Source organism: Streptomyces sp. NPDC057136 (genome assembly GCF_042670885.1).
Classification (GTDB): domain Bacteria; phylum Actinomycetota; class Actinomycetes; order Streptomycetales; family Streptomycetaceae; genus Streptomyces.
The window spans coordinates 458046-557859 of record NZ_JBHUUV010000001.1 but is presented as its reverse complement, the minus strand read 5'-3'; the positions used below and the strand labels follow the sequence as shown (position 1 = coordinate 557859).

83 protein-coding genes and 4 pseudogenes (1 of these 87 running past the window's edge) are annotated in these 99814 nt (G+C 70.4%); 62 read left to right on the top strand and 25 right to left on the bottom strand.

Translation table 11 applies throughout. From position 1 onward, the window contains the following. Positions 1-61 precede the first annotated feature (61 nt). Positions 62-739 (bottom strand): TrkA family potassium uptake protein, encoded by a 678-nt coding sequence (locus ACFT7S_RS02525; protein ID WP_258049716.1) that lies wholly within the window; start codon positions 737-739, stop codon positions 62-64. Next, positions 739-1407 (bottom strand): potassium channel family protein, encoded by a 669-nt coding sequence (locus ACFT7S_RS02520; protein WP_382725854.1) that lies wholly within the window; start codon positions 1405-1407, stop codon positions 739-741. The genes ACFT7S_RS02525 and ACFT7S_RS02520 overlap by 1 nt, the downstream gene beginning before the upstream one ends. A 226-nt stretch (positions 1408-1633) precedes the next feature. On the opposite strand from ACFT7S_RS02520, the gene ACFT7S_RS02515 reads away from it, so the two are divergent. From ACFT7S_RS02515 to ACFT7S_RS02495, 5 genes and pseudogenes are all read left to right on the top strand, one after another. Continuing rightward, entirely contained in the window at positions 1634-2293 is a 660-nt protein-coding gene (locus ACFT7S_RS02515; protein WP_382725851.1) for a GntR family transcriptional regulator, read from the top strand. Between the two features lie 62 nt (positions 2294-2355). Further along, positions 2356-3396 carry a 1-aminocyclopropane-1-carboxylate deaminase gene (locus tag ACFT7S_RS02510; protein ID WP_382725848.1) on the top strand — a complete coding sequence of 347 codons (1041 nt, stop codon included), beginning with the start codon at positions 2356-2358 and terminating at the stop codon, positions 3394-3396. Positions 3397-3521: 125 nt separating this feature from the next. Next, on the top strand, positions 3522-5570 hold the full coding sequence (locus tag ACFT7S_RS02505; RefSeq protein WP_382725845.1) for an APC family permease: 2049 nt from the start codon (positions 3522-3524) through the stop codon (positions 5568-5570). Between the two features lie 100 nt (positions 5571-5670). Then, positions 5671-7014, top strand: coding sequence for a class I SAM-dependent RNA methyltransferase (locus ACFT7S_RS02500; RefSeq protein ID WP_382725842.1), 1344 nt, complete (start codon positions 5671-5673; stop codon positions 7012-7014). A gap of 382 nt (positions 7015-7396) precedes the next feature. Then, positions 7397-7510 (top strand): annotated as a pseudogene (locus ACFT7S_RS02495) (IS481 family transposase); the annotation flags it as partial. Between the two features lie 79 nt (positions 7511-7589). On the opposite strand, the gene ACFT7S_RS02490 reads toward ACFT7S_RS02495, so the two are convergent. The 3 genes from ACFT7S_RS02490 to ACFT7S_RS02480 all read right to left on the bottom strand — a co-directional run bounded on the left by ACFT7S_RS02490 (position 7590) and on the right by ACFT7S_RS02480 (position 10954). Beyond that, on the bottom strand, positions 7590-8828 hold the full coding sequence (locus ACFT7S_RS02490; protein ID WP_382725839.1) for a PP2C family protein-serine/threonine phosphatase: 1239 nt from the start codon (positions 8826-8828) through the stop codon (positions 7590-7592). Between the two features lie 480 nt (positions 8829-9308). Continuing rightward, positions 9309-10445, bottom strand: a complete 1137-nt coding sequence (locus ACFT7S_RS02485) for an N-acetylmuramoyl-L-alanine amidase (protein WP_382725837.1) — start codon at positions 10443-10445, stop codon at positions 9309-9311. Further along, positions 10442-10954, bottom strand: a complete 513-nt coding sequence (locus ACFT7S_RS02480; protein WP_382725835.1) for an MmpS family transport accessory protein — start codon at positions 10952-10954, stop codon at positions 10442-10444. The genes ACFT7S_RS02485 and ACFT7S_RS02480 overlap by 4 nt, the downstream gene beginning before the upstream one ends. A gap of 338 nt (positions 10955-11292) precedes the next feature. Here ACFT7S_RS02480 and ACFT7S_RS02475 point away from each other — a divergent pair, with 338 nt between their 5' ends. Further along, entirely contained in the window at positions 11293-19950 is an 8658-nt protein-coding gene (locus tag ACFT7S_RS02475; protein WP_382725833.1) for a DNRLRE domain-containing protein, read from the top strand. Positions 19951-19963: 13 nt separating this feature from the next. Next, positions 19964-20485, top strand: a complete 522-nt coding sequence (locus ACFT7S_RS02470) for an SMI1/KNR4 family protein (RefSeq protein ID WP_382725830.1) — start codon at positions 19964-19966, stop codon at positions 20483-20485. A gap of 108 nt (positions 20486-20593) precedes the next feature. Here ACFT7S_RS02470 and ACFT7S_RS02465 read toward each other — a convergent pair whose 3' ends face one another. The 6 genes and pseudogenes from ACFT7S_RS02465 to ACFT7S_RS02440 form a co-directional block, all read right to left on the bottom strand. After that, the gene (locus ACFT7S_RS02465; RefSeq protein WP_382725827.1) at positions 20594-21952 is read right to left on the bottom strand and encodes a carboxyl transferase domain-containing protein; all 1359 of its coding nucleotides are present in this window, start codon (positions 21950-21952) and stop codon (positions 20594-20596) included. Further along, positions 21945-22385 (bottom strand): annotated as a pseudogene (locus ACFT7S_RS02460) (acyl-CoA synthetase); the annotation flags it as partial. The gene ACFT7S_RS02465 and the pseudogene ACFT7S_RS02460, both read right to left, overlap by 8 nt. 433 nt (positions 22386-22818) lie before the next feature. After that, positions 22819-24072 (bottom strand): annotated as a pseudogene (locus tag ACFT7S_RS02455) (MFS transporter). 82 nt (positions 24073-24154) lie between these two features. After that, on the bottom strand, positions 24155-24628 hold the full coding sequence (locus ACFT7S_RS02450) for a MarR family winged helix-turn-helix transcriptional regulator (RefSeq protein WP_382725824.1): 474 nt from the start codon (positions 24626-24628) through the stop codon (positions 24155-24157). A gap of 66 nt (positions 24629-24694) precedes the next feature. Continuing rightward, positions 24695-25576, bottom strand: coding sequence for a hypothetical protein (locus ACFT7S_RS02445; RefSeq protein WP_382725822.1), 882 nt, complete (start codon positions 25574-25576; stop codon positions 24695-24697). 114 nt (positions 25577-25690) lie between these two features. Then, on the bottom strand, positions 25691-26722 hold the full coding sequence (locus ACFT7S_RS02440; RefSeq protein WP_382725819.1) for a LacI family DNA-binding transcriptional regulator: 1032 nt from the start codon (positions 26720-26722) through the stop codon (positions 25691-25693). 140 nt (positions 26723-26862) lie between these two features. On the opposite strand from ACFT7S_RS02440, the gene ACFT7S_RS02435 reads away from it, so the two are divergent. Genes ACFT7S_RS02435 through ACFT7S_RS02420 form a run of 4 tightly spaced genes read left to right on the top strand, consistent with a single transcriptional unit; the run spans position 26863 to position 32439 of the window. Further along, positions 26863-28167, top strand: a complete 1305-nt coding sequence (locus ACFT7S_RS02435; protein WP_382725816.1) for an ABC transporter substrate-binding protein — start codon at positions 26863-26865, stop codon at positions 28165-28167. Positions 28168-28199: 32 nt separating this feature from the next. Next, a complete protein-coding gene (locus ACFT7S_RS02430) occupies positions 28200-29147 on the top strand; it encodes a carbohydrate ABC transporter permease (protein ID WP_382725813.1) in 948 nt (315 codons plus the stop codon). Beyond that, positions 29144-29965, top strand: coding sequence for a carbohydrate ABC transporter permease (locus ACFT7S_RS02425; RefSeq protein WP_382725811.1), 822 nt, complete (start codon positions 29144-29146; stop codon positions 29963-29965). Before ACFT7S_RS02430 ends, ACFT7S_RS02425 begins: the two co-directional genes overlap by 4 nt. Then, a complete protein-coding gene (locus ACFT7S_RS02420) occupies positions 29962-32439 on the top strand; it encodes a beta-glucosidase (RefSeq protein WP_382725808.1) in 2478 nt (825 codons plus the stop codon). Before ACFT7S_RS02425 ends, ACFT7S_RS02420 begins: the two co-directional genes overlap by 4 nt. A gap of 86 nt (positions 32440-32525) precedes the next feature. Here ACFT7S_RS02420 and ACFT7S_RS02415 read toward each other — a convergent pair whose 3' ends face one another. The 3 genes from ACFT7S_RS02415 to ACFT7S_RS02405 form a co-directional block, all read right to left on the bottom strand. Further along, the gene (locus tag ACFT7S_RS02415) at positions 32526-33908 is read right to left on the bottom strand and encodes an endo-1,4-beta-xylanase (protein ID WP_382725805.1); all 1383 of its coding nucleotides are present in this window, start codon (positions 33906-33908) and stop codon (positions 32526-32528) included. 48 nt (positions 33909-33956) lie between these two features. Beyond that, a complete protein-coding gene (locus ACFT7S_RS02410) occupies positions 33957-35039 on the bottom strand; it encodes an endo-1,4-beta-xylanase (protein ID WP_382725802.1) in 1083 nt (360 codons plus the stop codon). 263 nt (positions 35040-35302) lie between these two features. Then, positions 35303-35791 carry a MarR family winged helix-turn-helix transcriptional regulator gene (locus tag ACFT7S_RS02405; protein ID WP_382725799.1) on the bottom strand — a complete coding sequence of 163 codons (489 nt, stop codon included), beginning with the start codon at positions 35789-35791 and terminating at the stop codon, positions 35303-35305. Between the two features lie 153 nt (positions 35792-35944). Here ACFT7S_RS02405 and ACFT7S_RS02400 point away from each other — a divergent pair, with 153 nt between their 5' ends. The 4 genes from ACFT7S_RS02400 (at position 35945) to rpsN (ending at position 38588) form a co-directional block, all read left to right on the top strand. After that, entirely contained in the window at positions 35945-37435 is a 1491-nt protein-coding gene (locus ACFT7S_RS02400) for an MFS transporter (protein WP_382725796.1), read from the top strand. A gap of 67 nt (positions 37436-37502) precedes the next feature. Then, a complete protein-coding gene (locus ACFT7S_RS02395; RefSeq protein ID WP_382725793.1) occupies positions 37503-37949 on the top strand; it encodes a DUF6069 family protein in 447 nt (148 codons plus the stop codon). A 97-nt stretch (positions 37950-38046) separates the two neighbouring features. Then, positions 38047-38283, top strand: a complete 237-nt coding sequence (gene rpmB / locus ACFT7S_RS02390) for a 50S ribosomal protein L28 (RefSeq protein WP_382725791.1) — start codon at positions 38047-38049, stop codon at positions 38281-38283. Then, complete coding sequence (gene rpsN / locus ACFT7S_RS02385; RefSeq protein WP_382725788.1) at positions 38283-38588, top strand: 30S ribosomal protein S14; 306 nt, start codon at positions 38283-38285, stop codon at positions 38586-38588. The genes rpmB and rpsN overlap by 1 nt, the downstream gene beginning before the upstream one ends. Positions 38589-38653: 65 nt before the next feature. Here the strand turns inward: rpsN and ACFT7S_RS02380 are convergent. After that, positions 38654-39893: pseudogene (locus ACFT7S_RS02380) on the bottom strand (hypothetical protein). 150 nt (positions 39894-40043) lie between these two features. On the opposite strand from ACFT7S_RS02380, the gene ACFT7S_RS02375 reads away from it, so the two are divergent. From ACFT7S_RS02375 to ACFT7S_RS02325, 11 genes are all read left to right on the top strand, one after another. Continuing rightward, complete coding sequence (locus ACFT7S_RS02375) at positions 40044-41024, top strand: ABC transporter substrate-binding protein (protein WP_382725786.1); 981 nt, start codon at positions 40044-40046, stop codon at positions 41022-41024. Positions 41025-41083: 59 nt separating this feature from the next. Then, positions 41084-42040 (top strand): FecCD family ABC transporter permease, encoded by a 957-nt coding sequence (locus tag ACFT7S_RS02370; RefSeq protein WP_382725913.1) that lies wholly within the window; start codon positions 41084-41086, stop codon positions 42038-42040. Between the two features lie 80 nt (positions 42041-42120). After that, the gene (locus ACFT7S_RS02365) at positions 42121-43110 is read left to right on the top strand and encodes a FecCD family ABC transporter permease (RefSeq protein ID WP_382725910.1); all 990 of its coding nucleotides are present in this window, start codon (positions 42121-42123) and stop codon (positions 43108-43110) included. A 40-nt stretch (positions 43111-43150) separates the two neighbouring features. Further along, entirely contained in the window at positions 43151-44053 is a 903-nt protein-coding gene (locus ACFT7S_RS02360; RefSeq protein WP_382725783.1) for an ABC transporter ATP-binding protein, read from the top strand. A 57-nt stretch (positions 44054-44110) separates the two neighbouring features. Continuing rightward, positions 44111-44242: a streptamidine family RiPP gene (gene amiA, locus ACFT7S_RS02355; protein ID WP_362837983.1), complete on the top strand. Its 132-nt coding sequence runs from the start codon at positions 44111-44113 to the stop codon at positions 44240-44242. A gap of 80 nt (positions 44243-44322) precedes the next feature. Further along, a complete protein-coding gene (locus tag ACFT7S_RS02350; RefSeq protein ID WP_382725780.1) occupies positions 44323-45165 on the top strand; it encodes a hypothetical protein in 843 nt (280 codons plus the stop codon). After that, positions 45162-46685, top strand: a complete 1524-nt coding sequence (locus ACFT7S_RS02345; protein WP_382725777.1) for a CocE/NonD family hydrolase — start codon at positions 45162-45164, stop codon at positions 46683-46685. The genes ACFT7S_RS02350 and ACFT7S_RS02345 overlap by 4 nt, the downstream gene beginning before the upstream one ends. Next, a complete protein-coding gene (locus tag ACFT7S_RS02340; RefSeq protein WP_382725907.1) occupies positions 46676-48067 on the top strand; it encodes a YcaO-like family protein in 1392 nt (463 codons plus the stop codon). The genes ACFT7S_RS02345 and ACFT7S_RS02340 overlap by 10 nt, the downstream gene beginning before the upstream one ends. 9 nt (positions 48068-48076) lie before the next feature. Beyond that, positions 48077-49390: a nitroreductase gene (locus ACFT7S_RS02335; protein ID WP_382725774.1), complete on the top strand. Its 1314-nt coding sequence runs from the start codon at positions 48077-48079 to the stop codon at positions 49388-49390. After that, the gene (locus ACFT7S_RS02330) at positions 49387-51126 is read left to right on the top strand and encodes an ABC transporter ATP-binding protein/permease (RefSeq protein ID WP_382725771.1); all 1740 of its coding nucleotides are present in this window, start codon (positions 49387-49389) and stop codon (positions 51124-51126) included. Before ACFT7S_RS02335 ends, ACFT7S_RS02330 begins: the two co-directional genes overlap by 4 nt. Next, positions 51123-52886, top strand: coding sequence for an ABC transporter ATP-binding protein (locus ACFT7S_RS02325; RefSeq protein WP_382725768.1), 1764 nt, complete (start codon positions 51123-51125; stop codon positions 52884-52886). Before ACFT7S_RS02330 ends, ACFT7S_RS02325 begins: the two co-directional genes overlap by 4 nt. Before the next feature lie 128 nt (positions 52887-53014). Here the strand turns inward: ACFT7S_RS02325 and rpmF are convergent, their stop codons facing one another. Beyond that, positions 53015-53185, bottom strand: coding sequence for a 50S ribosomal protein L32 (gene rpmF / locus ACFT7S_RS02320; protein ID WP_382725765.1), 171 nt, complete (start codon positions 53183-53185; stop codon positions 53015-53017). Between the two features lie 205 nt (positions 53186-53390). Between rpmF and ACFT7S_RS02315 the strand changes: the two genes are divergently transcribed. Continuing rightward, complete coding sequence (locus ACFT7S_RS02315) at positions 53391-53687, top strand: hypothetical protein (RefSeq protein ID WP_382725763.1); 297 nt, start codon at positions 53391-53393, stop codon at positions 53685-53687. Between the two features lie 24 nt (positions 53688-53711). Here ACFT7S_RS02315 and ACFT7S_RS02310 read toward each other — a convergent pair whose 3' ends face one another. Further along, the gene (locus tag ACFT7S_RS02310) at positions 53712-54644 is read right to left on the bottom strand and encodes an NADP-dependent oxidoreductase (RefSeq protein WP_382725760.1); all 933 of its coding nucleotides are present in this window, start codon (positions 54642-54644) and stop codon (positions 53712-53714) included. A gap of 121 nt (positions 54645-54765) precedes the next feature. On the opposite strand from ACFT7S_RS02310, the gene ACFT7S_RS02305 reads away from it, so the two are divergent. The 9 genes from ACFT7S_RS02305 to ACFT7S_RS02265 all read left to right on the top strand — a co-directional run bounded on the left by ACFT7S_RS02305 (position 54766) and on the right by ACFT7S_RS02265 (position 63188). Continuing rightward, positions 54766-55746, top strand: coding sequence for a GlxA family transcriptional regulator (locus ACFT7S_RS02305; protein WP_382725904.1), 981 nt, complete (start codon positions 54766-54768; stop codon positions 55744-55746). Positions 55747-55819: 73 nt separating this feature from the next. Next, positions 55820-56599, top strand: coding sequence for an amino acid ABC transporter ATP-binding protein (locus ACFT7S_RS02300; protein WP_382725757.1), 780 nt, complete (start codon positions 55820-55822; stop codon positions 56597-56599). Positions 56600-56658: 59 nt separating this feature from the next. After that, positions 56659-57510 carry a glutamate ABC transporter substrate-binding protein gene (locus ACFT7S_RS02295; RefSeq protein WP_382725754.1) on the top strand — a complete coding sequence of 284 codons (852 nt, stop codon included), beginning with the start codon at positions 56659-56661 and terminating at the stop codon, positions 57508-57510. Between the two features lie 108 nt (positions 57511-57618). Continuing rightward, positions 57619-58284 carry an amino acid ABC transporter permease gene (locus ACFT7S_RS02290; RefSeq protein WP_382725751.1) on the top strand — a complete coding sequence of 222 codons (666 nt, stop codon included), beginning with the start codon at positions 57619-57621 and terminating at the stop codon, positions 58282-58284. Continuing rightward, entirely contained in the window at positions 58281-59216 is a 936-nt protein-coding gene (locus ACFT7S_RS02285; RefSeq protein WP_382725748.1) for an amino acid ABC transporter permease, read from the top strand. Before ACFT7S_RS02290 ends, ACFT7S_RS02285 begins: the two co-directional genes overlap by 4 nt. 149 nt (positions 59217-59365) lie before the next feature. After that, the gene (locus ACFT7S_RS02280; protein ID WP_382725745.1) at positions 59366-60412 is read left to right on the top strand and encodes an iron-siderophore ABC transporter substrate-binding protein; all 1047 of its coding nucleotides are present in this window, start codon (positions 59366-59368) and stop codon (positions 60410-60412) included. 19 nt (positions 60413-60431) lie between these two features. Continuing rightward, a complete protein-coding gene (locus ACFT7S_RS02275; RefSeq protein ID WP_382725742.1) occupies positions 60432-61469 on the top strand; it encodes a FecCD family ABC transporter permease in 1038 nt (345 codons plus the stop codon). Continuing rightward, positions 61466-62530 (top strand): FecCD family ABC transporter permease, encoded by a 1065-nt coding sequence (locus ACFT7S_RS02270; RefSeq protein WP_382725739.1) that lies wholly within the window; start codon positions 61466-61468, stop codon positions 62528-62530. Before ACFT7S_RS02275 ends, ACFT7S_RS02270 begins: the two co-directional genes overlap by 4 nt. A 94-nt stretch (positions 62531-62624) precedes the next feature. Further along, positions 62625-63188 (top strand): hypothetical protein, encoded by a 564-nt coding sequence (locus tag ACFT7S_RS02265; protein ID WP_382725736.1) that lies wholly within the window; start codon positions 62625-62627, stop codon positions 63186-63188. Positions 63189-63292: 104 nt separating this feature from the next. Here ACFT7S_RS02265 and ACFT7S_RS02260 read toward each other — a convergent pair whose 3' ends face one another. Then, positions 63293-64177 carry an SIS domain-containing protein gene (locus tag ACFT7S_RS02260; RefSeq protein WP_382725735.1) on the bottom strand — a complete coding sequence of 295 codons (885 nt, stop codon included), beginning with the start codon at positions 64175-64177 and terminating at the stop codon, positions 63293-63295. Between the two features lie 203 nt (positions 64178-64380). Between ACFT7S_RS02260 and ACFT7S_RS02255 the strand changes: the two genes are divergently transcribed. The 10 genes from ACFT7S_RS02255 (at position 64381) to argF (ending at position 75334) form a co-directional block, all read left to right on the top strand. After that, the gene (locus ACFT7S_RS02255) at positions 64381-65181 is read left to right on the top strand and encodes a DeoR/GlpR family DNA-binding transcription regulator (RefSeq protein WP_382725732.1); all 801 of its coding nucleotides are present in this window, start codon (positions 64381-64383) and stop codon (positions 65179-65181) included. Positions 65182-65297: 116 nt separating this feature from the next. Further along, a complete protein-coding gene (locus ACFT7S_RS02250; protein ID WP_382725730.1) occupies positions 65298-65693 on the top strand; it encodes a cell division protein SepF in 396 nt (131 codons plus the stop codon). 94 nt (positions 65694-65787) lie between these two features. After that, a complete protein-coding gene (locus ACFT7S_RS02245) occupies positions 65788-66147 on the top strand; it encodes a nucleotide pyrophosphohydrolase (RefSeq protein ID WP_382725728.1) in 360 nt (119 codons plus the stop codon). A 124-nt stretch (positions 66148-66271) separates the two neighbouring features. Continuing rightward, a complete protein-coding gene (locus tag ACFT7S_RS02240) occupies positions 66272-66790 on the top strand; it encodes a DUF6099 family protein (RefSeq protein WP_382725725.1) in 519 nt (172 codons plus the stop codon). Positions 66791-66873: 83 nt separating this feature from the next. Further along, complete coding sequence (locus tag ACFT7S_RS02235; protein ID WP_382725722.1) at positions 66874-67797, top strand: LLM class F420-dependent oxidoreductase; 924 nt, start codon at positions 66874-66876, stop codon at positions 67795-67797. 73 nt (positions 67798-67870) lie between these two features. Next, positions 67871-68818: a homocysteine S-methyltransferase gene (mmuM, locus tag ACFT7S_RS02230; RefSeq protein WP_382725720.1), complete on the top strand. Its 948-nt coding sequence runs from the start codon at positions 67871-67873 to the stop codon at positions 68816-68818. A 43-nt stretch (positions 68819-68861) separates the two neighbouring features. Next, the gene (locus ACFT7S_RS02225) at positions 68862-70358 is read left to right on the top strand and encodes a 3' terminal RNA ribose 2'-O-methyltransferase Hen1 (protein WP_382725717.1); all 1497 of its coding nucleotides are present in this window, start codon (positions 68862-68864) and stop codon (positions 70356-70358) included. After that, the gene (locus ACFT7S_RS02220; RefSeq protein WP_382725714.1) at positions 70355-72922 is read left to right on the top strand and encodes a polynucleotide kinase-phosphatase; all 2568 of its coding nucleotides are present in this window, start codon (positions 70355-70357) and stop codon (positions 72920-72922) included. Before ACFT7S_RS02225 ends, ACFT7S_RS02220 begins: the two co-directional genes overlap by 4 nt. 56 nt (positions 72923-72978) lie before the next feature. Then, positions 72979-74211: an arginine deiminase gene (locus tag ACFT7S_RS02215; RefSeq protein ID WP_382725711.1), complete on the top strand. Its 1233-nt coding sequence runs from the start codon at positions 72979-72981 to the stop codon at positions 74209-74211. 112 nt (positions 74212-74323) lie between these two features. Continuing rightward, on the top strand, positions 74324-75334 hold the full coding sequence (gene argF, locus ACFT7S_RS02210) for an ornithine carbamoyltransferase (protein ID WP_382725708.1): 1011 nt from the start codon (positions 74324-74326) through the stop codon (positions 75332-75334). A gap of 39 nt (positions 75335-75373) precedes the next feature. On the opposite strand, the gene ACFT7S_RS02205 is transcribed toward argF, so the two are convergent. Beyond that, positions 75374-75838, bottom strand: coding sequence for an ATP-binding protein (locus ACFT7S_RS02205; protein WP_382725706.1), 465 nt, complete (start codon positions 75836-75838; stop codon positions 75374-75376). A gap of 247 nt (positions 75839-76085) precedes the next feature. On the opposite strand from ACFT7S_RS02205, the gene ACFT7S_RS02200 reads away from it, so the two are divergent. Then, on the top strand, positions 76086-76913 hold the full coding sequence (locus tag ACFT7S_RS02200; protein ID WP_382725703.1) for an enoyl-CoA hydratase family protein: 828 nt from the start codon (positions 76086-76088) through the stop codon (positions 76911-76913). 4 nt (positions 76914-76917) lie between these two features. Next, the gene (locus ACFT7S_RS02195; protein WP_382725701.1) at positions 76918-79200 is read left to right on the top strand and encodes a bifunctional salicylyl-CoA 5-hydroxylase/oxidoreductase; all 2283 of its coding nucleotides are present in this window, start codon (positions 76918-76920) and stop codon (positions 79198-79200) included. Here ACFT7S_RS02195 and ACFT7S_RS02190 read toward each other — a convergent pair. Genes ACFT7S_RS02190 through ACFT7S_RS02175 form a run of 4 tightly spaced genes read right to left on the bottom strand, consistent with a single transcriptional unit; the run spans position 79187 to position 83012 of the window. After that, positions 79187-79651, bottom strand: a complete 465-nt coding sequence (locus ACFT7S_RS02190) for a hypothetical protein (protein WP_382725698.1) — start codon at positions 79649-79651, stop codon at positions 79187-79189. The genes ACFT7S_RS02195 and ACFT7S_RS02190 overlap by 14 nt on opposite strands. After that, positions 79648-80472 (bottom strand): GNAT family N-acetyltransferase, encoded by an 825-nt coding sequence (locus tag ACFT7S_RS02185; RefSeq protein WP_382725696.1) that lies wholly within the window; start codon positions 80470-80472, stop codon positions 79648-79650. The genes ACFT7S_RS02190 and ACFT7S_RS02185 overlap by 4 nt, the downstream gene beginning before the upstream one ends. A gap of 53 nt (positions 80473-80525) precedes the next feature. After that, the gene (locus tag ACFT7S_RS02180; RefSeq protein WP_382725693.1) at positions 80526-81344 is read right to left on the bottom strand and encodes a PaaX family transcriptional regulator C-terminal domain-containing protein; all 819 of its coding nucleotides are present in this window, start codon (positions 81342-81344) and stop codon (positions 80526-80528) included. Between the two features lie 9 nt (positions 81345-81353). Next, positions 81354-83012, bottom strand: coding sequence for an AMP-binding protein (locus ACFT7S_RS02175; RefSeq protein ID WP_382725691.1), 1659 nt, complete (start codon positions 83010-83012; stop codon positions 81354-81356). A gap of 91 nt (positions 83013-83103) precedes the next feature. Between ACFT7S_RS02175 and ACFT7S_RS02170 the strand changes: the two genes are divergently transcribed. The 10 genes from ACFT7S_RS02170 (at position 83104) to ACFT7S_RS02125 (ending at position 93172) form a co-directional block, all read left to right on the top strand. Beyond that, complete coding sequence (locus ACFT7S_RS02170) at positions 83104-84231, top strand: acyl-CoA dehydrogenase family protein (protein ID WP_382725688.1); 1128 nt, start codon at positions 83104-83106, stop codon at positions 84229-84231. Next, on the top strand, positions 84228-84629 hold the full coding sequence (locus tag ACFT7S_RS02165) for a RidA family protein (RefSeq protein WP_382725686.1): 402 nt from the start codon (positions 84228-84230) through the stop codon (positions 84627-84629). The genes ACFT7S_RS02170 and ACFT7S_RS02165 overlap by 4 nt, the downstream gene beginning before the upstream one ends. Before the next feature lie 547 nt (positions 84630-85176). Continuing rightward, positions 85177-85608 carry a (4Fe-4S)-binding protein gene (locus ACFT7S_RS02160; RefSeq protein ID WP_382725683.1) on the top strand — a complete coding sequence of 144 codons (432 nt, stop codon included), beginning with the start codon at positions 85177-85179 and terminating at the stop codon, positions 85606-85608. Positions 85609-85745: 137 nt separating this feature from the next. Beyond that, complete coding sequence (locus ACFT7S_RS02155; RefSeq protein ID WP_382725681.1) at positions 85746-88646, top strand: Na+/H+ antiporter subunit A; 2901 nt, start codon at positions 85746-85748, stop codon at positions 88644-88646. Then, on the top strand, positions 88643-89254 hold the full coding sequence (locus ACFT7S_RS02150; RefSeq protein WP_382725678.1) for a Na(+)/H(+) antiporter subunit C: 612 nt from the start codon (positions 88643-88645) through the stop codon (positions 89252-89254). The genes ACFT7S_RS02155 and ACFT7S_RS02150 overlap by 4 nt, the downstream gene beginning before the upstream one ends. Then, on the top strand, positions 89251-90900 hold the full coding sequence (locus ACFT7S_RS02145) for a Na+/H+ antiporter subunit D (RefSeq protein WP_382725675.1): 1650 nt from the start codon (positions 89251-89253) through the stop codon (positions 90898-90900). Before ACFT7S_RS02150 ends, ACFT7S_RS02145 begins: the two co-directional genes overlap by 4 nt. After that, positions 90897-91526 (top strand): Na+/H+ antiporter subunit E, encoded by a 630-nt coding sequence (locus tag ACFT7S_RS02140; RefSeq protein WP_382725673.1) that lies wholly within the window; start codon positions 90897-90899, stop codon positions 91524-91526. The genes ACFT7S_RS02145 and ACFT7S_RS02140 overlap by 4 nt, the downstream gene beginning before the upstream one ends. Continuing rightward, positions 91523-91864, top strand: coding sequence for a monovalent cation/H+ antiporter complex subunit F (locus ACFT7S_RS02135; protein WP_382725671.1), 342 nt, complete (start codon positions 91523-91525; stop codon positions 91862-91864). Before ACFT7S_RS02140 ends, ACFT7S_RS02135 begins: the two co-directional genes overlap by 4 nt. Further along, the gene (mnhG, locus tag ACFT7S_RS02130) at positions 91861-92214 is read left to right on the top strand and encodes a monovalent cation/H(+) antiporter subunit G (protein ID WP_382725668.1); all 354 of its coding nucleotides are present in this window, start codon (positions 91861-91863) and stop codon (positions 92212-92214) included. Before ACFT7S_RS02135 ends, mnhG begins: the two co-directional genes overlap by 4 nt. Before the next feature lie 223 nt (positions 92215-92437). After that, positions 92438-93172 carry a CDP-alcohol phosphatidyltransferase family protein gene (locus tag ACFT7S_RS02125; protein WP_382725665.1) on the top strand — a complete coding sequence of 245 codons (735 nt, stop codon included), beginning with the start codon at positions 92438-92440 and terminating at the stop codon, positions 93170-93172. On the opposite strand, the gene ACFT7S_RS02120 is transcribed toward ACFT7S_RS02125, so the two are convergent. After that, on the bottom strand, positions 93141-93587 hold the full coding sequence (locus ACFT7S_RS02120; RefSeq protein WP_185297793.1) for an adenylyltransferase/cytidyltransferase family protein: 447 nt from the start codon (positions 93585-93587) through the stop codon (positions 93141-93143). The genes ACFT7S_RS02125 and ACFT7S_RS02120 overlap by 32 nt on opposite strands. Positions 93588-93740: 153 nt before the next feature. Between ACFT7S_RS02120 and ACFT7S_RS02115 the strand changes: the two genes are divergently transcribed. The 3 genes from ACFT7S_RS02115 to ACFT7S_RS02105 are packed head-to-tail and all read left to right on the top strand — an operon-like array spanning position 93741 to position 97917. Further along, complete coding sequence (locus tag ACFT7S_RS02115) at positions 93741-95003, top strand: glycosyltransferase (RefSeq protein WP_382725662.1); 1263 nt, start codon at positions 93741-93743, stop codon at positions 95001-95003. Beyond that, positions 95000-96676, top strand: coding sequence for a lipopolysaccharide biosynthesis protein (locus ACFT7S_RS02110; RefSeq protein ID WP_382725660.1), 1677 nt, complete (start codon positions 95000-95002; stop codon positions 96674-96676). Before ACFT7S_RS02115 ends, ACFT7S_RS02110 begins: the two co-directional genes overlap by 4 nt. Next, positions 96673-97917: a hypothetical protein gene (locus ACFT7S_RS02105; protein ID WP_382725658.1), complete on the top strand. Its 1245-nt coding sequence runs from the start codon at positions 96673-96675 to the stop codon at positions 97915-97917. Before ACFT7S_RS02110 ends, ACFT7S_RS02105 begins: the two co-directional genes overlap by 4 nt. Here ACFT7S_RS02105 and ACFT7S_RS02100 read toward each other — a convergent pair. Next, on the bottom strand, positions 97886-99349 hold the full coding sequence (locus ACFT7S_RS02100) for a hypothetical protein (RefSeq protein WP_382725656.1): 1464 nt from the start codon (positions 99347-99349) through the stop codon (positions 97886-97888). The genes ACFT7S_RS02105 and ACFT7S_RS02100 overlap by 32 nt on opposite strands. Positions 99350-99458: 109 nt before the next feature. Between ACFT7S_RS02100 and ACFT7S_RS02095 the strand changes: the two genes are divergently transcribed. Continuing rightward, on the top strand, positions 99459-99814 hold the 5' end (the start) of the coding sequence (locus tag ACFT7S_RS02095) for a glycosyltransferase (RefSeq protein ID WP_382725653.1). The gene runs 805 nt beyond the window's last position; the window shows 356 of its 1161 coding nt (coding positions 1-356); its start codon is at positions 99459-99461; its stop codon lies beyond the right edge, outside the window.

Below are 99814 nucleotides of genomic sequence, written 5' to 3'. Positions count from 1 at the left end.
GGCCCCGAACCGTATGACACGGTTCGGGGCCCCTCTCGTTTTCGTACCCGTGCGGGCCGGGTCAGTCCTCGGTGAGCTCGCGGCGCACCGACAGCAGATCCTCCAGCTGTTCCTCGCGCGCCTGGGCCGCCACGAAGAGCAGCTCGTCACCGGCTTCCAGAGACTCCTCGACGTTCGGCGTGAGGACGCGCGTACCGCGGATGATCGTGACCAGCGAGGTGTCCTCCGGCCACGCCACATCGCCGACCCGGGTGCCGGCGAGCGCCGACTCAGGGGGCAGCGTCAGCTCGACGAGGTTGGCGTCGCCGTGGCTGAAGCGCAGCAGCCGGACCAGGTCGCCGACGCTCACCGCCTCCTCGACGAGGGCCGACATCAGCCGCGGCGTGGAGACCGCGACATCGACGCCCCAGGACTCGTTGAACAGCCACTCGTTCTTCGGGTTGTTCACCCGGGCGACGACCCGCGGCACGCCGTACTCGGTCTTCGCGAGCAGCGAGACGACCAGGTTGACCTTGTCGTCGCCGGTCGCGGCGATCACGACGTTGCACCGCTGAAGGGCGGCCTCGTCCAGCGAGGTGATCTCGCAGGCGTCCGCGAGCAGCCACTCGGCCATCGGGACCCGCTCCACCGAGATGGCGGTCGGCGCCTTGTCGATCAGCAGCACCTCGTGCCCGTTCTCCAGCAGCTCGGCCGCGATGGAGCGGCCCACCGCGCCTGCCCCGGCAATCGACACGCGCATCAGTGACCGCCTTCTTCCGGGCCCTCGGCGAAGGCCGCCTCGACCTTCGCGACCTCGTCCGTACGCATCATCACGTGGACCAGGTCGCTCTCCTGCAGGACCGTCTGCGACGTCGGCAGGATCGCTTCACCCAAACGGGTGAGGAAAGCCACGCGGACGCCCGTCTGCTCCTGGAGCGTGCTGATCTTGTGGCCGATCCACGAGGGCGTGGTGTGCACCTCGGCGAGCTGCACCCCGCCGCTCGGGTCGCGCCACAGCGGCTCGGCGCCGGACGGCAGCAGCCGCCGCAGCATCTGGTCCGCGGTCCAGCGGACGGTGGCCACCGTGGGGATGCCGAGGCGCTGGTAGACCTCGGCGCGCCGCGGGTCGTAGATCCGGGCGGCGACGTTCTCGATGGCGAACATCTCGCGGGCCACGCGGGCCGCGATGATGTTCGAGTTGTCGCCGCTGCTCACCGCGGCGAACGCGCCGGCTTCTTCGATCCCGGCCTCGCGGAGGGTGTCCTGGTCGAAACCGACCCCGGTGACCCGGCGGCCGCCGAACCCGGAACCCAGGCGACGGAACGCGGTGGGGTCCCGGTCGATCACGGCGACCGTATGTCCCTGCTTCTCCAGGGTCTGCGCGAGAGCGGCTCCGACTCGCCCGCAGCCCATGATGACGATGTGCACCTTGCGCCTACCTCGCCGTCCTGGTCATCCCGCTGACCTGCGAAAACACCCTGGTCACACTTCTTTCTCAGCTTGCCGGGCAAACAACGGGTCAACGACGTTCGGCGTTGCCCGGGATTGAGCTTATGCCGCCTCGTATCGGCCGCCTCATCCGAGTGTGCCCCGCGTTCTCACCCCCTGCCCGCACTCTTGAGTACGGGAGCACAGACATCTAACATGTCAGTTCATGGAGACCCTCCGGCCCGTCCGACGGACCCTGCTGCGCGACACCGCGTACGAAGCGATTCGCGACGCCATCGTCCGCGGCGACATTCCACCCGGTGCGTCCGTCCGTGACGGCGAACTCGCCGAACGGCTCGGGCTCTCCCGGGCGCCCGTCCGCGACGCCCTGTCCCGGCTCGCGGGCGAAGGGCTCGTGGAGAGCAAGCCGCAGAGCTACACCCGCGTTACCCGGCTCGTCCCGCGCGACGTCAGGGATGCCGCCGCCGTCGTACGCGCGATGCAGGAACTGGCTGCCCGCAGCGCGGTCCCGCACCTCACGGATACGGACATCGCGGCGATGCGGGTGGCGAACGAACGGTTCCGGGCGGCCGCGGCCGACGGCGACACCGCCGCCGCACTGCGCGCCGACGACGAGCTGCACGATGTGCTCGTCGCCGCCTGCGGCAACCGCGCGGTCGCCGCCACGGTCGCGCGCTACACCCCCCTGATCCGCCGCCTGGAGTGGCGGCAGTTCGGCACGGCGAGTGCGGCGCACGGCTCGGCCGCACTGCACGACCGGCTCATCGACGCCTGCGCCGGGGGAGACGCGGAGGAGGCCTCCCGGATCACGGCGGAGATCTGGCGCGCCCTGGAAGAGCTCGCGGACGAGCCGCCGGCCCCCTGACCATTCCACCGGCCCCCCGACCGTTCCCTGCCGTATCCCACCCCGAGATCCAAGGAGCTCCCGTGACGACCCTTCCGGCCGACATCGCCTCGTACGAGCGCTACCCCCTCCTCTTCGGGCCCTCGCCCGTGCACCGGCTGGACCGGCTCACCGAGCACCTGGGCGGCGCCGCGCTCTGGGCCAAGCGTGAGGACTGCAACTCCGGCATCGCGTACGGCGGCAACAAGACCCGCAAGCTCGAATACCTCGTCGCCGACGCGCTGGCCAAGGGCTGCGACACCCTGGTGTCGATCGGTGGCGTCCAGTCCAACCACACCCGCCAGGTGGCGGCGGTGGCGGCCCGTGCCGGTCTGAAGTGCGTCCTCATCCAGGAGAGCTGGGTGGAGTGGCCCGATGCCGTCTACGACAAGGTCGGCAACATCCTCATCAGCCGGCTCGCCGGAGCCGACATCCGTCTCGTGCGCGCCGGCTTCGGGATCGGCGTCAAGGAGAGCTGGGAGCAGGCGCTGCGAGAGGTCGAGGACCGGGGCGGACGCCCGTACGCCATTCCGGCCGGCGCATCCGACCATCCGCTCGGCGGCCTCGGCTTCGCCAACTGGGCGTACGAGGTCGTCGAGCAGGAGGCCGCCCTCGGCGTCTTCTTCGACACCGTCGTCGTCTGCTCGGTCACCGGCTCCACCCAGGCCGGCATGGTCGCGGGCTTCGCCGCCATCGAGGAGGCGGGCGGCCGGCCCCGGCGCGTACTCGGCATCGACGCATCGGCCGAACCGGCCAGGACCCGTGAGCAGATTGCCCGGATCGCCCGTGCCACCGCCGCGCTGATCGGGGTGCGGCGCAAGCTCACCGTGGCGGACATCGAGCTCGACGAGCGCTACCACGGGGGTACGTACGGCATCCCCGACGAGGCGACGCTCGACGCGATGCGGCTGGCCGCGCGGACAGAGGGAATGGTCACCGATCCGGTGTACGAGGGGAAGTCGATGGCGGGCATGGCCGACCTCGTGGGGCGCGGCGAGATCGCCCGCGACGCCACCGTCCTCTACGCCCATCTCGGCGGTCAGCCCGCGCTCAACGGGTACAGCGCGCTCTTCGCGGAAGCATGAGCGCAAGGAAGACGTTAAAGATTGAGCGAAGTTCTCTGCCCGAAGCCGGGAAATAGGAATAATTGTCCGACTTTGGTGGGGTGGTGGCTCATCGGCATCCATACGGAACGCATACGATCCTCTGCGTGTCCAAACTGACCGACGTGCCCAAACGGATCCTGATCGGCCGGGCGCTGCGCAGCGACAATCTGGGAGAAACGCTCCTCCCGAAGCGCATCGCGCTCCCCGTCTTCGCATCCGACCCGCTGTCCTCGGTGGCGTACGCACCTGGAGAAGTCCTCCTCGTGCTGTCCATCGCGGGTGTGTCGGCCTATCACTTCAGCCCGTGGATCGCGCTCGCCGTCGTGGTGCTCATGTTCACGGTCGTCGCCTCCTACCGGCAGAACGTGCGTGCGTACCCGAGCGGCGGCGGCGACTACGAGGTCGCCAATACGAACCTCGGCCCCAGGGCCGGACTCACGGTCGCCAGCGCCCTGCTGGTCGACTACGTCCTGACCGTCGCCGTGTCGATCTCATCCGGCGTGGAGAACCTCGGCTCGGCGATCCCGTTCGTCGTGGAGCACAAGGTTCCCGTCGCCGTCGGCGCGATCGTGCTGCTGACGCTGATGAACCTGCGGGGCGTCAAGGAATCCGGCAAGCTCTTCGCCATTCCGACGTACCTCTTCGTGGTCGGCGTCTTCCTGATGATCCTCTGGGGCGCGTTCCGGGGACTGATCCTCGGCGACGCCATGCACGCCCCGACCTCGGACCTGGAGATCAAGGCCGAACACGAGGGGCTGGCCGGCTTCGCGCTGGTCTTCCTGCTCCTGCGGGCCTTCTCCTCCGGCTGCGCGGCGCTCACCGGCGTCGAGGCGATCAGCAACGGGGTTCCCGCCTTCCGCAAGCCGAAGAGCAAGAACGCCGCGACCACCCTCGCGATGATGGGCCTGCTGGCCGTCACCATGTTCTGCGGCATCATCGGGCTGGCCATGGCCACCGATGTGAAGATGGCCGAGAACCCGGCACAGGACCTGATCCGCGACGGCGCCGCGGTCGGCGAGAGTTTCGTCCAGGACCCCGTGATCTCCCAGGTCGCGGCCGCGGTCTTCGGCGACGGGACCTTCCTCTTCGTGGTCCTCGCCACGGCCACCGCGCTCGTCCTCTTCCTGGCCGCCAACACCGCGTACAACGGCTTCCCGCTGCTCGGCTCGATCCTCGCCCAGGACCGCTACCTGCCGCGTCAGCTGCACACCCGCGGCGACCGGCTCGCCTTCTCCAACGGCATCGTGCTGCTGGCGGGGGCGGCGGTCCTGCTGGTCTGGATCTACGGCGCAGACTCGACCAAGCTGATCCAGCTCTACATCGTCGGCGTCTTCGTCTCCTTCACGCTCAGCCAGACCGGCATGGTGCGGCACTGGAACCGCCATCTGCGGAGCGAGAAGGACCCGGCCGCGCGCCGCCACATGATCCGCTCTCGCGCGATCAACACCTTCGGCGCCTTCTTCACCGGCCTCGTGCTGGTGGTCGTCCTCGCCACCAAGTTCACCCACGGGGCCTGGGTGGCCCTGCTCGGCATGGTGATCTTCTACGGGACGATGACGGCGATCCGTAAGCACTACGACCGTGTGGCCGAGGAGATCGCCGCCGACGAGACCCCGTCGGACGAGACCGTCCGGCCGTCGCGCGTCCACTCGATCGTCCTGGTCTCCAAACTCCACCGGCCCACACTGCGCGCCCTGGCGTACGCGAAGCTCATCCGCTCCGACCGGCTGGAGGCGCTCTCCATCAGCGTCGACCCGGACGAGACGAAGCTGCTCAAGGACGAGTGGGAGCGGCGCGGCATCAACGTGCCGCTGAAGATCCTCGACTCGCCCTACCGCGAGGTGACCCGCCCGGTCATCGACTACGTGAAGGGCCTGCGCCGGGAGAGCCCGCGCGACGTGGTCAGCGTCTACATCCCGGAGTACGTCGTCGGGCACTGGTACGAGCACCTGCTGCACAACCAGAGCGCCCTGCGGCTGAAGGGCCGGCTGCTGTTCACCCCGGGCGTCATGGTGACGTCCGTGCCGTACCAGCTGGAGTCGTCCGAGGCCGCGAAGATGCGAGCCAGGAAGCGGGCGGAATGGAACGCTCCGGGATCGGTGCGCCGAGGCCCCGTGGAACGGAAACAGAAAGAGCCCACCCAGAAGGGCTGACTGGCGGAGCCGGTTTGTGGTAAGCGGTCGGGCGGCACCCACGTAGACTGGTGGGTCGTTGTCCGGCCGCTTTTCCCTTGATCTCTGGAGCCATCCCCTCATGCAGAACGAATCCACTCCGCCGCAGGCCGGGGACTCGCTGATCGGGGAGGAGTACGAGGTCGAGGTCGGCCCCGTCGCGCACGGCGGCCACTGCATCGCCCGTACCGCGGAAGGCCAGGTCCTCTTCGTACGGCACACGCTCCCCGGCGAGAAGATCGTCGCCCGGGTCACCGACGGCGAGACCGGCTCACGCTTCCTGCGCGCCGACGCCGTCAGGATCATCGAAGCCTCCAAGGACCGCGTCGAGGCCCCCTGCAAGTACGCAGGCCCCGGCATGTGCGGCGGCTGCGACTGGCAGCACGCCAAGCCCGGCGCCCAGCGCCGGCTCAAGGGCGAGGTCATCGCCGAGCAGCTGAAGCGCCTCGCGGGCCTCACCCCGGAGGAGGCCGGCTGGGACGGCACGGTCATGCCGGCCGAGGGCGACAAGCTCCCGCAGGGGCAGGTGCCCGCGTGGCGCACCCGCGTCCAGTACGCGATCGACGACGAGGGCCGGGCCGGACTGCGCAAGCACCGCTCGCACGAGGTCCAGCCGATCGACCACTGCATGATCGCCGCCCCGGGGGTCACCGAGCTGGGCATCGAGAAGCGCGAGTGGCCGCAGCTGGCCGCGGTGGAGGCCATCTCCGCCACCGGTTCCCACGACCGTCAGGTCATCCTCACCCCGAAGCCGGGCGGCCGACTGCCCCTCGTCGAACTGGACAAGCCGGTATCCGTGCTCCGCGTCGAGGAGCACGACGGCGGCGTCCACCGCGTCCACGGCCGCGCCTTCGTCCGCGAGCGCGCCGACGACCGCACGTACCGCGTCGGCTCCGGCGGCTTCTGGCAGGTCCACCCCCAGGCGGCCGACACCCTCGTCCGCGCGGTCATGCAGGGCCTGCTGCCCCGCAAGAACGACACGGCTCTCGACCTCTACTGCGGTGTCGGCCTGTTCGCCGGCGCCATCGGACAGCGCATCGGCGAGAAGGGCGCGGTGCTCGGCATCGAGTCCGGCAAGCGCGCCGTCGAGGACGCCCGCCACAACCTGAAGGACCTGGAGCGCGTCCGGATCGAGCACGGCAAGGTCGACCAGGTCCTGCCGCGCACGGGCATCACGGAAGCCGACCTGATCGTCCTGGACCCGCCCCGCGCGGGCGCGGGCAAGCAGACGGTGAAGCAGCTGACCGCGCTGGGCGCCCGCCGCATCGCGTACGTGGCCTGCGACCCGGCGGCCCTGGCCCGCGACCTGGCGTACTTCCGGGAGGGCGGCTACAAGGTGCGGACGCTGCGGGCGTTCGACCTGTTCCCGATGACGTCGCACGTGGAGTGCGTGGCGATTCTGGAGCCTGCCAACAAGGGTGCGTGACCTGCGGTTGCGCGGCGCAGGTGGATCGCTCGACCTGTTTCCCGCCGTAAAGCGGGTCGAGCGAACAGCCTCACCATCCCAAGTCGCTGACCTGCGGCTTCAGAGTGCGGCGACTGTCACCCGGGCACCGGTCAGAGGCACGATTCTGTTGGCAGGTGCGATTGCCGGGAGATCGAGCGATGGCTACCGAGAAGATTGACCACCCGGCCCGGGCATCCGTCAGTTCATGGCGGCATATCACCCGACCATGACCACGATGACGACAGACTTCCGGCTTGGCGAAGGTGAGGACACCGCGGTGTCCCTGGGCCGGCCGCCGTGTGGAGTGGAACGGGGCGGTCTGGCGCCCCGAGCACCAACCGGTCCGAGCGCGGACGGCCGACCAGCCCTACGAGCAGATCTGCCAGGACGTGGGCACAGCCCGCGCCCAACACCGACACGGACCGAACGGCGGATCATCAAGGTTCGTATCCTGAGCCGCTGGGGCCTGTCCCGGTGACTGGTCACCCGGGGCAGAGTTCCCGGGTGGCCCGGCCAGGGATCGGCCGAAGCCGGCTACCGGAGCAGCCCTCGAGTCAGTGCCCAGGGGTGGTCCGCCCGGTCCGTGACGGTGCGGAGGCGTCGGCGAGGTCGGCGCCGGTGTCGGCGTCCCGCTGGGAGTGGCCGATGCCGTGCCAGTCCAGGCATATGACGGTCGCATCGTCCTGCAGGTGGCCGTCGTTGGCGTCGACGATCGCCGCGACGAGGGCGCGGGCGGCCTCGCGCGGATGCAGCGCGTGGGTGTGCACGATCAGGTCGGACAGATCGAGGCTGTTGGCGTTGCGCTCCAGCATGCCGTCGGTCAGCATCACCAGCCGGTCGCCCGGCCGCAGGTCCAGCGACTGGACCCGGTAGGTGTGAGGGGCATGGACGCCGAACGGCATATCGACCTCCGGAGTGAGCTCCCGCACCAGTCCGTTCCGCATCCGCAGCGGCCAGGGGTGCCCGGCGTTGATGAACTCGGTCTTGCCGTCGATCAGGCTGATGCGCAGGAGCTGGCCGGTGACGTAACCCTGGCGGCCGTGCTCGCGCACGGCCTGGTCGGCCTGGCGGGCCTGTTCGGCGAGGTCGGCACCGGCCCGCCGGGCCCGGCGCAGGGCGCCCACCAGGAGGGTGGCCAGCAGCGCGGCGCCGACATCGTGCCCCATGGCATCGGTGACGGAGAGCTGGACGGTGTCGCGGTCGATCACATAGTCGAAGGTGTCACCCCCGACGTGGTCGGCCGGCTCCAGCGCCCCGGCCACCGCGAACTGCGCCGCCTCGCACGCCAGCGAAGCCGGGAGCAACCGGTGCTGGATCTCCGCGGCCAGGCTCAGCGGGATGGTCCGGCGGCCCCACTGGTACACGTCGGTGAAGGACCGGTTCGCGATGACGATGTAGGCCAGGGCGTGCGCGGTCTCGCCGATCTCCCGCATCACCTCCGCGTCCGGCGCCGCGGGCAGGAACAGTTCGAGGAGCCCGATGGCGTCCCCGCGGTTGGTCACCGGGGCGACGATCCGCACCAGCGCGCCCTCGCCCTTGTCCTCCACGCTCGGCCGCTGGGTGCGGATCACGTCGTCGTACAGGGTGCCCCGCAGCGTGATGCGCCGGGCGGGTTCTTCGGTATCGATGCTGCCCGCCGCCCCCAGCCTTACGACCGAGCCGCCGGTGAAGTCGGTGATCAGGAACGACACCGACGCGGCCCCGAGGTGCTCCATGAGCATGCGCGCGACCACGTCGAGCGACTCCACGGGCGCCGCGGTCTCCGCCGCCGCCAGCGTCCCCGCCAACGTCATCCCCCTGCCTCGGCCACCCCCGTTCCCGGGAGTACGAGTGGTCGGCACACCCTCCCCGTCAGGCCCGCATACGGTCACGGTGACTCCTCACTGCTCGCTGGTGCTCAGGCTCCCTCCCGGGTACGCGAGGGGTCGGGGCCAAGCCCTGCCGGGCAGATGTCATTGCACCACAGAGCCCCTGAACGGATGCGCAGTCGGCCAACCGCGCGTCGAACGGCCCGGCACCGGCGCTTTGCGGAACGCCTGGGCCTCGCAGTCACCCGACTTCGCACGTGGAGTGCGTGGCGATTCTCGAGGGGAGGAGGGGCTTCCTGAAGGGGCGGAGGGCTGGCCGCCGCCCCGTTGGCTCACCCCGCCGAGCCGCTTCCCGGCGATTGGCGTTCTGTGACACGGGTTGGGATGTCACGCGAGCGCCGGGTCAGGGCCCGTAGGGGCTTCAGCAGCCGAGGAAGGGCTTCATGTTCCTCCTCGGTTCTGTGGTCAACGCTGCGCGGCTTGCTCGGCCGAAGCGAGCGTGCGGATCGCGGGCAGGTCGGCGTACAGGTTGTTCCCGGGGCACTCGGTCGGGTAGCCGTCGCGGTGGCCGGAGATCCGGTTCAGAGTGACCTTCTGACCCTTGGTGTACTTGCCGTTGTCGGCGGCGGCGGTGAGTGCGACGGTGCCGGCGGCGTCGTATCCGTACAGCCCGAGCTTCCAGGCGGCGACGGCGGCGACCGCCTCCTGTACGGAAGGTGTGGAGAGGGCGTCGTTGTAGTTGCCGAGGACCGCGATGCCGGAGGTGTCGGTGTTGAAGCCGTAGGTCTGCGCGCCCAGGACGGGCTTGTCGATGCCGCCCGCGCGGCCCTCGAATGCGGTGCCGCACTTGTCGACGAGGAAGTGGTAGCCGATGTCGTTCCAACCCTGGCTCTGCACGTGGTACAGGAAGATCGCGCGGATGATGTCCGGGGACTGGTCGCAGGTGTAGTCGTTGGTGCCGGCGGTGTGGTGGGCGAACACCACCTTGGTGTCGGTCGTGTACGTCGCCGGGTCCTTCACCAGCGACTCGTCGGCGTTCCAGCCGGAACGCGGGATGACAGCGGGCTGCGGAGCGGTGTTCACCGCGGCGGACGGGGCCGACAGGGCGAGGGCTTCGGCGTCGGCCGAGTCCACCAGCTCCACGCGGAGCCCACCCGGCAGCTTCGACAGCGTGCCGTGCTGCCCGGTCACCCGCACCTGCACACCGTCGGACGGCCCCGTCCACAGCGGCTGGGTACCGGCGCGCACGCCTGCCGTGTCGCTGTCGGATCCCACCTCGGGCGTACGCACATCGAGGTCGAGCTCACGCCAGCCCGACCAGGCGCCGCTGACGCTGGAGCGGGTGCGGACCTCAGCCGTACCGCCGAGCTGGGCACGCGGGTCGTCCCAGGTGACGCCCAGCATGCTGAACGGTTCGGTGGGACGCGCGGACAACGCCCGCCGCGCGGGATCGGGCCCGTGCAACGCGATGCTCCGCACGCCGTCGGCGGTCGAGATCTCCGCTGCGGCCTGGGCCGGGAAGGTGAGACCGAGGGACGCGAGGGCGACGGCGGTGGCCGCCGCGACCCTTGCCGTACGACGGAAGGGGAACTGCTCGGTCACTGGGCTCCTTCAGAGGCTGCGGATGCTTCGGGTGCGGGAAGTTCACTGCTGCACGTGGTTCGACCGAAGGCGCCGGTGGCGGTGGCGCGTTGGACGTGCCGGCTGCGGACGGCGAGGGTGCAGCTGGCCGTGCCGCCCTTTTCGCCGAGGGTGACGTTGACGATCGGGGAAGCGCCGAGCGGGACGCTCACGGTCTTCTTCCACGGGAGACGGGCGTTCGTGACCACGGTCGCCTTGTCGCCACCCGGACCGCGGTAGGAGATGTCGGCGGTGCCCTCGCCTAGCACCTCGTACGTCACGCCGGCGGCGGGCGCGGCCTGCTGGGGCGCCGGCGCGTCATCGGAGTTGAGGACTCCGTACGCCACGAACGCGCCGCACGCGAGCAGCAACGCCGCCGCGACGGCGATGCCTCGGCGGTCGATGCCGCGGTCGTCCCGGGACTGGGAAGCCTTCGTGGTGTCCGGGATTTCTGACTCTTCTGGGCTTACCGGCTTTTCTGTCGTGGACATGGCCGCGCTTTCGGTCGACGCAAATTCGCTTGGGTTATACACCATCAGAATCGACGGATGCCAGGCAGCGGAAAAGTCGGGGCAAGATGCCCCCAATCGCCATCGACCTGGCCAGCGAAATGCCCTATATACGCGTTCGGTTGACGAACCATCATCTCCGTGTTGAAGAATCCCCCCGCCATGATCGGCTCACCTCTAACGAGGCCACTTTTCCGTACGCGGAGGGTGGTCTGGTTTGGCATGCCTTGAGGAGTTCCGGTCGAGGTCAGGTCCAGCGTGACCGGCGACGGAGTGCCCGCGCCGGCGCGCGTCGGTGCGCCTGTTTCGCCTCGCGCGGGATGGGTGCCCATGAAGGGAATGGCGTGAAAGCAAGATACGGGCGGGCGATAGCCTGCCTCGTGGTTTCGGCGGTCGCCGGGACCATGCTGCCACAAGTCGCTTATGCGGCACCGGTTTCGAGTGATAACGGCGAGGGTATCGTCGATGCCTTCACGGGCTGGTTCTCGGAGGACGAGGGCGAGTCCGACAAGCCGGACGAGCCGTCGACCGGTGGGACTCCGGTGCTGCCGAGCCGTGAGAAGTTGCCGAAGGGCAAAGCGGCCAAGAAAGCGCAGCGAGTTGCCGAACTGACGGGCAGTCGCACGGCGAACGCCCGGTACTGGAAACTCTCCGACGGCCGGGTGCAGGCCGAGGTGTCAGCGGTGCCGACCGGGTATCGGGCGGGGAGGTCCTGGAAGGACATCGACCCGACGGTCACCGCGACCGGCGCCGAAGGCTTCGACTTCGTCAACACGACGAATGCTGCCCGTAGTTGGTTCGGGTCGGACGCTCGCAAGCTGCTGCGGTTCGAGGCCGGTGACGGGCATGCGGTGACCCTGGGTCTCGAGGGCGCGGGAAAGCTCGCCCCCGTCGCCAAGGGCGACACCGTCACGTACAAGGACGCCGTGGCCGGTGCGGACCTGTCGTACCAGGTCGGTCCGGGCCGGGTGAAGGAGAACATGGTCCTGGACCGGAAGCCCACGGGCCCGGTCTCCTTCACCTTCACGCTGGACGCCGGCGGGCTGACGCCGAAGCCGGGCAAGGACGGTTCGGTCTCCTTCTACGGCGAGGCCGCGAATCCGGTACTGGTGATCCCCGCGGCGTTCATGACGGATGCCAAGAAGGACGCCCGGTCGCCGTACGGGTTCGCATACAGCAAGACGGTCACCCAGAAGCTCACCAGGGCCGGCAAGGGCTGGAAGCTTCACGTCACGCCCGATGCGAAGTGGCTGGCCGCGCCGGAGCGGCAGTACCCGGTGACGGTCGATCCGACGATCTCGATCGCGCCGACGCCGACGACGGCGCAGGACGTGATGATCTCCTCGGACGGTCCGGGGACGAACTACGACGACAACTGGCGGCTGTCGGTCGGCAACACCAGCACCGGTTCCTCGCGTGCGCTGATGCGGTTCCCGCTGACCGGCGTACCGGCCGGCACGAAGCTCGACTCGGCCGATCTGAAGCTGTACTACGACCAGACCCACACCACGGGCGACACCGAGGTCCAGCTGGAGGCGCACCGCGCCACGCAGGCGTGGACCGAGGACCAGGCGACGTGGAACAGCGCCAACGCGATCACCGGTGAGCTGTCGGGCACGTCGGTCGTGGTGGACGACGGCGACGCCGGGCGGACGGCCGCGGTCGGCGCCTGGCCCGCGTCGGGGAACACGGCGTACACGCAGTACGCGGTCAACCAGGACTACCTGTACAACAAGGACTCGGTCGCGGGTGACACGTACACCTGGCAGCCGAGCCTCCCCGAGGACGGCACCTATCAGGTCGAGGCGCACAACGTCCCGGCCTCGGACCGCGCCACCAACGCCCCGTACACCGTCACGTACGACGGCGGGACGAAGGCGTACACGGTCAACCAGCAGGCCGGCACGGCCGGCGTGTGGAAGACGCTCGGCTCGCACCCGTTCAAGGCCGGCACCCTGGGCAAGATCGTCCTCGGTGACGGTCCGGCGTCGACCAGCACGTCGGTGATCGCGGACGCGGTCCGCTTCACCAAGGGCGGCGTGGTCACCAAGCAGCCGGGCGAGCTGAACACCTGGCACACCTTCCCGGTGACCAAGACCGTTCAGTCCTGGATCGACGGCGCGCAGGTCAACAACGGCTTCGTGATCAAGGCCGGTGACGAGTCCGCGAACGGCCCCAAGGGCGGTCCGCGCTACGAGGGCAGCGAGTTCGGGTACGGCGGCGAGAGCGCCAACTACCCGCGCCTCGTCATGACCTTCGGCCGCCAGGGCGTCGACCTCGCCGCCCCGACCACGATCCACGACACGGGCGCGGAGCTGTCCTGGACGGCGTACCAGGACCGGGACCCGATCGGGACCGCCGACGACATCGTCGAGTACCAGGTCCACCGTTCGATCAACCAGACCTTCACGCCTTCGGCCGCGACGCTGGTCTCCCCGGTCGCGCCGGCCACGACGTCGTTCACGGACACGGCGGCGACGCCGACGAAGGCGGACGACCCCGACCCGTACGGCCGCGCCTACTACTACATGGTCGCGGTCAAGACGAAGGACGGGCAGGTCGTCGCCGCCCCGACGCAGCTCGTACGGCTGCCGAAGGCGGGACGCACCACGAAGGTGCTGCCCGCGACGCAGGACACCACCCTGTCCTCGGCCCGCACGACGCTCACGCACGACACGATCGACGACGGCGGCCCGAGGAACTGGCTGAGCGTCGGCAACAACTCCGCGACCTACGGCGACACCCGCGCCCTGGTGAAGTTCCCGGCCCTCGGCATCCCGGCCACGGCCCGGGTGCTGGACGCGAACGTACGACTGTGGAGCACGCAGACCGCCCAGGACACGGCGGGCGCGGTCTACGAAATGCGTCCGCTGACGCGTGACTTCGACGAGGCCGCCGCGACCTGGGTGAAGGCCGACTCGACCACGAACTGGTCCACCGCGGGCGGTGACTTCGGCGCGGTGACGGCCGACACCGGGGCGAAGACCAATGACCCGGCCCGCCACGACTGGAACGTGACCTCGCTCGCGCAGTCCTGGGTGACCACCCCGGCCTCCCAGCGGGGCGTTGTCGTCAAGATGGCGGACGAGGCGGCCTCGCAGGAGCGGACCCTCTTCCTGTCCTCCGAGGGCACCGAGTCGAGGCTCCAGCCCAGGGTTGTGGTCACGTACATCGACTCCACCACGGAGTCGACGTACTACGCGCCGCAGACCCCGGCGCGGATGACCCCGAACACCGACTACACGGTCGACTTCACCCTCACCAACACCACCGCCTCCACCTGGAACGCGGCCGATCACGTCCTCACCTACAAGTGGGCCCTGCCCGACGGTACGGACGTCACCAACGGCGGCAATCAGGTCCAGACCGCGCTGCTGTCGAACGTCGCGCCCGGTGACAGCGTCTCGCTGCAGGCGCTGGTGAAGACGCCGATCAACTCGGACAACGGCAACAAGCGCACCGACTACGTCCTGACCTGGGACGTCTACAACAAGACGGCCGGCACCTGGGCCTCGGGAACCGCGGGCATCCCCGGCCTGAAGCAGAACGTGGCGGTGGAGGACCCGACCTCCAACCAGCTCGGCATGGAGAAGTTCTACGTCTACACGGGCAAGAACACCGGCGCCGGCTCGACCGTCATGAGCGACCTGGCGTCCGGCAACACCGTCTGGCAGTACAACGCCTTCACCAACCCCGGCCGCGGTGTCACCACGTTCGCCCGGTTCGCGTACAACAGCCTCGACACCTCCGACACGGTCTCCGGCCCCGGCTGGTCCTTCCAGGCCGCCGGCCCGATCCGGCTCGGCGCGCCGCTGGAGTTCCACCCGAAGCCGAACCCGACCGAGATCAGGCTCCCGGACGGCGACGGCACCACCCACGTCTTCCGCAAGCAGCCCGACGGCTCCTGGAAGGCCCCGGCGGGCGTCCACTACAAGCTGTCGGCGAAGCCCGGTCTGGACTGCACGCCGCTGAAGGACCCGATCCCCGACGCCTGGACGATGACTCGTCCCGACGGCACCCGGTTCCTGTTCGGCTGCGACGGCTACATGACGTCGCTGGTCGAGAAGAACGGCAACACGCAGACGTACACCTACGAGGAACGCAAGTCCAACAACAAGCCGACCAAGTTCCTCAAGTACGTCACCGACCCGGCCGGCCGCCAGTCGCTGACCGTCGAGTACTACTCCAAGGCCGACAGCAACAACCCGAAGATCATCGACCACATCAAGTCGATGACCGACATCTCGCTCCGCAAGGTCACCTTCGAGTACTCCGACAAGGGCCTGCTCACCAAGCTCACCGACGGTGCCGGCTCCACCCAGCCGAAGGTCTTCGCCTTCGAGTACGACGCCACCCAGGGCAACAAGAACGTCAAGCTCGTCAAGGCAACCGACCCGCGCGGCAACGCCACGTCGCTGACGTACAACTTCCCTCAGACCGGGGACGACCCGAAGTACCACTGGTGGACGAAGACGATCACCGACCGTCTCCAGGGCGCCACGGGCTTCACGTACGCGGTGAACACCGGCAACGCCAAGTTCACCGACACCAAGGTCACCGACGCCGAGTCGAGTGCCTCCACCTACGTGACCGACGACTTCGGCCGCGCCGTCCAGTCGACGAACGCCAAGTCGCAGACGATGAAGCTGTCGTGGGACGCGGACAACAACGTCACGTACACGGAGGAGAACAACGGCGCCAAGACCGCGTACTGCTACGACCAGAAGACGGGCTACCCGCTCTGGAAGCGCGACGCGGAGAACAACAAGGCGGGCGTGCCGGCCCAGAGTGACTGTGCGCCGGGCACCTACCCGGCGAACTCCGCCAAGTACGTGTACCAGACCCGTGCCGACGGCTACTCGGCCGATATCTTCACCAAGACCTCTCCCGAGGGCCGGAAGTGGCAGTTCGGCTACGACACCTTCGGCAACCTGAAGACGGTCACCGACCCCAAGGGCGTCGCCACCACGACGACGGGTGACTACACCACGTCGTACGAGTACGACTCCTACGGCCAGCTGACCAAGGCGATCGACGCCAACGGCAACGCGGACACGAACAGCGGCTTCGGGCCCACGGGCTTCCCGACGACGATGACGGACGCGCTGAACAAGTCGTCGACGTTCGTCTACGACGAGCGTGGCCAGGTCACCGAGGTCACCGACGCGCTGGGCAAGAAGACCACGCAGACGTACGACGCCTACGGCCGCCCGCTGGTCAAGACCGAGCCCAAGGACCAGGCCGCCGGCGACCTGATCACCGCTCCGGCACCCGTGTACGACGCCAACGACAACGTCACCACGTCGACGTCGCCCAACGGCGCGGTGTCCACCGCGGTGTACGACGCGACCGACCAGATGACCTCGGCGACCGCGCCGAAGTACACCACGACGTCGGACGAGCGGAAGACGCTCTACACCTACGACAAGGTCGGCAACCTCAAGACGACGACCGAGCCGAAGGGCACGCTGACCACGGCGGACGCGGCGGACTTCGTCACGACCAACCACTACAACGAGATCTACCAGCTCACCTCCGTCGTCAACGCGGCGGGAGACAAGGTCAGCTACGAGTACGACAACGTCGGCAACACCACCAAGGTCGTCGACCCGAAGAAGAACGCCACGGCCGACACGGCCGACTACACCACCCTGTCCGCCTACGACCTGAACCACCGGGCCACCACGGTCACGGACGCCGCCGGCAAGACCACCAGGAAGGCCTACGACAAGGACAACCTGGTCGTCTCCACGACGGACGCCGAGAACAACACCACGCTCGTCAGCTACGACGAGCGCGGCAAGCAGACCGAGGTCAAGGTCCCGCGCAGCGGCACCTCGCCGATCACCTACCGTACGAGCCGGTCCGAGTACGACCAGGTCGGCAACACCACCAAGGTGATCACCCCGCGAGCCGTCGAGGCGGGGACGACCACGGCCTTCACCGCCCGCACCGAGTACGACGCGCTGAACCGGCCCAAGCGCCAGTACCAGCCGTACGACCCGGCGGACACCCGTCACAACGATCCCAACGTCTACACCGAGACCGAGTACGACGCCGTGGGCCGGGTCGCGAAGACCTCGATGCCGCCCTCGGAGGGGCAGACGGTCCGCAACATCACGAAGCACGACTACTTCGACAACGGCTGGACGAAGAGCTCCACGGACCCGTGGGACATCGGCGCCACCTACGACTACAACGCCCTGGGCCAGCAGACGACCAGGACGCTGACGTCGGCGGGCGGCTCCTCCAACCGCACGATGACGTGGTCGTTCTACCCCGACGGAAAGGTCAAGTCCCGTTCCGACGACGGTGTTCCGGTGGGCAAGTCGGTGGTCCTCGCGGACAACTCCGACACCCAGCACACCTCCTCCACGGGTACCTGGGCCACCGGGGACATCACCGGGCAGCAGGGCTACGACCACCGCACCCACGCGGCCGGTACGGGCACGGACGCCTTCACGTGGACGCTCGACATCCCCAAGGACGGCTCGTACACCGCGTACGTGAAGTACCCGAAGGTGACCGGGGCCGCCACGACCGCGAAGTACACGCTCTCGCACGGCACGACCACCGAACCGGCGGTCACCAAGGACCAGAACGCCGCTACCGGCACCTGGGTCGGCCTCGGCAACTACGCCCTCAAGCAGGGCGAGGACACCAAGCTGAAGCTGGCCCAGAACAGCGCCGGCGTCGTGGTCGCGGACGGGGTCAAGCTGGTCCGTGACAACTCCGCGGAGACCGACAACGAGAAGCGGACCTTCAACTACGTCTACGACGTCAACGGGAACCTGACGTCGATCGACGACACGTCGTCCGGGGCGAAGGTCGACGCCTACGCCATCGCCTACACCGGCCTCAACCAGGTCCAGAAGGTGGCCGAGTCGCTGTCCGGCGTGGAGAAGAAGGCGACGTCGTACACGTACGACGCCAACGGGCAGTCGGAGACGGTCACCCACCCCAGCCAGTTCTCCAAGTACACCTACGACCTGCGGGAAAAGGTCAAGACGGTGTCCGTCGGTAAGTCCGCGACGGACAGCACCCCCAAGGTCACCTCGTACACGTACACGGACCGCGGTCAGAAGCTGAAGGAGACCAAGGCCAACGACAACGCCATCGACTACGCCTACTTCCTCGACGGTGCGCTGAAGTCGACGACGGAGAAGAAGGCGGACGGCACCACGCTGGTCGCCTCCCACACCTACGCCTACGACACCAACGGCAACAAGGCGCAGGACGTTGCGAAGAAGATGAACGCCGACAACCGCTCGGCGTACCTCGACTCCACGACCGACTTCACCTACGACCCGGCCGACCGGCTCACCAAGTCGGTCAAGACGGGCAACGGCGCCGGTACGGAGACGTACGTCCACGACGACAACGCCAACGTCATCAGCCAGACCGTCAAGGGTGCCGGCACCACGTTCCAGTACGACCGGAACAGGCTGCTGACCGCGACGACGTCGGGCGTCAGCGCCAACTACACCTACGACCCCTTCGGGCGCCAGCAGTCGGTCATCTCCGGCGGCAAGGTCATCGAGCGGAGCGTCTACGACGGCTTCGACCACGTCGCGGAGTCCCAGAAGATGGACGCCGGCGGCGCGATGAAGTCGACGACGTACGCCTTCGACCCGCTGGACCGCACCGCGTCGAAGACGGCGGACGGCAAGACCACCGACTTCGAGTACCTGGGCCTGTCCGGCGAGGTCCTCGACGAGAAGGTCGCCGGTGCGCTTACCAAGTCGTTCCAGTACAGCCCGTGGGGCGAGCGCCTGTCGCAGAGCAAGCACAACACCGACGGCACGACCGAGGACGGCTACTACGGCTACAACAGCCACACCGACGTCGAAACCCTGACCGACAAGAACGGCGACACCAAGGCCACCTACGGCTACACCGCCTACGGCAACAACGACGCCACGGAGTTCACCGGCATCGACAAGCCCGAGGCCGGCCAGCCGGACAAGGAGGAGTACAACCCCTACCGCTTCAACGCCAAGCGCTGGGACGCCCAGTCCGGTACGTACGACATGGGCTTCCGCGACTACAACCCGGGCCTCAACCGCTTCACCACCCGGGACATGTACAACGGCGCCCTCGCCGACATGAGCCTGGGCGCGGACCCGTACACCAGCAACCGCTACGCCTTCACCGGCGGCAACCCGGTGAGCGGCGTCGAACTGGACGGTCATCTCGTCTGGTTCGCGATCCCGGCCATCTACTGGGTGGGGGCGGCACTGGCCACGGCCCTGTACGCGTCGACACCGCAGGGTCAGCAGCAACTGGCGGACGCGGGGACGGCCCTGGGCAGCATGCTGATGCCGTCCGCGGACGATGCCGGTTCCAGCGACTCGTCCAACGAGCCGCGTCCGGGTCCCACCCCCCAGCCGTCGCCGGGCCCCGCGCCCAGGCCTGCGCCGCGGACCACCGACACCAACAACCCCACGTGCGACCCGATGCCTCTGATCGACGGAGGACGGGTCTACGGCGGTCTTGAGGAGTACACGGATCACCAGGGGAACAAGGGCTGCAGGGCGACCGGCGCCTATGCGTTCCTCACCAAGGCCGACCGCAGGTCGCGCACCGGGGCGGGCGGCATGCCGAAGTGCTCCGAATGCGAACCGTCCGTCCAGCCGGACGGAATGGGTGAAATTGCGGCAGGAGGCGGGAACCCGCAGGCCGGCCACCTGATAGGTTATTGGGGCAAGGGCACCGGCCAGGACGTCCGAAACCTGGTTGCTTTGCATGGCAGGGCGAATGCAAGGATGGCCAGCAAGGTCGAATCCTTCGGGTGGAAAGCCTTGAACGCCGACAACAAACTGTTCATGTCGGTCGTGCCCATATACGGAGACCCTCATTCGGCCGTTCCAACAACCGTTCAGGTGGGAATGACCGTATACGGACCGCAGGGGAATATCACGGACACCTACTCGTGTACTGCGATCAACTCCTCGACCGGCATCGGCTCGACATGCTAGAAGGGGCCTAGTGGTGGCAACGCTTTCAGAGATCCAAGCCCTGTTGGGCGAACCCCGGTTCAACTGGTCGGATCCGGCACCATGGATCGAACTTCAGCGGGAACTCGATATCGAATTCCCCGCGGACTTCCGCGAGATCGTGGACGCCTACGGTTCGATCTCGATCAACGGGCAGTTGTATCTGAAGCATCCCGCCGGCCACCTTTTGCACAGCCTGGGAAAGAACATCAGGGAGGACCTCGAGTTCTGGCGCGAGGAGGACATGGCCGAGTTCCTGCCCAGTCCGGTGGGGGCGAACCCCGGTGAGTTGATGCCGGTGGCATCGGCCACGACGGGGGAATGGGTTTTCCTTCGCGTTCCTGATGAACCATCGTCGCCCTGGCGCGTCCTGGTTCAGGAGTTGGACAGTCCGGCCCACACTCTCCACGAGATGACGTTCAGCGAATGGTTGCTGGCTTATCTCAGGGGTGAGGACGTGACGGTGTGTTCTCGCAACCTCGCGCCTGACCGTCCGTTCTTCGAATTCCTGCCCTGAAAATGAACGCGGTGGTATCTCCTGTCCTGGTGACAGGGGGTACCACCGCGTGAAGATTTTCCCGTGACGCAACGGAGCCCCACCATCCAAAGGTGGGGCTCCGTTGCGTCACGGGCATTTTCCAGTCGGCCGGGGGGCGACGATTCCGCGGACGACGCCCAGGTCGAGGAGGTCCTGGGGTCTCAGGCGGAGTTGATCGGCGATGGTTCCGGTGTCCTCGGGGGTGCGTTTGAGGATGGACGCGGCCGCCTCGGGGGCGATCACCGAGAAGTAACTGTCGGGTGTGGCCCAGGTGTTCCCCGGGGCGGCGAGCGCGAGCGCGCCGCCCGATCCGCCCTCGCCGATGAGCAGGGCGGTCAGCGGGACGCGGGCGGAGGCGACGGCGCCGAAGAGGTCGGCGATCGCGGCGCCCGCCCCGGCGTGTTCCGCCGCCGGGTCGTTGGCCGCTCCCGGCGTGTCGATGAGCGTGAGGACCGGGATTCCGAGCCGGTCGGCGAGGCGGACGAGCCGTGCGGCCGTACGGAACCCGCCCGGGCGGGTCGCGGTGCCGCACTGGGCGGCGTAGGCGACGGTGCGGCCGTCCGGCCGTCGGCCGAAGCCGCACAGCATGCCAGGGTCGACGCCGCCGCAGCGGTCGCCGGAGATCGCCTCGCGCAGGTGGAAATGGGCGTCGAGGTAGTGGTGCGCGCGGGGCCGGTCGGGGTGCCTGGCGCGTGCCACGGCCTGGCGGCCGGTCACCGCGGGCTCGGTGTCAGGGTGGCCCAGGGCGCGGGGCGGTGGGACCGGGCCGTCCGCCGGGGTGGTGAGCAGCGTGAGCCAGCTCCCGAGCGCGGCGCGCAGCCCGTAGGGCGGCACGATGCCGTCGATGTGGCCGGCGGCGAGCTGGGCCTCGGCGGTGTACGCGGCGGGGTCCGCGTCCGGTGGTCGGACGCGGGAACCGGCGAAGCCGACCTGGGCGCCGGGCAGCGCCAGGACGATGTCGGAACCCGCGCCGAGGGTGGCCCAGCCGCCGCCGGTCGTCGGGTCGCGCAGGACGGCGATCTGCGGCAGTCCCGCGGCCCGGGTGAGCGCTGACTGCCGTGCCAGGTACTGGAGTTGGAGGAGGGCCCGCATGCCCTCGTGCATGCGGCTCCCACCCGTGGCGAGCAGGACGACCACGGGCAGCCGCCGCGCGCGGGCGAGCTCGTGGGCGGCGCCGGCGCGGGCCCCGGTCAGCTCGCCGATGGAGCCGCCGAGGAACCGGAACTCGAAGGAGATCAGCACCGTCGGCACTCCCTGGACCGTGCCCGTGCCGCAGATCACGGACTCGGACTCGCCGGTACGGGCGGCGGCGCGGGCGTGCGCGGCCGAGTAGCCGGGCCAGTCGATCGGTCCGTCGCCGGTCAAGGTGCTTTCGGGGAAGGGTAGTTCGGTGAAGTCGTCGGCAACGAGGGCGAGTGCCTCGCGTGCCGTCATCGGGTCACTCATGCAGTGCTCGCTTCATGATCTTGCCCATGTGGTTGCGGGGCAGGGCGTCGCGGAACCGAACGGCCCGGGGGCGCTTGTGGGGTGCGAGATGGTGGGCGACGTGGTCGGCGAGCTCTTCGACGCCCGGCGGCGCGGCCGGATCGGCCATGACGATCCGGGCGACGACGATCTCGCCGAGGTCGGCGTCCGGCCCGCCTGTGACCGAGGCGTCCGCCACGCCCGGATGCTCCAGGAGGACGTTCTCGATCTCGCCGGCCCCGATTTTGTATCCCCCGCTCTTGATCAGGCCGGTGGACCGGCGGCCGACGATGCGCACCGAGCCGTCGGCGTCGAGCGTGGCCATGTCGCCGGTGCGGAACCAGTCCTGGTCGAAGGCGTCCTTCGTTGCCTCGTGCCGTCCAAGGTAGCCGGTGAAGAGGTTCGGGCCCCGGACCTAGGATCTCGCTCACCGCGGTGTTCGGCGATGTCGGCGGGGCGCGGGCGACACCGGAGCCGGCAGCCTTCTCTCGCGTGTGGGCTGGGGCGGCCATGAATGTCCTGCTGGTGCGCATCGCCGTGTGTTTCGCCACGCGGCCGACGGTGCGAACCTCTTCCGGACCGCCTTGCGCTGGTATGCCAGGGGGCCGGCGAAACCGGCCGGGAAGCCCGTCATCAGGCCCGAGATCGCGTGGTTGACGGCGTTGACGCCCTCGCTGTCCGGTAGGCGCACCAGCAGGTAGTTGATACCCGCGCTCATCACCGCACCGATCGCGCCGCCGATCAGACCACTGATCAACGGTTCCCGCATGGAAGGCGTGGGAACGGCGGTTCTGGCAGGGGTGGCGGGCGCGGTCATGGTCGACTCCTGGTGGGCGCGGCCGGTGCCCTCAGTGGTGGGCGGGAGCCTCCGGGTTACGCCGGACGCCGACCGCGGCGAGGACCGCGCCGGCGACGCACAGCGCACCGGTGACGAGCGCCGCGGTGTGCATACCGTTCATGAACGCCTGCCCGCTGCCTTCGATCACCGCGGCCCTCAACTGCGCGGGCATGTCACCGGAGACCGGCGAAACCCCCATCGCCACCGCGTCCTTGGCCTTGTGCAGACCCTCGGCCAACGGTCCGGGGACCCCGGCGGAGGAGAGTTCGCCGGTCAGCGTCGAGCCCACCCGGCTGCTGATCAGGGAGATCAGTACGGAGGTGCCGAGCGCCCCGCAGACCTGGAGCGCGGTGGCCTGCAGACCTCCCGCCACGCCGCCGTCCTTCACGGGGGCGTTGCCGACGATCGCGTCGGACGAGGCGGCCATCACCATGCCGACGCCGAGGCCCAGCGCGATGAAGGGCGGCCACATCGCGGCGTACACCGCGAGCAGGACCACGCCCGCACCGAGGGTGGCCAGTGTTGAACCCGAACTCCAGCCCCATGTCTCGCCCTTGACGACACCGAAGACGAGGACGAGCAGGCCGAGTGCCAGGAGGATCACGCCGGGGACGTCGAAGCGCTGCTCGCCGGCCGGGCTCTTGCTCTGCGGCAGGACGAAGGCGCTGAACGCGAGCGCGACGATGCCGATCGGGAGGTTGATGAAGAAGACCTATTCCCAGCTGACGTGCTCGACCAGCAGTCCGCCGACGATCGGGCCGAGTGCGGTGGACACGGAGGACACCATCGCCCAGATACCCACGGCCATACCGAACTTCTTCGGCGGGAACACCGCACGCAGCAGACCGAGCGTGTTGGGCATCAGCAGCGCGCCGAAGAAGCCCTGCAGGGCACGGAAGGCGATGACGCCTTCGATGGAGCCCACGAGACCGATGGCGACCGAGGCCACGGTGAAGCCGGCGACGCCGGCCAGATAGTACGTACGCCGGCCGAAGCGGTCTCCGAGCTTTCCGCCGAGGATCAACGCGGCGGCCAGCGCGAGCAGATAGGAGTTGGTGACCCATTGCAGGTCGGCGGTGGACGCGTTCAGGTCCCGGCCGATCTCCGGGTTGGCGATCGCGACGACGGAACCGTCGAGGCCGACCATGAACAGGCCGAAAGCGACGGCTATGAGCGTCAGCCAGGGGTTGCCCCGACGCCCGGCCGGGGCAGCGGGCCGGGCGCGAGTGGGCACGGGGGAGTGGTCCACGGCAGTGGAGGGCATACGGATGCCTTGCTTCCTGAAAATAAGGAAAGTAAATGGGGGTGGAACGACGGGAGGGGGACGGACGGCCGCGCGGGCGTCGTCAGTGCGAGGCGGCGTGAATGTGCCGCGCCAGTCCCTGGAGCGCACCGAGGGCGGAGCCGATCGCATCGAGATCGCCGTCGGTCAGTGCCGACAGGGCCTCGGCCACATACCCGTCCATGAGCGCCCGGACGCCAGTGATACGCCGACGGGCCTCGGCCGTGAGGTGCAGATGGGCGATCCGCTTGTCGGCCGGGTCCTGCCTGCGCTCCAGCAGTCCCTGGGCCGCCAGCTGGGTGACCAGTGTGCTCACGTTGTTCGGCTTCATCAGCAGTTCGTCGGCTGCCGCGCGGACGGTAATGGCTTCGCGGTCACCGACGAGCCGCAGCAGCGCCAGCTGGCCCTCGGGGAGCTTGGGGTACGGCATGTCATGGGCGAGGCGCCGGTCGAGCGCCCGGCTCAGCGCGGGCAGGACAGCGGTCATCGCTGACGCGATGTGCCGGATGTCCTGTTCGGACGCGCTGGGGGCTGACATGCGGGCATGCTAAGTATGACGAGATACCTATGTCGAAAGACCTAAATGCGCTCCAGGGCTAATCGGTCATCGCGCGTCGGCGGGAAGCTCGACCTTTCCGTCGAACGTGCCCCGGTTGTCCTGCCGTACGTCCTGCTCGTACGTGATGTCCTGGCCGCCGTACGGGACGAGGAAACCGAAGGCGAACCGGTGGCTCCTGACCCGGTAGGTCTTCGCGTCCAGGACCAGGACCTCTTCCAGGCCGGACAAGGTCAACTGGGCGTCGTTCACGGGGATGCCGGCCCCGCGAAGCTGGTCGGCGGTGGGGTCGAACTCCCGTTGGGCCTTCTGTACCCAGGCCCGGTCGCGGACGGCGGTCAGCTGCTGCTTGTCGCTGCCGACGCGGAGTTCGACCGTGCCGTTCGCCTCGGCCAGCTTCACGTCGTCTCCGGCGGCCTGTGCGTACGCCCGGAACTCCTCGATGACCGAGACGGGGTCCTCGATCTTGTTCTGCATCTCGGGGTCGGTGGCGGGCGCGGTCCGCCAGTTCGCGCCGCCCTCCTTGACGTGGGCGGTGCCGTCGACGACGTAGACCTGCTCGTTCTTCGTCGTTCCTTTGCTGCTGGTGCTGACGCCCCGCGACTGGAGTGCCTGCGGCGCCATGCCGCGCCGCACGGTGGCCCGGTAGGTGGCGGCGCTCTTCTGCCCCTGGAGCGTCAGCCCCTCCTGCCCCTTCACGGAGAAGGTCCAGGCGCTCTCCGCGGCCATCGCCTTCTCGGCGAGGTCGAGGAAGTCCGCCGGGGACTCGGGCTCCGGCGCGGGCGGCTCGGAGGGCTGCGTCACCTCGGGGCTCGTGGGCGGCCCGGCGGACTCGGCCGGCCCTTCGCTGTCCGCGCCGCAGGCGGTCAGCGAGAGCGCGAGCGGGAGAACAAGGGCGGCAGTGCGTCTGGAGCGAGAGCGGGTTCGCATGGACCTCTTCCTTGTGTCACGGCAGCGCGCGGACTGTACAGCAGCGTTGAGGTCTGCGGCACGCTGACGTACATTCCTGGTGAATCGACACAAAAGCCCGCGCTCCGCCGGTTCTCAGTCCTCGGGCGGCGGCGCCGTGCTCTTGCGTACGACCAGGCTGGTGGCCAGCTCCAGTCGCGTCGACACCGGTTCCTGGGCCCGCAGTCGCATCAGCATCTGCGCGGCCTCCTCCGCCATCTGACGCAGCGGCTGATGGACCGTGGTCAGTGCCGGGCTGGCCCAGCGGGCGATGGACACGTCGTCGTAGCCGACCACCGACAGGTCGTGCGGCACGCGCAGGCCGTTCACCCGGGCGGCTTCCAGGACGCCGAGCGCCTGGAGGTCGCTGCCCGCGAAAATCGCGGTGGGCCGCTGCGGCCGGGACAGCATCTCCTCGGCGCGGTCGTAGCCGCCCTCCACATGGAAGTCGCCGAACAGGATGAGCTCGGGGTCGACTTCAAGACCCGCCATGCTCATCGCCGACCGGTAGCCGTCGAGCCGGGCCCGGGAGCACAGCATGTCCTCGGGTCCGGTGATGATGCCGATGCGCCGGTGCCCGCACTCGATCAGATGACGGGTGGCGGCGAGTCCGCCGTTCCAGTTGGCCGAGCCGACCGACGGTACGTCGGGGTCGGGGTCGCCCGCCGGGTCGATGATGACGAACGGGATCGAACGCGCCCTGAGCTGCTGCTTGACCTCGCTGGGCAGGGCGGAGAAGACCAGGACGACGCCGAGCGGCCGGCGCTGGAGCATCGCCTCCATCCAGTCCGGGCCGGGCGAGTGCCGGGTTCCGCTCTCGGTGAGGACGACTCCGGCGTTGTGGGCCTTGGCGACGTTCTCCACCCCCCGGATCAGCTCCATCGCCCAGATGCTCTCCAGCTCGTGGAACACGATCTCGATGAGCGGCGCCTCGCGGGCCGACCGTGTGGTGCGCCGGTAGGCATGGGCCTCCAGCAGACGCTCCACCTTGACCCTCGTCGGGGGCGCCACATCCTGCCGCCCGTTGAGGACCTTCGAAACTGTCGAAATGGAGACGCCGGCCTGCTGGGCCACCTGGGCGAGGGTGATACGGCCCATTTCCTCGTCATCGCGCATGGCGAGGAGCATAAAGCACGGAACAACTGCCGCCGGGGCGTAACGCTTTGATAACCCGGCGACCGAGGGTTGACCCCCCAGGTGGGGAGTCCTAGCGTCCCGACTCAGGAAGTTTCGGTAATCGTACCGAAAATGTTTCGAGAGGCGAGTCGATGAAGCAACGCGCACGGTTCCTGCGGACCGCTGTCGTCGGTGGTGCCGCGCTGGCCCTGGTGCTGTCCCTGTCCGCATGCGGCGGAGGGTCCGATGCGGCCGGCGGGGACGACACCATCCACGTCCTGGTCTACGGGGACGCGACGAACAAGGTGGAGAAGGAGCTCGTCGCCACCTTCAACAAGACCTCGAAGGTGAAGGCCGTCCTGGATACGATCCCGGGCGCCGACTACCAGGCCAAACTGCAGACGATCATCAGTAGCAAGCAGGCGCCGGACGTCTTCTTCAACTGGGGCGGCGGCAGCATCAAGCCGTTCGTCGACGCGGGCCTGCTGCTCCCGCTGGACGGCTTCATCGCCAAGGACCCCGGCCTCAAGGCGAAGTTCCTGCCGTCCGTGTTCAACAGCGCGGTGCTCGACGGCACGTCGTACGGCGTACCCATGCGCGGTACGCAGCCCGTGCTGCTGTTCAACAACGGAAAGGTCCTCAAGGAGGCGGGCGTCGAGGCGCCGAAGACCTGGGACGACCTGCTCACGGCCGTCAAGGCGCTGAAGGCCGACGGCGTCACCCCGATCGCCCTGGGCGGCGGCGACCGGTGGCCGACGCTGATGTGGTTCGAGTACCTCTACGACCGCATCGCAGGCCCGGAGCTCTTCCAGAAGGCCCTGGACGGCGACCAGGATGCCTGGGCGAGCCCGGACAGCAGGAAGGCGCTGGGCAAGATCAAGGAGCTGGTGGACGCGGGGGCGTTCGGCACCAACTACGACTCGGTGAAATTCACCGACCAGGGGTCACCCACGCTCCTGGCGACCGGCAAGGCCGCCTTCGAGCTGATGGGGTCGTGGGAGTACTCGACCCTGCAGGACGCGTTCCCCGAGTTCGCGAAGAACGACCTCGGCTACAGCGCGTTCCCGTCCATCGAGGGCGGCAAGGGCGATCAGGCGAACATCGTCGGCAACACCAACAACTTCTACTCCGTGCTGAAGAAGACGAAGCACCCGCAGGCCGTCGCCGAGTTCCTGAAGCTCATGTACTCGGACCAGTTCGTCAAGGCGCATCTCGGCATCGGCAACCTGCCGACCACGACGAACACCGAAGGCTTCCTGGACACCGCCGCCAGCCCCGAGTTCGCGAAGTTCCAGTACGACCTGGTCAAGGCGGCCCCGGCGTTCCAGCTGTCCTGGGACCAGGCGTACCCCCAGTCGGCGGCCACCACGATGCACCAGTCCCTCCAGCAGTTCTTCAACGGCTCGATGGACGAGGACGCCTTCATCGAGGCCATGCAGGCACTGCCGACCTCGTGAGTTCCCTGAAATCCGGACGCGGAACACGTGACATGAGCCCAACCGCCACAGCCACCGTGGACAGCGAGAAGGCCAAGGGGACCGGCCGGCCCGCCGGCCCGTCCGGCATCGGAGCGGGCCGCCCGGGATTCCTCTGGGCGGCCCCCGCCGCTGTCTTCTTCGGTCTCTTCGCCATCGTCCCGCTCATCCTGGTCGCCGTACTCTCCTTCGCCAGCTGGGACGGGTTGAGCGACCCCGAATTCGCCGGCCTCGACAACTGGAAGAAGCTCCTCGACGACCCCGTCATGATCAAGAGCCTCTGGCTGAGCGTCCTGCTCACCGTGCTCGGGGTCGTCGTCCAGACCCCGCTGAGCATCCTGCTCGGGGTCTGGGCGGCGGGGCACCAGCGCAACCGGGCCGTCCTGTCCGCCATCTACTTCGTTCCGATGCTGCTGTCCATCGCGGCCGTGTCCGTGCTGTGGCGCGCCGTTCTCGACCCCAACTTCGGGGTCCCCGCCCAGGCCAAGTGGCTGTTCGGCGACGGCAACCTGTTCGGGATGCAGTCCAGCGCGATCGGCGTTCTCGTCTTCGTCAGCACCTGGCAGTTCACCCCGCTGCACACGCTGATCTACCAGGGTGCGGCTCGCGCGGTGCCGCCGGTCCTCTACCAGGCGGCGCAGATCGACGGCGCGGGCACGGTGCGGCAGTTCTTCCACATCACGCTGCCGCAGCTGCGCAACTCGATCATCACCTCGATGATCCTGATGGTGGTCGGCGGACTCACGACCTTCGACACCGTCCTCATCCTCACCCAGGGCGGACCGGGCACCGACACCACCATCAGCGCCTATTACATGTACCAGAAGGCGTTCAAGAGCTTCGACTACGGAGCGGCGTCCGCCATCGCCCTCCTCCTGGTCCTCGTCTCCACGGTCATCTCGCTGATCGTGGTGCGGCTCTCGGGCTACGACAAGATGCGCAGCACCATGGAGGGACTGTGAGGAAGAGCCGTCCCAACTACTTCGCCGGATTCGGCTCGCTGGTCTGGCTTCTCGTGGTCGGACTGCCGCTGTACGTGATGCTCATCGCCACGTTCCAGTCGCGCCCCGACTACGCGGCGAACGGCCCGCTGGCCTTCCCCGAGCACTTCACGTTCGACAACTACATCAACGACCTCGACAGCGGCTTCGCGCAGTACTTCCTCAACACGGTGATCGTCACCGTGTGTGTGGTGGGCATCGTCGTGCTCCTGGTACCGCCCCTGGCGTACACCATCGTCAGGAGCCGCGGCCGGGCCGCCACCACCGTGTTCCGGCTGTTCCTCCTGGGTCTGGCGATCCCCTCGCAGGCGGTCATCGTCCCGATGTTCTTCGTCATCAGCGAGGCCGGTCTCTACGACAACCTCATCGGCGTCATCCTGCCGACCGCGGCCTTCGCGATGCCGGTGTGCGCCCTGATCCTCACGGGTGTGATGCGTGACATCACACCTGATCTGTACGAGGCGATGACGATGGACGGTGCCTCGTCCCGGCGGGTCTTCTTCCAGCTGGTGCTGCCGCTGTCGAAGAGCGGTGTCTCGACGATCATCGTCTTCTCCGCGCTCCAGGCGTGGAACGGCTTCCTCTTCCCCCTCGTCCTGACGCAGTCCGCGGAGACCAAGGTGATCACCATGGGTCTCTACGACTTCCAGACGGAACACGGAGTCGACGCCCCCGGCCTGCTCGCCGCAGTCGTCCTGTCCATGCTCCCCATCCTGCTCGTCTACCTGTTCGCCCGTCGTGCCCTGGTCCAGGGGCTGATGGGGGTCGGAGGAAAGTGACCGCCAACATCGACAACGCCGGCGTGCAGACACCCGCCGAGGCCACGGACTCCCACGCGCCGGTCTCCGGCGCCACGGATTCCCGCACTGCGCCGTGGCGCGACCCCACCCTCGCTCCCGAAGCCAGGGCCGACGCCCTGATCGCCGCGATGACGCTCCAGGAGAAGATCTCCCAGCTCTTCGGCGTCTGGGTGGGCGCCTCCGACGAGGGCGCCGAAGTCGCCCCGTACCAGCACGACATGGAGGAGGCCGTCGCCCTCGACGAGCTCCTTCCGCACGGCCTCGGCCAGCTGACCCGCCCGTTCGGTACGGCGCCGGTCGACCCGGCCGTCGGTGCGCTCTCGCTGTCCCGCACCCAGGAGCGGATCGCTGGGGCGAATCGATTCGGCATCCCGGCGCTCGCCCATGAGGAATGCCTCGCGGGCTTCGCCACCTGGGGCGCGACCGCCTACCCGGTGCCGCTGTCCTGGGGTGCCACCTTCCATCCGGCGCTGATCCGCGAGATGGCCGACGCGATCGGCCGCGACATGCGTTCCGTCGGCGTGCACCAGGGCCTCGCCCCGGTCCTCGACGTCGTACGCGACGCACGCTGGGGCCGCGTCGAGGAGACGATCGGCGAGGATCCCTATCTCGTCGGAACGGTCGCCACCGCCTATGTGCGGGGCCTTGAGTCGGCCGGTGTCGTCGCCACGCTCAAGCACTTCGCGGGGTACTCCGCCTCACGGGCGGGCCGCAACCTCGCCCCCGTCGGCATGGGCGCACGCGAGCGGGCCGACATCATCCTGGCGCCGTTCGAGATGGCCGTACGCGAGAGCGGCGTGCGGTCCGTCATGCACGCCTACACCGACACCGACGGGATTCCCTCCGCGGCCGACGGGCTTCTGCTGACCGGTCTGCTCCGCGACACCTGGGGCTTCGACGGGACCGTCGTCGCGGACTACTTCGGCATCGCGTTCCTCAAGACGCTGCACGGCGTGGCGGGGACCTTCGGGGAGGCGGCCGGCGCCGCACTCGGCGCGGGCGTGGACGTGGAGCTGCCCACCGTCAAGGCGTTCGGCCGCCCCCTGAGCGACGCGATCGCGGAGGGTCTCGTACCCGAGGCCCTGGTGGACCGTGCGGTACGCCGAGTGCTCGTCCAGAAAGCCCAGTTGGGGCTGCTGGACCCGGACTGGAGCCCGGTGCCCCCGGCGCTGGCCGGTTCCGTAACGGGCACGGAGGGCCCCGCCGTCGAGGGGTCGGGGGCACTGCGCGGAACCGTCCGGCTCGACACCGACGAGAACCGCGCGCTCGCCCGCCGTGTCGCCGAACAGGCCGTCGTGCTTCTCCGCAACGACGGCACCCTGCCCCTGGCCGCCGGTCCGGCCGCCGGGGCCCCCGCCCGTATCGCGCTGATCGGCCCCAATGCCGACACCCCCACAGCGGTCCTCGGCTGCTACGCCTTCCCGGTCCACGTCGGCGGTCAGCACCCCGAGACGCCGCTCGGCATCGAACTGCCCACACTGCGCGAGGCGTTGACGGCAGAGTTCCCGGACAGCGAGATCGTCACGGCCCGGGGATCGGACGTCGACGGCACCGGAACCGAGGGCTTCGCCGAAGCCACCGAACTGGCCCGGGGCGCCGACCTCGTGATCGTCGCACTCGGCGACCGGGCCGGCCTCTTCGGCCGCGGCACGAGCGGGGAGGGCTGCGACGCGGAGAACCTGGCACTGCCCGGTGTGCAGCAGCAGTTGCTCGACACCCTCCTCGATACGGACACCCCCGTCGTCGTCACCCTGCTCGCCGGACGTCCCTACGCCCTCGGGCGGGCGGCGGACCGGGCTGCCGCCGTCGTGCAGTCGTTCTTCCCCGGCGAGGAAGGCACGACGGCCATCGCCTCGGTGCTCAGCGGCCGGATCGCACCGTCGGGCCGGCTGCCCGTCAGTGTGCCGCGCCACCCGGGCTCCCAGCCCTCCACCTATCTGGCGGCGCGGCTCGGCCACTCCAGCGATGTCTCCAGCATCGACCCGACCCCGGCGTTCGGGTTCGGCCACGGTCTGACGTACACCACCTTCGAGTGGAGCGACCTCGTCGTGGAGCACGTACGGGCGGCCACGGACGGTGAGTTCGCGCTCGCGTGGACTGTCCGCAACACCGGTGCGCGCGAGGGAACGGAGGTGGTCCAGGTGTATCTGAACGACCCGGTCGCCTCCGTCGTCCAGCCGGTGCAGCGCCTCATCGGCTACGTACGCCTCGACCTCGGTCCGGGGCAGGCGGCGAGGGTACGGGCGACGGTCCCCGCGGACCTCGCGTCGTTCACGGGCCGCGAAGGCCACCGGATCGTCGAACCGGGCGATCTCGAACTGCGGCTGAGCGCGTCGAGCACCGACGCGCGTCTCACGGCCCGGGTCACGCTCACCGGGCCGGTGCGCACGGTCGACCACACCCGACGGCTGCACATGGACGTCGCGACGGAGATCCTGACGGACACGCGCTAGTCCGGCACATGCGGAACGGAAAGGGGCCTTCGCGGGCGGTGACAAGCCACCCGCGAAGGCCCCTTCCTTTCAGCCGTGCGCCCGGGTCAGGAAGCGGTGCAGGCGCTGACAGCGGGCGGTGCGGTGTCACCGTGCGTCATGACGGTGAAGCCGAAGCTCGTCGTCCCGCCGGCCGCGAGGCTGCCGTTGCCACTCGGCGTCATGGTCATCACCTTCCCGGTGCTGTCCCAGCTGGGCGTGCCGTTCCAGGTGGCCGAGATCTCCTGTGCGGAGGCGATGGTCACCCGTACGTTCCAACTGCTGATCGCCGAACTCCCCGCCGTCACGGTCACCTTGCCGTTGTAGCGGTCTCCCCACGTCTCCTGCTTCGCGTACGAGACGGTGCATGTACGCGTCGTCCCGCCCCCGCCCCCGCTCGTACCGCCCAGTGCGGCCAGTACGGCGTCATAGGCCGGCTTCTTGTTGTAGTTGCCGTCGAAGAGAAGCGGGGTTCCGCTGCTGCGCCAGGAGTACTTGTCGGTGACGCCCCAGACGGTGATGCCCGTGCAGCGCGTCACCGCGAGACACGCGTTCACCGCGTTGGCGAAACTGGTGGCCTGCGAGGCCCCCGATCCCTCGATGTCCAGTTCGGTGATCTGCACGTCGACGCCGAGGTCGGCGAAGCGCTGCAGGTTCTGCTGGTAGTCGGAGGGGACGGGGGACTGGCTGTTGAAGTGGCTCTGGAAGCCCACGCAGTCGATGGGCACACCGCGCTGCTTGAAGTCCTTGACCATGGCGTACACGGCGTTGGACTTCGCGTTCACCCCGTCGGTGTTGTAGTCGTTGTAGCAGAGCTTCGCTGCCGGGTCGGTGGCCCGCGCGGTGCGGAACGCCTCCTCTATGAAGCCGTTGCCGAGCTTGTCCTGGAAGGGGGAGCTGCGCCGCGCACCGCTGCCGCCGTCCTGGAACGCCTCATTGACGACGTCCCAGGAGTGGATCTTGCCCTGGTAGTGCCGCATGACCTGGGTGATGTGGTTGTTCATCGCCGTACGGAGGTCGCTCGCGCCCAACGTGCCTACCCAGCCCGGCAGTTGGGAGTGCCAGACCAGGGTGTGCCCGCGTACCTTCATCCCGCGGCCCTGTGCGTGGCTGACGATCTGGTCGGCGGCCCCGTAGGTGAACGATCCCCGGGACGCCTCCAGGGCGTCCCACTTCATCTCGTTCTCCGGGGTCACCGAGTTGAACTCGGTGTTCAGCGTGGCGGCGTAGGGCGCCTCGCCCAGATTGTTGGCGGCGACCGCCGTGCCGAAGTAGCGGCCCTTGGCGGCTGCCGACTCGCCGAGGGTGCTCGCGGCGTGCGCGGTGCCGGACAGGGCGACGATGCCGGTGGCGGTGAGCAGCCCCGTGACGGAGAGGGCCAGCGCCCTGCGCGCGAAGGCCCGCAGGGGCGTGTGGATGTCCCCTGGAGGACTCGGAATTGTGCTGATCATGACAACCTCTTCCTTCTGTTGGCGGACGGTGCGGGGTGGATGAGGGGGTTACCGCTTGGCGCGCGCGGCGGTCCGCAGCTCGGCGACGAGCGCGGTGTACGCGGGCTTCGCGGCGAAGTTCGCGTCCAGGATGTTGGCGGCGCCCTGTCCGTCGAAGACGCCGGGCACCCAGGAGTACTTGTCGGTGAAGCCCCATACGGTGAACGAGGTGCAGGAGCGGACCGTGAGGCAGGCGGCGAGGAGCCTGCGGTAGTCGTCGGCCTGCCGGGCCAGGGACGGGCCGTCGGCCGGCAGGGTCATACGGATGTCGACCTCGGTGAACGCGGTCTCCAGGCCCAGCGCGGCGAAGCGCTCCAGATTCGCCTCTACGTCCCCGGGGAAGCCGTACTGGATGTCCAAGTGCCCCTGGATGCCGAGGCCCTGGACGGGGACACCTTCGGCGAGCAGTTCCCTGGCCAGGTCGTAGTACGCGGTCGACTTGGCGTTGATCCCCTCGACGTTGTAGTCGTTGAAGAAGAGCGTGGCCCGGGGGTCGGCGGCGTGCGCCCAGCGGAACGCGTCGGCGACGTACGAGGGACCCAGCTCCCGCAGCCAGAGCGAGTCACGGTAGGTGCCGTCCTCGTTGAAGATCTCGTTGACGACGTCCCACTGGTAGATCCGGCCCTTGAAGTGTGTGACCTCGGCCGTGATGTGGGCACGCAGGATCCGGCGCAGTTCGTCCGCCTCGATCGAACCGTCGGCGACCCCCGAAGTGAGCCAGGCCGGGAGCTGGCTGTGCCAGAGCAGGGTGTGACCGCGTACCTCCTGCTTGTGCTTCTTGGCGAAGGCCATCAGGCGGTCGGCCTGCGACCAGTCGAAGGTACCGCGGGTGGGCTCCACGACCTCCCACTTCATGACGTTCTCGGCGGTCACGGAGTCGAACTCGCCTGCGGTGAGGGCCCGGTACGGAGCGTCGGAGGCGAGGGCAGAGGTGTCGACGGCCGTACCGATCCGGAGATCGGGGCGCTCGGCGAGGGCGCGCAGCGTCCTGTCGTGCGTGCCGGGGTGGGCGGACGCCGTCTGGGCGGCGGCTCCCAGCACGAGCGCGGCGGCGGTGGCCGCGGTCAGGGCGTGAACGGTGCGTCTGGACATGGGGGTCTCCTGAGGAGTGGATACGGGTGAGGGCGGGCCGGTCCGCCTCCGGAGCGTTGCTCGCTCTCACCTGCACCCCGGCAGTTCCCGGGACATCCGCGAAAGCTTTCAGGGGCGACGAGCCCACCCCCGCCCGTCTGTTGCACGGAAAGGTGGCTGCCAAAGAGATCCTGAGTGATACATGCCACCGAAACAATGGCGCGTCAGGACCGAAACAATTTCGGTCCGATTCGCGTGCTCCCCGAGGTCCCGGCCCCCGACTCTCAGATCCGCTTCGAGCGTCGGCGGGGCGGCTGTTCGCACTCGGCGAAGCTCGAGAGGCGGCCCTCGACGAGGTGCTTGAGGGCCTCGATGAACGGGTCCCGGAGGTGGCCGGGGAGCGTTCCGAGTACATCGGCCTGAACGGCGGAGACGACCTCGTTCGACTGCGCGACCAGCGCCCGGCCCTTCTCTGTGGCCGCGATGATCCGGGCCCGGCGGTCGGTGGCGGACGGCCGGCGTTCGGCGAGCCCCTCCTTCTCGAGCTTGTCCGTGATCACCACCATCGTCGTCTTGTCCAGGCCGAGCGACTCCGCGATCTGAGTCTGCGTCATGTTCGCCGACAGCGCCTTGTGCAGGACGCAATGGGCGCGCGGCGTGATGTCGAGCCCGGTCAGGCCCGCGGTCATCTCGGTCTGCAGCGCGTGGGCGGTCCAGGACAGCAGAAAGGTGAGGTCGACGTCGGGAGACGCGGCGGGATCGGTCGGCTTCATATGGCAAGCGTAACGAACGTGTTCGCAGTAGACGGTTTCGTTGTGGAGCGGTTGCGGGGCATGCGCGCGAGGGCTTGTTATGCCGAAATAGATGATGCCGAACGGAACTATATGTTACGGTCCCGCCTTGTAGCCGAACCTGGAGGCGTCCCCATGTCCCTGTCCGTACAACCGAGTTCGAGGGCGCGGTGGCTCGCATTCGCCGTGCTCTGCGCCATGCAGTTAATGGTGGTCATCGACATCAGCATCGTGACGGTGTCCCTCCGCTCCATTCGGAACGACCTCGGCTTCGGCCAGGCGCAGCTCGCCTGGATCACCAACGCGTACACGGCCGGTTTCGGTGGACTGCTGCTGCTCTCGGGGCGACTGGGCGATCTGCTCGGACGCAAGCGCATGTTCGTCGGCGGACTGGGCCTGTTCACCGTGGCATCGGCGGCATGCGGCGCCGCCCAGTCGCAGGAGATGCTGATCGCGATGCGCCTTTTTCAGGGCGCGGGCGCGGCGATGGCCTACGCGGTGATCACGGGCATCATCTTCGCGATCTTCACCGATCCCCGGGAGATCGGGAGGGCGCTGGGTATCTCCGGTTTCGCGCAGGCCGCCGGCGCCTCGGGCGGCATCCTCGCGGGCGGTCTCATCACCCAGGGGATCACCTGGCACTGGGTGTTCTATATCAACGTGCCGATCGGCATCGTGGCCGGCGTGCTCGCCACACGGCTGATCCCGGGCGACCGCGGTCTCGGCCTGCGTGCCGGTGCGGATGTGGCGGGGGCGCTTCTGGTGACCGTCGGCATGATGCTCAGCGTCTACACCATCGCCACGGTCGGCGACCACGGCTGGAGTTCGGCGCACACCCTCGGCTTCGGGCTCGCCTCGATCCTTCTTCTGGCGTCGTTCGTCCGGCGCCAGAGATCTGCCGCCGTTCCGCTCATGCCGCTCGGTATCTTCCGCTCGCGCAACCTCGCGGGCGCCAACCTCATCCACCTCCTCCTGGTGGCGGGCACGATCTCCTTCAACATCCTGATCGCCCTCCATATGCAGGAGGTCGCGGGTTACTCCCCGGCGGTCACGGGCTTTGCGTTCCTGCCGCTCGCGGTCATCGCCGGGGTGGTCTCGATCAGCCTGTCGGCACGATGGAACATGCGCTTCGGTCTGCGCACTGTGCTGCTGGCCGGTCTCGCCGTGGTCGCGGTCGGTCTGATCCTGGTCGTCCGGGTCCCGGCCGACCCCCGCTATGTCGTCGACATTCTGCCGACCGCCCTGCTGATCGGCGCGGGCAGCGGCCTGGCGATGCCGGCGGTCCTGATGCTGTCCATGCAGGTGGACTCGCCGCGCGACGCCGGTCTCGCCTCGGGTCTGGCGGGCACGGCCGGAACGATCGGTGACTCGCTCGGCATCGCCGCGCTGGCATCCATCGCCGCCGCACGGACGAACACTCTGCTGTCCGAGGGTGAGAGCGCCACGTACGCGCTGAACGGCGGCTTCCGCCTCGCGTTCGGCATCTCCGCCGCGCTGGTCGTCGGCGCTGCCGCCATCGCCTTCCTGGTCCTGCGCCCACAACCTGCGAGCCCGCCGCCGCAGGGTCCGCCCGCGCCCGAACAGGCGAATCCCGAAGAAGCGCATCCCAACAGCGTTCTCTCCTAGCTCTCCTAGCTCTCCAGCTCTTCGACCGTCCGCTTTTTGTTGCCTCTTCCTCCTCAAGGAGTCCCTCATGTCCAGCATGTCCAGTGGAGCCCGCGCGCCCCAGCCCTCCTCCGCCGCCCTCTCGCCCGTACGCCTCCGAGCCGTCGCGGTCGGTGCCGCGACCGTGGCCGCCCTCGTGGTCTGGGGCATCGGGAAGGCGGCGGGCGCCGAACTCAACGTCGTCCAGGCCGAGGGCGACCCCGCGATGGAGGTCGGCTTCGCCGCCGTCGCCGTCTCCGCGCTCTTCTCCGCACTGCTCGGCTGGGGCGTCCTCGCCCTGCTGGAGAAGTTCGCGCCCGCCAGGTCCCTCATCGTCTGGACCGTGCTCACGAGCGCGGTGGCGCTCCTCTCCCTCATGCCGGTCCTGTTTTCCGACGCGTCCACCGGTACCAAGGTCGTGCTCCCCCTGGCGCACCTGGCGGTGGCCGCGGTGGTCATCCCCCTGATGCGGCGCAGCGCGGTCAGTACCCGGTGACGAAGACCCCCGAGATCCCCCGGCGCTCTGCGGGTTACTATATGGGAATGGTTTCCATTACCGTTAAGCCTTCGTCCGTAGAGAGCAGGTAACCCCCATGTCCGCCCACTGCCAGCTGACCGGCGCCGAGCCGGGCTTCGGCAACAGCATTTCCCACTCGCATCGGCGCACCTCTCGCCGCTTCGACCCGAACATCCAGCGCAAGCGCTACTGGCTTCCGAGCGAGGGCCGCTATGTACGCCTGACTCTCAGCGCCAGGGCCATCAAGGCCATCGACGCCATCGGCGTCGAGGCCGCGGTGGCTCGTATTCGCGCGCGGGGAGTGAAGGTCTGATGGCCAAGAAGAGCAAGATCGCGCAGAACGAGAAGCGAAAGGTTGTCGTCGCGCGGTACGCGGCACGGCGGGCCGAGCTGAAGGAGATCATCCGGCGGCCCGCCTCCATGGAAGCCGAACGGGCGGCGGCGGTCGCGGAGTTGCGTACCCAGCCCCGTAACGCCAGTGCCACCAGGGTGCGCAACCGGGACAGTGTGGACGGCAGGCCACGTGGGCATCTGCGGAAGTTCGGGCTGTCCCGGGTGCGGATGCGCGAGCAGGCGCACGCCGGGTTCCTGCCCGGAGTCACCAAGTCGTCCTGGTAGCAGCACCGAAGCCCTGTCGAAGGCGGTGGCCCGCGATCCCCGCAGGGGGGGAGCGGGCCACTGTGTCAGCGGCCGACCGGATCGAGATGGGCCTCGTCGTCGGGCTCCATCAGCGCCAGCAGCCCGCCCTCGTCGAGCGGGGTCGGTACGGTGACGAGCGCCGTCTGCCGGGCCGTGCCGGCGTCGAACACGTGGACCTCCCCGTGGCCCCCGCGCGACACGGCGATCATTGACCCGCCGGGCGACGCCGCGACGGCCCGGCGCTGGACGCCGTCCCACGGTGTGCCGCCCCGGCGCGGTGCGCCCGCCATGGGCGGCAGCGGCAGCCGTGCGGTCACGGCCGGTGTGCTGCCCCCGGTGGAGACGAGGACGAGTTCGTCGCCGTCGGGATGTACGCGGCTGAAGGCGACGTGGTCCCTGGCCACCGCCAGGCGGAAGACCAGGCCGGGGCCGAGGTGCAGGCGGCCCGCCTCGGCCGAGTCCAGGTGGTGCCACCAGGCGTCGTTGGCCCAGTCCGGCCAGCTCTCGGGGGCCTCGGGCCCGCTCCGTACGCAGGACCAGAGCGTCCGGTGTGCGGCATCGAGCCGCAGGTAGTAGCCGCGGCCCCCGCCGCGGCCGCCGGCCGCCCACGGGATGGTCTCTCCGGCCACGAGCGCGTCGCCGTCGGGGCGGGCCGTGTGGACCCCTGAACCGGCGGCCGCGAACAGCCGTCCGGTCAGCGGGTCGTAGGCGTCGCCGTGCCCGTCGTCGTCGGGGAGGGAGAGGGTCGATACGGGTTCGGCGGGCGGGCACGAGGGCGCGGACCCCATGAGTGCGGAGTGCCTGTATGCCGTCAGCTCACCGGGCTCCCGGTGGCGCAGCACGACCAGCGGATCGTCGGGCGAGCCGACCACGGTGTTCGCCTGCACGGGTCCGTACGCGCACCGCGCCCGCGCCCCTCCCGTCCGCCAGGTCGACGGTCGTCAACTGGTCCGACCAGGGCGACCAGTTGCGGCCGAGGCCGGTGGTGACGGCGATCCGGCGTCCGGTGGCATCGGTGGCGAGATGTTCGGCGGGCACCGCGACCGGTATGCGGCGCTCGATGAGCGGGCGGCCCGCGTCCGGCCCGTACGGATCGAGGATCAGCAGCTCGCCCGCCCGGTCGTCGACGCATGCGGTGCGGTGGTGTGGAAGGGCGAGGAAGCCCGCGTGCTCGGCGAGATGGCGTCCGTCGAGCTGAGCTGTCGTACGTCCGTCGCGCAGGTCAACGACCCTGATCTGTCCGGCTACTTGGTCGGAGACGATCAGGCGCGGTCCGAGGGGCATGGGGCGGTCTCCGGGGCTGGGGCGGATGGGCAGGCTTGCTTTGATAATGATTATCATGTCTAAATCGCGGTGGGGAGAGGCCGGGTCCGGGACGGCCCCCTCGACACCGATTCGCCATCCCCGGCCATCAACAGGAACAGAGGGCACGTCATGTCGCGCGCAGTGAGAGGAATCCGCCGGTGGGCGGCGGCCATCGTGATGGGGTCGTTCCTGGTGGGGTGCGGCCCCACCGAGGAGCCCGCGTCGGGGAAGGCCGGAACGGACGACGCCGGCCCGAGGACGGCAGTGGACGTCCGGCCCGTCAAGGCGTCGAGCACGATCACCGACGCCCAGGGCGTCACCATCACCGCCAAGGAGCCGCCTGAGCGCGTGGTGTGCCTCGTCGCGTTGTGCGACGACATGCTCGCCGAGCTCGGTATGACCCCGACGGCCACCAACTCCGCGCTGCTCGCCCACCCTGCGTTCCTCGGGCCGGAGCGGGCGGGCCGGATTCCGGTGATCCCCGGCGGATTCCTCAGTCCGGAGGCCGAAGCGGTCCTTTCCCACAAGCCGGATCTGGTCATCGGCCTCGAGGACACGCACGGCAAGCTCGCCCCCGCGCTGAAGGGTGCAACCACCTTCTGGCCGGTCCAGCCCTCCACCTGGGAGGACAGCGTCGGCTATCTGCGGAACCTGGCGGCACTGACCGGGCGTACGGAGCAGGCCGAGGCGGCCGAGAAGCGACTGCGTACCAAGCTCGCGCGGGCGGAGGAGAACAAGAGCGACAAGACGGCTCTGATCATCTTCGGCAGTGACGAGAACTTCGGCGTCGCGACACCGAAGAACGACGTCGCCGCCGGGCTCTTCCCGAAGATCTCCTCGTATCCGTGGGAAGGGCGAGGGGTCGAGGGCAGCTACAGCCTGGAGGAGATTCTCGCCCGCGATGTCGACGTGCTCTTCGTCGAGACGCTGTCCTTCGGTGCGTCGGACGGAAAGCTCTCCGCCAAGCTGGCCGAGAACCCGCTCTGGTCCCGCATCCCGGCCGTCAAAAACGACAAGGTCGTCGAGGTGAACTCCGAGGTCTGGGCCAAGGGGCGGGGGACCCGTTCGCTCGGCATCGTCCTCGACGAGGCAACGGCCGCCCTGCGGTGATACGTCAACTGGCGGGCGCCCTCGCCCTCCTGGTGGCCGCCGCCGGCGTCGCGCTCTGCATGGGCACGCCGTACGTGGCGCCGCACCGGCTGCCCGCGGCCCTGAGCGGTGACGGCCTGGAGTCGGTCGTCCTCACCGAACTCCGGCTCCCGCGGCTGGTGCTCGCGCTCGCCGCCGGAGCCTGTCTGGGCGCCGCGGGCCTGGTGCTTCAGGAAGCGCTGCGCAACCCGCTCGCGGTGCCGGAGCTGATCGGTGTCTCCTCCGGCGCGGCTCTCGGCGTCGCCGCACCGCTGGTGCTGGCGCTCTCGGTCCCGGCCGCTGTGGAGCCCCTGCTCGCGCTCGGCGGTGCGGTGTTCGGCGGTGTCCTCACTCTCGTGGCCGCGGGATTCGGGCGCAGCCCCTCTGCCGTACTCCTGACCGGAGCGGCCGTGTCGGCGGCTCTGCAGGCCGGGCTTCTGGTGCTGATGGTGCTGGCCGACCAACTGGACCTCCAGCTGATCTACCGCTATCTGCTGGGCAGTCTGTCCGCCCGCACCTGGGACGACGTCATGGGGCTGGGGCCCTGGCTGCTCGTCGCGGTGCCCGCACTCGTGCTGTGCGCTCCGGTCCTCGGTGTGCTGCGCCTTGGGGACGACGACGCCCGGGCCCTGGGTGTACGGGTCCGGTGGGCCCGGCTCGGTGCCCTCTCGCTGGCCATCGTGCTGATCGCCCCCGTCGTGGCGGTCTGCGGGCCTGCCGCCTGGGTCGGCTTCCTGGCCCCGCAGTTGGCGCGAAGGCTCCGCCCGGGTGCGGAAGCGCTGAGCCTGCTGCCGTGGTCCGCCCTGTGCGGCGCGCTGGTCGTGCTGTGCGCCGACCAGCCGGCCCGGCTCGCACTGGCGCCGATCGAGACACCGGTCGGCGCGTGGACCGCGCTGCTCGGCGTTCCGGCGGGCGTGGCACTGATGAGAATCCGGCGGAGCAGCCCCCCGGAACAGGCCTCCAGGGGCCGCGGAGTCTTGGTGGGAGGAGACCGGTGAGCGCACCGACTGCTGTACGGACGCGGGCACCCGAGACCCCGCGCTGGCCGTTCACGTTCGGAGCGGGACCGAGACTCTGCCTGCTCGTGATACTCGTGGCCGTCGCGTTCTGCGCCTGTCTGTTCGCCGGGCGGAACCCGTCCGCCGGACAGGTGTGGGAGATCCTGACCGGCCAGGGGGACCCCACCGCCCGGCACATCGTGCTTCGGCTGCGGGTGCCGCGCGCGCTCGTCGCCCTCGGCGCCGGGGCGAGCCTCGGACTGGCAGGCTGCCTGCTCCAGTCGGCGTTGCGCAACCCGCTGGCCGGACCGGAGGTCACGGGCGTCACCCCTGGCGCCGTGCTCGGAGCCGTGGCGGCGACCGGACTGGGGCTGGCGGGCTGGGAATCCCCGACGGCAGTGGTCGTCGCCGCGTGCCTGGGCGGCTTCACCGGAGCGGGACTGCTGTGGCTGCTCGCCGGGCGCCGCAAGAGCGACCCCGAGGAGACGGCGGTCTACGGGGTACTGGTGTCCGCCGTACTCGCCGGGCTCACCTCGATGGTGCTGCTGGTCGCGCCAGGCGAGCTCGGGAGCGTCGTGCAGTGGCTGATCGGCTCGACCGAGGGCCGGGTCCGGGAGCACTGGACGCTCCTGTGGCCCTGGGCCCTGGTGTGGGGCGTCGCCTCCTGCGCCTTGGCCGCGCCGCTGACGCTGCTGCGGTGCGGCGACGAGCAGGCGACGGCGGCGGGACTGGCCGTCGGGAGGGCGCGCGGAGCGGCGCTCGTGGGCGCCGTCGCGCTGACCGCAGGTGCGGTCTCCGCCGTGGGGGCGCTCGGTTTCGTAGGACTGCTTGTGCCGCATCTGGCGCTCGCGGCGTTCGGCGCCGACCTGCGGACCACCCTGCCGGGTGCCGCGCTGATCGGCGCGGTCGTGGTGTGCGGCGCGGACGCGGCGGCGCAGGTGCTTTCCCGCGTGCTGGTGGAGGGGCTGGGCGCCGAGCGGATGACCGTGCCTGCAGGGGCGCTGACGACGTGTGTGGGCGCCGTGCTCCTGCTCGTCGTGGCGCGACGCCATGGGGCGGGACAGGTGTGAACGTGCGGCAGATGACACCCCAGTGCATTCAGGAGGACGGATGACCATCCCACAGACCTCGGACGCGGGAGTACGGGAGACGGGCGCGGCAGGCCCTACGGGCACCTCCGCCGCTCCCGCGCAGGACGCCATTTCCGTGGACGGAGTGAGCTTCGCCTATCCCGGACGTACGGTCCTCGCGGACATCCATCTGCGGGTCGCCACAGGGGAGTCGGTGGCCCTGGTGGGCCTCAACGGCTGCGGGAAGAGCACCCTGCTCCGGCTCGTCGCCGGGCTGCTGCGGCCCTCGGCCGGGCGCGTGCTGCTGGCCGGCGAGGACGTGGCACGGCTCTCCCGGAGAGCCACCGCGCGACGGGTCGCACTGCTCCACCAGTCCTCGCCCGCGGTACCGGGCATGACGGTACGTCAATTGGTGAAACAGGGACGGTATGCGGCCCGCGGCCCCCTCGGCATGCTCAGGGAGGGCGACGACGACGTCTGCGCGCGGGCGCTGGCCGATGTCGGGGTCTCCGACTCGTCGGACAGGATGGTCGATTCCCTCTCGGGCGGTGAACGCCAGCGGGTCCGGCTGGCCATGTCCCTGGCGCAGGACACGAACGTACTGCTCCTGGACGAGCCCACCACCTATCTCGATCTGCGCCACCAGCTGGAGGTGCTGCAAACGGTGGCGAGGCTGCGGGACGAGCGCTCCCTGACCGTGGTGATGGTGCTGCACGACCTGGGCCACGCGGCGCGCTTCGCGGACCGCATCGTCGCCCTGCGGGGCGGCCGGGTGGCTGCCGACGGCCCGCCCGCACGCATCGTCACCCCCGGTCTGCTCGCCGAAGTGCTGGGTGTTGCCGGGCGGGTGGGCACGGACCCGGTCGGTGGCTGGCCGGTGTGTTACCCAGATCACCCTCTGCCTCCCGAAGAGCTATTGCGGAATGATAATCGTATTCATTAGTGTCGGGCTGTGGCGCCGACCGGGCGCCGCGGTCCCCCAAGCGAATGGAGACTTCTCATGGAGCAGAACAAGGTGTTCAGCCCGATCGCCGAGCAGGGTCAGCTGGCCCACCTGTCGGCCACCCACTCCAACGCCCTCGTCGAGAACCCCTTCGACGACGCCGAGTTCGCCGGCGACGACGACAAGTAGAGCCAAGTGAGCGGGCCCGCCCAGTCGTTGGGCGGGCCCGCTTCGTCTTCGCAGTTCGTCCCCCACCTAGGAGCCCACTCGTGACCGTCAGCAGACTCGCACCAGGCGTCGAGCTCGTCACCGTGCCCGGACAGGGCCTCGCGGTGCGCACGCAGGACGGGGAGTTCCTGCGCGTCGACACCGGGCAGGTGCCGTCGGCGGAACTGGTGGCGCGGTTCGAAGGCGGCCGGGAAGGAAGCCCGGAGCTGGAGAAGCTCGTGGCGGCGTTCGAGGGCGCCGGATACGCGGGGGAGTGCGCCGCGCTACCGCTGGCGGGCCGGGCCGTTCTCGTCCTGGGCGACAAGCCACTGGCCGACGGCCTGGCGCGCCGGGCCGCCGCGGAAGGCGCCGCTGTCATGCGCCCCGGCCACGACGAGGTCGCCGCGCTGGCCGAAGAAGGCGCCGGACTCCCGCACGGGGTGCCGGCTGCGGTCGTCTGGTGCCTCGACTCGCCCGTCCCCGAAGGCCTGTGGGATGCGGCCGACCGGCTCCCCGCGCTGGAGATCGGCTGGCTGCGCTGCCATCGCGAAGGCTTCCAGGCGTGGATCGAACCCCTCGCCGCCGAAGCCGGTGATGTCACTGCGGCGGATGTGCGCCTGAGGCGGCTCGCCGCCTCCCCGGCACACCGCGAACTCGCCGCGTACTGGGCCGGTCGCCGGACGGCAGAGACCCAGGGGTGCGGCACCGAAGCATCGGCGGCGCTGATCGTGGAACTGCTCACGGCCGACCTGATCGCCTGGGCCGGCGGGCAGCACACGACGGGCCGCCTGCCCGTACGCCGCCGTCTGCGCCGCGTGGATCTGCGTGACCTGACGGTCAGTGAGCACCCTGTCCTGGCCGTACCCGCCGTGGCCCCGGTCCCCGGGCGGGGCACACCCCGATGAGCGCGTCCGGCGCGGCCGCCACGGTGCTGGTCGGAATGGCCGACGGCGCACGGCTCGCCGGGGACCTCTGCCTCCCCGCAGGAGACGGGCCGTTCCCGGCGGTCCTGATCCGCACACCGTACGACCGCCGCCGCCACCGCGCCGAGCTGCGTGCCTGGGCGGCCTCGGGCTTCGCCGCCCTGGCGCAGGACGTACGGGGGAGGTACGCGTCCGAGGGGCAGTGGCACCCCTACCGGAGCGAGGAGGCGGACGGCGCCGCGACCGTGCGGTGGCTGCGCGAACAGCCCTGGAGCAACGGGCAGGTCGTGGCCCACGGGAGTTCGTACGGCGCGCACTGCGCGCTGGCGACCGTGCTCGGGACGTCGGCGGACGGCCGCCCGGATGCCGTCATCGCGGCCGTGCCCGCGCTCGGAGCCGCCGAGACGGCGCGCGAACCGGGTGGCCCCGAACGGTTGTTGGCCCGCGCCGGCTGGTGGGCCGCGCACGGCGACCGCCGTACGTCCGACGGCACCGCCCTGGAGGACGCCCTCGCGCAGGACTCCCGCCTGCTCGAACATCTCCCGGTGACCGGGCTGCCGTTGAGGCGGCGGCGGGCTCTGCCCTCCTGGCCGCAGTTGTGGGCGGCGGAACGCGACGGTGACCTGCTCGCCCGCGCGGCGGCTGCCGACATCCCGCTGCTCGCCGTGGGCGGCACACGTGATCCCTTCCGCGGCGACACGGTGGAGCTGTGGCGGCACTGGGGTGGCCCTTCCCGGCTACTGATGGGCCCCTGGGGGCATGCGCTGACCGCGGCCCCCGGCCCCGAAGCCAGGCCGCAGCACCGGCTCAACCTCGGTCGGCTGTACGTCCGTTGGGCCGAGGCGGCTCTTCCCGGCGGCCTCGCGCCCGGGCGGCGCGGTGTCACCGCGCTGGGCGGCAGCGGCTGGTGGGCCTCCATGGCGGACGGGCCGGCGCCCACCTCGTACCCCTTCTCTACCGCACTGCGCCTCCTCGGCGGTCCCGGCTTCGAGGCTGACCCCGAACAGCCCTTCTGCTCCGACTACTTGGACGTACCGACGGCCGGTCGCCCCGACCGCTGCCTGCTGGTCACGCCGCCTCTCCCCAGGCCGCTGGACCTCCTCGGCCCGGCCGATGCCCGGCTGGTCGTGGTCGCGGACACGCCCACCGCCGACTGGGTCGTACGCCTCGTCGCCCTCGACCCCCGGGGTGTCGCCGACCACCTGGCGACAGGCGTCGTACGGCGCACCGACCCCGCGCACGAGACCGCACGGCTCTCGGTGCCGCTCGGTCACCTGTCCCGGCGCCTGCCCGCCGGAACCCGCCTGCGTGTCGAAGTCGGCGGGCACCACTTTCCCGCGCACGCCCGCAATCCGCACACCGGGGAGGACCCGGTCACCGCGACCCTGCTGCGGTCCTCGAATCGGTCCGTGCAGCTCGAAGACAGCGCGCTCGCCCTGCCCGTCGTCGCCGCCCGGCACCGCGCCGCGCGCGTCAATCCCGCCCAGGAGATCTGCCGTTGACCAGCACGAGCGTTCCGGCCGCCCCACTCTCTCTCGATGATCTCGTGGACCCCGTCTGCGGACTGATCCGCGCGGTGGAGCCCGTCGAACACCCCGCGGGGGCGCCACCCCGCTACACCGCCATGACCGCCGAGGTCGCCGACGCCCGGAGATTCGGGGCCTGGCCCGCCGACCGGGTGGCACTCGGGACGACGTTCGGCGATCCCGTGGGCGCCCGGATCGCAGCCGTCGCGGAAGCGGTCGAACGCTACTGCGGCAACCGGCTGCCGCCGCCCGGACACTTCGGGGCGCCACGGCGCGCGACGGCCCAGCAGCTCGTCGACGAGGGAAAGCGGCTGTACGGTCCTGACGACCTGCCCCGGTACGCGCCCTGGCAGTACGCACGCCAGAACTTCCCCTACCGGCCGTTCCTCGCGGACACCCCCGCCCTGTGGGCGGTGGGCAACGAAGGCGGCGAGAAATGCTGGGCGCCGGTCGCCCTGACCCATCTCAACTGGCGCCAGGGGGAGCTGCGTTCGCTGCCCCGGACACACCATCTCAACTACGCGGGCATAGCCACCGGCCAGGGACTCGACGACGCCGTCGAGCGCGGCCTGCTGGAGATCGTCGAGCGCGACGCCCTGGAACTGTGGTGGCACCTCGACGGGCCCACCCGGGGCATCGACCCGGCCAGTGTGCCCGGACTGACCGCCGACCTGGACGGCTGCGACCTCGACGTCCGGATCGTCGAGATGCCCTCGGAGTTCGCCCCCTGCATGGCGGCGCTCGTCCACGACCCGCGCCGGGGTATCCACGCCGCGGGTTTCGCCTGCCGCTACGACCCGGCCGAGGCGGCCCGTAAGGCCGTGCTCGAAGCCGTACACACCTGGGTGTTCACGCAAGGAGCGGTCGAACGCGACGGGTGGGTCTTCAAGGCGGTCGACGCCGGCATGTTCGCCCCCGGTCTCTATCTGGAACACCGCGCCGACCGGCGCTACCTCGACGACTGCGGCACCGACTTCGCCGCGGTGCGCGACCTCGGCGCACACGTCCAGGTGTGGCTCGACGACCGGGTCACTCCGCTGGCCACCCGGTTCACCGAACCGGCGCACGGAGTCGTGGACATCGCGGACGTCGCGCAGGGCAGCCGCCGTGCCCTCGACGGGCGGCTCGCGGCCGGCGGGCACCGGGTGGTCACCTTCGACCTGACCACCGAGGACGTCAGGGCGACGCCGCTCAGGGTGGCGCGCGTGCTCGTCGCCGGTCTCATCCCCAACGCCCCTGCCGCGTTCGCCTACTTCGGCAGTCCGCGCTTCGCCGATGCGGCCCTGTCCAGGGGGTGGCGGTCGACGGAGCCGTCCGGGCCCCAGGACTTCACCCTCGTACCGCCGCCACACATGTAGGGGAACGACGTGCTCGCACCACCCACCACGGACGACACGGCTCGCGCGGCTCTCGCGCTCGCCCGGTCCGGCGCGCCGCCCGGCCCGGACATCCCGGCCGGGTCCTTCCCCCGCTGGACCGGGCGGGCGACGCCGCTCACCGCCCGCACCGCACCGGACCTCGACCGTGTCCTGCGCCATTCGCTCGCCGTCACCCCGACCGAGGCGGGCAACGGGCGGCTGCGGCCCGCGCCTTCGGCGGGCGGGCTGTGCCCCGTGGACGCCCATCTCCTGGTGGGCGCTTCGGGTGCGCTGCCGCCCGGACGCTACGCCTACGACGCGGTACGTCACCGGGTGCACCGGCGCGGCCCCGCCCCGGCCGACCCGCCGGCCGGCACCCTCGTCGTCCTCACGGTGACCGCCCGGCGCACCGTCTCGCACTACGGGCACCGCGCGCTGCCGCTGCTGCTCCTGGACGCCGGTCACGCCGTCGCCGCACTGGTGTCGGCCGGCGCGGCCGGCATGAGCCTGGACACGGACGGCGCCCTCCTGTCGGCAGCTGCGGGCCTGCCCGACCCCAGGCTGTGGCAGCGGACCTGGCCCGGGACCACACCCCAACACCCCCTCGCCGCAGTCCTCATCGGCCCGGAGAACGGGGACTCCGGGGCCGCCCTCGCACGCTGGGCGACGTGTCCGCCCGGGGCGGCCCCGCAGCCGGACCCCGGAACCGAGGCGACGTCCCCCGCGCTGGAGCGGACCTGGCGCGCTCTGGAAGCCACCGCTTCGGCGGCACGGCCGGGGGAGTGGACGACGCCGAAGGTACGCGTACCCGACAGGACCCTGATGTCCCGGCGCAGCGCTCCACCGCCGCTGAGCGGCGCACCGTCACCCGAGGACCTCGCCCATGTCCTGGCCCGCGCGGTCGGGGCACTGCCCACAGGACCCCGGTGGTGCGTCGCCACCGGCGGTGCGCACCCCGGTCTGCTGCACCTCGCACCCGACGGCAACCGACCGCACCGTCCGACTCTTCACCCACTGGCGTCCGGCGAGGCCCGCCCGACGCTCGCGGCCTGGGCCGCGGGCCAGGGCTGGATCGCGGAGGCGGGGGCCGTGCTCCTCGCGTACGGGTGTCCCGAGGATGCGGACGCGCAACGGATTCGCCGCGATCACCTGGCCACCGGATACGCCGTCGGCCTCGCCCAACTCGCGGCCATCGAACTGAATCTGACGTCACGTCCGCTCGGTTCCTGGCAGCGGGCCGACCTCGGTGCCGCACTTGGTGGCCCACCCGGCCGCGACTGGATCGTCCATGGACTCGCCCTGGGAAGAGGGGATCAGCCGTGATGCTTCACCCGGAGCTGACACGCGCCGCCCGCGCGGCGCGCGGCGCGCTGCTCGGCGCCACCGCACTGCTCGGCGCGGTGGCCCTGACGCACCTCGCGCAGGCGGTGCTTCTCGCCGTCGCGCTCTCCGCCATCGCCCGCGGCGACACCCGGCACTTGCCCGCGCTGCTGGCCGGGGTGCTGTTGGCCGTCGTGGCCCGCGCGGGCCTGAGCTGGTGGCAGCGGCGCACCGCCGTGAACGCCGGATCTCGCGTACGCGTCGGTCTGCGCGACGTGCTGATGGAACACCTGGGCCGGCTGGGCCCCTCCCATGTCCAGGGCGCGCGCGTCGGCGCCGTACGCGCCACACTCGTCGACGGCGTCGAAGGAGTGGACGCGTACGTCTCCCGCTATCTGCCCCAACTCCTCATCACCTGCGCCGTCCCGCCGCTGCTGCTGATCGCCGTGGCCGCCCTCGCCCCGTACGCACTCCTGGCCCTCGTACCCGCGTTGCTTCTGGCACTGCTGGCCCCCCGCTGGTGGGACCGGCTGCTGGAACGCCGAGGGCGCGAGCACTGGGAGTCGTACGAGACCCTGGCCGCCGACTACCTCGAAGCCCTCCAGGGCATGCCCGCCCTGCGCGCGGCCGGAGCGGTCGGACGGACCCGGGCGCGGCTGGAACACCGCTCGGACGCCCTCCACCGCGCCACTGTCGCCAAACTGCGCGTCTCCCTCGTCGACACAGGTCTCACCGATCTGGCGATCCAGGGCGGGACGGTCGCAGCCGCCCTGGTGGCCTGCGCCTCCGCCGCGTCCGGGCACACGACGGCGACAGGCACCTATCTGCTGTTGATGCTGGCCTCGGAGTGCTTCCGCCCGGTACGCGACCTTTCCAGGGAGTGGCACGCGGGATACCTCGGGGTCTCTGCAGCGGACGGGATCGCCACCCTGCGCACCGCCCGGGGCGGTGTACCGGACGAAGGCCGCCACCGGGCTGACTGGTCCACCGGGCCGGAGATCGCGTTCGACGACGTGACGTTCCAGTACGCGGGGGCCGCGCGGCCCGCACTGGCCGGGGTGACGTTCACGGCGGCGGCCGGACGTACGACCGCCGTGGTCGGGCCCTCCGGGGCGGGAAAGTCGACCCTCCTGTCCCTGCTGGCCCGCCACCACGACCCCGGAGACGGCCAGGTGCTCGTCGACGGTGTCCCGGCGGCGCGGTACGCCCTGGATTCCCTGCGTCGGGGCATCGCCGTCGTCTCGCAGGAGACGTACTTCTTCCACGCCACCGTCGCGGACAACCTCCGGCTGGCCCGCCCCGACGCAACCGAGGGCGAGCTGCGCGGTGCCACGCGCGCCGCGGGCATCGACGACGAGATCGCCGCCATGCCGGACGGCTATCTGACCGTGCTGGGCGAGCGGGGCGCCACCCTGTCCGGCGGTCAGCGCCAGCGCCTGGCCCTCGCCCGCGCCCTGCTCGCCGACGCACGCGTCCTCGTCCTCGACGAGGCGACCAGCGCGGTGGACGAACGCGGAGAGGCCCGGATCGGCGAGGCCCTGGCACAGGCCGCGCGCGGACGTACCTGCCTCGTCATCGCCCACCGCCTGGACGCCGTACGCCACGCGGACCGCATCGTCGTCCTCGACGGCGGACGGGTACGGGCCATCGGCGACCACACCACCCTCATGGCCGAGAACGGGCTCTACGCGGCACTGGTCGAGGCCGGACGAACGAAGGAAGCGGGACGAGCGGCATGACGACCCTTCACGCCGAGGAGCGCGACGCGCGCGGCGCCCTCCGGGGCCTGCTGCCCGCGCTCGGCGCGCACCGGCTCATGGTGGCGCGCACCTGCGCCGCCGCACTCACCGACCAGGCAGCACTCGTCGCCCTGGTGACGCTGGCCGCCCACACGGTCGGCGCCGCCGTCATCGAGGGGCACGCTCCGTCCGGTGTCACCGTGGCGGCGCTGATCGTGCTCGTCCTCGTCAAGGCGCTCGCCACCTGGCGGGAGATGGACCTGAGCCACGATCTCGCCTACCGGGTCCTGGCCGTGCTGCGGGTACGGATCTTCGACGGGCTCGCCCGCAGCGCACCGGCCCGGATCGGCGGCAGGCGCAGCGGCGACCTGGCGGCGACGGCGATGGGGGACGTCGAGGCCCTGGAGTTCTTCTACGCTCACGCGATCGCCCAACTCGCGGCTTCGGCAACGGTGTTCGGTGCGGGCGCCGCCGCGCTGGCGGTCGTGGAGCCACGGATGCTGATCGCGGTGCTCCCGGTCGCGGTACTCCTCGTCCTCGCCCCGTTGCTGGAGGGACGGGGGAGGACGCGCCGGGGAGCCCGGACCCGTACAGCGGCCGCCGAACTCTCGGCGGAGGCCGTACAGACCGTGGACGGACTGCGTGAACTGCTCGGCTTCGGCGCCCTGCGCGCCAGGCGTGCGCGACTGGCCGAGGCGGGCCGGGGGCTGGCCGACGCACAGCGGGCCGAGCAGTCATGGGAGGCGGCAGCCGCGGCCGTCCGCGACGCGCTGGTGGTCGCGGCGGTGACGGGGGTCGTGGCGATCGCAGCGCAGGCGGTCGCCACCGGGCGGCTCGACGGGGCCTGGGCCCCGGCCGCCATGGCCCTGGCACTCGGCACCCTCGCGCCCGCCGCCGACGCGGCGGCGGCGCTGGGCCAGGCCGGTGGGCTGCGGCCGGCCGCCGCCCGGGTCGGGGCGGCCATCACGGCTCCGGCGGGCGCCGTGGAACCTCTCGCGCCGAGGCCCGTTCCCGGCGGCCCACTGGGTGTGCGACTGCGCGGCGTCCGCTTCGACTACGGCGGGCGGAGTGTCCTCGACGGCATCGACCTGACCGTACGGGCCGGGGAGACCGTGGCCCTCGTGGGCGTCTCCGGGGCCGGCAAGTCCACCTGCGCCCATCTGCTCGCCCGCTTCTGGGACCCTTCCGCGGGCACGGTCGAACTGCTGCCCGCCGACGGCTCCGTACCGGTCGACCTGCGGGACCTGGCGGAAGCCGAGCTGCGCGGAGCGGTCGCCGTGGTCGGCCAGGAGACGCCCCTCTTCCACGGCACCCTCGCGGACAACCTCCGCCTCGGCGCGCCGGACGCGAGCGACAGCGAGGTGGCCGAGGTGGTCCGCCGCTGCGGCATCGACCGCTTCGTGGAGAGCGTGGACCTGCATGTCGCGGAACGCGGCACGACACTCTCCGGCGGCCAGCGCGCCCGGATCTCCCTGGCACGCGCCCTGCTCGCCGACCCCCGCGTCCTGGTCCTCGACGAGACCACCGCTCACCTCGACACGGCCGGAGACGCCGAACTCGCCACGGCGCTGGCGGCGGCGTCCTGCACCCGTACGACCATCTGGATCGCCCACCGCCCGGCGACGATCCGACGGGCCGACCGCATCGCCGTCCTCGACGCGGGACGCATCGTCCAGGAAGGAACCTGGGAGCAACTCGTCTCCCAGGGAGGCGCTTTCGCGGAGGCCGTGGTCCCGGGGCGGGCCGGAACATCCCTGTAGGTCCGGCGCGAACATGCCTGTAGGCCCGGCGCGGGGGAGCGCGCCGGACCTACAGGACCCGTCGTTCCTGCCCGCGCCGAGGAAGCCGGACAGCACGGTGACCGGCAGTCGGTCGTCCGTCACGGCCTTCAGCCCTCCGGGCGAAGCAGACCGCGCTCGTACGCCTTGGCCAGCCGCTGCGGTACGCGGTACACCGCTCCGTCGACGGTGATCGGCACCAGCTGCGGTGGGGTGGCCTTCCACTGCGCCCGGCGGTGACGGGTGTTGCTGCGGGACATCTTCCGCTTCGGGACAGCCATGACTCGCTCCTCGTGTTCCTCGGTGAATGAACGGCTCCGAACGCTACATGGAAATGGATTCCATTACCAAGTGGCCTGACTCGTGACGCCATCGCGTATCGGCTCGTTGGGGAGGAAAATGAGTCAGTGGCGCAAATGCACAGCGTGCGGCTGACCTCGGAAGCGGCCCCGGAATGACCAAGGGGCCCTGAAGGCGGAGAGAGTCATGACTACTGCACACGCTCCTCATACCGACCACGCGCATCAGCACGGCGAGGGCTGCGGCCATGTCGCCTTCTCGCACGGTGACCATGTGGACTACGCGCACGACGGCCACGTACACCGCGTCCACGAAGGCCACGTGGACGAATGCGTGACCGGTGCGCACGCCGCCCACGAGAACCACGCGCACCAGCACGGTGAGGGTTGCGGCCATGTCGCCGTCCCGCACGACGGCCACACCGACTATGTGCACGACGGTCACCGGCACGCTGTGCACGACGGGCACTGGGACGACCACTGACCCGGCGCCCGCCGCGCGCGTGGGTCACTCCACGACGCTGAGGACGAGCTTGCCGGTCGTACGGCCCGACTCCCCGAGCTCATGGGCCTTGGCCGCGTCCGCCAGGGGCAGTACCGCCGCGATGTGAGGCCGCAGCCCGCCCGCGTCGGCGAGTTCCGCGAGCGCCTTCAGTCCGGCATGGTCCGGCTCCACGATGGTGAAGCCCGCCCGCAGGCCCGACTCGGCCGCCACATCGGCGAGTCGGGCCTCCGCCGGGGAGGCGAGGGAGACGACCATGCCGCCGGGCCGCAGGGTGCGCAGGGAGCGGGGGCCGTAGTCCCCGCCGATGGTGTCGATCACCACGTCGATGTCCCGGGCCGCCGTGGCGAAGTCGGTCGTCGTGTAGTCGATGACCTCGTCGGCGCCCAGGGACCGTACGAAATCGTGCTTGGCGGCGCTGGCCGTGCCGATGACATGGGCGCCCAGGGACTTCGCGATCTGGACGGCGAGGTGGCCCACGCCGCCCGCCGCAGCGTGGACGAGGACCCGCTGGCCGGGGCGCACGGCGGCGGTGTCCATGAGGGACTGCAGGCTGGTGAGCGCGGCCACGGGGAGCGCCGCGGCCTCCACATGGGAGAGGGTGCGCGGCTTGCGGGCCAGATGCCGGGCGGGAGAGGTGACGTACTCCGCGTACGTCCCCGCGGGCTGGGGGAGGCGCGGCATCCCGTACACCTCGTCGCCGGGCTGGTACATGGTCACTCCGAGGCCGACCGCCTCGACGGTGCCCGAGACGTCCCAGCCCAGCCGGACGGGCACGCCGAGCAGGCCGCCCGTGGAGCGGTGCCACCAGTCGGTCGGATTGACGCCGGCAGCGTGGACGCGGACGAGGACTTCCGAGGGGCCGGGTTCGGGACGGTCCACCTCGATGAGCTTCAGCACCTCGGGTCCGCCGAGTGAATCCTGACCGATGGCGCGCATGTGCTGCTCCCTTGTGCGAGGTGAGTGTGTACGGGGTGAGTGGTGGCTGTCGGACCAACCCTGCGGCAGCGGCCCGGCAGCTTCGAGTGTCCGGATGGCCATCATGTGGAAGGATCTGGCCATGCATCGCGTCGTCGTACTGGCCCTTGAGGGTGTCTATCCGTTCGAGCTGAGCATCCCGGTACGGATCTTCGGGACCGCTGTCGGCGGCGACGGGCAACCGTTGTACGAGGTGGTCACCTGCGGTCTGGACGGCGGCCCGGTCCGGTCGAGCGCAGACTTCACCGTCGGTGTCGAGCGCGGGGCCGAGGCGATCGCGACGGCGGACACCCTGGTGATCCCGCCGTTCGCCTGCGGGCCCGACGGCGAGCGCGACTGGCTGCCCGCCCCGCTGGCCGAGGCGCTTCGTCGACTCCGTCCGGGTGCGCGGATCGTGTCGATCTGTACCGCCTCGTACGTCCTGGCATCCGCGGGACTGCTCGACGGCCGCCCCGCGACCACCCACTGGAACGAGGCGGAGCAGTTCCAGCGGATGTTCCCCCTGGTCCGGGTCGACCCGGACGTGCTGTTCGTCGACGACGGCGACGTGCTCACCGCGGCAGGGGTCGCCGCCGGGGTGGACCTGTGCATGCACCTGGTGCGCCGGGACCACGGCAGCGAGGTCGCCAACCGGGTGGCGCGGCTCTGCGTCGTACCCCCGTGGCGCGACGGCGGGCAGGCGCAGTTCATCGAACGGCCGGTCCCCGAGCTCGCGGCGGCCACCACCTCGGCGACCCGCGCGTGGGCGCTGGGCGAGCTCCACCGCCCTCTCCAGCTTTCCGAGCTGGCGGGCCACGCGCGCATGAGCGTACGGACGTTCTCGCGCCGCTTCCGCGACGAGGTGGGGATGACGCCCGGGCAGTGGCTGGCCCAGCAGCGCGTCGAGCGGGCGCGACGGCTGCTGGAGACGACCGATCTGCCGGTCGACCGGGTCGCCGAAGAGGCGGGCTTCGGGACCGCTGCCTCCCTGCGGCAGCACCTCGTCGCCGGCATCGGTGTGCCGCCCTCGGTCTACCGTCAGACGTTCCGCGTCGGACGCCCCGCACCGGCCGCGAGCGCCTGAAGACCGTCACACTCGCTTCGCCGGCCTTCCCCCCGGAGTGCGGCGTGCCCGCGGACGGCGGACGATGAAGCAGATGAGCCGTTCAGCGGGTACGAGACGTGAAGGGCCGGGCAGTACCGATGCCCTGGTCGTACTGAGCAACGTCAACAAGCACTTCGGCGCGCTGCACGTGCTCCAGGACATCGACCTCACCATCGGCCGGGGCGAAGTGGTCGTCGTCATCGGCCCCTCCGGAGGCGGGAAGTCCACGCTGTGCCGGGCGATCAACCGCCTGGAGACCATCGACTCGGGCGAGATCTTCATCGACGGCAAGGCACTTCCCGCCGAGGGCCGTGAGCTGGCCGCACTGCGGGCCGATGTGGGCATGGTCTTTCAGTCGTTCAACCTCTTCGCCCATAAAACTGTGCTCCAGAACATCACTCTGGGCCAGCTCAAGGTCCGTAAGAAGGGCAAGCGCGCAGCCGAGGAGCGAGCGCGCTCGCTCCTGGAACGCGTCGGCGTGGCCTCGCAGGCGGACAAATACCCCGCGCAGCTCTCGGGCGGTCAGCAGCAGCGCGTGGCCATCGCCAGAGCCCTGGCGATGGACCCGAAGGTCATGCTCTTCGACGAGCCGACCTCCGCACTCGACCCGGAGATGATCAACGAGGTGCTGGAGGTCATGCAGCAGCTCGCCAGGGACGGCATGACCATGGCCGTCGTCACCCACGAGATGGGCTTCGCCCGGTCGGCGGCCAACCGTGTGGTCTTCATGGCCGACGGGCGGATCGTGGAGGAGGCGACGCCCGCGCAGTTCTTCAGCGACCCGCGCAGTGACCGGGCCAGAGACTTCCTGTCGAAGATCCTCAAGCACTGAGCGGGCCCGGGAACCGGCCGCTCGTCGAGGCCCCACCGAGATCCCCAGGGATGATCACCATGAACGTTCGCAGGACAACCGCAGCGGCCGCCGCCGCGCTCGCGCTCTCCCTGACGACCGTGACCGTCGGCTCCGGAGGGGCCCAGGCCTTCGGCGCGGGCAGTGGTTCCGGGAGCAGCGCCGACACGATCACCATCGGCATCAAATTCGACCAGCCCGGCATCGGTCTGAAGACCCCGGATGGCACGTACACGGGCTTCGACGTCGATGTGGCGACCTATGTGGCCAAGGAGCTCGGCTTCGCGCCGGGCGACATCAAGTGGAAGGAAGCCAAGAGCGCCGACCGCGAGACGCTGCTCCAGCGCGGCGACGTCGACTTCATCGCGGCTTCGTACTCGATCAACGACGAGCGCGAGAAGAAGGTCGACTTCGCCGGTCCGTATCTGCTCGCGCACCAGGACGTCCTGGTCCGGGCCGACGACGACTCCATCAAGGAGCCCGAGGACCTGAACAACAAGAAGCTCTGCTCGGTCACCGGCTCGACCTCGGCGCAGAACGTCAAGGACGAGATCGCGCCCAAGGCGCAACTCCAGGAGTACGGCGGCTACTCGGAGTGCCTGACCGGCCTGGAGAACGGGGTCATCGACGCGCTGACCACCGATGACTCGATCCTCGCCGGGTACGCCGCGCAGGACGAGTTCAAGGGCAAGTTCAAGCTGGGCGGCTTCAAGCTGAGCAACGAGAACTACGGCATCGGTGTCCAGCAGGGCAGCGAACTCAAGGCCGAGATCAACACGGCCCTGGAGAAGATGGTCTCCGACGGCTCCTGGGACGCGTACGTCGAGAAGAACTTCGGCCCGGCCGATTACAAGAACGAGCCCGCGCCGAAGATCGGCAACGTCGTCCAGTAGCACCGTTCGAGGTCCGGCAGTTGGGCGATTCCGGCAGTTGGGCGATGAGGTGCGCCGCCGCGTCGGCGGCGCACCGGGCCCTCCCCACACGCGAAAGCGCGGGACATCGTGTTCGACTTCCTTGAAGGCTATGACCTGTTGGGGGCCTTCTGGGTGACGGTTCAGCTCACCCTCTACTCCGCCGCAGGCTCCCTCGTCTGGGGCACGGTCCTGGCGGCGATGCGGGTCAGCCCCGTGCCCCTGATGCGCGGCTTCGGCACCGCCTACGTCAACATCGTGCGGAACATCCCGCTCACGGTGATCATCATCTTCACCTCGCTCGGGCTCTTCCAGACGCTCGGTGTCAGCCTCGGCGCGGAGGACTTCACGGCCATCAACTTCCGGCTCGCCGTGCTCGGTCTGACCGCGTACACCGCCGCGTTCGTCTGCGAGGCGCTGCGGTCCGGCATCAACACCGTGCCCGTGGGTCAGATCGAGGCGGCGCGTGCCATCGGGCTGAGCTTTACCCAGACGCTGCGCCTGGTCGTCCTCCCGCAGGCGTTCCGTTCCGTGGTCGGGCCCCTGGCGAACGTCCTGATCGCGCTGACCAAGAACACCACGGTATCCGCCGCGATCGGGGTCGCCGAAGCCGCGGCGCTGATGCGGGAGATGATCGAGAACGAGGCCCAGCTCATCCTCATCTCGGCTGTCTTCGCGGCCGGTTTCGTCTGCCTCACCCTGCCCACCGGGCTCTTCCTCGGCTGGGTGAGCAAGAAGGTCTCGGTGCGGCGATGACCCCTCCCCTGTACGACGCCCCGGGGCCACGCGCCAAGCGGCGCAACCTCCTGTACACGCTGGTGTTCCTGGTGGCCATCGCCCTGCTCGTCTGGTGGGTGTACAGGAGTCTCGACGACAAGAACCAGCTGGAATGGGCCAAGTGGAGGCCGTTCTTCACCGACTCCCGCGCCTGGAGCACGTACATCCTGCCGGGCCTGCAGAACACCGTCCTCGCGGCCTCCCTCTCCATGGTCATCGCCCTGCCCCTCGGCGCGCTCCTCGGCATCTCCCGGCTCTCCGACCACCGGTGGGTGCGGGGCACGGCCGGCACGATCGTGGAGTTCTTCCGCGCCATTCCCGTACTGATCCTGATGCTCTTCGCCAACTCCGCGTTCTCCGAGTTCACCGACATCAGCCCCGAAACCCGCCCGTTGTACGCGGTGGTCACCGGGCTCGTGCTCTACAACGCCTCGGTGCTCGCCGAGGTGGTGCGCGCCGGAATCCTGTCCCTGCCGCGGGGCCAGACCGATGCCGCCCAGGCGATCGGGATGCGCAAGGGGCAGACGATGCTGCACGTGCTGCTGCCGCAGTCCGTCACCGCGATGCTGCCGGCGCTCGTCAGCCAACTGGTGGTCATCGTCAAGGACACGGCGCTCGGCGGCGCGATGCTCGGCTTCTCGGAACTGCTGGCCTCGGTGCGCCCGATGAGCGCCAACTACGGGGCCAACACCATCGCGAGCTTCACGGTCGTCGCGGTGATCTTCGTCGTGATCAACTTCGCCCTCACCACCTTCGCGAGCCGGCTGGAGGGCAGGCTGCGGCGCGGCAAGAAGTCGACCGGAGCGGTGGTGGGGGCCGAGGCCGTCGAGGAACTGGCGACTCCGGGCGAGCACATCGTGCCGGGCGGCAAGGGCGGCATCGGAGGCGGTTCCGAGGGCGGTAAGAAGTAGGCCCCTCGGCAGGAGCGGCACCGGCGGTGTGCGGCAGCCTCCTGGCTGCGCTCGGTGGATTTTCGGTAACGGGACCCCGGCGGAATGGCGAAACGTGATTAGCTTAGGCTTGCCTAACTCTCACCGCTCGCCAATCATGAGGAACACCAATGCTCGGGTCCACCCGCCTGCGTCGTCACACCATCGCAGCCTCGGCCACCGCCGCCGCTCTCGCGCTCGTCCTGGGCGGCTGCTCGTCCGGCAGTGACGACGAGAAGAAGACGGAGTCCTCGGCGAAGGGCGGGGGAAGCTTCCCCGTCTCGATCAAGAGTGCCCTCGGTACCGCGACGATCGACGCGAAGCCCGAACGGATCGTCACCCTCGGCCAGGGTTCCGCCGAGACGGCGATCGCGCTCGGCCACACTCCCGTGGGCACAGAGAGCTACGAGTGGGGCAGCGACAAGAGCGGCTACCTCCCGTGGATCAACGAGGCCGTGAAGAAGTCGGGCGACAAGCTGCCCAAGCAGTTCACGGGCGGCGAGGACATCGATATCGAGGCCATCACCGAGCTCGAGCCGGACGTCATCCTCGCCCCGTGGTCGGGTGTCACGCAGGAGCAGTACGACATCCTCAAGGACATCGCCCCGACCGTGGCCTACCCCGACCAGGCGTGGAGCACCGACTGGGACCAGCAGATCGACATCATCGGCAAGGCCCTCGGCCAGACCGACGACGCCAAGGGTCTCAAGACGAAGATCGAGAAGCAGTTCGCCGACGCCGCGGCCACCCGGCCGAACTACAAGGACGTCACGTTCTCGTACATCTACAACACCGGCCCCGGCACCCTCGGCGTGTTCAAGCCCGGGGAACAGCGCGTCTCGATGGTCTCGTCCCTCGGACTGACCGTCGACCCGGTGGTGAACACCTTCAAGGAGACCGAGGGCACCGACTCGGCGCTCATCGGCCTGGAGAACGCCGAGAAGCTGAAGGACAGCGACCTCGTCTTCACGTTCTACATGGACGACAAGAGCCGCAAGGAGATCGAGGCGCAGCCGCTGTACGCCGCGATCCCGGCGGTCAAGAAGGGGGCGGTCGTCGCCAGTAACGACAACCCCTTCGTCACCGCCTCCTCGATCATCAACCCGCTCACCGTTCCGTGGGTGATCGACCGTTACCTCCCGCTGATCGACAAGGCCGTCGCCGCCGCGGGCAAGTAACTCACCACAGGCATCCCGTATGACTACCACCGCACACGCACCGCCGAGCGGCGCAGGTACCTCGCGTACCGGCGCCGCTCGGCGTGCGTTGACCCTGATCGTCGGAATGGCCGTCCTGGCGCTCGCCGTGTGCGCGAGTGTCATGTTCGGCAGCAGGTCGACCTCGTTCGGCGACGTCATCGACGTCCTCTCCGGCACCGCCGACCCCAACATCACCACCATCATCGAGAGCCGCTATCCGCGGACCGCCCTCGGTGTGCTGGCCGGGCTCTGTCTCGCTGTCGCGGGCACCCTGATGCAGGGCGTCAGCCGTAACCCGCTCGCCGATCCCGGACTTCTCGGCATCAACGCGGGCGCCTCGGCGAGCATCGTCACCGCGACGGCCTTCTTCGGGGCCACCGGCAGCACCGCCACGATGTGGTGGGCCCTGCCCGGAGCGCTGATCGCCGGAGTGCTCGTGCACGTCATCGGCTCCTCCGGAGCGAGCACAGGACTGGTGCGCCTGGTCCTGGCGGGCGCCGTCCTCTCCGCCGTGCTCATGGCGTACATCCAGGCCGTCACCCTGGGCAGGCCCAAGGTGTTCGACAGCTACCGCTACTGGGTCGTCGGCGCGCTCGGCGGGCGGGACTTCGACGTCTTCATGGCGGTCCTGCCGTTCGCGGCGGTCGGATTCGTCATCGCCCTCGTGCTCGGACCCAGCCTCAACACGCTGGCCCTCGGCGACGCCACCGCGGCCTCGCTCGGCGCGCATCCCGCACGGGTGCGGGCCGGCGGGCTCTTCGCGGCCACGCTGCTGAGCGCTGCGGCGACGGCGGCCGTCGGCCCCATCGCCTTCGTCGGCCTGGCCGTTCCGCACGTCGTACGCGCCCTGGTCGGCGTGGACTTCCGCGTCCAGATCGCGTTCTCGGCCATCGCCGGGCCCGCGCTGCTGCTCGCAGCGGATGTGGTGGGCCGTATCGTCCTGCGCCCGCAGGAACTGATGGTCGGCGTCGTGACCGCGTTCATCGGAGCGCCAGCGCTGCTCCTTGCCGTACGCAGAATGAGGGGAAGCACATGACGGCGGACCAGGCGGGATTCCGGACCGCCTCACCACGGGGCTTCCTCACCCTCGGACGCACCGTCGCAGTGCCCGTCCGGCGGGTGTCGGTCATCACCGCGCTCGTCCTCCTGCTCCTCACGGCAGGCGCCGCGATCGCCACGCTGTCGCTCGGCCGGCTCGGCATCCCGCTCGCCGACCTGGCCGGGGCGCTCACGGGCGGAGCGGAGGGCAAGGACGCGTTCGTACTGGAACGGCTGCGCGGCCCCCGGCTCGTCGTCGCCCTCGGTACGGGAGCGGCGCTGGGCCTGTCCGGGGCGCTGTTCCAGTCCGTGACCCGTAACCCGCTCGGCAGCCCCGACGTGATCGGGCTCGGGTCCGGGGCGGGCGCGGGCGCCGCCATCGTGGCCCTCATGCTGCCGGACACCGTGCCCGTGTCCCTGGGGGCCCTCCTCGGCGGGGTGCTCGCCATGGTGCTGGTCCATGTGTCCACCGGCACCGGCTTCCGCAACCCCGCCCGGCTCGTCGTCGCGGGAATCGGCGTGGCGGCGATCTGCACAGCGGTCACGCAGTACGTCGTCTACGCGATGGAGCGGGACCGGGCGGCCGTCCTCGCGGCCTACGTCAACGGCAGCCTCTCCGCGAGATCCTGGGACGACGCGGGCACGATCTGGCTGGTGCTGCTCGTCGCGGCCCCGCTGTGCGCGCTGATCGCCCGACGGCTCGACATCGGCGAGATGGGCGACGACATCGCCGCGGGTCTCGGCTCCGAGCCGCAGAAGACCAAGACCCTCGCCGTGGTCCTCGCGATCGTCCTCTGCGCGGGTGCCGTCAGCGTGGCAGGCCCCATCGCCTTCATCTCGCTGACCGCCGCTCAGATCGCCAAACGCATCACCAGGGTGTCCGGGCCCCATCTCCTGCTGTCCGCGGTGACCGGCTCGCTGCTGCTCGTACTGGCCGATCTCGCCGCCCAGCAACTGCCCCTCTTCGACAACCTCCCCGTCGGCATCTACACGATGGCCATCGGCGGCGCGTACCTCGGCTACCTGCTGACCCGCGAATGGAGGAGGGGCGTGCTCTAGTGCCTGGACCTTTCCGGTCACCTCACTGGCTTCCGCATCGCCAGCCGGTGGTCGCCACTGGCCTCGTACAGGTTCGTCGTCCATACTGCCCGCCGTGGAGCAGCGCATAGATTCGAAGACAAAACCCGAGTTCGCCGCAGGCACCGACCCGGCGTACATCCCCGGCCTCACGGCCCCTGTCGCGGCGCGGACGGAGGAAGACGTGGAGCCGGCCGACTCCCCTGCCGAGGATGCCGACGTTGCCGGGCCGGCGGACAAGGCGGCCGAAGCGGAGGCGGAACCGGAAGCCGATGCGGAACCGGATGCGGAAGCCGAACCGGAAGCGGAAGCCGACGATGCCGCCGAGCCGGACGCGGCGGAGCGCCCGGACGAGGACGACGGTCCCGTCTTCGAGGTCAGTGACCGTCGCGGTTCCATCAGGGCCGACCGTGCGGGCGTACGGTTCCGCCTGGACGACCAGGAGGCCGAGTTCACCTGGGACGAGATCGGCGCGGTCGAGGTGAAGACCGCCCGCTTCGGGCGCCGGTTCACCGTCACCGTCCACGTGTCGAGCCGCCGTTGGTTCAACGCCGAGGTCGAGGCCGCCACTCGGAGCGCCCTCAAGGAGTGGCCCGCGCAGCTCGACGCGGCGCTGGACGCCTACTTCGAGGAATCCTGACCCGCGGGGGCCGACCGTGTGCGGGGTGGGAGGGCAGTTGGTCTGCCCTCCCACCCCGCATTCTTTTTGATGTCCGGACCGCCCCGGCCCGGCGTCCGGCAGGCTCAGCCCTGGCTGAGGACCACCGAGCGCGTCAGGTGCCGGGGGAGGTCCGGGTCCAGCCCGCCCGCGAGCGCCCGGGCGATCGCCAGGCGCTGTACGCGCACGAGGTCGGCCAGCGGGTCGAGGTCGCTGTCGATCCAGCGCGCGCCGGTGTCGAGCACCTGCTGCGCCAGGCCCTCGGGAGCGGAACCGAACATCCAGGTGGCGGTCCCGGTGGTGGAGATGCTGATGGGGCCGTGGCGGTACTCCATCGCCGGGTACGACTCCGTCCAGGACAGGGACGCCTCCTTCATCTTCAGCGCCGCCTCGTTGGCGAGACCCACGGTCCAGCCCCGGCCCAGGAACGTGAACTGCGTGCAGTCCAGGAGCCCTTCGGGCAGCGGCTCGGCGAGCGCCGTCTCCGCGTCCCGTAGCGCCTGCTCCGTGTGCAGCCCGAGGTGGGCGCGGAGCAGGGTGAGTACGGTGGTCGCGAACCGGGTCTGCACGACGGACTGTTCGTCGGCGAAGTCGAGTACGACGACGTCGTCGGCGGCCGTCATGACCGGAGTGGCCGGGTCCGCCGTGATGGCGACGGTGCGGGTGGTGCCACTGAGCCGGGTGAGCAGTTCCAGCACCTCGGTCGTCGTCCCCGAGCGGGTGAGCGCGACGACCCGGTCGTAGCTGCGCCCGAAGGGGAACTCCGAGGCGGCGAAGGCATGGGACTCGCCCTGACCGGCGTCCTCGCGGAGCGAGGCGTAGGCCTGTGCCATGTAGAAGGAGGTGCCGCAGCCGACGACCGCGATGCGTTCGCCGGTGGCGGGCAGGGCGCCCGCCCGGTCACCCGCCAGTTCTGCGGCGCGGCGCCAGCATGCGGGCTGGCTGGCTGTCTCGCTCGCTGCAAAGGACACGTCTGCTCCATCTGGTGGTGGGTGAACGAGGATCATCATGCTTGAATTTGCACGTTACAGGCTCGCATCGAGCAAAAACAAGCATGCGGTGGTGGGGGGAACGGGTCGCGGACGGCCTGTGCGACGCTTGCGCTGTCCGGCGCCCGGCGACCGCGTTCCCGGGAAACGTGGTGCCGCAGGCAGGACAGGTGAGGAGCACACTCGTGGCCAGGGACGCCCGGTGGGACGCATTGCTGGAACTGGTCGGAAAGAACGGCCGGGTGGAGGTCGAGGACGCCGCAGCGGCCCTGGACGTGTCGGCGGCGACCATTCGCCGCGATCTGGATCAGCTCGCCGAGCAGCACCTGCTCACCCGGACCCGCGGCGGCGCCGTCGCCCACGGCGTCTCCTACGAACTGGCGCTGCGCTACAAGGCCGGACGGCACGCGCCGGAGAAGCAGGCCATCGGCCGCGCCGCCTCCGAACTGGTGGCCGTGGGCGAAGTGGTGGGTCTGACCGGCGGCACCACGCTGACCGAGGTGGCCAGGGCGCTGGCCCTGCGCCCGGACATCGTGGGCGAGACGGGGGCGTCGGCGGGCGGCCAGCCGACGCTGACCGTCGTGACCAACGCACTGAACATCGCCAATGAACTGGTGATCCGGCCCCAGATCAAACTGGTGGTGACCGGTGGGGTGGCCAGGCCGCAGTCGTACGAGCTGACGGGCCCGCTGGCCAGCGGCGTGATGAGCGAGATCACCCTGGACATCGCCGTACTGGGCGTGAACGCGATCGACATCGAGCGTGGGGCGTACGTCCATCACGAGGGCGAGGCCAGCATCAACAGGCTGCTCGCCGAGCGGGCGCAGCGCGTGGTCGTCGCGGCGGACTCCTCGAAGATCGGCAAGCGGGCCTTCGCCCGCGTCTGTGACCTCGGACAGGTCGACGTGCTGGTGACCGACTCCGACATCACGCCAGAGGCGACGGCCCGCTTCACCGAGGCGGGAGTCACTGTCATCGCGGTCTGAGTCGTCACTGTGCCCGTGTCGCTGGTACGCCGAACGGGTGAGAGGCGGGAGACTTGCCTGATGAACAGTGAGTGCAGCCGGCACACAGTCAACCGGCGTACGGACGGGGTGGCCCTGTGAGCAGGTACGACAGGTACGACGCCACCGACGAACAGTGGGAAGGGCTCGCCCAGGTCGTGCCGCTGCGCGGCCGCAACGAGTGGCCTTCGCGGGTCGACCACCGCACGGTCCCGGACGAGCCGGTGGCCGAGCAGCGGCGGCTCGTCGTGCTGCGGGTGCAGGTATTCGCGGATGCCCGCGAAGTAGCGGAGTATCTGGTCGCGCAGATTCCGGTGCTGCTGGATCTGACCGCGGCCGAGACCGACGTGGCCAAGCGCATCCTCGATTTCAGCAGTGGCGTGGTCTTCGGGCTCGGCAGTGCGATGCACCGGGTCGACCGCAATGTGTTCCTGCTGGCACCGGTCGGCATGGAGGTCGAAGGAGTCGCGGCGGCGGGCGTTCCCCACGCGTAGGCAGAGCGTCGGGCGCCCCACGATGTGGGGACGGTCGTGCGGCAGTGCCGCAGGCCCGTGAGGCGCCCGGAGCCGCGGTGGTAGACCTGGGGCCGTGACGGAATTCGATGTAGCAGGACTTCAGCGGCGGCTGGCCGCGTTCGCCGCGGCACGCGACTGGGAGCAGTACCACACCCCGAAGAACCTGGTGGCGGCGCTCAGTGTCGAGGCGTCCGAACTGGTCGAGATCTTCCAGTGGCTGACGCCGGAGCAGTCGGCGCGCGTGATGGAGAAACCGGAAACGGCGCATCGCGTCGCCGACGAGGTCGCGGACGTGCTCGCGTATCTGCTGCAGTTCTGCGAGGTGCTGGGCATCGATCCGCTGACCGCCCTGGCGGCCAAGATCGACCGGAATGAGGTGCGCTTCCCGGTCCCGGAGCGCCCGGAATCCGAGAATGGTCACTCTTCGGAGTGATCGAGTTGTCCACAGTCGATTCTGTGTCCACAGATTTCCGAATTCCTCTGTTCTTTCGGTGCTCGCCACCTCACTGTGGGTAATGAAAGAGGTGACCGGGTTTTCGTACAGACGGGGGAATGACATGGAAGCGGAGCGACTGATCGAGGCCGGCCGCCGAGCTCTGGCCGAGAGCCGGGGCGCGTTGAACGTGATGGCGGAGGCGTGGCAGGCCCAGGCGCTCGCCAGGACGGTCGGCAGCCGGCTGGTCCTGAGCGGGCCCGTGGAGTTACGCGGCGAGGCGCGCGGTCTCAGCGAGGCCGGGGGGCGGGGCGGCTCGGCGCTCGATCACCCGATGGTGCTCGCGGGTGGGACGCGGGCCTCGCAGCTCTCCGAAGTCACCGATGTGCAGCGGTCGTTGACGGCGCTGGTGGCCCTGCTCGGCGAGGTGGGGATCGCGCTGGTCGGGGTCGCCTGCGACACCGACGAGGAGGGGCTCTACTGGCAGTGCATCGAGGCGATAGACGCCGCTGACGAGTCGGTCGACAGGGTGCACGGCATGCTGAGACGGCTCGCGGAGCGGGAGGCGGAGTGGGAGCGCGAGCACGACGGTCCGTTCGGGGTGCTCCATGGTCCGGCGGGCTCGGCGACGGGCCCGCCATGACCCGCCATGAGGCGGGAATGTGCGCGGCCGGGCCGGGGCGGAGGAGCTGGGACGGCCGGTGTTCGAAGGTGCAGGATGGATGCATGGATCTTCGAATCTTCACCGAGCCCCAGCAAGGGGCGAGCTACGGCACTCTGCTCACCGTGGCCAAGGCCGCTGAGGACCTCGGCTTCGACGCCTTCTACCGCTCCGACCACTACCTCCACATGGGATCGGGCGACGGACTTCCCGGCCCGACCGATGCCTGGATCACCCTGGCCGGGCTGGCGCGCGAGACCAAGCGCATCCGGCTCGGGACGTTGATGACGGCGGGCACGTTCCGGCTGCCGGGCGTGCTGGCCATCCAGGTCGCGCAGGTCGACCAGATGTCCGGCGGACGCGTCGAACTGGGTCTGGGTGCGGGCTGGTTCGAGGCGGAGCACAAGGCGTACGGAATTCCGTTCCCCAAGGAGAAGTTCGGTCGGCTGGAGGAGCAGCTGGCGATCGTCAGCGGCCTCTGGGCGACCGAGCCGGGGAAGACGTTCAGCTACGACGGCACGTATTACCAGCTGACCGACTCGCCCGCGCTGCCCAAGCCGGCCCAGGCCAAGGTGCCGGTCCTGATCGGCGGACACGGGGCGACCCGCACCCCGAGGCTCGCCGCGCAGTACGCGGACGAGTTCAACATCCCATTCGCCTCGCTGGAGGACAGCGAGAAGCAGTTCGGCCGGGTCAGGGAGGCGGCGAAGGCGGTCGGCCGGGGATCGGACGAGCTGGTGTACTCCAACGCCCTGGTGGTCTGCGTGGGCAAGGACGACGCGGAGGTCGCGCGACGGGCCGCCGCCATCGGCCGGGAGGTCGAGGAGCTCAAGGCGAACGGTCTTGCGGGCTCGCCCGCGGAGGTGGTCGACAAGATCGGCCGGTACGGCGCGATCGGATCGTCCCGGGTCTACCTCCAGGTCCTGGACCTGGACGACCTCGACCATCTGGAACTGATCTCGTCCCAGGTCCAGTCACAGCTGGCCTGACGGAACGGGAGGACCGGCCCCCGCGAGGGGCCCGCCCTCCCCAGGACTCCCCAGGATGAGGAGGAGAGCACGCATGGAGCCCGACCGGCCCCCGCACGTCTCAGCAGGTCCCGCACAGGGCCCACCGGTTCGCACGCTCGGCGCCGCACTCGCCGAAGGGACCGTCCTGCTCGACGGCGGGCTCTCCAACCAGCTGGAGGCCCAGGGCTGCGATCTGTCGGACGCGCTCTGGTCGGCCCGCCTGCTGGCCGACGCGCCCCACCAGATCGAGGCCGCGCACACCGCCTATGTCCGGGCGGGCGCACAGGTGCTCATCACCGCCAGCTACCAGGCGACGTTCGAAGGATTCGAGCGGCACGGGATCGGACGGGTCCGCGCCGCGGAGCTGCTGGCCGACAGTGTGGAGCTGGCCCGGCGGGCCGGAGCGGGAGCCGGGCGGCAGATCTGGGTCGCCGCCTCGGTCGGTCCGTACGGGGCGATGCTCGCGGACGGCAGCGAGTACCGGGGCCGCTACGGGCTCTCGGTAAGGGAGTTGGAGCGCTTCCACCGGCCCCGGGTGGCGGCGCTGGCCGCGGCGCGGCCCGATGTGCTGGCGCTGGAGACGGTGCCGGACATGGACGAGGCGGAGGCCCTGCTGCGGGTGGCAGGGGAGTTCGGGCTGCCCGTGTGGCTCTCGTACAGCGTGGCGGGGGAGCGGACCAGGGCCGGGCAGCCCCTGGCGGAGGCGTTCGGGGTGGCCGCGGGGAACGGGCAGGTGGTGGCCGTCGGGGTCAACTGCTGCGATCCGGCCGACGCGGACCGTGTGGTGGGGACGGCGGCAGCCGTCACGGGCAAGCCGGTCGTCGTCTATCCGAACAGCGGCGAGAGATGGGATGCCGAGCGCCGGGCGTGGGCGGGGGACAGCACCTTCGACGCCGGGCGGGTGCGGGCGTGGCAGGAGGCAGGGGCGCGGCTGGTCGGGGGGTGCTGCCGCATCGGACCCGCGCGGATCGGGGAGTTGGCAGAGCTACTGACAGCATGAAATTGCCTGGTGGGAGCGGGGTGACGGGGCCATACTCGGACGGGTGTTCCTGACTATCAGTACAACCGGCACCCCGGAGCGTCCCGCCACCGATCTCGGCTTTCTGCTGCACAAGCATCCCGAGAAGGCGCAGACGTTCTCCACCTCGCACGGCACCGCGCATGTCTTCTACCCCGAGGCATCCGCGGAGCGCTGCACGGCAGCCCTGCTGCTGGAGGTGGACAGTGTGGCGCTGGTGCGGCGCGGCAAGGGCAAGGGCAGGGGCGGCGCCCCGGACGCGGCGCTCGCGCAGTACGTCAACGACCGCCCCTACGCGGCCTCCTCGCTGCTCTCCGTCGCCATGAGCACGGTGTTCAAGTCCGCCCTGAGCGGGACGTGCCGGGCCATGCCCGAGCGGGCGCGGCAGCCGCTCCCGCTGAGGATCGAGGTCCCCGCGCTGCCCGCGCGCGGTGGCGTCGAGCTGGTGCAGAAGCTCTTCGGCCCGCTCGGCTGGACGAGCGTGGAGGCCGCGGCCGTACCGCTGGACGAGGAGTTCCCGCAGTGGGGCGACTCGCGCTACGTACAGCTGGTGCTGGAGGGGGACATGAGGCTCGCGGACGCGCTGCGCCAGCTGTATGTCCTGCTGCCGGTGCTCGACGACGCCAAGCACTACTGGGTGGCCCCGGACGAGGTGGACAAGCTGCTGCGCGCCGGTGAGGGGTGGCTGGCCGAGCACCCCGAGCAGAAGCTGATCACCAGCCGGTATCTCTCGCGCCGCTGGGGACTGACCCGGCAGGCGATGGAGCGGCTCGAACTGGTGCGGCTCGCGGAGTCGGACGACCTCGACGTGGCCTCCGTGGACAACGCCGTGGACGAGACGAAGGACACCGAGGAGAAGCCGGTGCCGCTCGCCGAGCAGCGGCGTGCGGCGATCCTGGAGGCGCTGCGCGCCGCCGGGGCGAGCCGGGTGCTCGACCTGGGCTGCGGTCAGGGCCAGTTGGTGCAGGCACTGCTCAAGGACGTGGCGTTCACCGAGATCGTCGGCGTCGACGTCTCGATGCGCGCCCTGACCATCGCCTCGCGCCGGCTGAAGCTGGACCGGATGGGCGAGCGGCAGGCCGGCCGGGTCACGCTCCAGCAGGGTTCGCTCACCTATACGGACAAGCGGCTCAAGGGGTACGACGCGGCGGTACTCAGCGAGGTCATCGAGCACCTCGACCTGCCGAGGCTGCCAGCCCTGGAGTACGCGGTGTTCGGCTCGGCACGGCCACGCACCGTGCTCGTGACCACGCCCAACGTCGAGTACAACGTCCGCTGGGACATGCTCCCCGCCGGTCACGTGCGCCACAGCGACCACCGCTTCGAGTGGAACAGGGCCGAATTCGGCCAGTGGGCGCGGGAGGTGGCAGAGCGCCACGGCTACGAGGTCGCCTTCGTGCCCGTGGGACCGGACGACCCCGAGGTGGGGCCGCCGACACAGATGGCCGTGTTCACGAGGAACGCGGCGGACGAGACCACGAACGCGACGGACAGGACCGAGAAGGAGGCGAAGGCCGCATGAACAGCAGCAGCACCACCGACACCCCCAGTACCTCGCGCACGCTGCCGGTGACCGACCTCTCCCTCGTCGTGCTCATCGGTGCCAGCGGATCGGGCAAGTCCACCTTCGCCCGCAAGCACTTCAAGCCCACCGAGATCATCTCCTCGGACTTCTGCCGCGGTCTCGTCGCCGACGACGAGAACGACCAGAGCGTCAGCAGCGACGCCTTCGACGTCCTGCACTACATCGCGGGCAAGCGCCTCGCCGCCGGGCGCCTCACCGTCGTCGACGCCACCAACGTCCAGGCCGAGAGCCGCAAGCAGCTCGTGCGGCTGGCCCGCGAGCACGACGTGCTGCCGATCGCGATCGTCCTCGACCTGCCCGAAGAGGTCTGCCTCGCGCGCAACGCGAACCGCCCCGACCGGGCCGACATGCCGCGCCACGTCATCCAGCGCCACCGCCGCGAACTGCGCCGCTCACTGCGCGGCCTGGAGCGCGAGGGCTTCCGCAAGGTGCACATCCTGCGCACCGAGGAGGAGGCCGAGCACGCGGGCATCGTGCTGGAGCGCCGCTACAACGACCTGCGCCACCTCACCGGCCCCTTCGACATCATCGGTGACATCCACGGCTGCAGCTCCGAGCTGGAGACCCTGCTCGGCACCCTCGGATACGTCGACGGCGCGCACCCCGACGGACGCACCGCCGTCTTCGTCGGCGACCTCGTCGACCGCGGCCCGGACAGTCCCGGCGTGCTGCGCCGCGTCATGTCCATGGTGTCCGCGGGCAACGCCCTGTGCGTACCGGGCAACCACGAGAACAAGCTCGGCCGTTACCTCAAGGGCCGCAGCGTCCAGCCCACCCACGGGCTCGCCGAGACCATCGAGCAGCTGGACCGCGAGGACGCCGTCGACCCCGCGTTCCGTGGACGCGTCGCGGAGTTCATCGAGGGCCTCGTCAGCCACTACGTACTGGACGAGGGGAAGCTCGTCGTCTGCCACGCCGGGCTGCCCGAGAAGTACCACGGCCGCACCTCGGGCCGGGTGCGTTCGCACGCGCTGTACGGGGACACGACCGGTGAGACCGACGAGTTCGGCCTGCCCGTGCGCTATCCGTGGGCCGAGGAGTACCGGGGCCGCGCCACCGTGGTCTACGGCCACACGCCCGTCCCCAGCACCTCCTGGATCAACAACACCATCTGCCTGGACACCGGCGCCGTCTTCGGCGGGAAGATGACCGCGCTGCGCTGGCCGGAGCGCGAACTCGTCGACGTACCCGCGGAGAAGGTCTGGTACGAGCCGACCAGACCGCTCGTGTCCGAGGCGCCCGGCGGCCGCGAGGGCCGTCCGCTGGACCTCGCCGACGTCCAGGGCCGGCGCATCGTGGAGACCCGGCACATGGGCCGCCTCTCGGTGCGCGAGGAGAACGCCGCGGCGGCGCTCGAAGTCATGAGCAGGTTCGCCGTCGACCCGAGGCTGCTGGCCTACCTCCCGCCGACGATGGCACCGACCGCGACCTCGCACGAGGACGGCTATCTGGAGCACCCGGCGGAGGCGTTCGCCCAGTACCGGACGGACGGTGTCAGCAAGGTCGTGTGCGAGGAGAAGCACATGGGCTCGCGGGCCGTGGCGCTGGTCTGCCGCGACGCGGAAGCGGCGCGCGAGCGCTTCGGTACCGAAGGCCCGACCGGCGCCCTGCACACCCGTACCGGCCGGCCGTTCCTCGACGACCCCGCGCTCACCGAAGCGGTCCTCGACCGGCTGCGCACGGCCGTCACCGCCGCCGGGCTGTGGGAGGAGTGGGACACCGACTGGGTCCTCCTGGATGCCGAACTGATGCCGTGGTCGCTGAAGGCGGCCGGGCTGCTGCGCTCGCAGTACGCGGCGGTCGGCGCAGCGTCCGCCGCGGTCTTCCCCGCGGCTGTCGCCGCCCTCGAAGCGGCGGCGGCCCGCTCTGTCGACGTCGGCGCGCTGGCGGACCGGCAGCGCGGACGCGCACAGGACGCCGCCGCGTTCACCCGGGCGTACCGCCGTTACTGCTGGAGCACCGAAGGGCTCGAAGGGGTGCGGCTCGCGCCCTTCCAGATCCTCGCCGTGCAGGGCCGCTCCCTGGCCTCCGTACCGCACGACGAGCAGCTGGCGTGGCTGGACCGGCTCGTCGAGCACGACCCGACCGGGCTGCTCCAGGTCACCCGGCGTCTCGTCGTCGACACCGGCGACGAGGAATCGGTGCGCTCCGGCATCGACTGGTGGCTGGAGATGACGGGCCGGGGCGGCGAGGGCATGGTCGTCAAGCCGCTCGGGGCGCTCGTACGGGACGAGAAGGGCAGGCTGGTCCAGCCGGGCATCAAGGTGCGCGGCCGGGAGTACCTGCGGATCATCTACGGCCCCGAGTACACCCGCCCGGAGAATCTGGAGCGGCTGCGCTCCCGGTTCCTCGGCCACAAGCGGTCGCTGGCCCTGCGGGAGTACGCGCTGGGTCTGGAGGCCCTTGACCGGCTGGCCGACGGGGAGCCGCTGTGGCGGGTCCACGAGGCGGTCTTCGCGGTGCTGGCCCTGGAGTCGGAGCCGGTCGACCCGAGGCTGTAGGAACTAGGGGAGCGATTCGCCGGGTGAACGGCGCTCCGTGCGGTGAGGATGGAGGCATGGGATTCCATGTCGACTCCGAGGCCGGGCGGTTGCGCCGCGTCATCCTGCACCGCCCCGATCTGGAGCTCAAGCGGCTCACCCCCGGCAACAAGGACGCGTTGCTCTTCGACGACGTGCTGTGGGTGCGCCGCGCCCGGCAGGAGCACGACGGGTTCGCCGATGTGCTGCGCGACCGGGGTGTGGAGGTGCATCTCTTCGGTGATCTGCTCCGGGAGTCGCTGGACATCCCGGTCGCCAAACGGCTCGTCCTGGACCGGGTGTTCGAGGAGAAGGAGTACGGTCCGCTCGCCACCGAGCATCTGCGGGCCGCCTTCGAGGAGCTGTCCACCGCCGAGCTGACCGAGGCGCTGGTCGGCGGGATGACGAAGCGGGAGTTCCTGGAGCGGCACAGCGAGCCGAACTCGGTCCGATTCCATGTGATGGATCTGGACGACTTCCTGCTCGCGCCGCTGCCGAACCACCTCTTCACCCGTGACACCTCCGCCTGGATATACGACGGGGTGTCCATCAATGCGATGCGCTGGCCGGCCCGACAGCGCGAGACCGTCCACTTCGAGGCGATCTACCGCCACCACCCCCTCTTCACGGGCCCTGAGGCGGGCGTGTTCCACCACTGGTCGGAGGGGCAGGACGACTACCCGTCGACCATCGAGGGCGGCGATGTGCTGGTCATCGGGCAGGGCGCCGTGCTGATCGGGATGAGCGAGCGCACCACGCCGCAGGCCGTCGAGATGCTGGCCCAGGGCCTCTTCGACGCCGGGTCGGCCCGGACGATCGTGGCGCTCGACATGCCGAAGAACCGGGCGTTCATGCACCTCGACACGGTGATGACGATGATCGACGGCGACACGTTCACCCAGTACGCGGGGCTCGGGATGCTCCGTTCGTACACCATCGAGCCCGGCAGCGGTCCCCGGGAACTGAAGGTCACCGACCATCCGCCCGAGCACATGCACCGGGCCATAGCCGCCGCGCTGGGCCTGGAGTCGATCCGGGTGCTCACCGCCGTCCAGGACGTGCACGCGGCGCAGCGCGAGCAGTGGGACGACGGCTGCAATGTGCTGGCCGTGGAGCCCGGTGTCGTCGTCGCGTACGAGCGGAACGCCACCACCAACACGTATCTGCGCAAGCAGGGCATCGAGGTCATCGAGATCCGCGGAAGCGAGCTGGGGCGCGGGCGAGGCGGTCCCCGGTGCATGAGCTGCCCGGTGGTCCGCGATCCCGTATAGCGAGAGGCCTCGTGGGAGGCCCTGACCAAAGGGCTGTATAGCGATGCAGGGTTTCGTATAGACTTCCAGGATCAGCGCTTCAAGCGACCCCTGCCCGACCAGGAGCAGTCACATGGCCACAGACCTCGCAGGCCGCCACTTCCTCAAGGAGCTGGACTTCACGGCCGAGGAGTTCCGCGGCCTGATCTCCCTGGCCGCCGAGCTCAAGGCAGCCAAGAAGGCGGGGGCCGAGGTCCAGCGGCTGCGCGGCAAGAACATCGCGCTGATCTTCGAGAAGACGTCGACGCGTACGCGCTGCGCGTTCGAGGTCGCCGCCGCGGACCAGGGCGCCTCCACGACGTACCTCGACCCCTCCGGCTCCCAGATGGGCCACAAGGAGTCGGTGAAGGACACGGCCCGTGTCCTCGGCCGGATGTTCGACGGCATCGAGTACCGCGGCGACAGTCAGCAGGCCGTCGAGGAGCTGGCCGCGTACGGCGGAGTCCCCGTCTTCAACGGGCTGACCGACGAGTGGCACCCCACCCAGATGCTCGCCGACGTGCTCACGATGACCGAGCACAGCGCGAAGCCGCTGGATCGGATGGTGTTCGCCTACCTCGGCGACGCCCGCTTCAACATGGGCAACTCCTACCTGATCACCGGCGCCCTCCTGGGCATGGACATCCGGATCGTCGCCCCCGAGGCCTACTGGCCGGCCGCGGACATCGTCGCGCAGGCGCAGAAGCTCGCCCAGGCCAGCGGGGCGACGGTCACGCTCACCGAGGACATCGCCGAAGGCGTCAGCGGTGCCGATTTCGTCGCCACGGACGTCTGGGTCTCGATGGGGGAGCCCAAGGAGGTGTGGGCCGAGCGCATCACCGCGCTCGCGCCGTACGCCGTGACCATGGACGTCCTGCGGGCCACCGGCAACGACGACGTGAAGTTCCTGCACTGCCTGCCGGCCTTCCACGACCTCGGCACGAAGGTCGGCCGGGAGATCCACGCGGAGCACGGCCTGACCGAGCTGGAAGTGACCGACGAGGTCTTCGAGTCCGCGTTCTCGGTCGTCTTCGACGAGGCGGAGAACCGAATGCACACCATCAAGGCCGTGCTCGTGGCCACGCTGGCCGGGCCCGCCGCCTGATCACACCGCCTGATCACACCGCCTGATCACGCCGCCTGATTACTCAGCCGCGCGGGCGTGCCGTGCGGGAGGGGACGGCTGGGAGGGCATCGCGGGCAGGGTGAACCACACCGCCTTGCCCTGCTCCGTCGTGCGGTGACCGCAGGCGGAGCTGAGGGTGCGGATCAGGAGGAGGCCGCGGCCGTGCTCCTGCCAGGGGTCCGGCGCACTGCCGGGTGCGGGGCGGGAGAGGTCGCCGGGCGGGGAGGGGTCGCGGTCGTGGACCTCGACCTGACAGCCGGTCGCCATGAGTTCCACGACCAGTTCGATGGGCTCGTCCCCGTCCGTGTGCTCGACGGCGTTGGCGACCAGCTCGGCGGTGAGGAGCTCGGCGGTGTAGCTGTCCGCGGGGGCGTGGATGTCCGTGAGCGCGGTCCGGATGAGCGCGCGGGCGATCGGCACGGCTGCCGTGGAGTGGGGCAGGGCAATGCGCCATGACGCGGGAATGGGGACATCGGGGGGCACAGCTGGTTTCCGTTCCGGGGCGAGACTTCCTGGTATCGACAAATCCTGCGTTCAACCATACGAAGCGGGGTCGCGCAGTCATAGAGGCGGTCGACCGGCACGAAAGGGACCTTCGCCACAACGCTCGCATGTTTGGGGTATTGCGTACTCCTGACGGCAGTCACATTTGAGTGATAGCTTCGAGGTGGATCGAGTCGCCCGGAGCGGGCGGACTCAGCGGCACGTCGGCTGAAGGGGACCACCTCCCATGAGCCCTTTTCCCAGTTCCGCCCCGCGTACGGAGGACTGGCACCATCTGCGGCTGACCCGGGACGACGGGGTCGCGACCGTCACCCTCGCCAGGCCCGAGAAGCTCAACGCGCTCACCTTCGGCGCCTATGCCGACCTGCGCGACCTTCTCGCCGAACTGTCCCGCGAACGCTCCGTGCGCGCTCTCGTACTGTCCGGTGAGGGGCGCGGCTTCTGTTCCGGTGGCGATGTGGACGACATCATCGGCGCCACACTGGCGATGGACACCGCCCAGCTCCTCGACTTCAACCGGATGACGGGACAGGTCGTACGCGCCCTTCGTGAATGCCCCTTCCCGGTTATCGCCGCCGTACACGGCGTGGCGGCGGGAGCCGGGGCCGTTCTCGCGCTGGCGGCCGACTTCCGCGTCGCCGACCCGACCGCCCGCTTCGCCTTCCTCTTCACCCGGGTCGGTCTCTCCGGCGGCGACATGGGCGCCGCCTACCTGCTGCCCCGCGTCGTCGGACTCGGCCACGCCACCCGGCTGCTCATGCTCGGCGAACCCGTCCACGCCCCCGAAGCGGAACGGATCGGCCTGATCAGCGAGCTCACCGCCGAAGGGCAGGCCGGTGCCCGCGCGGCGGCGCTCGCCCGCAGACTCGCCGACGGACCGGCGCTCGCACTCGCACAGACCAAGGCGCTGCTCACCGCCGAGCTCGACATGCCCCTCGCGGCCTCCGTCGAAATGGACGCCGCCACCCAGGCGCTCCTGATGAACGGCGAGGACTACGCCGAATTCCACGCGGCCTTCACCGAGAAGCGCCCGCCGAAGTGGCAAGGCAGGTAGGGCGATGTCCGGCGACTCGATGCGGATCGCGGTCATCGGCGGCGGCCCCGGCGGTCTGTACGCGGCGGCGCTGCTCAAGCGGCTCGGACCCGGGCGCGACATCACCGTCTGGGAGCGCAACGCCCCGGACGACACCTTCGGCTTCGGCGTCGTCCTCTCCGACGAGACCCTCGGCGGGATCGAGCACGCCGACTCCGTCGTGTACGCGGCACTGAGGGACGAATTCGTCCGCTGGGACACCATCGACATCGTCCACCGGGGCCGCACCGAGACCTCCGGCGGCCACGGCTTCGCGGCGCTCGGCCGCCGAAGGCTCCTGGAGATCCTGCACGAACGCTGCACCTCCCTCGGCGTCCGCCTCCACTTCAGCACCGGGGCCCCGCCCGCCGCCGAACTCGCCGAAGCGTACGACCTGGTGATCGCCGCCGACGGCGTGCACAGCGCCACCCGCGAGGCCCACGCCGACGTCTTCCGCCCGCACCTCACCACCCACCGCAACCGCTACATCTGGCTCGCCGCCGACTTCGCGCTCGACGCCTTCCGCTTCGAGATCGCCGAGACCGAGTTCGGCGTGATGCAACTGCATGCCTACCCCTTCTCGGCCCACGCCTCCACCGTCATCGTGGAGATGCGCGAGGAGGTCTGGCGGGCCGCCGGACTCGACCGGTGCGACGCGGCCGAGTCCACCGAACGCTGCGCCAAGACCTTCGCCGAAGCCCTCGACGGCCGGCCCCTGCGCTCCAACAAGTCCTCGTGGCTCACCTTCGCCACCGTCGTCAACGAGCAGTGGTCGCACGGCAACACGGTCCTCATCGGCGACGCCGCCCACACGGCACACTTCTCCATCGGCTCCGGCACCAAACTCGCCGTCGAGGACGCCCTCGCACTGGCCGCCTGCATCGAGGAACAGCCCGACCTGCGTACGGCACTCGACGCGTACGAGACGGAACGCCGCCCGGTCGTCGCATCGACCCAGCGCGCGGCGGCGGCCAGCCTGCGCTGGTTCGAGGAGCTGGACACGTACGTGGACCAGCCGCCCCGCAGGTTCGCCTTCAACCTCCTCACCCGCAGCCGCCGCGTCACCCACGACAACCTCCGGCTGCGTGACCCCGCCTTCACCGGCGCCGTCGAGGAGGAGTTCGGCTGCCCGCCCGGCACCCCGCCGATGTTCACCCCGCTGCGGCTGCGCGGCCTGGAACTGCGCAACCGGGTCGTCGTCTCACCCATGGACATGTACTCCGCCACCGACGGCGTTCCCGGCGACTTCCACCTCGTCCACCTGGGCGCACGCGCACTGGGCGGCGCCGGACTCACCATGACCGAGATGGTCTGCGTGAGCCCCGAAGGCCGCATCACCCCGGGCTGCGCCGGCCTCTACACCGACGAACAGGCCGCCGCCTGGACCCGGATAGCGGACTTCGTGCACCACAGCGCCCCCGGCGCCGCGATCGGCATCCAGCTCGGCCACTCCGGCCGCAAGGGCTCCACCAAACGCATGTGGGAGGGCATCGACCAGCCGCTGGACGAGGGCAACTGGCCACTGTCCGCCGCCTCCCCGATCCCGTACGCACCCGGTGTCAACCAGGTGCCCGAGGCCCTGGACCGGGCTGGACTCGACGCGATCCGCGAGGAGTTCACAGCAGCGGCCCGCCGCGCCGCGCACTGCGGATTCGACCTACTCGAACTCCACTGCGCGCACGGCTACTTGCTCTCCGGTTTCCTCTCCCCGCTCACCAACCACCGCACCGACGCATACGGCGGCCCGCTGGAGAACCGGCTCCGCTTCCCTCTCGACGTCTTCGACGCGGTCCGGGCGCAGTGGCCCGCCGACCGGCCCATGACCGTCCGTATCTCCGCCACCGACTGGGCCGACGGCGGTACGACTGCAGAGGACGCCCTCGCCATCTCCCGGGCCTTCGCCGACCACGGCGCCGACGCCATCGACGTGTCCACCGGGCAGGTCGTGCCGGACGAACGCCCCGAGTACGGCCGCTCCTACCAGACCCCGTACGCCGACCGCATCCGTAACACCCTCGGCGTCCCCGTCATCGCGGTCGGCGCCATCTCCTCATGGGACGACGTCAATTCGCTGCTGCTCGCGGGCCGCGCCGACCTCTGCGCCCTGGCCCGCCCGCACCTCTACGACCCGCACTGGACCCTGCACGCGGCGGCCGAGCAGGACTACCGCGGCCCGGGAGCGTCCTGGCCCCTGCCGTACCGTGCGGGCAGCCGCACCCCGCCCGCCGGCCGCACGGACGCGCCGAAGCCCCGGCTCACGCTGAACTGAGCGCCAGGCACTCGTGGCAGCGGCAGGGGGAGGGGTGGGGGACGCCGGGCCATCGGGCGAGGCGCTCCTCGGCGGCCTGCTGTTCGAGTCCGACGGCAAGCTCGCCGGCCCGATGGGAATCCCCGAAGCCGACGCGGGGCGCATCCTCCAAGCGCCGCAGGACAGTCGGGCTACGGACGAGCACCGCCCGGAAGGTATGCAGATGGCGCGGGGATATGACCAGCGTGATGTACGCGCCCGTGTGGCGCCCACGCCCGATCACGCCCAGATCGCAGAACCCGTCGTAACTGTCGTACACATACACCTTCGAGCCGCCCCGGCACGCCTTGGTCCCCGGCCGCAGCTCCTGGCCGCCCTTCCCGTACCGCCGCCACCGCACCACGTTCGCCGCTATCAGCCACTGCGGCTCAAGATCGGGCTCCGGCTCCGTTGCTGCCTCGACTTCGCTCATGCCCGGCCCACCGCACTGAGCAGCAGCCGGTCCGACAGGGCCTCGTAGCCGATGCGCCGGTACACGCCGTTGCTCGTCGGGTTCGCGAGGTCCGTGAACAGCAGCACCTCCTGGGCGCCCGCCTCCCGCGCCGCCCGGCTGACCTCCGCCGTCACCGCCGCCGCGTATCCCCGGCCCCGGTACTCCGTCGGCGTGTAGACCGTCGTCACCCGCACCGTGTCCGCGATGTTCCGTGAGACGCCCGCCATCGACACGGGCACACCCGCGTCCTCCCAGAGCGTCAGCCCGCCGTACGTCGTCCGGTCGTCGACGAGCCGCTCGACATGCGTGCCGGGCTGGCCGACCTGCCCGGCGAACGTGAAATGCCAGTCCAGCAGAAGCTCCCGGTCGGCGGCCGTCGCCGTCCGTGGCCGGCCCGCCGGGGCAGGGGAGGGCGGGACGAGCGTCCCGAGCCGGTAGAGCCGCTGCTCCTCGTCGACCCGGTGGCCCGGCCAGTGCGCGGCCAGTGCCTCGGCGGTGGCGCGGTCCGCGTTGATGCTGGTCAGCGGGAGGGCGTGGGCGAGTGGAGTGATTGCTTCCGGGGCGGTCACGCCCAGCATCGGGGGGTACGGCGGAGTGTGCACCAGCGTCCCTGCGATCTCGCCGTCGGCCCCGCGCCACCAGCCGAGCACCGGGTCGCCCTCGCCGTACGCGTGCCGGCCATCGCGCCGCAGCGCCGCGGTGACGGTCAGTACCAGGGTGTTGTCTGCGGGGCGGGTGGCCAGCCACGCACCCGCCGTGTCCAGAAAAACGTCGACATCATCCGCGAAAGTCCAGGTCATGCCTCATCCTGCCGGTTGCGTAGTCCGGCAGTCACCCGAATTCCGGGTTCCGTTCACGGCCGTACGAAGCGCTCCCCGGCGTCGCGCAGCATCGCGTGCAGCAGTCCGAACACCTCGGCCGAGCGGCCCCCGGGCCAGTCCTTCGGCAGCAGCTCCTCCGGCAGCCCGGGGTCCGCGTACGGCAGCCGTCGCCAGGAGTCCAGGGCCGGCAGGTAGTCCCGGTAGGCCTCCTCCGGGTCGGGGGCGATGCCGGGGGGCCGCGCCTCCCAGGCCTTCAGTACCGGCTCCTGCTGCTCCAGGAAGTCCAGATGGAGACGGGCGATGGCGTCCAGGTCCCACCAGCGCGCCACCGACTCCTTCGTCGCCGCGAAACCGAGGTGTACCCCGCGGAACAGGTCCACATACGGGGCGAGTTCGAGCCGTTCCAGGGTGTGCCGGGTCTCCTCGTACAGCCCGGCGGGCGCGATCCACACCCCGGGTGCGGCCGTGCCGAAACCGAGGCGGGCCAGCCGGGAGCGCAGGAGATGCCGCTTGTGCCGTTCCGCTTCCGGTACCGAGAAGACGGCGAGCACCCAGCCGTCGGCGGTCCGGGGTTCCGGATGCTCGTAGATGCGCCGGTCGCCGTCGTCCAGCAGCTGCCGGGCGTCGGCCGACAGCGCGTAGCCCGCCGACCCGTCCGCCGTACGGGCCGGGACGAGCAGTTCGCGGCGCTTGAGCCGGGAGACGGAGGAGCGTACGGAGGGCGCGTCGACACCTACGGCGCGCAGCAGACGGATCAGCTCGGCCACCGGCAGCGGTTCGTTGCCGGGGGAGCGACCGTACGCGCCGTAGAGGCTGACGATCAGGGATCGGGGAGTGTGCAGCTCGGCCACGTGATCACTCTAGAGCCCGTCCGTCATGCCGTGCCGGTCCGCGTCGTCGCGCAGCCGGAAGCGCTGGAGTTTGCCGGTCGCGGTCCGGGGAAGCGTGGCCAGGAACTCGATGACGCGCGGGCACTTGTGCGGGGCCAGTTCCCTCTTCATGTAGCGGCGCAGGGAGTCGGCGGTCTGGGCGGAGCCCTCGCGCAGCACCACGTACGCCACGACGATCTCCCCGCGCAGCTCGTCCGTCCGGCCCACCACAGCGGCCTCGGTCACCTCCGGATGACGCAGCAGGGCGTCCTCCACCTCGGGGCCCGCGATGTTGTAGCCGGAGGAGATGATCATGTCGTCGGCGCGGGCGACGTAGCGGAAGTAGCCGTCCGGCTCGCGGACGTACGTATCGCCTGTGATGTTCCAGCCGTACCGCACGTACTGTGTCTGCCGTTCGTCGGCGAGGTAGCGGCAGCCGACCGGTCCGCGCACGGCCAGCAGACCCGGTTCGCCGTCGGGCAGCTCCGCGCCCGCCGGGTCCACCACCCGCGCCTGCCAGCCCGGGACGGGTCTCCCGGTGGTGCCGGGGCGGATGGCGTCGTCGGCGGCCGAGATGAAGATGTGCAGCAGCTCGGTGGCCCCGATGCCGTTGATGATGCGCAGACCGGTCCGCTCGTACCAGGACTGCCAGGTGGCGGCGGGCAGATTCTCCCCGGCCGAGACACAGCGGCGCAGTGCGGACAGGTCGTGCCCGTCGAGGTGGTCCAGCATCACCCGGTACGCGGTCGGCGCGGTGAACACCACCGAGACCCGGTGGGCGGCGAGCGCCGGCAGCAGTTGCTTGGGGCCCGCCTGCTCCAGCAGGAGCGCCGAAGCGCCCGCGCGCAGCGGGAAGATCACCAGACCGCCCAGTCCGAAGGTGAAGCCGAGCGGCGGGCTCCCCGCGAACACATCACCGGGCTCCGGGCGCAGCACGTGGCGCGAGAAGGTGTCGGCGACGGCCAGCACATCGCGGTGGAAGTGCATACAGCCCTTGGGGCGGCCGGTGGTGCCCGAGGTGAAGGCGATCAGCGCGACATCGTCGGCCGCGGTGTCCACCGGCTCGTACGGTCCCGGCCGGGACTCCGCCAGGCGCGTCAGATCGTCGGCCGCTTCACCCCCGTACGCCGTGATCCGCAGCTCCGGGACCTGCGCCTTCAGCAGATCCTCGACGGAGCGGACATCGCACAGCGCATGGCTCACCCGGGCGAGTGAGCAGATGGTGGCCAGCTCCTGGGACCGCGCCTGCGCCAGTACGGTGACGGCGACCGCGCCCGCCTTCATGACCGCGAGCCAGCAGGCGGCCAGCCAGGGAGTGGTGGGGCCGCGCAGCAGCACCCGGTTGCCGGGGCGTACGCCCAGATCGGTGGTGAGGACGTGGGCGATGCCGTCCACCCGGTCCCGCAGCTCCCCGTAGCTCCACACCCCGCCGTCGCCGCTGCGGAAGGCGGGGCGGTCCGGCCCGAAACGGCCGATGGTGCGGTCGAGGAGTTCGTATCCGCAGTTCAGCCGGTCCGGGTAGCGCAGCTCGGGCCGGTCGAAGACCAGCTCGGGCCACTGGGTGGCCGGTGGCAAATGGTCGCGGGAAAACGTATCGCTGTGTGCGGTGGCACCGTCCGCAGCCGCGGCCGGCGAGGAAATCGGCTCCATAAAGGATCGCCCCCTTGTCGCCCTTGGAGCGTATCGTTTGAGTGACGGTAGTCAACGGTTCGCGATAAGACGTGACAAGAGAGGCGCCGCTATGACGGCATTCTCGCTCGACCCGGCCCGGACCGCCTGGTGCGCGGAGCTGTACGAGGTAGCCGTGCGCCAGTTGCGGCCGCTCGCCGAGAAGGGCGAACCAGGCAGGGTGAACCGCCCGCTGCTCGCCGCACTCGGCGAGCTGGGGCTCCTCGACCGGCTCTTCGGCTCCGGTGCGCTCGACCTCTGCCTGCTGCGCGAATCCCTCGCCCGCGGCTGTACGGAGGCCGAGACCGCCCTCGCGCTCCAGGGCCTCGGCGCGTACCCGGTCGTCCAGGCCGGTACCCCCGCCCAGCGCGAACGCTGGCTGCCCGAGGTGCGTGCGGGCCGGGCCGTGGCCGCCTTCGCGCTGAGCGAGCCGGGCGCGGGCTCCGATGCCGCCGCGCTCGCCCTCGGCGCCCGGCCCACCCCGGACGGCTGGCGGCTGACCGGCGAGAAGTGCTGGATCTCCAACGCGCCCGAGGCTGATTTCTACACCGTCTTCGCCCGTACGACGGAGGGCGCCGGATCCCGCGGCATCACCGCGTTCCTGGTCCCCGCCGACCGCCCCGGGCTCACCGGAACGGCGCTGGACATGCTCTCCCCGCACCCCATCGGGGCGCTGGACTTCGACGCCGTGCCCGTCACCGCCGACGACGTCCTGGGCGAGCCCGACCGGGGGTTCCGGGTCGCCATGAACACCCTCAACCTCTTCCGGCCGAGCGTCGGCGCCTTCGCGGTCGGCATGGCCCGCGCCGCCCTCGACGCCACCGTCGGACACACCGCGGAGCGCACCGCCTTCGGCGGACCCCTGAAGGACCTCCAGGCCGTCTCGCACCAGGTCGCCGAGATGGCGACCCGCACCGAGGCGGCCCGGCTCCTGGTGTACGCGGCGGCCGCGGCGTACGACGCGGGGGAGAGCGGCGTCCCCGGCCGCGCAGCCATGGCCAAGCTGTACGCCACCGAGACCGCGCAGTACGTCGTCGACACGGCCGTCCAGCTGCACGGCGCCCGCGCCCTGCGCCGCGGCCACCTGCTCGAACACCTCTACCGGGAGGTCCGTGCGCCCCGGATCTACGAGGGCGCCAGCGAGGTGCAGCGCACGATCATCGCCAAGCAGCTGTACGCGACCCAGGAGCCGCCCGCATGAACCCGGTCAACCGGATCAACCCCGCCGAACTCTCCCCGCCCGCAGGCTTCTCGCACGCCGTCACCGTTACCGGCGGCAGCCTGGTCTTCCTCGCGGGCCAGACGGCCCTGGACGGAGACGGGAAGGTCGTCGGGGCCACGCTGCCCGAACAGTTCGAGAAGGCACTCACCAACCTGCTCACCGCCCTGCGCGCGGCGGGCGGCACCCCCGCCGGTCTGGCGAGGGTCACCGTGTACGCCACGGACGTCGCCGACTACCGGGCGCAGGCGGCCGAGCTCGGCCGGATCTGGCGCCGGCTGGCCGGTCGTGACTATCCGGCAATGGCGGTCATCGGGGCCGTCCGCCTCTGGGACGAGCAGGCTCTGGTCGAGCTCGATGGCATCGCGGTACTGAACTGAACCGGCGTGGTCGCGCGGCCGGTCTCCTGCTTGAGTACCGCCCGCGACATGTTCTGCACCCACATCGCGCGCGGACGGCGCCGGGCCTCCCACGCGTCGAGCGGACGGCTGTCCGGCCTTCTCGGCCAACTGTCCCTGGGCTGCCCGGCATTGGAAGTCGAGCAGTGTCTGTCCACTGGTCACTGCCCAGAGGGCTGGCAGCGCGACACCGGGAACAACGGCCAGGACGAGCAGGGCTGTCCGCAGCGACATGTGGTCGAGTCGGTCCGCCGTGACGCGCGTGCGCAGGGCACGCTCCTTGACGTGAGGCCAGCCTCACGACTGGTCAAATCCATTGAGAACTTCGGCACATGGACATGAGTCACACTGCAAAAAAGAAAAGAATGTGGGCCCACATGTGCAACACGGCGGCGCCCACATCCTCTGCACCGAACTCCCGGAATGTCGGCTTTGCTCAAGTCGCGGGGTGCGGACTCCGGGGAGACGCTGGAGGGGCCCGTACGGAAGTGCGGAGCACGGAGCCCCGAGCAGACCCAGGAGATCCGCGGTGACCAGTGAACCGCCCCCGCCCCCTGCGGCCAGGTCGTACGACGGTGAGGGCATCACCGTGACCTACGACGTCCACCGCTGCCTGCACGCGGCCGAATGCGCACGGGGCCTGCCCGACGTGTTCGAGGTGGGGCGGAAGCCCTGGATCATGCCCGGCAACGCCTCCGCCGACGAGGTCGCCGAGGTCATCCACCGCTGCCCCAGCGGCGCCCTCCAGTACCGCCGCACCGACGGCCTCCCGGACGAGGTCCCCGATGTGCCGACCCGGGTCTCCCTGCACTCCGACGGCGTACTCCACCTGCGCGGAAACCTCGAAGTGGCGACCCCGGAAGGCCCCCGCCGGGAGACTCGCGTGATGCTCTGCGGCTGCGGCGAGAGCGGGAACACGCCGTACTGCGACCACAGCGGGGCCTGCGCCCGGCACATCTGACCCGAGCCGGAGCCGAAGCGGAACCGGAAGCGGAAGCGAACCGCGCAGGGCGCGGCGCGGCGTACGAGTGAACCGTACTGGGCGATATATCTGTACTTGGTGCCCTTTGTTCCGGAAGCCGCTCAGGACCCCGCTTCATGACCGCGCTCATCGTCTGCCACTTCGTGCTGGCGGCCTGCGCGGGGCCCCTGGTGCGTCGGCTCGGCAGACGGGCCTTCCTCGTGCTCGCTCTGCCCCCGGCCGCCGCCACGGTCTGGGCGGCCGTCCGGTGGGAGGGCGCCGCATCCGGTGAATCGGTCACCTGGTCGTGGCAGTGGATTCCGGCGTACGACGTCTCGCTGGCCCTGCGCCTGGACGCGCTCGCCGAACTGATGGTGCTGCTCGCGGCCGGCATCGGCACGCTGGTGCTGCTCTACTGCGCGTCGTACTTCGCCGACGACGCCCCGGGCCTGGCCGGATTCGCCGGGAACCTGCTGGCCTTCGCCGGTGCCATGCTCGCACTCGTCCTCGCCGACGACCTGATCTCGCTCTATGTGTTCTGGGAACTGACCACGGTCTTCTCCTTCCTGCTGATCGGGTACGGCAGCGAGCACAAGCACAACCGCCGCTCCGCGCTCCAGGCCCTGACCGTGACCACATTCGGCGGCCTCTCGATGCTCGTCGGCTTCCTGATCATCGGTCAGGCGGCGGGCACCTACCGGATCTCCGCGATCGTGGCCGCTCCGCCCGAGCCGACGCTCGCCGTCTCGGTCGCCGTGGTCCTGGTGCTCTGCGGCGCACTGTCCAAGTCCGCGATCTGGCCGTTCTCCCTGTGGCTGCCGAACGCGATGGCCGCGCCCACTCCGGTCAGCGCCTATCTGCACGCCGCCGCGATGGTCAAGGCCGGCGTCTACCTGGTGGCGCGGCTCGCACCCGGCTTCGCCGACGTCCCGGTCTGGCGGCCCATCGTCCTCGTGCTCGGGGCCGCCACCATGCTGCTCGGCGGCTGGCGCGCACTGCGCCTCCACGACCTGAAGCTCGTCCTCGCCTACGGAACCGTCAGCCAGCTCGGCTTCCTCACCGTCCTCGCCGGGGCGGGCTACCGCGACGCGGCACTCGCCGCCGCCGTCATGATCCTGGGCCACGCCCTGTTCAAGGCCCCGCTGTTCCTCGTGACCGGCATCGTCGACCACGCCACCGGCACCCGCGACCTGCGAAGACTTTCCGGCGTCGGCCGGGCGCTGCCCCAGGTGTGCGCGGTCGCCGTGCTCGCCGCCGCCTCCATGGCCGCGCTTCCCCCGTTCCTGGGCTTCGCAGCCAAGGAGGCGGCCTTCGAGGCGCTGCTGGAGGGCGACCTCGTGGACCGGTGGACGCTGGCCGTCACGGTCGTGGGCTCGGCGCTGACCACCGCGTACACCGTACGGTTCGTCTGGGGCGCCTTCGCCCGTAAACCCGGCGTCCCCGACACCCCCGTGCACCGGGTCGGTGCGGCCTTCCTTGCGCCGCCCGCCCTCCTCGCGGTCTGCGGACTCGTGCTGGGACCCGGCGTCGGCTGGACCGACCGGCTGTTCGCCGCGTACGCGGACACGTTCCCCGTGCCTGAGCATCCGTACCACCTCTCCCTCTGGCACGGCTTCGGCACCGCTCTGCTCCTGTCGGCGCTCGCCTGGGCGGGCGGCGCTCTGCTCTTCGCCGGGCGCTCCACCGTCACCCGGCTCTCCCGGCGGATCGCGTGGCCCACCGCCGACAGCGTCTTCGGCCACCTGCTCCTCGGCCTGGAACGCCTCGCCCTCCAGGTCACCGGCTTCGTCCAGCGCGGCTCGCTCACCGGCTATCTGGCCACCACCCTCGCGGTGGCGCTGACCGGGCAACTGGCCGTGCTCGTCACCGACCGGCCCTGGCGCGGGGCGGCGGCGCCCCGGCTGTGGGACGTCCCGCTCCAGGGCGCCGTGGCGGTGCTGACGTGCGCGGCAGCGCTGTTCTGTCTGACGGTCAGCCGCCGGATGAAGGGCGTGGTCCTGGCGGGACTGACCGGCTACGGGGCCGCGTTGCTGTTCGTCGTCCAGGGGGCTCCCGATCTGGCGCTCACCCAGTTCTGCGTCGAGACCGTCTCGATGGTCGTGTTCGTGCTCGTCCTGCGCAGGATGCCGGTGCGCTTCGAGGAGTCGGCCAGTGCCTGGCGGCGCGCCGCCCGTATCCCGCTCGCGCTGGCCGCGGCGGCGACGGTCGGCGTGGTCGTGTGGGTCGCGGCGGCCGCACGCACCGCGGAACCGGCGGGCGCCGCGATGGTCGAGGAGACCGCCCGCCACGGGCTCAAGGACGTCGTGGCCACCATCCTCGTCGACCTGCGGTCCTGGGACACGATGGGGGAGTCCGCCGTGCTCGCCGCCGCGGCGATCGGGGTGACCAGCCTGATCTACCGGCACCGCCGCAGCGAGGGATCGATGGCGCAGGGGGATCTGGAGGGCCGCACCGCCTGGTCGCTGTCCGCTCCCCGGCTGACGGGACTGCCGCAGGGCGACGAAGCGGCACCCGAGCGGAGCTGGCTTGCCGCCGGTGCGACGCTCGCGCCGGAACACCGCTCCGTCGTCCTCGAAGTGGTGGCACGGCTGCTCTTCCACCCCATCCTGATCCTCTCGGTGTACCTGCTGTTCTGTGCCGAGAACATGCCGGGCGGCGGATTCGTCGCCGGGCTCGTGGCCGGAGTCGCCCTCATCACCCGCTATCTGGCAGGCGGCCGGTTCGAACTGGCCGAGGCGGCGCCGCTCCAGCCCGGACTCTTCACCGGCCTCGGACTGTTCCTCTCCACCGGGGTCGCGCTGCTCGGTCTCGTCAAGGGCACGGTCCTGCTCGCCTGGACGTACAAGGGGCATCTGCCCGTGTTCGGCGACTACCACCTCGGTTCGACGGTCCTCTTCGACTTCGGTGTCTATCTGCTGGTCCTGGGAGTGGTCCTGGACATCGTGCGCGCGCTCGGCGCCAAGATCGACCGGCAGATCGAACGGGCCGCGGGTGCGCTTGCCGCGGCCGGGAGCCCGGCGGGAGGTCCCGGCCGATGACGGTCAGCCTCTCGCTCCTCGCCCCGGCCGTGGTGCTCTGCGCGGTCGGCGGCATCCTGATGCTCACCCGGCCCCTCACCCGCATCCTGCTGGGCGCCGTGATCGCCGGCAACGGCATCAATCTGCTCGTCCTGACCGCCGGCGGATCGGCCGGCCGGGAACCGCTGCTCTACGGCGTACCCCTGCACCGGGTCACCGACCCGCTGCCGCAGGCCATCGCGGTCACCGCCATCGTCATCACCCTCGCCACCACCGCGTTCCTCCTGGCCATGGCCTACCGCAGCCACCAGCTGACCGGCACCGACGAGGTCCACGACGACCTGGAGGACCGGCGCATCGCCCTGCGCATCGAAGTGATGGAACAACGGGCCCGGCTGCGCGCGGAGTTCCGGACCGGGGCCGAGCCCACCCGGGGGGAACGCGCCCGCTACCGGGACGAGCACCGGCGTCTGAGCGCGCGGCTGCGCGCCGACCGTGCCCTGCAGGCCCGCGGCCGGGACGCCTCGGGCGACCTCTGGCACGACGTGCTGGGCGCGGACCCGGAGGACTACGCGGCCGAGCAGCAGAGCGACGCGCCCGAAGAGCCCGACGGAGGAGCCACCGGATGAACACGCTCGTCCCGTTGCCGGTGCTGCTGCCGCTCTGCGCCACCGGCGTCAGCCTCGCCTTCGGCACCCGCCTCAAACGCTTCCAGCGCTTCATCAGCGTCACCGTGCTCAGCGCGGTACTCGCTCTCTCGGTCGCCCTGATGATCGCCGCGGACCGAAGCGGCCCGCTCTCCGTCCACCTCGGCGACTTCGCTCCGCCGCTCGGTGTCACCCTGGTCGCCGACCGGCTGTCCGGGCTGATGCTCACCGTCTCCTCGGCGGTCACGCTCTGCGTGCTGGTCTACTCCCTCGGCCAGGGCATGGCCGACCGGGACGGGGAGACCCCGGTCGCCGTCTTCCACCCCGCCTACCTCATCCTCGTCGCCGGGGTCTCCTGCACCTTCCTCGCCGGGGACCTCGTCAACCTCTACGTCGGTTTCGAGATCATGCTCGTGGCCAGCTTCGTCCTGCTCACCCTGGGCGGCACCGGCCCCAGGGTCCGCGCAGGCTCCACCTACGTGATCATCTCGCTGTTCTCCTCGATGGTGTTCCTGATCGCCATCGCCGCGACGTACGCCGCCACGGGCACCGCCAACTTCGCCCAGCTGGCCGGCCGGTTGGGCGAACTCCCCCTCGGCGTACAGACATTGATCCACGCCACGCTGCTCGTCGTCTTCGCCGTCAAGGCGGCCGTGTTCCCGCTCGCCGCCTGGCTGCCCGACTCCTACCCCACCGCGCCGGCCCCCGTCACCGCCGTCTTCGCCGGACTCCTCACCAAGGTCGGCGTCTACTGCATGCTGCGTACGGAGACCCTGCTCTTCCCCGGCAACCGGCTCGGCGGTCTGCTGATGATTGCCGCACTCGCCTCCATGGTCATCGGCATCCTGGGCGCCGTCGCCCAGACCGACCTGAAGCGGGTGCTCTCCTTCACCCTCATCAGCCACATCGGCTACATGGTCTTCGGAATCGGTCTCGCCACCCGCGAGGCCTTCGGCGGCGCCATCGTCTACGTCGCCCACCACATCACCGTGCAGACGACGCTCTTCCTTGTCGCGGGGCTCATCGAACGGCGTACCGGAACCACCGAACTCACCCGGATCGGCGGCCTTGCCAAGGTCGCCCCGGTGATCGCTGTCCTCTTCTTCGTACCCGCGATGAATCTGGCCGGTATCCCGCCGCTGTCCGGGTTCATCGGGAAGCTGGGCCTCATGCGCGCCGGTGTCGCCGACGGAAGTGTCCTGGCCTGGATTCTGGTGGCCGGGTCGGTGGCCACCAGTCTGCTGACGCTGTACGTGATGGCGAAGGTCTGGAACCTGGCGTTCTGGCGGGCCGCCCCGCCGGGCCAGGCCGAGGACGGCACGGTCCTGGAGTCCGACGACGCATCCGACGACGACGCCGACGCGGGCCCCGACCGGATGCCGGGCACCGGAGACGAAGTGGTGCGGGACTACCACCCGGCCGGCCGCGCCGTCGCGGCCACCCTGCACGGACACGCGGTCACCACCACGACCCGGCTGCCGCGCACGATGACGGCGGCGACCACGGGAGCCGTCGCCCTCGGGCTCGCGTTCACCGTGCTCGCCGGGCCGCTGACCTCGTACACCGACCGCGCGGCGGCCGAACTCATCGCACGGTCCCCCTATGTCGAGGAGGTGCTCGGCCGATGAAGCGGGTAGCCACCTTCTCCTTCCGGAACAAGGAACTTCCGCCCCTCAGCTGCGAGTTCGGTGAGCGGCGGCGCGTGCTCGACCTGCCGCTGCTCGCCTGGCTCACCCTCATCTGGGTGCTGCTGTGGTCCACGCTGTCCTGGGCCAACGTCATCACCGGCTTCGTCGTATCGGTGGCCGTGTGCCTGGCGTTCCCGCTGCCGAGGGTCGACCTCGGACTGCGGCTGCACCCCTGGGGCATCCTGTGCCTCGCCGCGTATCTGCTCTACGACATGTACACCTCGGGTGTGCGGGTCACCCGCCAGATCTTCGACGGGCGGTCCCACCTGGGCGCCGTCATCGGCGTCCCCCTGCGCTGCCGCAGCGATCTGATGCTCGCCGCGACCGCGGTCGCCGTGTCCAACGTGCCTGGCGGATCCATCGTCGAGGTACGCCGTTCGACGGCCACGGTCTTCCTGCATGTGCTCGACGCGGACAGCCCCGCCGCTCTGGACGTGGCACGGAATTCCGTATGGCGCATGGAGGAGCTCACGGTACGGGCCTTCGGCACCCGCGACGAGATCGACCGCGTCGGCCAGCCGCCCCCCGACCTCCCGTGGTCCGGCCCGGGGAGGGGTACGGCATGAGTGCTCCCGAGACCTTCGACCGGGTCCTGCTGACCGCCGCCGTGGTGATGATCGTCGTCGCCGGGATGCTGCTTCTGATCTGCATCCGGCGCGGACCCTCCATGCTCGACCGGGCCATCGCGCTGGATGTGTGCGCGGCCCTGATCATTGCAGGTCTCGGCGCCAAGTCCGCCTTCTCCAGGGACTCTTACTACTTCCCGATCATGATGGTGCTGGCGTTCCTCGGCTTCACCGGCTCGGTGGGCATCGCCCGCTTCATCGCCGTACGCGACCGGCCGATGTCCCACGGGACTCCGCCGCCTTCCGCACCCACCGGCAGCAAGGAGGAGGCCGAGTGAACCCCTGGCCCCAGATCGCCGACACGGTCGGCGCCGTGCTCGTTCTCCTCGGTGCGGCGATCTCTCTGCTCGGCGTCATCGGCATGCTGCGGCTGCCCGACGTCCTGTCGCGCAGCCATGCCGCGACGAAGCCGCAGACCCTCGGCATGCTGCTCGTGCTGATCGGGGTCGGGCTGCGGCTGCGCAGCGGCATGGATATGGCCACCCTCGGCCTGGTCGTCTTCTTCCAGATGATGACCGGCCCGGTCGCCGCCCATCTGGTGGCCCGTTCCGCCTACCGCACCGGCCAGATCGACCACGAGCAACTGATCTTCGACGAACTGGACGAGCAGCTGACCGAGGAGCGCTGACGGGGGCGGTTGCGGCAGGACGTGGTCAGTAACCGTCTCCACGCGCCGCGCTGCGCCCGGCTGCGGTCGGCGCCGCCACGACCGCCGTCATCACGCCGCCCGCCCACAGGCGGCCTGCGTCCACGCGCGTCCGGTGCGGCTGCGGGCGGTCAAAGGCGGACACGGCCCACGGGAAGGATCTCCGCGTGCCATGATGCGGACACCGCTGGACGCTGGGGGGCGTATGGGAAGCACAGGTACGGTGCTGCGTGAATTGCGCGGCGCACAGAAGACGGCCAAGGGCGTGTCGCTGTACTCGCGCTACGTGAACCGGCCGGCAGGAAGGGTGCTCGCGGCCGGGGCCTACCGGGTGGGGCTCTCGCCCAACCAAGTCACCCTGATCAGCGCCGCGTTCACCCTCGCCGCGATCCTTACCGTCGCTCTCGCCGAACCCTCGTGGGCGCTCGGCGCGGCCGTCTACACAGGGCTGGCGGTCGGCTTCGCCTTCGACTCGGCGGACGGCCAGCTCGCCCGGCTCACCGGCAGGGGCGGCCCCGACGGCGAATGGCTGGACCATGTCGTCGACTGCGCGAAGATGATCCTGGTGCACACCGCCGTGCTGGTCTCGTTCTACCGCTACGCCGAACTTCCCTCGGACGGCTGGCTGTTGCTGCCGCTCGGCTTCCTGTTCGTCGCGGTGCTCACCTTCTGCGCGGGGCTGCTCCGCGAGCAGCTCGGCAAGGCGGCGGCCGCGGCCCGCCCGGCCCCGGCGGGCGGGGCCACGGGCCCGGTCTCCCGGGTGCGGGCCGTGGCGCTCCTCCCCGCGGACTACGGGGTGTTCTGCCTGGTGTTCCTGCTGTCCGGTGCGCCCGGGGTCTTCCTCGCCGGGTACGCCGCACTCGCCGCCGTGCACGCCCTGTTCCTCATGGCGTTCCTCGCCAAGTGGTTCAGGGAGCTGAGAGCGCTCCGGGCGGACTGACCAGTACGTCGAGCGCCCGGCGCAACTGGGTGCTGGAGGTGTGCACGGTGTACGGGAAGTAGACGACCTCCACGCCGACTTCGGCGAAGTCGCGCTCCAGCCGGAGCCCCTTCTCCGTGCCCCGCCAGTCGTCGCCCTTGAAGATCACGTCGAACCGGACCTGCTGCCAGGTCTCGACCTTGTCCGGCACGGTCTCGACGAACGCGGCGTCCACGAAACGTACGCTCCGGACGATCTCCAGCCGCTCGGGCAGCGGTATCACGGGCTTGTGCCCCTTGGCGAGCGCCGCCATCTCGTCAGAGACGACCCCGGCGACCAGGTAGTCGCACTGACTGCGCGCGTGCCGAAGGATGTTCAGGTGTCCGACATGGAACAAGTCGTACACACCCGGCGCATATCCGACTCTGTGCACCATCCGCTGTCTCCCCCCGGAAATATCGGTATCGGTGTAGATCTCCAACGACCTTACTGTGAAGAACACTTGTGCAAGCCGTGAACGGATAAGCTCGACCCGGGGCTGTTCCTTGGGGGGAGCAGTGGCTGTTCCGGGGGGAAGGCGACCGAACCGATGTCCGCTGCCGAAGATCACCGAACGTTCGAGGACCGCAGACTGCTGGTGGTCTCGACCAACTACGCACCGGAGCTGACCGGCATCGGCCCGTACGCCACCCAGCTCGCCGAGCACTGGGCCGCGTCCGGAGCCGGGGTCCAGGTGCTCACCGGCATGCCGCACTACCCATCCTGGCGGCTCGACGCGCGCTACCGGGGAGTCTGGCGGGCCCGCGAGACCCGCGCCGGAGTCGTCGTCCACCGTCGCAGACACTATGTGCCGCCCCGGCAAACGGCCCTGCGCAGAGGCGCGTTCGAGGCCACGGTGCTGGCGCACGGGCTCCTCGCACCGCCACCGGGCCGCCCCGATGCCGTGATCGCCCAGATGCCGAGCCTCGCGGGCGGCGTCATCGGCGCCCGTATCGCCCGCCGCCACGGCGTCCCGTACATACCCGTCGTCCAGGACCTGATGGGCGCCGCCGCGGCGCAGAGCGGCATCCGGGGCGGCGGCAGGGCGGCGGCCCTCGCCGCGGCGGCCGAGCGGTACGCCCTGCGCGACGCGGCTCTCGTCGGCGTCATCCACGAGACCTTCGTCCCCGGCGTCACCGCGCTCGGCGTCGACCCGGACCGCATCCGTATCGTGCCCAACTGGACGCATGTGGAGCCCCCTTCCGCCGACCGGTCCGCCACCCGTGCCCGGCTCGGCTGGCCCGAGGGAACCCCGGTACTGCTGCACTCCGGGAACATGGGCCTCAAACAGGGACTCGACGTCCTCGTCGACACGGCCCGGCTCGCTCCGGACGTCCGGGTCGTCCTGATGGGGGACGGGAATCAGCGCGAGACGCTCCGCGCCCTCGCCGGCTCCCTGCCCAACATCGACTTCCTGCCGTCCGCCGGTCCGGAGGACTTCACGGACATCCTCGCTGCCGCCGATGTCCTCGCCGTGACCCAGCGGGCCTCCGTGCTCGATATGAGCGTGCCCTCCAAGCTCACCTCCTACTTCGTCTCCGGACGGCCCGTCGTCGCCTCCGTCGCCGACGAGGGCGGCACCGCCGACGAGGTACGCCGCTCGGGCGCGGGAGTCCTGGTCGCCCCCGAGGACCCCGCCGCACTCCTCGCGGCCGTACGCAAGCTCACCGAGGACGCCACCGCGGCGGAAGCACTGGGCGCCCAGGGCCCGCAGTACGTCGCACACCACCTGGGCCGCGCGGCGGGACTCGCCCGCTTCGACGCCCTGCTCACCGAGGTCCTCGGGAACGCTCAAGGGAGACCACAGCGATGACGCATCCGATCCGTGCCCTGGAGGAACAGGACGAACCGGCGCTGCTGAGGGACCAGTTCCGCCAGCTCCTGCGCTACCGCACGCTCCTCGCCGTCGGCGTCGTCGTCGGGCTCGTGGGCGGCGGCTATCTCGCGCTCAGCGGTGCGGAGACGTACACCGCCACCGGCGTGGTGCTCGTCCGCTCCGCCACCGCCGACCCGTTCGCCACCGGCGCCTCGGCGGACAAGGGCATCAACATCGGCTCCGAACGGCAGACCGCCGTCAGCGACACCGTGGGCGAACTGGCCGCCCGCGCCCTGGCCAAGGACGCCGACCCGGTAGACGCCGGGGACCTGCTGGCCGGCCTCCAGGTCACCAACCCGCCCAATACGCTGTCCCTGCGCTTCTCCTACACGGGCGACACCCCCGAGCAGGCCCGATCGCGCGCCGAAGCCCTCGCCGACGCCTACCTCGAACACCGCAGACAGCGCACCGAGGACAGCATCGAGAACATGGCGGAGGGCTACCGTGCCCAGCTGAAGCCGCTGGAGGAGAAGCGCGACCTGCTGGAGGAGCAGGTCGGCGCGAGCGAAGCCGACGACGTGAGCAGCGCCCGCGCCAACCTCATCGTCTCCATCTCCGAACTCAGCCGGAAGATAAGCGAGTTGCGGGCCCTGGACGCGACACCCGGCTACCTCAACCAGAAGCCCGTCGCCCCGGAACAGCCCACCGGCGCGGGCCTGCCCATGCTGCTGGGCCTAGGCGGCGTGGTGGGCCTCGCCCTGGGGCTGCTCCTGTCCTGGGTGCGCCTCGTCTTCGACCCCGCCGTCCGGTCCACCCGCGAGCTCGTCCGCTCCCTCGGTGCCCCGCTGCTCGGCACACTGCCCCGGGAGCGTGGAGCCTCGGACAGCCTGCTCGCCATCGGGCGCAGCGGCAGCAGACTCGCCGAGGAGTACCGGGCCGTGGCCTTCCGCCTCGCCTACGACCCCTCGTTCGCGGAGAGCCGCCGCCTGCTGGTCACGGCGCCGCGCGGGGACAACGCCGCCGCGGCCGGTGCCGCCGCGAACCTGGCCGCCGCCTTCGCCGAGATGGGCCGCGACGTCCTCCTGGTCGAGGCCGATCTGCGTACGCCCTCGCTGGCCCGTGAGCTGGGTTCGGCGGCGCACGAGGCACGGCCGCCCCGCTGGGCAGCCGACGACGACGGCACCTGGCCCTCGGGCAGCCGCTCCAACGTGGACGTGCCGGGCTCCGGCGCCTTCACCCTCGTCGCGGGCAGGCGCGTCGACAACGTGCCGCGTGCGCTGACCTCCGCCCCCGTCGGCCGCATCGTCGCCGAGGGCGACCGCCCCGGCACCGTGGTCATCGTGCTGGCCCCGCCCGTCCTGGCCTACGCAGACGCCGTCGCCCTCGTCGACCGGGTGGCGGGCGTCATGATCGTCTGCGACCCGCGCGAGGTGCACCGCAGCGACCTGGAGCGGATTCGCGAGATCATCAGCGCGTCCGGCGGCTCGGTGCTCGGCGTCCTCCTCCACCCGAGCCGTGGGCGCATCGGCTCCAAGGAGCGCAAGAAGTCCCCGAGGCGGCGCAGCGGCCCGGCCGCCCGGACGGAAGGCCCCGACGACCCGGAGACCACCGGCGACCCCGCCGAGACGCTCGGCCTGCGCGCCTTCAACACCCCCGCGGGCCGCCCGTGAAGGCACATACCGCGATCGTCTGCTCGGTCGCGGACCAGGGTGTAACGGCCCTCACCAACATCCTGGTGCTGGTGGCGGCGGCCCGGCTCTCCACCGTCGCCGACTTCGCGCGCTTCTCCGCCGTCTACCTCGTCTTCACGGTCCTGCTGGGAGCATCCGGCGCCTACACCGGGCAGCCGCTCGTGCTGCGGCGTGCCGAGAACGACGACACGCGAGGCGCCTGCCGGTCGGCCGTCGCCTTCACCCTGCTCGCCGCCACGGCGCTCGGGGCGCTGCTCGCCGCCGTCTGTCTGCTCGTCCCCGGGGACACCGCACGCGCCCTGATGATGCTCGGGCTCGTCCTGCCGGCCGTCCTCGGCCAGGACGCCATGCGCTACGCCTTCTCCACCCTGCGCCTGCCGCACCTCGCACTCACCTGTGACGTACTGCGACTGGTCTGTGTGCTGGGGTCCCTGGCCGTGCAGCCGTACGGGGCCGGGGCGGCGCGCCTCGTCACCGTCTGGGGGCTCTCCGCGCTCCCTGCCCTGCTGCTCTCCGCCGTGCTGCTGCACCGGCGGACCGCGGGGACGCCCCTGCAGGTGCGCGCCCTGTTCCGGCAGGGGCACCTCGGGCGGCGGTTCGTCGTGGAGTTCGGCGTGGGCAACGCGACGAGCCAGCTCTCGGTGCTCGGCCTCGGCGCCGTCGGCAACCCCCTGGTGGTGGGCGCGCTCCGCGGGGCGACCACGCTCTTCGGACCGCTGAACGTGCTCTACACCTCGGCCACCAGCTTCGGCCCCCCGCTGCTCGGCCGCCTCGGTTCGCGGCGGCGGCAGGTGCGGGCCACGGCGGGACTGGCCGCCGTCCTGGCGGCGACCGCCGCCCTGTGGGCGACCGTGCTCGCGCTGCTGCCCGACGCGGCGGGACGCGAGCTGCTCGGCGACACCTGGCCCACGGCCGCCGCCCTGCTGCCCGCGACGGGCAGCCAGTACGCGGCGATGGCCGTCGGCACCTGCGGTCTGCTCGCCCTGCGGATGCTCGATCCCCGCACCACCCTGTCCATCCAGGTGGTGTTCTCGCTGGCCGCCGTGGCCTTCCTGGCCGGCGGCTACGCACTCGGCGGTGTCACCGGAGCCGCCTGGGGCCTGTGCCTGGGCTCCGTCTGCAAGGCGGTCGCCACCTGGACCCGCGTGGTGCGGCTGCACGGCGGGGATACGGCGGATCGGGAGAGCGTCAGCGCGAGCGCTGTCCGTTCCGGTTCCTGAAACTGGTCACGAGCAGCAGGCACAGCGCGGCGATGGCGAACTTCCCGGCGGACTGCAACAGCGGACCGCGCAGCAGGATGAAGGTGTATCCGGCGATGAGCGGCGCCGCGATCGCCAGCACACTGCCGGGGCCAGGCCCGGCCCTGGTCACCGCGACCGCGTATCTGCGGTCCGTACGGGCGGCCCCGTAGCCGATCAGGGCGAGACCACCAGCCATCCCGGCGGCACCGAAGTCGACCCAGAGCTCGGTCCACAGGGGCGCCGAGAGGTTGGTCATCTTCATCCCCATCCACTGACCGACCCGGACACCCGTGTCCTCCGGCTTGCCGCTCCACACCGCGCGCGGCACGAAGAAGAGCCCGGAGCCCGCCAGTTGACGGCCGTACGTGTGCCCGCGGGTGTCGACCCAGGAGATGGTGTTGGCGAACATCACCGTCTGGTCGTAGTCCTTGGTGGCCAGTGGTTCGAAGACGGACGCCGACTGCACGGGCTTGTAGCCCTCGTCGTTGTACCGGAACCGGTCCGCGTACGGGAACAGCACCAATGCCCCCACGACCCCCATGGCGAGGACCGAGCGGTAGATCGCCGCGCTGCTGGGGAACGCGGTGAACAGCAGCGAGACCAGCACGGTCAGAAACCAGTAACGGGCATTGGAGACCGGGTTGTTCACGATCAGGTTCAGCGCCGCCAGTGCCACCCACACCAGGACCGTGGACGGCGAGCGCCGGGCCCTGCGCGAGGTCGCCAGACGTCGGGTGTAGAAGAGCAGCGCGATGAGCGCCGGTACGGTGCCGAAGCCCTTGAGGAACGCCGACCCGACATTGGATTCGGCGGACACGACTCCGCTCTCCGCCACCGAGGCACTGATCTCCTGCCGGCTGCTGAAGAAGATCGCAGGGCCGCCGAGCTTCAGGATGTAGTACCCGCCGGCCACGAACGCGATCACGACCAGCAGCGTGAGCCGGCCCTGGTGCGCCGTCGGGCCGACCCTGCCCTGCGTCCCCGGGCGCCGGCGCAGCGGTCGCCGCGAGGCCAGGAGCGCCCCGAGGTCGAAGGCGGCACAGCCCAGCAGGATCAGCGCGATGGCCGACACCAGGTCGGAACGCGGGCCGACCATCGGGGTCGGCGTCTGTCCGATGACCGCCTGGGCGAGCGGTGCCACACCCATGGCGATGTAGACGAACATCCAGAAGACGCCCTGGAGCAGCCGCCGCCCGGTGGACAGGATCATCGTGGCGAGCCGCGCCCCCGCGTAGCAGGTGAGGACGAGCTGCATCCAGAACGCGTTGTCGCGGACGCCGGTACCCGGCTGCGCGACGATCACCGCCGGAAGGAAGCAGACCAGGCCGAGAATCATCGGAACCGCGAGCGCCCGCGAGAGCATCGCCCACGACATGGGCTTCGCGACGGACTCGACCTGCACGGACGTCATGCGCTCCCCGCTCCGTGGACCGACTTGTGAACACTCTAACGAATCAACGCACTTGGGGGGATGCCATGACTAGTCTGTAAACAGTCGGCCGAGGTTGAGGGGAACCCTGGTGAAGATCCTGCACGTCGTGACGCTGCACACCCCGGACCATGCGTTCGGTGGTCCGACGAGAGTCGCGCTCAATCTGTCCAAGGTGCAGCGCGCCCACGGCGACGACGCCCGGATCATGGCCCTGGGCGACGGCTTCGACGGTGAACTCCCGGACACCGTCGAGGGTGTTCCGGTCCATCTGTTCCAGGCCCGCCATGTGCTCCCCATGTTCGAGGTCAGCGGCATCACCTCCGGTGCGCTTCTGCTCGCCGCGCGCCGCATGATGCGGGGCGCCGACCTCGTACACGTCCATCTGATGCGCGACCTCGTGACGCTGCCCGCCGCCCTGCTGGCCCTGGCCACCCGCGCGCCGCT

Coding starts and splice junctions, on each gene's coding strand:
- ACFT7S_RS02525 (WP_258049716.1), bottom strand. CDS start 739: ATGCGCGTGTCGATTGCCGGGGCAGGCGCGGTGGGCCGCTCCATCGCG.
- ACFT7S_RS02515 (WP_382725851.1), top strand. CDS start 1,634: ATGGAGACCCTCCGGCCCGTCCGACGGACCCTGCTGCGCGACACCGCG.
- ACFT7S_RS02500 (WP_382725842.1), top strand. CDS start 5,671: ATGCAGAACGAATCCACTCCGCCGCAGGCCGGGGACTCGCTGATCGGG.
- ACFT7S_RS02490 (WP_382725839.1), bottom strand. CDS start 8,828: ATGACGTTGGCGGGGACGCTGGCGGCGGCGGAGACCGCGGCGCCCGTG.
- ACFT7S_RS02480 (WP_382725835.1), bottom strand. CDS start 10,954: ATGTCCACGACAGAAAAGCCGGTAAGCCCAGAAGAGTCAGAAATCCCG.
- ACFT7S_RS02475 (WP_382725833.1), top strand. CDS start 11,293: ATGGGTGCCCATGAAGGGAATGGCGTGAAAGCAAGATACGGGCGGGCG.
- ACFT7S_RS02465 (WP_382725827.1), bottom strand. CDS start 21,952: ATGAGTGACCCGATGACGGCACGCGAGGCACTCGCCCTCGTTGCCGAC.
- ACFT7S_RS02450 (WP_382725824.1), bottom strand. CDS start 24,628: ATGTCAGCCCCCAGCGCGTCCGAACAGGACATCCGGCACATCGCGTCA.
- ACFT7S_RS02445 (WP_382725822.1), bottom strand. CDS start 25,576: ATGCGAACCCGCTCTCGCTCCAGACGCACTGCCGCCCTTGTTCTCCCG.
- ACFT7S_RS02440 (WP_382725819.1), bottom strand. CDS start 26,722: ATGCTCCTCGCCATGCGCGATGACGAGGAAATGGGCCGTATCACCCTC.
- ACFT7S_RS02435 (WP_382725816.1), top strand. CDS start 26,863: ATGAAGCAACGCGCACGGTTCCTGCGGACCGCTGTCGTCGGTGGTGCC.
- ACFT7S_RS02430 (WP_382725813.1), top strand. CDS start 28,200: ATGAGCCCAACCGCCACAGCCACCGTGGACAGCGAGAAGGCCAAGGGG.
- ACFT7S_RS02415 (WP_382725805.1), bottom strand. CDS start 33,908: ATGATCAGCACAATTCCGAGTCCTCCAGGGGACATCCACACGCCCCTG.
- ACFT7S_RS02410 (WP_382725802.1), bottom strand. CDS start 35,039: ATGTCCAGACGCACCGTTCACGCCCTGACCGCGGCCACCGCCGCCGCG.
- ACFT7S_RS02405 (WP_382725799.1), bottom strand. CDS start 35,791: ATGAAGCCGACCGATCCCGCCGCGTCTCCCGACGTCGACCTCACCTTT.
- ACFT7S_RS02400 (WP_382725796.1), top strand. CDS start 35,945: ATGTCCCTGTCCGTACAACCGAGTTCGAGGGCGCGGTGGCTCGCATTC.
- ACFT7S_RS02395 (WP_382725793.1), top strand. CDS start 37,503: ATGTCCAGCATGTCCAGTGGAGCCCGCGCGCCCCAGCCCTCCTCCGCC.
- rpmB (WP_382725791.1), top strand. CDS start 38,047: ATGTCCGCCCACTGCCAGCTGACCGGCGCCGAGCCGGGCTTCGGCAAC.
- rpsN (WP_382725788.1), top strand. CDS start 38,283: ATGGCCAAGAAGAGCAAGATCGCGCAGAACGAGAAGCGAAAGGTTGTC.
- ACFT7S_RS02375 (WP_382725786.1), top strand. CDS start 40,044: ATGTCGCGCGCAGTGAGAGGAATCCGCCGGTGGGCGGCGGCCATCGTG.
- ACFT7S_RS02370 (WP_382725913.1), top strand. CDS start 41,084: ATGGGCACGCCGTACGTGGCGCCGCACCGGCTGCCCGCGGCCCTGAGC.
- ACFT7S_RS02360 (WP_382725783.1), top strand. CDS start 43,151: ATGACCATCCCACAGACCTCGGACGCGGGAGTACGGGAGACGGGCGCG.
- amiA (WP_362837983.1), top strand. CDS start 44,111: ATGGAGCAGAACAAGGTGTTCAGCCCGATCGCCGAGCAGGGTCAGCTG.
- ACFT7S_RS02345 (WP_382725777.1), top strand. CDS start 45,162: ATGAGCGCGTCCGGCGCGGCCGCCACGGTGCTGGTCGGAATGGCCGAC.
- ACFT7S_RS02325 (WP_382725768.1), top strand. CDS start 51,123: ATGACGACCCTTCACGCCGAGGAGCGCGACGCGCGCGGCGCCCTCCGG.
- rpmF (WP_382725765.1), bottom strand. CDS start 53,185: ATGGCTGTCCCGAAGCGGAAGATGTCCCGCAGCAACACCCGTCACCGC.
- ACFT7S_RS02315 (WP_382725763.1), top strand. CDS start 53,391: ATGACTACTGCACACGCTCCTCATACCGACCACGCGCATCAGCACGGC.
- ACFT7S_RS02310 (WP_382725760.1), bottom strand. CDS start 54,644: ATGCGCGCCATCGGTCAGGATTCACTCGGCGGACCCGAGGTGCTGAAG.
- ACFT7S_RS02305 (WP_382725904.1), top strand. CDS start 54,766: ATGCATCGCGTCGTCGTACTGGCCCTTGAGGGTGTCTATCCGTTCGAG.
- ACFT7S_RS02300 (WP_382725757.1), top strand. CDS start 55,820: ATGAGCCGTTCAGCGGGTACGAGACGTGAAGGGCCGGGCAGTACCGAT.
- ACFT7S_RS02295 (WP_382725754.1), top strand. CDS start 56,659: ATGAACGTTCGCAGGACAACCGCAGCGGCCGCCGCCGCGCTCGCGCTC.
- ACFT7S_RS02285 (WP_382725748.1), top strand. CDS start 58,281: ATGACCCCTCCCCTGTACGACGCCCCGGGGCCACGCGCCAAGCGGCGC.
- ACFT7S_RS02280 (WP_382725745.1), top strand. CDS start 59,366: ATGCTCGGGTCCACCCGCCTGCGTCGTCACACCATCGCAGCCTCGGCC.
- ACFT7S_RS02275 (WP_382725742.1), top strand. CDS start 60,432: ATGACTACCACCGCACACGCACCGCCGAGCGGCGCAGGTACCTCGCGT.
- ACFT7S_RS02270 (WP_382725739.1), top strand. CDS start 61,466: ATGACGGCGGACCAGGCGGGATTCCGGACCGCCTCACCACGGGGCTTC.
- ACFT7S_RS02240 (WP_382725725.1), top strand. CDS start 66,272: ATGGAAGCGGAGCGACTGATCGAGGCCGGCCGCCGAGCTCTGGCCGAG.
- ACFT7S_RS02235 (WP_382725722.1), top strand. CDS start 66,874: ATGGATCTTCGAATCTTCACCGAGCCCCAGCAAGGGGCGAGCTACGGC.
- mmuM (WP_382725720.1), top strand. CDS start 67,871: ATGGAGCCCGACCGGCCCCCGCACGTCTCAGCAGGTCCCGCACAGGGC.
- ACFT7S_RS02220 (WP_382725714.1), top strand. CDS start 70,355: ATGAACAGCAGCAGCACCACCGACACCCCCAGTACCTCGCGCACGCTG.
- ACFT7S_RS02215 (WP_382725711.1), top strand. CDS start 72,979: ATGGGATTCCATGTCGACTCCGAGGCCGGGCGGTTGCGCCGCGTCATC.
- argF (WP_382725708.1), top strand. CDS start 74,324: ATGGCCACAGACCTCGCAGGCCGCCACTTCCTCAAGGAGCTGGACTTC.
- ACFT7S_RS02200 (WP_382725703.1), top strand. CDS start 76,086: ATGAGCCCTTTTCCCAGTTCCGCCCCGCGTACGGAGGACTGGCACCAT.
- ACFT7S_RS02195 (WP_382725701.1), top strand. CDS start 76,918: ATGTCCGGCGACTCGATGCGGATCGCGGTCATCGGCGGCGGCCCCGGC.
- ACFT7S_RS02190 (WP_382725698.1), bottom strand. CDS start 79,651: ATGAGCGAAGTCGAGGCAGCAACGGAGCCGGAGCCCGATCTTGAGCCG.
- ACFT7S_RS02185 (WP_382725696.1), bottom strand. CDS start 80,472: ATGACCTGGACTTTCGCGGATGATGTCGACGTTTTTCTGGACACGGCG.
- ACFT7S_RS02175 (WP_382725691.1), bottom strand. CDS start 83,012: ATGGAGCCGATTTCCTCGCCGGCCGCGGCTGCGGACGGTGCCACCGCA.
- ACFT7S_RS02170 (WP_382725688.1), top strand. CDS start 83,104: ATGACGGCATTCTCGCTCGACCCGGCCCGGACCGCCTGGTGCGCGGAG.
- ACFT7S_RS02165 (WP_382725686.1), top strand. CDS start 84,228: ATGAACCCGGTCAACCGGATCAACCCCGCCGAACTCTCCCCGCCCGCA.
- ACFT7S_RS02155 (WP_382725681.1), top strand. CDS start 85,746: ATGACCGCGCTCATCGTCTGCCACTTCGTGCTGGCGGCCTGCGCGGGG.
- ACFT7S_RS02150 (WP_382725678.1), top strand. CDS start 88,643: ATGACGGTCAGCCTCTCGCTCCTCGCCCCGGCCGTGGTGCTCTGCGCG.
- ACFT7S_RS02145 (WP_382725675.1), top strand. CDS start 89,251: ATGAACACGCTCGTCCCGTTGCCGGTGCTGCTGCCGCTCTGCGCCACC.
- ACFT7S_RS02140 (WP_382725673.1), top strand. CDS start 90,897: ATGAAGCGGGTAGCCACCTTCTCCTTCCGGAACAAGGAACTTCCGCCC.
- ACFT7S_RS02135 (WP_382725671.1), top strand. CDS start 91,523: ATGAGTGCTCCCGAGACCTTCGACCGGGTCCTGCTGACCGCCGCCGTG.
- ACFT7S_RS02125 (WP_382725665.1), top strand. CDS start 92,438: ATGGGAAGCACAGGTACGGTGCTGCGTGAATTGCGCGGCGCACAGAAG.
- ACFT7S_RS02120 (WP_185297793.1), bottom strand. CDS start 93,587: ATGGTGCACAGAGTCGGATATGCGCCGGGTGTGTACGACTTGTTCCAT.
- ACFT7S_RS02115 (WP_382725662.1), top strand. CDS start 93,741: ATGTCCGCTGCCGAAGATCACCGAACGTTCGAGGACCGCAGACTGCTG.
- ACFT7S_RS02110 (WP_382725660.1), top strand. CDS start 95,000: ATGACGCATCCGATCCGTGCCCTGGAGGAACAGGACGAACCGGCGCTG.
- ACFT7S_RS02100 (WP_382725656.1), bottom strand. CDS start 99,349: ATGACGTCCGTGCAGGTCGAGTCCGTCGCGAAGCCCATGTCGTGGGCG.